The sequence below is a fragment of the Stenotrophomonas sp. GQ19 genome, assembly GCF_059758695.1.
In genome coordinates this window covers 112,987-228,329 of sequence record NZ_JCAXES010000002.1, presented here as the reverse complement: position 1 = coordinate 228,329, position 115,343 = coordinate 112,987, and the positions used below count along the sequence as shown (strand labels likewise).

Genomic DNA, 115,343 nt, shown 5'->3' with positions numbered 1-115,343 from the left:
GGAAGAGGTGTCCTTCAGCGGTGGGTTCGACCCCGTTGCCGCCGAGCATGACGCGCTGGAGTTCAGCGACGAGCCGATCGAATTCACCTTCGATGCGCCGCTGCACAATGCCGGCGACGTGCTGTCGCTGCAGATCGACGATACCGTCGCGCCCGCCGTGGCGCCGGTTGCCGATACCGCGCCCGACCTGGACGTGGCCCAGTTGCCCTCGTTCCTGCAGGCGACCGACGCCGATGCCGTTGAGCCCATCGACGCGATCATTGCCGGACCGGTCGAGGCTATCGCGCCGGCCCTGGTCGCAGACGACAGCGCCGTCGCAGACGCATCCGTCGATGCGACAGCACTGACCGACACCGACGACCACACCCGCCTTGACGACGTTGTTGCGCCGGACCCGACCCCGGTCGTGACCCACAGCAGCACCGGCGTGCATGCCGCGGTGATCGGCACGATCGAGCTGGACGACGAGTCCGCGCGCTTCCTGGCCGAGCTGGATGCGGCCGCCGCGCAGTTCAGCACCGCGCCTGCGATCACCCCGGATGCCCTGGCCGCGGTATCGCCGGCCAATGCGGTCAGTGACACCGACAGCATCGAAGCCGGGTTCGAAGACGATGGCGAGAACATCGACCAGGACATCCGCGAGGTCTTCATCGAAGAGTTCGACGAGGAACTGGTCAACCTTGGCAATCTGCTGCCGGTCTGGCGCGCCGCGCCGGACAATCTGGACCGTCTGCGTCCGATCCGCCGCGTTTTCCACACGCTCAAGGGCAGCGGCCGACTCGTCGGCGCGCGTACCCTGGGCGAGTTCAGCTGGAAAGTCGAAGGCATGCTCAACCGCGTGCTCGACGGTACCCGGCCGGCCACCCCGGCCGTGGTGGCCATGGTCACCCAGGCGTACGAGGTGTTGCCGCAGCTCAACGCAGCGTTGCGCGGCGAAGGTCGCGTGACGGCCGACCTGCAGGCCATGCAGGCCATTGCCGATCGCGTGGCGGCCGGCGAAGAAACCTTCCATGTGCCGCTGCAGCGGGCCGCGCCCGTCGTGGCCGCGCCGGTGGAGGTGGCGGAAGCCCCCGAAGCCACCGCCGTCGTCGAAGCCGCCGGTACCCCGGCCAACATCGACGAAGTGCTGCGCGAGATCCTCGAAGCCGAGGTGGATACCCATCAGGCCACCTTGCAGGCGTGGTTGCGCGAGGCCAGCGTGGCTCCGCAGCCGGTCACCGACACCCTGCTGCGCGCGGTGCACACCATGAACGGTGCGTTCGCGATGACCGACGTGCCTGAAATCACCGCCGTCACCGGGGGCGCCGAGAGCTTCATCAAGCGCTCGCTGGCGGCCGATACCACCCCGGACGCCGATGGCGTGGACGCGCTGTCGGCCACCGCCGAGGCGATCACCGCGACCATGACGGCCCTGCAGGCCGACGCGCCGCGTATTCCGGTGCAGGCCGCGCTTGCCGCGCGTCTGCAGGCGCTGGCCGACACGCTGCCCGAAGCGCGCTGGCCGGCCCTGGTGGCCGACGATGAAGAAGACGACCTGGCCTTCGAGCAGGACGCGCTGGACGGCGATGCCGTCGAGCCGGGCGCTGCCGAGCCGCAGGCCGTGGATCCGGACGCCGTGGACGCCGTCGCGTCCTTCGATGCAGCCGCTCCGCGGACCGGCGACGACGTCGCCGCGAACGACGACGACGCCCTGGCCACGCTGCCGCAGGCAGACGCACAGGGCGGTTACGCGGGCCTGGACGACAGCGCCGATGCCGACCTGCAGCTGGCCGAGATCGATGCCGACGCCCTGACCGTGGTCGAGCCGACCACCGTTGAGACCGATGCGGTTGAAACGGAAACCGGTGACGCGCTGGACGCCAATGCGCTGGTGGTGGACGAACTGACCGGCAGCGATGACCTGTCGGCGTACTTCGATGCCGATCTTCCGGTGAATGCCGCGCCCACCGCGGGCAACGAGATCACGCTGGACGACGCACAGCCTGACGCAGGCCGTGCAGACGTGGGCGTTGCCGACGCCGCAGCGTTCGATGCGGTACCGCATGATGCCGCAGCGGACGGGCAGGGCGCGCACGACGGTCTGGAGGCGGTCGAACTGACCGGCGCCGACGACCTGTCGCGCTTCTTCGACGCCGAGGTGACGCCGGTGGCCGAGGCGAGCGGCGACGTTGCCGCCGCTACGGACGCTGCCGCAGACGACACCTCGATCGAAGACGTGGTCCTTGATGACGCGCCCGTAGTTGCTGGCGTTGAGACGCCGGACACTGCGGCCGAAGCCGAAGCCGAAGCCGAAGCCGAAGCCGAAGCCGAAGCCGAAGCGACCGTAGACGCAGACGCCAACACCTCGTTGGACGCGCCGCTCGACGCAACCGACGACGCCGCACCCGCCGCACCGGAACAGGCGCTGGATGCAGACGAACAGGACACGCGTGACGCACTGGACGAGGCCCTGCCGCCGACGCCGGCGTTCGGCGAACTGGTCGACGAACAGCAGGCACTGGACGACGGGCTGACCGTGATCGACGCGCCGCAGGCCGACGACACGGCCGACAGCGTGCTGGGCCTGGATGCCGTCCACGACGCGCAGGAACAGCCCGACGAGGCCGACGCCTTCGCCGAGGATGCGACCGACACCGATACCGACACCACCGCGCCGACGCCGTTCTTCGAACTGGAAGATGCGCCCGTGGCTGCCGCCGGCGCATCGGTTGCCGCCCTGGCCGCGCTGTCCACGCACGAGGATCCGGCCAGCCCGGCCGAGGCAACCGTTGCCACCGACACCGTGCTCGATACCGACGCCGATGACGCCGACGATGAAGACAGCGCCGACGCGCTGGACTTCAGCGTGCTCGACCAGGAGCTGGTCGACATCTTCGTGGAAGAAGGCAAGGACCTGCTCGACCATTGCGATGGCCTGATCAGCGAACTGCGCGCCGCGCCCAACGACCGCGATGTCATTGCCGGCCTGCAGCGTGACCTGCACACCCTCAAGGGTGGCGCACGCATGGCCGGGATCAACCCGATCGGCGACCTGGGCCATGGCATCGAATCGCTGCTGGAAGCCGTTGCGGCCAACCGCACCGACATCGACCGCAGCGACGTGCACCTGCTTGAACGCGGCTTCGATCGCCTGCACCAGCTGCTGACCCGTACCGGTCAGCACCGCAGCGTGTCGATGCCCGACGACCTGATCCATGCCTTCGAACAGCGCACGCTGGGCCGGGTGGACGTGGCCGTGGATACCCGTGCCGACACCGTGCAGGACAGCGCACCGGTCGAGGTCGATACGGCCGTCGCCGCGGCGCCGCTCTCGGCACCGGTGCCGCTGGAAACCAGCAGCGACGACGATGCCCTGGCCCGTCCGCAGCAGGAACAGGTGCGCGTGCGCGCCGACCTGCTCGACCGCCTGGTCAACCACGCCGGTGAAGTGGCGATCTACCGCTCGCGCCTGGAACAGCAGCTCGGCGCCTTCCGTGGCGCCATGGGCGAACTGGACCGCACCAACGCGCGTCTGCGCGACCAGCTGCGCCGCCTGGACCTGGAAACCGAAGCGCAGATCGTTGCCCGCTACCAGCGTGAGCAGGATCAGGCCGACCACAAGTTCGATCCGCTCGAACTGGACCGCTTCTCCACGCTGCAGCAGCTCAGCCGCGCGCTGAACGAGTCTGCCGCCGACTTGGGCGGCCTGCAGGGCGTGCTGGACGACCTGTCGCGCCAGTACGACGTGCTGCTGCAACAGCAGTCGCGCGTCAGCTCGGAACTGCAGGATGGCCTGATGCGTGCGCGCATGGTGCCGTTCGAGGGTCTGGTGCCGCGCCTGCGTCGCGTGGTCCGCCAGGCCGGCCAGGACACCGGCAAGCAGGTTCACGTGATCCTGGAAGGCACCCACGGCGAACTGGACCGCAACGTCCTGGATCGCATGGTCGCGCCGCTGGAACACATGCTGCGCAACTCGGTTGCCCATGGGTTGGAGACGCCGGAACAGCGCCGCGCTGCCGGCAAGCCGGAAGAGGGCGAGATCGCCATCCGTCTGCGCCGCGAAGGCTCGGAAATCGTGCTGGAAGTGGCCGACGACGGCGCCGGGCTGGACCGCGAGGCGATCCGTCGCCGCGCCGAACAGCGTGGCCTGGTGCAGGCCGATGCCGTGCTCGGCGAGGCCGAACTGGACGCGATGATCTTCTCGCCAGGCTTCAGCACCGCCGACCAGGTCAGCCAGCTGGCGGGCCGCGGCGTGGGCATGGACGTGGTGCACAACGAAGTGCGGCAGCTGGGCGGCTCGGTGGACATCCACTCGGTGCGCGGCCAGGGCGTCACCTTCACCCTGCGCCTGCCGCAGACGCTGGCGGTCACCCAGGCGGTGTTCGTGCAGATCGGCGAGACCACTTACGCGGTGCCGGTGGCCTCGGTCAGCGGTATCGGCCGGATCTCGCGCGAGCGCTTTGAAACCATCGACGGCGACTACCACTACGGTGGCGAAGCCTTCGCCCTGCACGACCTGGGTACGCTGGTGGGCCAAGGCCCAGCGCGTGCCGAGGGCCAGGCGCAGGTGCCGCTGCTGCTGGTGCGTGCCGGTGAACTGCGCGCGGCCGTGGCGATCGACCAGGTGCTGGGCAACCGCGAGATCGTGGTCAAGCCGGTGGGCCTGCAGATCGCCTCGGTGCCGGGTATCTACGGCGCCACCATCACCGGCGATGGCCGCGTGGTGGTCATCCTCGACGTCGCACCGCTGGTCCGCCGCTTCCAGGCCAACCCGCACAAGCCGATCGCCGTGACCAGCCAGGTCAGCGACCGCCAGGCACCGCTGGTGATGGTGGTCGACGATTCGCTGACCATGCGCAAGGTCACCGGCCGCATCCTGGAGCGCCACAACTTCGAAGTGGCGGTGGCCCGCGATGGTGTGGAAGCACTGGAGCGTCTGGAGGAGCGGGTCCCCGACCTGATGCTGCTGGATATCGAAATGCCGCGCATGGATGGCTATGAACTGGCCACGGCGATGCGCGCCGATCCGCGCTACAAGGATGTGCCGATCGTGATGATCACCTCGCGCAGTGGCGACAAGCACCGTCAGCGCGCCTTCGAAATTGGCGTCCAGCGCTACCTGGGCAAGCCTTACCAGGAACTGGATCTGATGCGAAACGTGTACGACCTGCTGGGGATCGCCCGTGTCCGCGAATGACCTGCCTTTGCTGTTGTCGGTAGCGCTGCTGGCGCGTCCGGGGCAGGCCCGCGAGCGCCTGCGCGACGCGTTGGCCCAGGCCGGCGCCACCCTGGTGCTGGAAGAGGATCCCAACACGCTGGACGTGCAGGTGCTGCGCGACGCGGCGCCGGGCGCGGTGCTGATCGCGCTGGAACCGGCGATCGAAGACGCGTTGGAGCGCCTGGACCCGGTGCTGGGTTCGCCGTCGCTGACCCTGATCTTCGACGAAGCCGAACTGGCCGCCCGCCGTGAAGGCTGGGAAGCGCAGCGCTGGGCACGGCACCTGGTGGCCAAACTGCACGGCCACCACGACGTGTTGCCGCCGGGTTCGGAACAGGACAGCCTGCTCCAGCCCGAGCCCGGCATGCCCACCACGCCGGCCGAACTGCATGCCGATGCCCCGCTGGACTTCCACGTCCGCGAGGCCTTTGATGCCGCCGCGGACGTTCCGGCCGATGGCCTGTACCAGGCCCCGGATGCGTTGAGCGAACCGATGTCGCTGGAAGAAGCGCTGGCCGCCCTGCAGCCGCCTTCGCCGGCCGCTGCACCATCCGTGCCGCCGCCGGTGCCGCCTTCGGCGCCGCCGGCCGTTGCCCGCGCGCCGCTGGGCGACCACAGCAGCTGGTCGCTGGTGGATGACAGTGCCGACACCGCCGCTGCCGCGCCGGCAAGCGCGTCGGCCGGCACCGCCGCGGCACCGCCGCCGCTGTCTGCGTTCGATATCGAACGGCTGTCGCTGGTCGAACTGGAGGCCGAGCGCCCCAACGACGGCGCCGCCGCAGGTGCCGTGCTGGTGCTGGCCGGTATCGGCGGCCCGGACGCGCTGCGCCGCCTGCTGGCCACGTTGCCGGCGGGGCTGGCCACGCCGGTGCTGGTGCACATGCGCCTGGATGGCGGCCGCTACGGCAACCTGGTCAAGCAGATGGCGCGCGTGTCCGCGTTGCCGGTGCTGCTGGCCGAAGCCGACCAGCCGGTCCAGGCTGGCAACGCCTACATCCTGCCCGACGACATCGGCCTGGCCGAACGCCAGCGCGGCCTGTATTTCCACGGTGATGCACAGGGCGTCCAGGTGGCCACGCTGCCGCCGGCGCACAGCGCCGTGGTGCTGCTCAGTGGCGCCGACACGGCCCAGGTTGACGACGTGCTGGCCCTGGCCGCCGCCGGCGCCTGGGTAGGCGCACAGGTCGGCGAAGGCTGTTACGACCCGGCCGCCGCAAACGCCGCGGTGGCCGCCGGGATGGACGCGGGCGAGCCCCCGCAGTTGGCCCAGAGCATCGTCGAACGTTGGGGTGTGAGCGAGTAATCGCCGCGCCGTACCCTTTTCAGGAATCACGCCATGAGTTACGCCAGCAACGACGAAATCCGCGGGGTATTGATCCAGGCCGGGCACGAACGCGTGCTGCTGCCCAATGCCACCGTGGCCGAGATGATGTCCAAGGTGGCCGTGCAGGGCGTGCCGGATGCGCCGGCCTGGCTGGTCGGCCAGATTGCCTGGCACGGTTGGGACGTGCCGCTGCTGTCGTTCGCGCGGCTGTCCGGGCTGGGCGACGAACTGGTCACCAGCAACAACAAGGTGGTGGTGCTCAAGGCGCTGGGCGGCAACGCGAAGCGCCCGTATTTCGCGCTGCTCACCCAGACCTTCCCGCAGCTGATCTCGGTGCCGCGTGACGGCCTGCTCGCCGACGCCTCCGAGGAAACCTTGCCGCAGGGCGTGCACATGCGCGTGCTGCTGGGCGAACAGAGCGCGCTGCTGCCCGACCTGGACGCGCTGGAAGCCGCGCTGGACGAGGCCTACCCCGTCGCGGGGTAGGTTCGCATTCGCGAAACCTCCCACGATCTGCGGCGCAGATCGCGGGCCCCCCGCAAACAATTCTCCAGATCCCCGCGCCTGGCGGCGCGCCCCCTTGACTCAAGGGGGCTGTTCCACCCGCTGGCTCGGCGTGCGCTGGCACATCACGCATCGGCCATTCGTGCACCGACCAACGGTCGGCACCCACCGCAATGTGATCGGTCAGCCCAGGTCGCCCAGCCGCGCCTGTACCGCCGCGATGGCGGCCAACCCGGCCGTTTCGGTGCGCAGGATGCGCGGACCCAGCTGCAGCCCCTGGAAGCCCGCCTCGGCCAATGCCTGCCGATCCCGTGGCGACCAGCCGCCCTCCGGACCGATGGCGATCACCACGCCACCTGGCGCCGGCTGCAGGGTCGACAGGCGATGCTCGCCCAGCGGGTCCAGGGTGAGTTTGAGCGCCTCGGCCGGCACCTGCCGTGCGGCGTCCAGCAGCGATTGCGGCGCCGCAACGCTCGGCACCCGCGCACGCCCGGACTGGCCACAGGCCGACACCACCACGCTGTTCCAGTGCGCCAGCCGCTTTTCCGCGCGCGCCGCATCCAGTTTCACTTCGGTACGTTCGGCGTTGACCGGCACGATCGCGTTGACCCCCAGTTCGGTGGCCTTCTGCAGGATCAGGTCCATCTTCTCGCCGCGGGCGATGCCCTGCAGCAGGGTGATGTGCAGCGGCGATTCGTTGGCCACCGCCAGCGCGGCGTCGATGCGCACCTGGGCATCGCGCTTGCCCACCACCACCAGGGTGGCGCTGTAATCGTGGCCGTCGCCGTTGAACAGCACGCAGCCGTCGCCCTCGCGCAGGCGCATCACCCGGACCAGGTGATTGGCCGCTTCCTCGGGCAGCGACAGGGTCTGGCCCACCGCCAGCGGATTCTCTACATGGCAACGGGTCACGCGCATGCAACAGCCTCCTCGATCGCGGCCAGGGTGGTCTGGGCCAACAGGTCCAGGTGGTCGTCGTCCACGCAGTACGGCGGCATCCAGTACAGCACGTTGCCCAGCGGGCGCAGCACCACGCCGCGCTTGAGCGCGGCGGTGTAGGCATGCAGGCCCACCCGTGCCTCGGCGGGGAACGGGGTGCGCTTGTCGCCGTTGCGGGTCAGTTCGAAAGCCACCACCATCCCCGCCTGGCGCACGTCGGCCACGTGCGGGTGGTCGGTGAACGGGGCGGCCAGCGTGCGCATCACCTCGGCGGTGCTGCGGTTGCGTGCGATCACGTCCTCGCCGGCGAAGATGTCCAGCGTGGCCAGCGCCGCGGCGCAGGCCAGCGGATTGCCGGTGTAACTGTGCGAGTGCAGGAATGCGCGCTCGCGCGAATCGTCCAGGAACGCGTCATACAACGCCTGGGTGGCCAGCACCGCCGACAGCGGCAGGAAGCCGCCGGTCAGGCCCTTGGACAGGCACAGCAGGTCGGGCATCACCCCGGCCTGTTCGCAGGCGAACATCGTGCCGGTGCGCCCGAAGCCGGTGGCGATCTCGTCAGCGATCAGGAACGCGCCGTTGGCGTCGCACAGTTCGCGCGCACGCTGCAGGTACACCGGGTCGTGCATGCGCATGCCGCCGGCGCACTGCAGGCGCGGCTCCAGGATCACCGCGCAGATCTCGCCGGGGTGCTGGTCGAACAGCGTGGCCAGCGCATCGGCCGCCTGGTGCGCGCGCTGCGCGGCGGTCTGCCCGTCCTCGGCCAGGTAGGCGTCCGGCGACGGGGCAAACAGCGCCTCGGTCAGCAGCGGCGCATACACCCGGCGGTACAGCGGGATGTCGCCCACCGACAGCGCGCCCAGGGTTTCGCCGTGGTAGCCGTTCTCCAGCGCCACGAAGCGGGTGCGGTGGTGCTCGCCCCGGTTGCGGAAGTAGTGGAAGGCCATCTTCAGGGCTACCTCGACCCCGGCCGAGCCGTTGTCGGCGTAGAACACCTTGGCCAGCGGGTCACGCCCGGCCTGGCGCGGGGCGATCGCCAGCAGGCGCTCGGCCAGCGCCACGGCCGGCTCATGGCTGAAGCCGGCCAGCATCACCTGTTCCAGCTGGGTGGCCTGCTGGGCGATGGCCGCACCGATCCGCGGGTGCGCATGGCCGAACAGATTGGTCCACCAGCTGCTGACCGCGTCCAGGTAGCGTTTGCCGTCGTGATCGATCAGCCACGGGCCTTCGCCCCGCGCGATCGGCACCAGCGGCAGGGTGTCGGGGTGCTCGCGCATCTGCGTGCACGGATGCCACAGCACGGCCAGGTCGCGTTGCCGCCACCGATCGGCCAGCGTTAAGGGGGCTGGGTCTGCTAGCATTTCAGGCTCATGAAGACGTTTTCACCAGCTCCCATTCTAGAGATGCTCGCATGAGCCGTCGCCTGCCCATCATCCACAAGATCACGGACGAGCAGAGCGGGCCGTTCCAGCGCCAGCACCTTGACCTGGAATTCTCCAATGGCGAGCGCCGCCGCTTCGAGCGGCTGGTCAGCCATGGCCATGGCGCGGTGGTGGTGGTGCCGATGCTGGACGATGAGACGGTGCTGCTGGTGCGTGAATACGCCGCTGGCATGCACCGCTACGAGCTTGGCCTGGTCAAGGGCCGCATCGATGCCGGCGAAAGCCCCGAGCAGGCCGCCGACCGTGAATTGAAGGAAGAGGCCGGTTACGGCGCCCGGCGCCTGGACGTGCTGCGGGCGATGACCCTGGCCCCCACCTACATGAGCCACCAGTCGTGGCTGGTGGTGGCACGCGACCTGTATCCCGAACGCCTGGTCGGCGACGAGCCCGAGGAACTGGAAGTGGTGCCCTGGAAGCTGGCCGAGCTGGACCAGCTGATGCTGCGTGAGGATTTTTCCGAGGGCCGATCACTGGCGGCGTTGTTCATCGCCCGGCAGTGGCTGGAACGCGGGGAATGATCAAGCTCACCACCGATCTGCGCGAAACCGTCATCGCCATCGCCCAGGACGCCGCCGCCGCCATCATGGCGGTGTATGCCACGCCGTTCGATGTGACGATCAAATCCGACCACAGCCCGGTCACCGCCGCCGACCTGGCCGCCAACGCGGTGATCGAGCGCGGTCTGCAGCAGCTCACCCCGGACCTGCCGATCCTGTCCGAAGAGTCGGCCCAAGTGCCGTGGGAGGTGCGCCAGCACTGGGGCGCCTACTGGCTGGTGGACCCGCTGGATGGCACCCGCGAGTTCGTCAAGCGCAACGACGAATTCAGCGTCAACATCGCCCTGATCTACCAGGGCGCGCCGGCCTTCGGCGTGGTGCTGGCCCCGGTCAGCGGCATTGCCTGGCACGCCATGCGCGGGGAGCTGGCCTACCGCCGCCTGGGCATGCACGACACCGTGCTGCGCGCGCGCGCACCGGCCACGCCGCCGCTGAAAGTAGCGGCCAGCCGCTCGCACCGCAGCGCGCAGACCGAGGCCCTGCTGGCGCGCATGGGGGAGATCGAGGTGGTCGCGCAGGGCTCCTCGCTCAAATTCTGCCGGATCGCCGAAGGCACGCTGGACGTGTACCCGCGGCTGGGCCCCACCTCCGAATGGGACACCGCCGCCGGCCAGTGCGTGCTGCACGCCGCCGGGGGCGCGGTGCTGTCGGCGGCCACCGGTAAACCGTTCCGCTACAACCGCCGCGAAAGCCTGTTGAACGGCGATTTCATCGCCCTCGGCGACACCCGCCTGCCGTGGCGCGCGTGGCTGCCGGCCTGACCCGCTGCCGAAGGAGCACTGCATGACCGCCACCGCTGAACTGGACCGCCTGCTGGGCATCATGGCGCGGCTGCGCGACCCACAGGGCGGCTGCCCCTGGGACCTGCAGCAGGATTTTTCCAGCATCGCGCCGTACACCATCGAGGAAGCCTACGAAGTAGCCGACGCGATCGACCGCGGTGATCTGGTCGACCTGCAGGACGAGCTGGGCGATCTGCTGCTGCAGGTGGTGTTCCATGCGCAGATGGCCAGTGAGCAGGGTGCGTTCGGCTTTGCCGACGTGGCCCGTTCGATCAGCGACAAGATGCAGCGCCGCCACCCGCACGTGTTCGCGCAGGTGCAGGTCGACGGCGCCGACGACGTGAACGCGAACTGGGAAGCGATCAAGCGTGCCGAGCGTGCCGCCAAGGGCCATGCCGACACCTCCGCACTGGCCGGCATCTCGCGCGGCCTGCCGGAGTGGCAGCGGGCGATGAAGCTGCAGGCGCGTGCGGCGCGGGTCGGGTTCGACTGGCCCGGCCCGGCACCGGTGATCGACAAGGTGCGCGAGGAACTGGACGAGGTGGCCGCCGAGTTCGCGCATGGCGCGGTGGAGGACAACCACGCCCGCCTGCAGGAAGAACTGGGCGACCTGCTGTTCGTCTGCGCCAACCTGGCCCGCCACGCCAAGGTGGACGTGGGCGCGGCGCTGCGCCAGGCCAACCACAAGTTCGAACGCCGCTTCCGGGCGATGGAAGCACAGGCCGCGGCCGCCGGCCAGTCGATGGCCGCGCTGGACCTGGAGGCGCAGGAACAGCTGTGGCAGCAGGCCAAGGCCGACGAAGCCACTCCGTGAAAACGCTGCTGCTGTTCATCCTCACCGCCGTGGCTGAAATCGTCGGCTGCTACCTGCCGTGGCTGTGGCTGCGCAAGGACGGCAGCGCCTGGCTGTTGCTGCCGGCGGCGGCCAGCCTGGCCCTGTTCGCGTGGCTGTTGACCCTGCATCCGGCGGCCAGCGGGCGGGTCTATGCGGCCTACGGCGGGGTCTACATCGGCACCGCGTTGATGTGGCTGTGGCTGGTGGACGGCATCCGCCCCAGCCGCTGGGACCTGCTCGGGGTCGGGCTGTGCCTGGCCGGCATGATGGTCATCATGTTCGCCCCGCGCACCGCGTAAACCGGTGCCGCCGATCGCCGGCGGTCACCACGGAAACCATCCACGCACGCGGTAGTGCCGGCCGCTGGCCGGCTCCCCGGAAACCATCCAGGCACGCGGTAGTGCCGGCCGCTGGCCGGCTCCCCGGAAACCATCCACGCACGCGGCAGCGCCGGCCGCTGGCCGGCTCCCCGGAAACCATCCAGGCACGCGGTAGTGCCGGCCGCTGGCCGGCTCCACGGAAACCACCCACGCACGCGGCAGCACCAGCCGCTGGCCGGCTCCTCGACGTCTGTGCAGAGCCGGCCAGCGGCCGGCACTGCCCGGGTAACGCGCTATGCTGCGGTCATCCGGTCCTGCAGGGCGTGCCATGTCCCGCTTCGCCAGCTTCCGTGCCTTTTATCCGTTCTACCTGGACGAACACCGCCATCCGGTGTCGCGCCGGCTGCATTTCATCGGCAGCTGCGGCGTGCTGCTGCTGGTGGCCGTTGCGATCGTGCGCGGCCACCCCGGCTGGCTGCTGGCCGCGCTTGGCTGTGGCTATGGATTCGCCTGGGTCGGCCATTTTTTCTTCGAGAAGAACCGGCCCGCCACCTTCCAGCATCCGTTTTATTCCTTCGCCGGCGACTGGGTGATGTTCTGGGACATCCTCCGTGGCCGGATCCGGCTGTAGCGTCAGCGTCGCCATGCCCCGGCCACGCCCGGGGTAAAGGAGTACTTCGATGTTTCCAACCGTACTGTTTTCGCTGGTCCTGGCTTTCGTGGCCGTGGTCATCCTGTTCAAGGCGGTGCGGATGGTGCCGCAGGGGTATGAATGGACGGTGGAGCGCTTCGGGCGCTACACCCACACCATGTCGCCCGGCCTGCACTTCCTGATCCCCATCGTGTACGGGGTAGGGCGCAAGGTGAACATGATGGAGCAGGTGCTGGACGTCCCCGGCCAGGAGGTGATCACCAAGGACAACGCGGCGGTGCGCGTGGACGGCGTGGTGTTCTTCCAGGTGCTGGACGCCTCCAAGGCGGCCTATGAGGTGTCGGTGCTGGAGGTGGCGATGATCGCGCTGGTGCAGACCAACATCCGCACCGTGATCGGCTCGATGGACCTGGATGAATCGCTCAGCCAGCGCGAGGTGATCAACGCCAAGCTGCTGAACGTGGTCGATCACGCGACCAACCCGTGGGGAGTGAAGGTCAACCGGATCGAGATCCGCGACATCCAGCCGCCGCGCGACCTGCTCGACGCCATGGCGCGGCAGATGAAGGCCGAGCGCGAGAAGCGTGCGCAGATCCTGGAGGCCGAAGGGTCGCGGCAGTCGGAGATCCTGCGCGCCGAAGGCGAGAAGCAGGCCGCCGTGCTGGAGGCTGAAGGACGCAAGGAGGCCGCGTTCCGCGATGCCGAAGCACGCGAGCGGTCGGCCGAAGCCGAGGCCAACGCGACCCGGATGGTGTCCGAAGCCATCGCCCAGGGCGATGTGCAGGCGATCAATTACTTCATCGCGCAGAAGTATGTGGAAGCGTTCAAGGAGCTGGCCACCTCGCCCAACCAGAAGCTGGTGCTGATGCCGATGGAGGCCAGCGGGGTCATCGGCTCGATCGCCGGCGTTGCCGAACTGGCGCGCGAGGCCTTTGCCAAACAGGAAGACAAGCGAACCCCGCGCGCTGTTCCGCCGCGGGCAGGAGGCTGAGATGCGCTGGGAAGTTGTCGGGTGGGGCGCGCTGGCGCTGGTGTTGTTCGCCGCCGAGGCGCTGGCGCCGGGTGCCTTCATGCTGTGGATCGGCATCGGTGCGGCGGCGGTCTTCGTGCTGGTGGCAGTGTTCAGCGACATTCCCCTGCTGTGGCAGGTGGTGGCCTTCGTGCTGCTGTCGGTGGTGTCCATCCAGTGCTACCGGCACTGGGGACGGGGCCGCGACCGGCAGAGCGACACGCCGCTGTTGAACCGCCGCGCGGAGCAGCTGGTGGGGCGGGTGGTGGTGATCGACCAGGACATCGTGGCGGGCAAGGGCCGGGCCAAGATCGACGACGCGTTCTGGGTGGTGGCCGGGCCGGATCTGCCGGCGGGCACCCGCGTGCGGGTGGTGGCGGTGGAGGGCATGACACTGCAGGTGCAGCCGGTCTGACGCAACGCCGCAGGCGTTGTGAAGACGGTTCTGGGATAATGCCGGTCTTGCCTTCATTCCCCCGGAAAAATGGTCATGACCCAGAAGACGCTTCTCAACGACACCCACCGCGCACTCGGCGCAAAGATGGTCGATTTCGGTGGCTGGGACATGCCCATCCATTACGGCTCGCAGCTGGATGAGCACCACCTGGTGCGCGCCGATGCCGGCATGTTCGACGTCAGCCACATGACCGTGGTCGACCTGCGCGGTGACCAGGTCAAGCCGTTCCTGCGCACGCTGCTGGCCAATTCGGTGGACAAGCTGAAGGCCACCGGCAAGGCGCTGTATTCGTGCATGCTCAACCCGCGCGGCGGGGTCATCGACGACCTGATCGTGTACTACCTGGCCGACGACTTCTTCCGCATGGTGGTCAACGCCTCCACCCGCGAAAAGGACCTGGCCTGGATCCGCGAGCAGGCTGCCGCGTTCAACGTGGACGTCACCGAGCGCGACGACCTGGCGATCATCGCCGTGCAGGGCCCGACCGCGCGTGAGCGGGTGATCGGCCTGGCCGCCGACGGCGACCGTGCCGCGCTGGAGAAGCTGGGCCGCTTCGCCGCGCTGGAGGCTACCGCTGCCAGTGGCACGCCGCTGTTCGTGGCGCGTACCGGCTACACCGGTGAAGACGGTTTCGAGATCCTGCTGCCGCAGGCCGACGTGGTGGCGTTCTGGAATGCGCTGGCCGCCGCAGGCGTGCGTCCGGCCGGGCTGGGCGCGCGCGACACGCTGCGCCTGGAAGCCGGCATGAACCTGTACGGCCAGGACATGGACGAAGACATCACCCCGTACGAAGCCGCGCTGGCCTGGACCGTGGCGCTGGACGAGGGCCGCCCGTTCATCGGCCGTGACGTGCTGGAAGCGCAGAAGGCGGCGGGCGACGCGCGCCAGCTGATCGGCCTGGTGATGGACGAGAAGGGCGTGTTGCGCCACGGCCAGCCGGTGCTCACCGCCAGCGGCCAGGGCGAGATCCTGTCCGGCACGTTCTCCCCGACGCTGGGCAAGGGCATCGCGTTCGCGCGGGTGCCGGCCGGCGAACTGGGCCAGGTGCACGTGGACATCCGCGGCAAGCAGGTGCCGGTGCGCGTGGTGAAGTTCCCGTTCGTGCGCGAAGGCCAGGCCCAGCCGGGCGTGCTCGCCGACGCCTGATTTTTTCCCGGCGCCGACCTGTCAGTGGTCGGCGCCGGTGGTTACACTACCCCCGTTTCTTGACCCCTGAAATTCCTCGGAGCAGTCCCATGAGCGAGATCCCCGGCGACCTCAAATTCCTCAAGTCCCATGAGTGGGCACGTGTCGAAGGCAATGGCCGCGTCACCGTCGGTATTTCCGACCACGCCCAGGGCCTGCTTGGCGACCTGGTGTACGTCGAACTGCCGGCGGTGGGCGACGAAGTGAAGGCGGGCCAGCAGGCCGCCGTGGTCGAGTCGGTGAAGGCCGCCTCGGATGTGTACAGCCCGGTCACCGGCACCGTTGTCGAAGTCAACGAAGCGCTGTCGGACAAGCCGGAAACCATCAACGAAGATGCCTACGGCGAAGGCTGGATCTACGTGGTCGAGTTCTCGGCCAACGACGAGTTGAACGATCTGCTGGGCCCGGACGAGTATGCCGAGCTGCTGGAAGACGACGAGCACTGATCGTCGCCTGATCGCGAAGAACGGCCGCCTGGTGCGGCCGTTTTTTTTTGCCTGCGCGGTGGCCGTCGGCGTCATCGTTATCCGTGTGTGACGAAAACCCCGGCGATGTGGTCGTCCATCGCGACGCCGTCGCCGGCTTATGCGCATCGGTGGGGTACGCATCGGTGTCCGGTCATGAGCACGCGTCGGGGTGTCGGCGTGTGCGCCGGGTGTCCTCGCCGAGCGCGTGCGCGGTGCACATCCGGGTCGCGCGCGGCGGTCGCGGCACGTCGAACCGGTGCGATCGGGGTGGCGGCGACCGCCTGAAAGTTTGCGCATTTGCGTAAATCCGGTGGCAAAAAGCGATCGAAGATGTGAAAAGTTTTCGCCTCCGTTTGGGTGCGGTGTGGGTAGCGTCCAGGGCGCCGCCGGGTGCGCGTGCACGGTTGCCGGGATACACGCGGTGCGTGCGCACTGAAAATACGAAAGTGCTTCTTTTAAGCGGTTTTCTTTTCGCGTAGTGCGTGTGTCGCGTGTCCGGTCGCTGCGCGCGCGGCAGCATTGCACGCCGCTGGCGGTGTTCGGCGAGGGTGCCGGCAACCGGTTGCGGGGGCGTTCGGTGTGAAAATTTTTCGCCGGGGTTGTTGACAGTGAAAAAAAGCGTGATTAGGTTTCGCCACAGCAGACCTTGCTGCGAACAGAGTGAGCAGAATCGACATCCAGTCGCGAAGCACAACCTGGACATCCACCTCGCGTCAGAAGACGGTGGAGATGGCTTCGCTTCCCTCAGCGAACCGCAAGGCCCCTTCCCATTCGATACCCGCCTGGCCACCTGCGGTGGGTATCCCCGTATCCGTCACGACGCGCTTGACGCGACGGCGGTCCCCGCGATGTCGCACTGCGGGTTTGCTTTACCTGGGCGTTTCCACTCCATAGATCACTGACGAGGAGCCATCCCATGGCAACCAAGAAAGCTGCGAAGAAAAAGCCGGCCGCCAAAAAGGCCGTCAAGAAGGTAGCCAAGAAAGCCGCCGCCAAGAAGGCCGTGAAGAAGGTAGCCAAGAAGGCGGCTGCCAAGAAGACGGTGAAGAAGGCAGCGAAGAAGGCGACCGCCCGCAAGGCAGTGAAGAAGACGGCAAAGAAGGCAGTCCGCAAGGTTGCCAAGAAGGCCGCCGCCAAGAAGACCGCGAAAAAGGCAGTGAAGAAGACGGCGAAGAAGGCAGTCCGCAAGGTCGCCAAGAAGGCCGCCGCCAAGAAGACCGCCAAGAAAGCCGTTCGCAAGGTAGCCAAGAAGGCCACGGCCAAGAAGGCGACCAAGAAGGCTGCAAAGAAAACCGCAAAGAAGGCCGTACGCAAGGTAGCCAAGAAGGCCACCGCGAAGAAGGCGACCGCGCGCAAGGCTCCGGCCAAGAAGGCGTCCGCCAAGAAAGCGGTGAAGAAGGTTGCAAAGCGCAAGCCGGCCGTTCGCAAGAAGAAGGCCGCTCCGGTCGCCCTGCCGGCAACCCCGGCACCGCTGATCTAACGCAGTTCCCGATGCCGTAACTGAAACCCCTTCCCTGGCAGCCCAGCGGGGAGGGGGTTTTTTTATGGGCATTCGGTATGCGGATCACAGCGCGCGGTGTCCGGTAGAGCCGACCGTTGGTCGGCTGGCTTTGCGGCGATTGCAAGGCAGCCGACCAACGGTCGGCTCTACCGCATCTGCACGCATCCCTGATTTCCGTCGCCCGCGACGTTGGTCGGTACGCTCCCCACCGCACCCCAAGCCAAAAAAAAAGGCGGCCAACCGGCCGCCTTTTCGATCCATCCCCGCGCTGCGATCAGCGCGGCGACGCCACCGCGCGGTTGGACGACACGCCCTTGCGCTTGGTCGCCGGGGCGCCGTCTTCCACCATCAGGTTGTCACTGCCGAAGTCGGTGTCCACGTCCAGCCAGCGTTGGGTGGGCAGGCCCATGGCCTGGTCCAGTACGGTCGGCAGCAGGCCGCTGGGCAGGCTGCTTTCGCCGTTCCACATGATGGCGATGCCCAGGTCGCGTTCGGGCACCAGCGCGACCAGGCCGCGATAGCCCTGCACGGCACCGGCGTGGAAAATCACCTCATGCCCGGCGTAGTCGAAGTTGCGCCAGCCCAGTGCATACCCGGCCGAGTGCAGGCGCTCGCGGCGCCAGCCCGAGCGCATCTCGCCGGGGGTGTTGATCAGGGTCGAGTGCAGCGTGGCCAGCAGCGGCGCAGGCAGCACGTCGGGACGGTGGCCGGTGTGGGCCAGCAGCCACTGCGCCATATCGCTGGCGCTGGCGTTGACGCCGGCTGCAGGCGCCAGACGGTAGTAGGTGGGCTTGGGGTTCAGCGACACCCAGCCGTTGCGGCTGCGCACGTGCGGGCGCGCCCAGCGCGAACTGGCCTGGATGCCGGCCAGGCCCAGGCTGGCGTCGTCCATGCCCAGCGGCTTGAACAGGCGGCGTTCCACCGACTGCTCGTAGAAGCTGCCGGAGGCGGCGTAGACCACGTCGCCGATCAGGCTGAAGGCCACGTTCTGGTAGGCATAGCAGTCACCCGGCAGGCACTTGAGCGAGGTCGAAGCCAGTTTGTGGGTGAGCGTGTAGTACTCGGCGTTGGCTTCCACGTCGCGGTCGTACGCGTTGTACGGCAGGCCCACGCGGTGGCTGAGCAGGTCGGCCACGGTCAGGCGTTCGGTGGCCTCCGGCGAGCTCAGCTGGAAGCCGGGCACGTAGTCGGTGACCTTGCTGTCCCAGCGCAGCGTGCCGTCGTTGACCAGCAGGCCGGCCATGGTGCCGGCAAAGGCCTTGGACAGCGATGCCAGGCGGAACACGGTGTGCGCATCGACCATCTGCGGGTTGTTGACGTCGGTGACGCCGTAGCCACGCGCGCTGAGCACGCGGCCGCCCTGGACGATGGCCACGGCCATGCCGGGCACGCGCTCGCCGTAGGTCAGCTGCTGGGCCATCGCTTCGATCGCGGCCACGTTGAAGCCCTGTGCCGGCGGCAGCACCTGCACATTCGCGGACGTGGTGCGATAGGCGGCCGGCTGGGTGTGCGCGATCGTCGCGGTGTTTTCGATGTTGACCGGGAAGGCGCCCGGCGCAGCACTGGGCGTCTGTGCAGTAGACGACATGGCGATGGGCATCAACATGCCCAGCAACCCGGTGGCCGCCGAACGGATCGGGCGACGCCTGCTGTTCTGATTCATCGTTCTGGACCCGTGCGCAACTGCTGTGCGTGATTCTAGCGCTGCTTTTCCTGATTGCACAAACCAAGCGAAGATGAATGCGTATCTGGTTGAAAAGGCGCGGTTTTTGCATCCGTAGCGTGCGCCCTGCCAGCACCGGCGGCGCAGCCCTGTTCAGCTTGCCCCGGCCGCCTCGATGATCCACTCCGCGGCGCGTTCGGCCAGCATGATGGTGGGTGCGTTGGTATTGCCGCTGACCAGGCGGGGCATCACCGACGCGTCCACCACGCGAAGACCGCGCACGCCGCGCACGCGCAGTTGCGGGTCGACCACGGCGTCGGCATGGGTGCCCATCGCGCAGGTGCCCACCGGGTGGTAGATGGTCTCGGCCTTGGCGCGGATGAAGGCCTCCAGCGCCGCCTCGTCCAGGTCCTGGCGCGGCGGGAAGATCGGCGCCCCGCGCCAGCGGTCGAACGCCGGCTGGCGCAGGATCTCGGCCGACATCCGCACGCATGCTTTCATCATCGCCAGATCCGCCCCCTCGGCGTCACTGAGGTAGTTGGCCTGGATCCGCGGCGGCGACGCGGGGTTGGCATCGCGCAGGCTGATCCGGCCCCGGCTGCGCGGGTGCAGGGCACACGCATGCAGCGTGTAGCCGTCGCCCGGCAGGCGGTGGCGGCCGTGGTTGTCCAGCATCGCCGGCACGAAGTGGAACTGCACGTCGGCGCGCGCGTCGCCGGCCAGCGGTGAGCGGGCGAAGCCACCGGCTTCGGCGATGTTGCTGGTGCCGGCGCCGCGGCGGCCACGCAGGAAGTAGTCGAAGGCGATCCGCGCCTGGCTGCTGCGGTCGTAGCTCACGCCCGGATGGGTATGCACCAGCGTGCAGATGTCCAGGTGGTCCTGCAGGTTCGCACCCACGCCCGGCAGGTCGGCACGCACGTCGATGCCCTGCGCGCGCAGCGGGGCGGCCGCGCCGATGCCCGACAGCATCAGCAGCTGCGGCGAGTGCACTGCACCGGCGCTGAGGATCACCTCGGCGCTGGCCGCGGCATGCCGATGCCGGCGACCGTGGCGGAAATACACCCCCGTGGCGGTGTCGCCATCGAAGCCCAGCGCGGTGGCATGCGCGCCGGTGAGCACGGTGAGGTTGCGCCGGGCACGGGCCGGGTGCAGGTAGGCGGTCGCGCTGGAGCACCGCGCGCCATCGCGCTGGGTGACCTGGTACAGGCCCACCCCGAGCTGCCCGGCGCCGTTGAAGTCGTCGTTGCGCGCATGCCCGGCCTGCACGCCAGCATCGAGGAACGCGTCGGAGAGCGGGTTGTGGTGGCGCAGGTCGGCGACCGACAACGGGCCGGCGTCGCCGTGCAGGGTGCTGCCGCCGCGGCTGTTGGCTTCGCTGTACAGGAACCACGGCAGCACCTGCGCCCACCCCCAACCCTCGGCGCCGTCGGCGGCCCAGCCGTCGTAGTCGGCGGGTACGCCGCGCACATAGCACATCGCGTTGATCGCACTGGAACCGCCCAGCACCTTGCCACGCGGCCACCACAGCCGGCGGCCTGCCAGGGCCGGCTCGGCGTCGGTGTCCAGGTTCCAGTTGATGCGGCGGTTGTTGACCAACCGCGCCAATCCGGCCGGCATGTGGATGAACGGGTTGCGGTCGCGCGGACCGGCTTCCAGCAGCAGCACGCGGCAACGCGGGTCGGCGCTGAGCCGGTTGGCCAGCACGCAGCCGGCCGACCCTGCGCCGACGATGATGTAGTCGTACGTGTCCGTCCCCACGGCTGGCGGCCCCTTCGGTAGGTAGCCCCGAGCATAGGGCAGCGCGGCCCGCGGCGGGGCAACGCGGATCATGGCTACGCAGCGTTGCGCGGATGAGGGGCGCTGCTACTGGCGATGTTGCGGTGCATCGTTTACCTTGCGCGCTTTCCTGCCCGGAGTTTCCACGATGCCGCCGTTGTCACGCCGCCCGAACCGGGAGTGGGTGCGATGAGTGCTGCAGCAACGGCCCCGGTGCGGCCGGGCCTGCGCGGGGCGCTGCGGCAGTCGCCGCCGCTGATCTGGGCGTGCGTGTACTTCTTCTGCCTGCTCAGCGGCTACTACGTGCTGCGCCCGGTGCGTGAGGCGATGGCCGCCTCGGCCGACGCGCAGGCGGTGTTCCCGCCCGTGTTGATCAACTGGTTCAGCGCACACGGCATCGCGATGCAGGACTTCGTGCTGCAGTTCCTGTTCACCGGTGTGTTCCTGATCATGCTGGTGCTGCAGCCGCTGTATGGCGCGGTGGTCAGCCGCTACGCACGGCGGGTATTCCTGCCGGCGGTGTATGGCTTCTTCATCGTCTGCCTGCTGGGCTTCTACCTGATGTTCGACAGCGGCGTGCCGGGGCGCGGCATGGCGTTCTTCTTCTGGGCCGCGGTGTTCAACCTGTTTGCGGTGGCGGTGTTCTGGAGCTTCATGGCCGACGTGTTCTCCAACGCCCAGGCGCGCGCGGTGTACGGCTACATCGGGGCGGCCGGCACCCTCGGCGCGTTCCTGGGGCCGATCATCACCGCGGCGCTGGTGCAGCGGGTCGGGATCGCCAATCTGATGCTGGTCTCGGCCGGCTTCCTGAGCGCCTGCCTGGTGTGCATCTGGCGGCTGCGGTTGTGGGCGGTGGCGCGCGAGCAGGAGCAGCAGCTGGCCTCCGGTGAAACGCCGATGGGCGGCAGCGTGCTCGATGGCCTGAAGCTGATCGCGCGTGAGCCGCTGCTGCGCTGGCTGGCGGTGCTGGTGCTGTTCGGGGTGGGGGTGGGCACGCTGCTGTACAACGAGCAGGCCGCGATCGCCCGCCAGTTCTATCCGGACGAGGCGGCGCGGACCGCGTTCTATTCGCAGATCGACCTGGCGGTGAACGCGCTGACCCTGGTGCTGCAGTTGGGCCTGACCCGGTGGCTGCTGTCGCGCCACGGCATCGCGCCGGCCCTGCTGATTCCCGGCGTGGCGATCATCTTCGGCTTCCTGCTGCTGGCCGCCTGGCCGTTGGCGCTGATGGTGGCGATCGTGCAGGTGATGACCCGCGCCAGCGAGTTCTCGCTGGCCAAGCCCGCGCGCGAAACGATCTACACCCGGGTGGACCGCCAGTGGCGCTACAAGGCCGGCGCGGCGATCGACACGGTGGTCTACCGCGGCGCCGACCTGACCTTCGCCTGGGTGCACAAGGGGCTGTCGCTGTTCGGGTCGCACGCGGTGTTCGCCGGGGGCGTGGTGGTTGCTGGCTGCATGACGGCCGCAGCCATCGGCCTGCTGCACGAAGAAAAGAAGCTGCCGGGCGAGCGCCCGGAGTAAGCTTCATCGACCCTCTTCAAGGCCTGCCCATGTACTGGACCGCACTGACCCTGACCCTGCTGGTCGCCCTGCTGCACGTGTATTTCCTCGTGCTGGAAATGTTCCTGTGGACCAAGCCGTTGGGGTTGAAGACCTTCCGCAACACGCCGGAAAAGGCCGAAACCACCCGCGTGCTGGCGGCCAACCAGGGGCTCTACAACGGCTTCCTCGCCGCTGGGCTGTTCTGGGGGCTGTTCGACCACCTGCCGATGCTGGTCAACTTCATGCTGGGCTGCGTGATCGTGGCCGGCTGCTACGGCGCCTACAGCGTCAACAAGCGCATCTTCTTCATCCAGGCCGTGCCGGCGATCCTGGCCGTGGCCGCGTGGTGGATGGTCCCCGCCTGACCCTGGGGGGGTAGAGCCACCCCATGGGTGGCTGCGCGGCACCAATCAGCGCTTGACCGGTGACACCCACATCTGGATCCGCGCCTGGAACACGGCCGTGCCGGCGTCGTCGCACACCTGCACATTCACTGGCAGCGCATAGCCGGCCTCGGCGGCCACGATCGGCTGCTCCGGCGTGGCCACGGCATGCTGCGTGCCGGTGGCCTTGGCCAGGTACTGCACCTCCATGCCCTTGGGGATCCAGCGCATGCCCTTGGGCAGCGAGGCATCGACCATCAGCCCGGCGGTGAGCTCGGCCAGATTGCACAGCGCGATCGCGTGCACGGTGCCGATATGGTTGGTGACCTTGCGCCGGTGCGCGATGCGCCCTTCGCAACGGCCGGGCTCGAGCAGGGTGATGCGCGGGGCGATGCTGGCGAAGTAGGGCGCCTTGAAACACACCGCGCGGGAAAACAGCCAGCTGCCGGCAGGCCAGCGCTGCATGCGGCGATACAGATTCAACAGGGGAGCGGACATGGACGCCTCTCAAAAAAACGGCGGACCGAAGTCCGCCGTTGTGGGTTACGTTGCTGCGTCGATCACGCCGCTTCCTGCGACTGTGCGTCCTTGCGCTCGCGGTCGTAGTAACCGGCCGAGCGCAGTTCGTGCGGATCGAAATCGTCCACGGTGATGGTTTCCAGGGTGAGCGCGCGCAGCTCTTCGAGCAGGGTGCGTTCGTCCTGGGTGATCACGCCTTCGGCGACCGCTTCGTCCAGCTGGGTGGTGAAGTCCAGGGCTTCGATGCCCTTGGTCTTGACCGCCTTGATGAACTTGCGCTCGACCGGCTCGGCCATGATCGCCTTGGACAGGTAGCTGTTGATGCGGCCACCCGGGTTGTTCTCGCACGGGGTCAGGAACACGCCACTGGCCAGACGGTCGCGGGCTTCGTTGGGCGCCATCAGCAGCGCGGCCACGCGGTGGCCCAGGCGGTCGCCGGGGGCCTCGGCACGGCGGCCGAACGGGAAGATCAGCAGCCACATCAGCCAGCCGATCGGACGGATCGGGAAGTTGCGCAGCGCCGCCGACAGCGACGTTTCGATCGTGTGCACGCTGTCATGGAAGGCCCAGGCCAGCAGCGGCTGGTCGGCCACCGGCGCGCCTTCGTCGTGGTAGCGCTTGAGCATGGCGCTGGTCATGTAGATGTGGCTCAGCACATCGCCCAGGCGGCCGGACAGCGATTCCTTGAACTTCAGCTTGCCGCCGAGGGTCATCATCGAGATGTCGGCCATCAGCGCCAGGTTGGCCGAGTAACGGTCCAGCTTGCGGAAATAGCGGCGGGTGTAGGCATCGCCCGGGGCGGCACCGAAGCGCGCGCCGGTCAGGCCGAACCAGAACGAACGCACGGCGTTGGAGATGCCGAAGCGGATGTGGCCGAACAGGCTGCGGTCGAACTCCTGCAGGCCGGCACGGGTGTCCGGATCCTGCGCGGCCTTCATTTCCTTCAGCACCCACGGGTGGCAGAGGATCGCACCCTGGCCGAAGATCAGCAGGCTGCGGGTCATGATGTTGGCACCTTCCACCGTGATGGCGATCGGCGCGGCCTGCCAGCTGCGGCCGGCGAAGTTGCGCGGCCCCAGGATGATGCCCTTGCCGCCGATCACATCCATCATGTCCGAGATCACTTCACGGCTCATGGTGGTGCAGTGGTACTTGGCAATCGCCGACGGCACCGACGGCACGTCGCCGCGGTCCACCGCAGCAGCCGTGGCCTGGCACAGCGCGCTGATCGCATAGGCCTTGCCGCCGATGCGCGCCAGCGCTTCTTCCACGCCCTCGAAGCGGCCGACCGACAGGCCGAACTGCTTGCGGATGCGCGCGTAGGCACCGGTCACCACTGCGCCGGCCTTGGCACCGCCACTGGCGGTGGACGGCAGGGTGATCGAGCGGCCCACGGCCAGGCACTCGTTGAGCATGTTCCAGCCCTTGCCGGCCTTCTCGGCGCCGCCGATCAGCTGGGTGAGCGGAATGAACACGTCCTTGCCGCGGATCGGACCGTTCTGGAAGGTCGAGTTGAGCGGGAAGTGGCGGCGGCCGATTTCCACGCCGGCGGTGTCACGTGGCAGCAGCGCCAGGGTGATGCCGATGTCGCGGGTGGTGCCGATCAGGCCGTCCGGATCGTACATGCGGAACGCCAGGCCGATCAGCGTGGCCACCGGAGCCAGCGTGATGTAGCGCTTGTCGAAGGTGAGCTTGACGCCAAGCACCTGCTCGCCGTTCCACTCGCCCTTGCAGACGATGCCGTAATCGGGAATCGAGGTGGCGTCCGAGCCGGCGAACGGGCCGGTCAGGCCGAAGCAGGGCACTTCGCGGCCATCGGCCAGGCGCGGCAGGTACTGGTCCTTTTGCGCCTGGGTGCCGTAATGGTTGAGCAGTTCGCCCGGGCCGAGCGAGTTGGGCACGCCGACGGTGGAGCTGACCACGCTCGACACCGAGGCCAGCTTCTGGATCACCTTGTGGTGGGCCAGCGCGCTGAAGCCCAGGCCGCCGTATTCCTTCGGAATGATCATGCCGAAGAACTTGTTCTTCTTGATGAAGCTCCACAGTTCCGGCGGCAGGTCGGCGTAGACGTGGGTGATTTCCCAGTCGTTGACCATTTTGCACAGCTCTTCGACCGGGCCATCCAGGAAGGCCTGTTCCTCGGCGGTGAGCTGCGGCTTGGGATAGTTCAGCAGGATGTTCCAGTCCGGGTCGCCGGTGAACAGCTCGCCTTCGAAACCGACCGAGCCGGTTTCCAGCGCGATGCGCTCGGTCTGCGACAGCGGCGGCAGCACCTTGCGGAACACCTTCATCATCGGCGCGGTCAGCAGCGGCTTGCGGATGAAGGGCAGCAGCAGCGGCACGGCGATGACCGCCACGATGGCCGCAGCGACGATGGTGGCGGTCTGGTTGACGTAGGGGATGAACCAGCAGGCGGCCAGCAGCACCAGGCTGACGATCGTCCAGGTGATCAGCCGCATCCGGTGGTAGGCGACGATGGCGCCCGCCAGCAGGATGGCCAGGAAGGGAACGACAATGCTCATGAGCGTGCTCCGGTGACGTGCTCGGTAGTGGCGGACTGTGCAACGGCGGAGGCCGAGGGCAACACGTCCAGATAGTCCAACACAGTAGCGGTAAAGGCGTTGTTGTCATCACCGGCGACCATATGGGTGGCCTCCGGCAACTGCACATGGCGCGCATGCGGCACCAACGCGAGGAATTCGGCCACCGTCTGCGGGGTGACCAACGTGCTGCGCCCGCCGCTGACCAGCAGCAACGGGCATTTGACCTGGCGCGCCGCCTCGGCAAGCGCGTCCTGGTGCTGTTCGCTGTCGCGCGCCAGTTCGGCCACCAGGCGCGGGTCCCAATGCCAGCGCCAGCGGCCACGGCCATCCTCGCGCAGCAGGGCGCGCAGCGAGTCGTCGGACTTGCGCGGCCGATGCGGCATGTAGGCCGAGATCACATCGGCGGCCTGCGCCAGCGAGGCGAAGCCGTCCGGATGGGCGGTCATGAACATCAGGATGCGTTCCACCCCGGCGGTGTCCCAGCGCGGGGTGATGTCCACCAGCACCATGGCCGAGAACAGGCCCGGCCAGCGCGATTCGGCGAGCAGCCCGAACAGCCCGCCCATCGAGGCGGCGACCAGGATCGGCGGCTGCGGCTGTTCGCCGGCCAGAACGATCAGGTCATCGGCGAACTGTTCGCCGTGGTAGGGCAGGCCGACCGGGTTCCAGTCGGAGTCGCCATGGCCGCGCGCATCGTAGGCCAACGTCTGGTAACCGGCGGCGGCCAGCGATTGTGCGGTGGAGGTCCAGGCATGCCGGGTCTGGCCGAAGCCATGGGCGAACAGCACGGTGCCGCGGCGCCCGGGCGAGGAGCGGGTGGCGGCCAGCACGGCATCGTGCGCGCCGGTCAGTCGCTCATCGTCAACGCGGGGCAGGGTAGAAGAAGGAATGACCATACTCGCTAGTATGGACCTGCCCGTGGGCATGTCAATACTTGGGGGTATGGAGGGCGGCCGCAGACGGCCGGAAGGGCGCCAACTCCGCCACGGTGCGGGCGTTGGCGCGGGTCACGGCGTGCCATTTTGGCGGACACGGACCCCGGCGTATGGTTAAATCAACGCCATGAATGAACCTGAAGCTTCCGCCGGCGAGCCACGTGCCGGCCGCAACAGCCGCCTGAGCGCGGAAGACTGGGCCCAGGCTGCCCTGGACCTGATTGCAGAACAAGGTGTCGGTGCCGTGGCGGTGGAGCCGCTGGCGCGTCGCCTGGGGGTCACCAAGGGCAGTTTCTACTGGCACTTCCCGTCCCGTGATGCGCTGCTGCAAGCCGCGCTGGAACGTTGGGAACTGTTCGAGCAGGAGCAGGTGTTCGGCAGCCTGGAAGACGTGCCGGACCCGCGTGCGCGCCTGCGCCAGCTGTTCCAGGTGGTGGCCCATGAAGTGCAGCCGCACATCATCTACAGCGAGCTGCTCAAGGCGTTGGATCACCCGATGGTGCGCCCGGTCATCGACCGCGTCTCGCACCGCCGGCTGGAGTACCTGGTGGCCTCGTTCCGCCAGGCCGGGCTGAGCCGTACCGATGCGCAGCACCGCGCGCGCCTGGCGTATGCGGCGTATGTGGGCTTCCTGCAGCTGTCGCTGCAGCTGCAGCAGCCCAAGCAGGCTCGCGAGGATTTCGAGGCCTACGTGGAGCATGTGATCGAGACGTTGATCCCGCTCGGCTGACGCAGGTGCCTGCGTTGAGACGAAGAAAAGGCCGCGGAAACGCGGCCTTTTTCGTGGGCGCGCATCAAGAGTGCCGATGCTGCGGAAAAGACAACGGCCCCTTTCGGGGCCGTTGGTTTACACCGTCAGATCGCGGTCAACTGCGATCAGAAGCGCTGACGGTACTCCATGTACATGTAACGCCCGGGGGTGTCGTACTGGTAGTCGAAGGAGTTGGCGAAGGCCTGGGTGGCCACCGGCGGTTCCTTGGCGAATACGTTGTTCAGACCCACCGAGATCGTGCCATTCCACGGCACGGTGTAGCGCAGCTGCAGGTCGTGGTAGGTGGTGGCAGCCAGCTTGTTCTGCGGGTCTGCACGACCTTCCAGGCCGATGTGGTCCGGATCGCTGCACAGCGATGCGGTGCCCGGGAACTTGCAGTTTTCGGTCAGGCCGGAGAAGTAACGCACCGTCCAGCTCGCACCGAAGTCACCGTAGTTCCAGTTGGCGGTCAGGTTCGAGCGGATGCGCCAGACCGGGGTGTCGCGGGTATAGGTGCCCACTTCAGACGGATCCCACTCCGATTCCGGCGTGGCCTTCTGGCGGTAGTTGGCCATGTAGACGCTGTCCCACACGAACGAGAACGAGCCGAAGTTCGTATCCGGGATCGAGTAGCGCAGGGTCAGATCGTAGCCTTCAACTTCCAGCTCACCCAGGTTCTGCAGGTAGCGGGCCATGTAGGTGATCTGGCCCAGCGCGTTGCGGGTCAGGCCGGAGTTGGCCAGCACGTCACACCAGCCAGCGCTGCCTTCCACATAGCACTGGTCCAGCATGTAGTCGGCGGTCGGGCGGCTGATCACGTCCTTGATGTTGATCTTCCACCAGTCCAGCGAGACGTCGAAACCGCTGACGAAGCTCGGGCTGTACACGATGCCCAGGCTCTTGGAGGTCGAGGTTTCCGGGCTCAGCTCCTGGTTGGACTTCCAATCAAACGGCCAGGAAGTCTGGGAGCCATAGCCTTCACGCTGCACGTAGCTGGTCGGAATGCCGGCGGCTGCGCAACGCTGTGCCACGGCTGCACCGCCGATGTACGGGCTGTCGCTCGAGCACGGATCGCCGTAGCTGTCGTAAGACTGGCCCGAACCACCGAACAGGTTGGAGATCGACGGAGCACGGAAGCCTTCGGCCCAGTTACCACGGACCATCAGGTCTTCGATCGGCTTCCACTTGAAGCCGAACTTGCTGTTGAGCGTGTCACCGAAGTTGCTGTAGTCCGAGCGGCGGGTGGCGGCGCTGATTTCCAGCAGCTTGGCACCCGGCAGGTCCTTCAGCAGCGGCACGGCCAGTTCGAGGTAGACATCGGTCAGGTCGTAGCTACCGGAGGTCGGCTGGCGGCCATTGCCCGAGCTCAGGCCGGCCGAGACGAAGGCGTCCGGCATGTCGTAGCCCGATTCCTTGCGCTTTTCCACACCGGCCGCGAAGCCCATCATGCCGCCCGGCAGTTCGACGATGTCGCCGGACAGGTTGGCGGTGAAGGCCTTGGACTTGTTCTGGTACTTGTCCTTGGCGTTGAACAGGATGTAGTCCAGCTGGTCCTGCGGCATGTTGCCCGCGCTGCTGAACGGATTGAAGGGCACGCAGCCGGCAATCACGGCACCCGGCGCACCGCACTTGACCACGCCGTCGGTGTCCAGGAAGGACGCGCCGGTGGCGGTGTACAGGTTGCCCATGTTGACGTCGCCAACCTGGGTGTCGATCTGGTCGGACACGTTGTAGCTCATGCCCGCATCCCAGCTGAAGAACCGGTCTGCGAACTGGAACGAGCCTTCCAGGCCACCGTACCAATGGAACGTCTTGACGTCCTGTTCGTAGAAGCGGTCCTGTTCGACCAGGCGGCGGTTCCAGTTGAGTTCGCGCGGGTTGCCGGTGTTCTTGGTCGGGTTGTAGTAGCTGTCAGCCGACAGGCCCTGGTCACCGCCCAGGTAGCTGCCCGCGCTGAGCGGGAAGCCGGCCAGCTGCTGTGCCGACAGACGCTGGTTGTACAGCGCATCGGTGCGGATGGCGATGGAGTCGGTCAGGTCGTAACGGCCCTGGATGAAGATCGACTTGCGCTCCTGCGGGGTACGCAGGTAGTTGTCGGCCGCGTAGTTGTACGAGTCGGCGCTGCTGAAGGGATGGTAGTTGGCGAGGTTGTTACCTGCCGCATCCGGGTTCACCACGAAGCGCGAGAGGCCCGCGCGGTCGGCGGTGGCTTCGTCGTCGCTGCCAGCCAGATCGGACCATGCGTCGTAGTCATCGGTGCCGACGCCGTCGATGGTCAGGTCCCAGATACCGCCCGAGGAGGTCTGGCTGCTGTACTGCGAGGCACCCAGGCCGTACACCGGATCACGCGAGATCTTGCGTGCGCCGGCCATCACGGCCTTTTCCTTCACGTAGCTGGCACCGAACACCAGGCTGCCGCGCTCGTTGCTGCTGCCCAGGGTCAGGTCGAGCGCCTGGCGCTGGCCGTCGCCCTTGCTGAACTGGCCGTAGTAGACGTGCGCTTCGCCACCATTGAAATTGTCGCGGGTGATGATGTTGACCACACCGGCGATGGCGTCCGAACCGTAGATGGAGGAGGCGCCGTCCTTGAGGACTTCAATGCGCTCCACGATCGCGGTCGGGATGGTGTTCAGATCGACGGTGCCGTCCAGGGCCTGCACCCAGCGACGACCGTTGACCAGCACCAGCGTGCGCGAGGCGCCCAGGTTGCGCAGGTCGACGCCGGCCGAGCCATCACCGCCGTTGTTGAACTGGGTGTTGATCGCCGCGCCGTTGCTGGCGATCTGCTGCAGCACTTCGGCGACGTTGGTGCGACCGGTCTGCTGGATGGCTTCGCGGGTCAGGGTGAGGACGGGCTGCTGGGTTTCCAGATCAACCGAGCGGATGCGCGAGCCGGTGACCTGGATGCGATCCAGGTTGGTCGGGCCGGAGGCCGGAACATCCTGGGCCTGCACGGCGCCCGTGGCACCCGTCGCGACCAACGCGACGATTACCGCGTCACGCAGTTTGTTGGATTTGAAATTCATTGCTCTCTCTCTCCAAGGGAATCTTGGGTATTCACTGGGGTGTTTGCCTGCAGCGGCACCAAATGAGCGCCAATCACCACGAGGCTGACTCGATAGTAACTGCCGACCGGAGAGAATTAAAGCCACGTTAATGGAAGGTGTGAACTAGGTTAAATTCGGCAAAGTCGTTGTGGATCAATGATTTTCCGCAGAAACACGCCTTTTGGGTCTCATTGGTTAAGCATTTGTGATGAAAATAGTTGCGGTTGATTTGTAACGGCATGTATCAGCACGTATCGACACGTCGCAGCGGCACGCCAAATGCGACATCGGCGATACACCGGGCACGCCCTGGCACCGGCTCGCAGGGGCGATGCCGTTTGAGGGTAGGAGTGCAGGCATAAAAAAACGCGCCATGAGGCGCGTGTTTTTGACTACTTCGACGGCGCCGCTCGGCGCCCGCCGATCACAGATCCTGTTCGTAACGGACGTACGGCACGGTGCCTTCGTCGGTGCTCTCGTTACGCGGCGCGAACGGATTCTTGCCGCGGGTGATCACATTCTCGGCACCCACGGTGAGCTGGCCGCTCCAGGGGGTGCGCCAGGTCAAGCCGACCCCGAGGCCTTCCCACTTGCCGGGCTGGCCGGGCACATCGACCACGCGGCCGATGATGTTGCCGCTGAAGTTGCCGTAGCCGGCGCCGATGGTCAGGCTCTTGCTGTCCCAGCGGTCCACGATGGCCGGGGAGGCGTCGGACAGCGGCACCAGGCGCGCCTTGGCATAGGTGCCACCGATCGAGACGAAGCCTTCGCGACCGATGTTCTTCTGGCCGAACACGGTCAGGTCGTTCTGCTCGGCGCGCAACGCCGGGGATTTGTTCGGGCCGGCCAACCACGCCGGCAGGGTGTCACGGCCGGTGCCGGCGGTGATGCCCAGGCGACCGCCGGGGCGGTTGAACGCAGCGGTACCGCTGACCCGGCGACTCAACGCGGTGTTCTCGTCGTCATCGCCCAGGCTGGCCAGCATGCAATGACTGGCCAGGCCGCTGATGCTGGTGCCGCGGCTGCTGTTGCAGAGCAGGCCCAGCGAATCGCCCGAGGACAACCCGAAGGCGGCGTCGAGCGAACTGCGGCCGAAGTGCCAGCGGGCGCCCACGGCCTGTTCGCCGGTGGGTTCCAGGTACAACAGGGCCTCGACCTTGCCGCTGCCCTTGTTCCACACCGGAATCACCGTGCTGTCCTGCCGCGGCTTGTTCTGCGCATGCGCGCCCGTCATCGCGGCGAGGGCGATCACAAGGGCCAGCGGTAGACGCAGAAGGGAGCGCATGGGAACTCTCAGACAGCAGCGGTGAGCACAAGTTCCCGCCGAAGCGGGACACTGATCCTAGGGCGTTTATGAATTCTTAACAAGTCTTGGTTCTCCCCAGAACAAAACTCGTGCGGCAATTACTGAAGCCGTTCAGGTGCCGGTGAGGAAACACCGGTGTCGCTGAACAGTATGGCGAACTCCGTCAACGGAAAGTGATACTCCTGTCCGCAGAATTCGCAACGCACTTCCACCGCACCGGTCGGTTCGGCGGCCGCGCGGGCTTCTTCCTCGCCCAGCGACTGCAGCATGCCTTCCACCCGCTCACGCGAGCACGAGCATGCGAAGCGCAGCCCCCGCTCGCCGAGCAGTTCCGGCCTCTCTTCATGGAACAGGCGGTGCAGCAGGTCATTGCCCGCCACGTCCAGCAGTTCCTGCTTGCCCAGGGTCTCGAACAAGGCGCTGGCGCGTGACCAGCCGTCGTTGTCGCCTTCGTCGCCGGGCAGCTTCTGCAGCAGCAGGCCGGCGGCCCGGGTGCCGTCGGCGGCCAGCAGCAGGCGCGTGGGCAACTGCTCGGACTGCCGGAAGTAGTCTTCGAACGCCTCGTCCAGGCCGGCGGCGGTCAGCCCGACCAGGCTCTGGTAGCGCTGCGGTTCGCGCGGGTCCAGGCCCGGGTTTTCGATGGTGATGGCCAGCAGCGCGTCATCGCCCAGGGTGGTGAGGTCACGCGGGGCGTCGCCGCCGTCGGCCAGCTGCACGATGCCGCGCAGGGTGCCGGCGGCCGTGCATTCGGCGAACAGCGTGCGCATGGCGGTGTTGCTGCGCAGCTGGATCGACAGGCGGCCATCGACCTTGGTGTGGCCGGTGAACAGGGCCGAGGCGACGGCGGCTTCGCCCAGCAGCTCGGCAGCGGCCGGCGGGTAGACCGCGTGCGACAGGATTTCAGCCCAGCTCGCATCGAGGTGGACATGCACGCCGCGGACGCCGGCATCGGGGAGCAGGAAACGGACAAGGGTGTCGGATTGGGCGGTCATCGGTTCTATGGGCGCGCGAAGTGGGATGCAGTTGCCGGATAATGCGCCGACAACCGTGCAAGCAAAGGATGCACCACTAATGGGGGCAGAGCGCAGCAACCTCAAGGCCGAACCGGGCCTGGAACCACCGCGCCCGCGACGCTGGCACTGGAAACGACTGCTGTGGCTGCCGGTGCTGTTTGCCGCGTTCAGCGTGCTGCAGGTACTGGTGCTGCGTTTCATCGACCCGCCGGTGTCCACGGTGATGCTGTGGCGGTACGGCGAGGCACTGGGCCAGGGCGAGTGGGGCTACCGGCTGCACTACCAGTGGCGCGACCTGGACCAGATGGCGCCCAGCCTGCCCATTTCGCTGGTGGCCGCCGAGGACCAGCGCTTCCCCGTGCACAACGGCTTCGACCTGCAGGCCATCGAAAAGGCGCGCGACCACAATGCCAAGGGTGGCCGCCTGCGCGGGGCCAGCACGATCAGCCAGCAGGTGGCCAAGAACCTGTTCCTGTGGCAGGGCCGCAGTTGGGTGCGAAAGGGCCTGGAGGTCTGGTACACCGTGCTGATCGAGGCGCTGTGGCCGAAGTCGCGGATTCTGGAGATGTACGCCAACATCGCCGAGTTCGGCGACGGCATTTACGGCGCCCAGGCGGCCGCACAGCAGTACTGGGGCAAGGACGCGGCGCGGCTGAGTCCGGCCGAAAGCGCCCGCCTGGCGGCCGTGCTGCCGGCGCCACGGCGCTACAACGCGGCCAAGCCGGGGCCGTTCGTGCAGCGCCGCGCGGCCTGGATCCAGCGGCAGGCCCGGCAGCTGGGCGGCACTGCGTACCTGGCCGACGACTGACGATTCATGATCGTGACGCGCCCCGCCTACAATCCCGGCATGACTGCCCAACGCCTGACCGTTGTCATCGCCGCCCACAATGAAGCACTGGCCCTGCCGCTGCTGCATCCGCGCCTGCGCGCGGTGCTGGACGGGCTGGACGATATCGAGGGGCGGGTGCTGTACATCGATGACGGCAGCAGCGATGCCACCTGGTCGGTGATGCAGGCGCTGGCCGCGGCCGATCCCGACGTGGGCGTGCTGCGGCTGTCGCGCAACTTCGGCAAGGAAGCGGCGCTGACGGCGGGGCTGGATTTTGTCGACGACGGCGCGGTGATCATCCTCGACGCCGATGGCCAGGACCCGCCGGAGCTGATTCCCGAGTTCGTCGCGCTGTGGCAGCAGGGCTATGACAACGTGTACGGCACGCGGTTGGCGCGCGACGGTGAAAGCTGGCTCAAGCGCAGCGCGGCCGCCGCTTTCTACCGGGTGATCGGGCGACTGTCCAAGACGCCGATCCCGGCCGACACCGGCGATTTCCGCCTGCTTTCGCCGCGCGCGCTGCAGGCGCTGGGGCAGCTGCGCGAACGCCACCGGTTCATGAAGGGGCTGTTCGGCTGGGTCGGTTTCCGACGCAAGGCGCTGCCCTACCATCGGCACGCGCGGATGGTGGGCGACAGCAAGTTCGGGCTGTGGAAGCTGTGGAATTTCGCGCTGGAGGGCATCACCGGTTTCTCCACGGCGCCGCTGCGGGTGACCACCTACCTGGGGCTGTTCACGGCCAGCGTGGCGTTCGTGTTCGCCGTATGGGTGGTGGCCAAGGCGGCGATGTACGGCGACCGCGTGGCGGGGTGGCCGACCATGATGGCGGCGATCCTGTTCCTGGGCGGGGTGCAGCTGATCGCGCTGGGCCTGATCGGGGAATACCTGGGGCGCCTCTACGAAGAATCCAAGCAGCGGCCGTTGTACCTGGTTGACACCTGGCAGCCCCCGATCGTGGCAGACTCGGCCGTGCATCCCATCGGTGGAGAGCAACGAGATGACCACGGTACGACAGCTGTTGGACGGCAAGTCCCCTGAGGTTTTCGCGGTAGGCCCGGAATCGGCGGTGATCGACGCGATCCGGCTGATGGCCGAAAAAGGCATCGGCGCCGTGCTGGTGATGGAGGGCCGGCAACTGGTTGGCATCCTGTCCGAGCGCGATTACGCGCGCAAGATCGTGCTGCATGAGCGGTCGTCGCGGACCACGCGGGTGAGTGACATCATGACTGCCAAGGTGGTGACGGTGGCGCTGTCCGAGCAGGTGGAGCATTGCCTGCAACTGGTGACCGACTACCGGATCCGGCATCTGCCGGTGGTGGACGGCGGCAGCGTGGTGGGCGTGATCTCGATCGGTGACCTGGTGAAATCGGTGATCGACGAGCAGGCCCAGAAGCTGGACCAGCTGCAGCAGTACATCGTCGCGGGGTAAGTAAGCGCGGTTGGCGCGTTGCTGGCACGTGGCTGAGCCCATGGGCAGGCCGGTGCAGGACACGCCGTGAACCCATCCGTGGGGGCTCGTGGGCGGCATCCATGCCGCCCAACGGTCCTGCACTGGCCTGCCCACGGGCTCTGGACAGTTCTTGAGCGCGCGGTTGGAAGAGGGGCGGAGCGTGTCGACCAACGGTCGACACCTACCTTGTGCTTAGTCCGATCGCGCGATACGCGCACACCTATCCCGGTAGGTACCGACCGTTGGTCGGTACGCTGACGCGGCGCACTCACTTTGCGTAACGACCGCCGCAGTTCGAATCCTTGCCCGGACCGGTTTCAATGGTGGCCAGCAGGGCGGCGGGCGGGGCGATGCTGCCCAGGGTCAGGGCGATCGCGCCGCGGATGCCGAGTGCCTTGAAGTCCGGGCGGAACGACGGGTCCTTGAAGCTGCCGCCGATGCGCAGCGGCGAGCGCAGGGCGAGGATGCTGATGTCCTTCGGGCGCGGTCGCAGCAGCAGGTCCAGCTGCTCCTGCTTGAGGTCCACGGTGCCCTCGCCGACGATCAGCGTGTCGGTGGTATCGAAGGCAAGCGCGCGCGAAGTCATCACCCCGTTGGCCACGCCGAAGTCACCGAAGGCGCAGCGCAGCGGAATCTGTTTGTCGCCGGTGAATAGGAATTTCAGCGACTCGGCCACGTCCAGCCCCGCCAGCTCCATCACCAGGTTACCGACATGGCCGCGGCCGATGCCGAGGGCGACGTTGCCGTCCGAACTGCCCAGCATGGCCGCGACGGAGTTGCCGGTGCCAGCCAGGGTGAGGTCGCCGCTGATGCCGCCGGAGGCCTGCTCGGCCAGCTTGGAATCGGGCATCAGCTTGCCGAGCTGGATCTTGCGCAGGCTGGCCTGCAACTGGGTGGCGATGGTGTCCTTGCGCGCGTCCATGCGGATGGTGCTGCGGATGTCACCGCCGGCCACGCCGAAATTCAGCGGCTCCAGGCGCAGCAGGCCGGCCTCCAGCTTGAGGTGCGCGTCCATGTCGTCCAGCGGCAGCACCGGCGAATTGATCCGCTGCGCCTTCCAGCGCACATCGGCGTCCATGGCGCGCAGCTTGGTGAGGTTGTACGGGGTGTCGGGCAGGACCTTGGCGCGCGCGGCGAGCGCGGCGGCCTTGGCCTTCTGTTCGGCGTTGGCGGTTTCGCCGGCGCCGGTCTTCGGGGGCGCCCCGATGAAGCCGGCCAGATCATCGAAGTCCAGGCGCTTGGAGACCAGGTCGGCCTTCAGGAACGGGCGTTCGCCACCGACGTCGATCTGCGCGGTGCCGCCCAGGTCGCTGTCGCCGGCGGTGCCGGTGAAATTCTCGTAGCGCCAGATATCGTTGTCGCGCTTGAGCCGACCCTTCAGCCGGTACGGCGGCGTGGAGGGCATGGCCACGCCGATCAGCGGGAACAGGTCCTCCATGTCCTGGCCACTGAGCATCAGTTCAAGATCGAAGGTGCGCAGCGCGAAGGGGTTGGTCAGGGTGCCGCTGGCGATGGCATGGGTACCACCGGCGCGCCCGTCCAGGTGGATGCGGAACGGGTGGTCGCTGTTGGTCAGTTCCAGCGGGGATTCGGTGCTGCCGTCCAGGGAGAACGGGTTGCCTTTCCAGCGGCCCTTGCCACTGACCAGCAGGGGCGGGGCGCTGTCTGCGCTGCGCGGTTTGCCGCTGTTGAGGGCCACCAGCACGTCGGTGCGCCCGGCGGCATCGAGGAACTTCAGGCGGCCATCATCGATGAGCAGGCGCTGCAACTGCGGCGGGTTGCCGGTGGAGGGCCCCAGGAAATCCCAGTTGCCGGGCGTGTCCTTGCCGGGCCCGGTTTCGAGCAGCAGGTCCGGGCGGGTGAGGCGGACTTCGGGGATATGAACCTGGCCGCGCAGCAGGGGCCAGACGCGGATGGCGATTTCCGCACGGTCGGCGCTGGCCATCTGCGGGGTCTTGGCCCAGGTGGCGTTGGCGAAGGTGAGGCGGTCGGCGCGGATGGTGGTGGTGCGGCCAAGGTCGACGTCGAGGTCCCCGTTGATATGGAACTCGCGCCCGGTCTTGGCTTGGACGGCGCGTTCGACGGGGCCTTTGAACCAGTTCCAGTCCCACAGCGCGATGAGCAGGAGGATGGCGGCGAAGAGGAAGACGAGGATGGCCAGCCAGCGCTGTCCACGTTTGCCGGGACGACGCCAGCGCCAACGGCGCGACACGGGGGATGGGGCAGGGGAGTCGACAGTGTTCACATGCTCCATCCTTCCCTGTTCATCGTGCAGGGGGTGCGAAGCATTGGTAAGGATGGTGTCAGGGTGCGTTTTTTTGTAGAAGCTTTGGAGCGAGATCAAGATCAAGATCAAGATCAACAGCCACTGCCACTGCCACTGCCACTGCCAGTGCCAATGCAACTGCCTTGGGCTGAGGGTTTTGCTGGTTGGCGCGGCGCGGGTGGGTTTACGGGACACGCTGCAAGTCCCGCTCCGCGGCCCGGCCCAGCCGCTGGCGGCTGTGCGTTCAGTCGCATGCGAGGCCGTGCCTCGCAAGCAATGCGCCTTCACCCATGTAAGCTCGTGAGCGCCATCCATGGCGCCCAACGGTCCCGTAAACCCACCCGCGCCACCCCCCGACAGACCCCGGTGTGCCAGGGGTAGAGCCACCCCATGGGTGGCTGATCTTGATGGACGCCGAGGTGTGTGGGCCGTCGATTCTCGGGCGGGGATTTGGGCGTTTGGGGTATTGGGGAACGTGTGTGGGGGAGGAGGGGGAGGAGGGGGAGGAGAGGCGCTGGCTGTTGCCTTGCCGTCGCTCCTGCACTCGCTCAGTGCCGACCTCCGGTCGGCATGCTCTCAACCCCTCCCACAAAAGCGGCAATAGCTCAGCTCAGCTCCACCGCTCCACCGCTTTCCCCAAGAGGCCCGAAAAACTGTCAGGGGTCGGGGCGGGTGGGTTGGCGGGACCGTTGGGCGCCATGGATGGCGCCCACGAGCCTCCAGGGATGGATTCACGGCGTGTCCCGCCAACCCACCCGCCCCGACCCGACCGACAGCACCGGCCAACCGGCTCCAGCAGTTGAAGTTGAAGTTGACCTTGACGTTAAAAAGTTGCCGAAAAAAATCAACAACCTCAAAGAATCTGCGCAGTAACCGCGACGAAATGGCAGACGCTGCCGCCGATCACGAACAGATGCCAGATCGCGTGCGAATAGCGGATCGACTCGCGGTGGTAGAAGTACGTGCCCAACGTATAGGACAGCCCGCCGGCCAGCAGCCAGCCCAGCGTCCAGCCGTCGATCGACGCCCACATCGGCTTGATCGCCACCATCACCATCCAGCCCATCGCGATGTAGATGATCGTCGACAGCAGCTTGAAGCGGCCCGTAAAGAACAGCTTGAAGATCACCCCGGCCAGCGCCAGCGCCCAGATCGCCGTGAACATTCCCCAGCCCCACGGACCGCCGCGCAGACCGATCAGCGTGAACGGCGTATAGGTACCGGCGATCAACACATAGATCGCACAATGGTCGAAGACCTTCAGCCGCCCCTTCGCCACCGGGTGCTGGATCGCGTGGTACAGCGTCGATGCCGTGTACAGCAGTAACAGTGCCACCCCGAACACGATCGCGCTGGCCAACTGCCAGCCGTCGCCATGGATGGCGGCAAGGGTGATCAGCACCGCACTGGCGGCGAGCGCGGCAACCGCGCCCAGCCCGTGGGTCAAGGCGCTGGCGATTTCTTCACGAACAGAAGCAACTGTAGTCATGGCCATCGACGGTGCGGGGAGGGGGACCCGCTCCCCCCTATCATCGCCGCGTTGGCACGCGCATGCACGCGTGCCTGTTCAGCCGCTGTCTCAGGACACCGAAATGCTGTGTGCCGCCTCGCGCGTGGCCGCGAACCGCACGTCCGGTGCGCGTTCCTGCGCCAACTGCAGGTTGACCCGCGTCGGTGCCAGGTACACCAGCTGGCCGGCGGCATCGATGCTCAGGTTGCCCGCGTTCTTCTCGCGGAACTCCTCCAGCTTCTTTTCATTGCTGCAGGTCACCCAGCGCGCCGTGGTCACGCTGACCGGCTCGAAGGTGGCTTCCACGCCGTACTCGTCCTTCAGGCGGTAGGCCGCCACGTCGAACTGCAGCACACCCACCGCGCCCAGGATCAGGTCGTTGCTCATCAGCGGGCGGAAGAACTGGGTGGCGCCCTCTTCGGACAGCTGCGCAAGACCCTTCTGCAGCTGCTTGAGCTTGAGCGGATCGCGCAGGCGTGCGCGGCGGAACAGTTCCGGGGCGAAGTTCGGGATGCCCGTGAAGCTCACCGCCTCGCCTTCGGTGAAGGTGTCACCGATGGAGATCGTGCCGTGGTTGTGGATGCCGATCACATCGCCCGGCCATGCCTCGGCGGCGATCTCGCGGTCGCTGGCCATGAAGGTCAGCGCGTTGGCCAACTTCATCTCCTTGCCGGTGCGCACGTGGAAGGTCTTCATGCCGGCCACGAAACGCCCCGAACACACCCGCATGAAGGCCACGCGGTCGCGGTGCTGCGGGTCCATGTTGGCCTGGATCTTGAACACGAAACCGGTCAGCTTGTTTTCCTGCGGGGCGATCACCCGGCCGGTGGTGGCGCGCGGCTGCGGCGACGGCGCGTGCTCGACGAAGAAGTCCAGCAGCGGCTGCACGCCGAAGTTGTTCACGCCCGAGCCGAAGAATACCGGCGTCTGCTTGCCGGCCAGGTAGGCCTCCAGGTCGAACGGATGGCTGGCGCCCTGCACCAGTTCCAGTTCGTCGCGCAGGTCGGCCAGCATGCGCTCGCCGATCTTCTCGGCCAGGCCCGGCGAATCGATCGACGGGAAGATGGTCGAATCCTGGCGGGTGAAGTTGCGGCCCTGCTCGTACAGGTGCACTTCGCCGCTGATCAGGTGGACCACGCCCTTCAGGCGCTGGCCCATGCCGATCGGCCAGGTCACCGGCGCGCACTGGATGCCCAGCACGCTCTCCACTTCATCCAGCAGATCGATCGGCTCTTTGCCTTCGCGGTCGAGCTTGTTGATGAAGGTCATGATCGGCGTGTCGCGCAGGCGGCACACTTCCATCAGCTTGATGGTGCGCTCTTCCACGCCCTTGGCCACGTCGATCACCATCAGTGCCGAGTCCACCGCGGTGAGCACGCGGTAGGTGTCCTCGCCGAAGTCGGCGTGGCCGGGGGTGTCGAGCAGGTTGACGATCTTGCCTTCATACGGGAACTGCATCACCGAGGAGGTGACCGAGATCCCGCGCTCCTTTTCCAGCGCCATCCAGTCGGACGTGGCGTGGCGGGCGGCCTTGCGGCCCTTCACCGAGCCGGCCATCTGAATCGCACCGCCGAACAGCAGCAGCTTTTCGGTCAGCGTGGTCTTGCCGGCGTCAGGATGGGAAATGATGGCGAAGGTACGGCGGCGCGCAGCTTCGGTAGCAACTTCGGACATGGCGTGACGCGCCCGCCCGGGGCGCTTTTCATGGAGATAAGCCGCCCAGTATAGCGGGGGTGGGGGGCGGCCGGGGTCAGGGCTGCCCGGCGTCGCCGCCGGCGGCGGCCTCGCGGGCGAAGTGCAGCTCGCCCTGCGGGGTCACGATACGCACCGGCACCGAGCGCAGTTGCATGCCGCTGTTGGCCTGGACCACGAAGTGAAGGTGCGGGGCGGTGCTGTAGCCGGTGTTGCCCGACACCCCGATGCGCTGGCCGGCTTCCACCCGCTGGCCGCTGCGCACCAGCACCCCATTGGCCTGCAGGTGGGCGTAGACCGCCATGCTGCCGTCCTCGTGCAGGATCCGGATGAAGTTGGCCCGGTCGCGATCGCGCTGCGGATCCAGGCCGTGGTCAACGAAGTTGCCCTGCACCTGCATCACCCGGCCGGCCCGCGCGGCCAGCACCGGGGTGCCCTCGGGGAGGGCGAAGTCGATGGCATCGCGGTTCTCGGCATCGGTATGGCTGAATCGGCCCTGCGGGGCCTGGCTGACCTGGAAACGCTTGGCGTCGAAGGGCAGCGCGTACGCCACGTCCTGCGGGCTGGCGGCCGGGTCGCCCGGTACGGCGTCCAGCAGCAGGTCCAGGCGCGGCACGTCGCCGGGCAGCTGCAGCCGGCTGACCACCACGCTGGCCGAACCCGCCAGCACGGTCTGCATCGGCAGCCCCGGCAGGGCGGTGGCCCCGGCCGGCTGGCGCAGTGCCACCTGCACCGGCCCCAGCAGGTGGTTGTCCACCCGGGCCTGCCAGCGGCTGCCGCCGCCCTCCAGCCGGACCGTGGCAATGCCCGCGCTGACCGGCGCCGTGGGGGCGTTGGCCGGCGGCGTCCCGACCAGGCCCCAGCCCGCGCGCCAGCCCGCGCCGCCGGGCACGGTGGCCGCCTGCAGGGCCAAGGGAACAAGCAGCACGGTCAGCAGCAGGGTACGGCGCATGGCAGGCATCCAATGACGATGGGCGCGACTGTACGCAACACGGTTCATTCAGGAAAGGTGCCGCTGCGGGCGGGCCTGGGCGCCTGATGAGAAAAAACTATATCGCTTCATCCCGATGAAAGGATTGACATGTCCGGGAAGGGCTGGCATCGTGGCTCCACCATCGAGACCGGCAGAGGGACAGGCCCTTTGAAGCCGGGGCAGCCCGCAGACGCGAAAGCGATCTGCGTAGGTGCCAAATCCTGCGGAGACCGTTGGCGTCTTCCGAAAGATGGTTCGAACCGTGCACCGTGCGTGCGCTTCGAACGCGAGCTCCGCGAAAGCTCGATGGCCGTTTTCCTACTTTGGATACCGCCATGGGTTTCGCCACTGCCGCCGCTGTTGCCACCGACACTTTCGCCCCCGTCAGCGTCCCGCTCGACGCCGGATTGCACGCCGTGCGCGGCGAATTCGCCGCGGTGCTGTCGATGCGTCACAACGGCCCGCGCCCGGTCCGGCTGCGCTATGAACTGGTCGGGCGTGGCGATGCGCCGGTGGTGGTGCTGGCCGGGGGCATTTCCGCGCACCGCCACGTGGCCGCCAATGCCGAGTTCCCCGAGAAGGGCTGGGCCGAAGGACTGGTCGCGGCCGGCCGCGCGCTGGATCCTGCGGTGCAGCGCATCCTGGCGTTCGATTTCATCGGTGCCGATGGCGCGCTCGACCTGCCGATCGACACCGCCGACCAGGCCGACGCGCTGGCGCTGCTGCTCGATCATCTTGGCATCCCCCAGCTGCAGTGCTTCGTGGGTTACTCCTACGGCGCGCTGGTGGGGCAGCAGTTTGCCATCCGCCACCGCCAGCGCCTGCTCAAGCTGGTGGCGGTCAGCGGCGCGCATCGCCCGCATCCTTACGCCGCCGCGTGGCGCGCACTGCAGCGCCGTGCCGTAGCGCTGGGCCAGCTGCAGTGCGCCGAAAGCCACGGGCTGGCACTGGCCCGCCAGTTCGCGATGCTCAGCTACCGCACGCCTGAAGAATTCGGCGAGCGCTTCGATGCGCCGCCGGAAGTGGTCAATGGTCGCGTGCGCGTCGCCGCCGAAGACTACCTGGATGCCGCCGGCGCGCAGTACGCCGCGCGCACTCCGGTGGATGCCTACCTGCGCTTGTCCGAATCGATCGACCTGCATCGCGTCGACCCGGCCGCCATCCTGGTGCCGACCGTCGTGGTGGCCGTGGAAGGCGACCGCCTGGTGCCGCTGGCCGACTGCGTCGGCCTGGTCGAAGGGCTGGGTCCGCGCGGCAGCCTGCGCGTGCTGCGCTCGCCCTACGGGCACGACGCCTTCCTCAAAGAAACCGATCGCATCGACGCGATCCTCGCCAACGCCATCCGTTCCCTGGGAGAAACCGCATGAGCCTGTCCACCGGTACCGAGCCGTCCTGTAGCCGTGTCACCGCCGCCGTGCGCGCCGGCATCGACCGCGACACCGCCCACGGCGCGGTGACCCCGCCGATCGTGCTGTCCTCCAATTTCAGCTTCGATGGCTTCGGCAACAAGCGCCAGTACGACTACACCCGCAGTGGCAACCCGACCCGCGACCTGCTGGGCGAAGCATTGGCCGAGCTGGAAGGCGGCGCGGGCGGCGTGATCACCTCCACCGGCATGGGCGCGATCAACCTGGTACTCAACGCGCTGCTGCAGCCCGGTGACACGCTGGTGGTGCCGCACGATGCCTACGGCGGCAGCTGGCGCCTGTTCAACGCACTGGCGAAGAAGGGCCACTTCGGCCTGATCACCGCCGACCTCACCGACCCGCGCTCGCTGGCCGATGCGCTGGCACAGTCGCCCACGCTGGTGCTGGTGGAAACCCCGTCCAACCCGCTGCTGCGCATCACCGACCTGCGCTTCGTCATCGATGCCGCGCACAAGGCCGGGGCCAAGGTGGTGGTGGACAACACGTTCCTGTCGCCGGCGCTGCAGCGGCCGATCGCCTTCGGCGCGGATCTGGTGCTGCATTCCACCACCAAGTACATCAACGGCCACAGCGACGTGGTCGGCGGCGCGGTGATCGCGCGCGATCCGGCCGTGCACGAGCAGCTGGTGTGGTGGGCCAACGCGCTGGGCCTGACCGGCTCCCCGTTCGACGCGTTCCTGACCCTGCGCGGCCTGCGCACGCTGGGTGCACGCCTGCGCGCGCACCAGGAAAACACCACCGAGGTGGTCAACCTGCTGGCTGCCAGCGATGCGGTGGCCAAGGTTTACTACCCGGGTCTGGCCGACCACCCCGGCCATGCCATTGCCGCCCGCCAGCAGGACGGCTTCGGCGCGATGCTGTCCTTCGAACTGGCCTCCTGCCCGGGCGATGATCCGCACGCGGCGGTGCGCGCGTTCGTGGATGGCCTGCGCTGTTTCACCCTGGCCGAATCGCTGGGCGGTGTCGAAAGCCTGGTGGCGCACCCGGCCACCATGACCCACGCGGCCATGACGCCCGAAGCGCGCGCGCATGCCGGCATCAGCGAGGGCCTGCTGCGCCTGTCGGTGGGCATCGAGTCGCCGGAAGACCTGGTGGCCGACCTGCAGGCCGGGCTGGAGCGCGCGCAGGCGGTGATCGACCTGCACGCGCAGGCCGTGGTGCGCAAACAGGTGGATGCATGAGCGCGGTTCTGACCCTGGTGGCCGCGCCTGCACGCCGCCTGGCGCTGCTGGGTACAGGCACCGTGGGCACCGCGTTCGTGCAGCGCTACCAGTCGCTGCAGGCGCGCGGCGTGGCCTTGCCGGCGTTCTCGTGGCTGGCCAATTCGCGTACCGCCCGTGCCTGCGCGCAGGCACCCGACCACGAACTGCAGCAGGCCAACCTGGCCGTGCGCGGCGCGCCGGCGCTGCAACCGTGGGCGGAAGCGGAAGGCCTGCAACGTGGCGACGTGGTGGTGGATGCCACGGCCAGCGACGACGTGGCCAACTGGCACGAACAATGGCTGGCGCGTGGCGTGCACGTGGTCACCGCCAACAAGCTGGGCCAGGGCGCGCAGCTGGCGCGGGCGCAGGCGATCACCGAAGGGCGGCTGGGCGGCGGTGCGCAGTACGGCGACAGCGCCACGGTCGGTGCCGGGCTGCCCCTGCTCAGCAGCCTGCGCACGCTGGTGGCCGGCGGCGACCGCATCCACCGCGTGGAAGGCGTGCTGTCCGGTTCGTTGGCCTGGTTGTTCCATCACTACGACGGCCAGCGCGCATTTTCAGAATGGGTGCGCGAGGCGGCCAGCGCCGGGTATACCGAGCCGGATCCACGCGTGGACCTGTCCGGTGAGGACGTGCGCCGGAAGCTGCTGATCCTGGCACGGGCCAGTGGCATCGCACTGCGCGGTGAGCAGGTGGCGGTGACCTCGCTGGTCCCGGCCGCGCTCGCCGCGCTGCCGACTGACGCCGCGTTGGCACAGTTGTCGTTGCTGGATGCACCGCTGCAGGCGTTCTGGCAGCAGGCGCAGGAGCAGGGCGGCTGCCTGCGGTTCGTGGGCGGCTTCGACCATGACGGTGCAACGGTGGGCCTGCGCATCCTGCCGCTGGGCCACCCGCTGGCCGGTGGCGGCCAGACCGACAACCGCGTGGCCATCCACAGCGATCGCTATCCCACCCAGCCGCTGCTGATCCAGGGGCCGGGTGCAGGCGCGGACGTCACTGCGGCGGCGTTGCTGGATGACGTACTGGCGATCGTGCGGCGGTAACGCCTACCGTTGGTGGGTTGCTCTTGATCTGATGCCTCGCGCGAACGGCAGCCGACCAACGGTCGGCTCTACCGGTGCGGGCGCATCGGTGACACGGGATATTGCAACGCTGGCGCACTCCGCTCGTAGAGCCGACCGTTGGTCGGCTGCTCTTGACGTCATGCATCGCGCGAGCGGCAGCCGACCAACGGTCGGCTCTACCGGTGCGGGTGCAGCGGTGAAGCGGGGCGTGCTATTGCTGGCGCATCTCTACGCCGGTGGTCAGGGGGCGGTGGACAGCGCCTTCAGCAACGCGGTGTTGAACCGTGCAGGCGCCTGCACCTGTGGCGAATGGCCCAGGTCGTCGAAGGTGACCAAGGTGGCACCGGGGATGGCGGCTGCTGCGGCTTTGCCCAATGCGGGATAGTCGCCGAGGGTGGCCTTGAGGGCGGGCGGCGCCAGGTCGCGGCCGATCGCGGTGCGGTCTTTCTGCCCGATGAAAAGCGTGGTGGGGACGCGGATGTCCGGCAGCTCGTAGACCACCGGCTGGTTGAACACCATGTCCGAGGTCAGTGACTGGCTCCAGGCAACCGCCTGTTTTCCGGGGCCGTCGTACATGCCCGACTGCATGCGCGCCCACTGCGCGTACGCCGGCGTCCAGTCGCCGTTGTAGTACACGTCCAGCTGGTACTTTTTGATGCTCTCGAAGCTGGTCTTCAGTTCGCCCGCATACCATGCATCCACGCTGCGCCAGGGCACGCCCTTGGCTTTCCAGTCTTCCAGGCCGATCGGGTTGACCAGCGCCAGCCGGCGCAGCTGCTGCGGGTACATCAGCGCATAGCGCGCGGCCAGCATGCCGCCCATCGAATGGCCGACCAGGTCGACCTGGGCCGCATCCAGGCCGAGGTGGGCGAGCAGCGCATGCGTGTTGGCAGCCAGTTGGCCGAACGAGTACTGGTAGCGCTCGGGCTTGCTGGATTTGCAGAACCCGATCTGGTCCGGCGCGATCACCCGGTAGCCGGCCGCGCTGAGCGCGGTGATGGTGTCTTTCCAGGTGGCCGCGCAGAAGTTCTTGCCGTGCAGCAGCACCACCGTGCCCGCCACACCCGTGCCGGCCGGGGGGACATCCAGGTAGGCCATCTGCAGCGGCTGCCGCTGCGATTCCAGGTCGAAGGTCTTGACCGGCCACGGGTAGTCGAAGCCCTCCAGGCGGGGGCCGTAGGTGTCGGCGGCAAGCGTGGTCAGCGGCAGGCAGGCAAGCAGGGCGGCAGCCAGGATGCGCATGGCGGTCTCCGGAACAGGGGAGTGCCGACTGTACCGGAGCGGCCGTGCAGGCGGGCCGATCATGCGCATGCGAGCAGCCGACCAACGGTCGGCTCTACCTCGGAGCAAATGTGCAGCGGCAGCGATGGCATGCCCGCGTAGAGCCGACCGGTGGTCGGCTGCCTTGGGCGGAATCAGGGAGCAGCCGACCAACGGTCGGCTCTACCGCCGGGGGCGGTCGATCAGCACTCGATGACGTTGACCGCCAGCCCGCCGCGGCTGGTTTCCTTGTACTTGTCCTGCATGTCGCGGCCGGTATCGCGCATGGTCTTGATCACCTTGTCCAGCGAGACCTTGTGCTTGCCGTCGCCGCGCATGGCCATGCGGCTGGCGTTGATCGCCTTCACCGCGCCCATCGCGTTGCGCTCGATGCAGGGAATCTGCACCAGCCCGCCGATGGGGTCGCAGGTCAGGCCGAGGTTGTGCTCCATGCCGATTTCGGCGGCGTTCTCGATCTGGCTGGGGTTGCCGCCGAGCGCGGCGACCAGGCCGCCGGCCGCCATTGAGCAGGCCACGCCCACCTCGCCCTGGCAGCCCACTTCGGCGCCGGAGATCGAGGCGTTTTCCTTGTACAGGATGCCGATGGCCGCCGAGGTCAGCAGGAAGTCGAAGATGCGTTGTTCGTTGGCGCCGGGGCAGAAACGGTCGAAGTAATGCAGCACCGCCGGCAGCACGCCGGCCGCACCGTTGGTCGGCGCGGTGACCACGCGGCCACCGGCGGCGTTTTCTTCATTGACCGCCAGCGCGTACAGATTCACCCAGTCCAGGGTGGTCAGCGGGTCGCGCATGCCCGCTTCGGGCTTGGACGACAGCTCGCGGTACAGCGCCGGGGCGCGACGGGACACGTGCAGGCCGCCGGGCAGGGTGCCTTCCTGGCGGATGCCACGGGCCACGCAGGCCTGCATCGCGCCCCAGATCTCGCGCAGCTGCTCGCGGATCTCGTCTTCGCTGCGCCAGCACTTCTCGTTCTCGAACATCATCTGGGCAATGCTCAGCCCGCTGCGCGCGGTCTGCGCCAACAGTTCGTCGCCGCTCTTGAACGGGTAGGGCAGCGGGGTTTCATCGGGCACGATGCGGTCGTCGGCGGCATCGTCCTGGTTGACCACGAAGCCGCCCCCGACCGAGTAGTAATCGCGCGTGGCGATGACCTGTTCGTCGGCGTCATAGGCGGTAAAGCGCATGCCGTTGGTGTGGTACGGCAGCTTCTGGCGCTTGTTCAGGCCCAGGTCGCGCTTCTCGTCGAAGGCGATCTCGTGGGTGCCCATCAGCTGGATCCGCTTGCTGCTGCGGATGCGTTCGAGGGTCTCGGGGATGATGTCCGGGTCGATCAGGTTCGGGCGCTGGCCTTCCAGCCCGAGCAGGACCGCCTTGTCGGTGCCGTGCCCGCGCCCGGTCAGGGCCAGCGAGCCGTACACGTCGGCGCGGATGCGCACCACGTCCTGCAGGCGGCCCGGGTCCAGCAACCAGCGGTGCACGAAGCGTTCGGCGGCCTTCATCGGTCCCACGGTGTGCGAGGAGCTCGGGCCAATGCCGATCTTGAAAACGTCGAACGTGCTGACAGCCATGATTGCCAAACTGCGGGTATCGGATGGAGCACTATTCTATGCTGTCGCAGGCGCCAGCCTTGAGTGCGGCGCAACATTTCCGAAGGCGGGTGGGCCGGTGTTTACCTTGTTCCAGCGTGATGACTGCCATCTGTGCGACCAGGCCCTGGCGGTCCTGGCCCAGGCCCGGGTGCCCGGGCTGGACAGTGTGTTCGTTGACGACGATGCGGCCCTGGAGGCCCGTTACGGCCTGCGCGTGCCGGTGCTGCGCGATGCGCAGGGGCGGGAACTGGACTGGCCGTTCGATGTGGCGGTGGTAGACGCCTGGATCGAAAACGCACGATCCGGGTAGAGCCGACCGTTGGTCGGCTGCGCGGACTACGGCAGCCGACCAACGGTCGGCTCTACCTCGGGTGTCATGGTTGCTGCGGCAGCCGACCAACGGTCGGCTCTACCCGGTTTGGGCGAGCCGGCCGGCACCCGGGCGGGTTACTTTGCTTTCAGTACGACCTTGGTGCTGATCGCGGTTTCGTTCGGGATGGTCTTGGTGTCGGCCCAGTCGCCGCCGCCCACGCCGAAGTCCAGGCGCTTGACCGTGGCCTTGCCGCTCAGCACCGGCTGCGCGCCCGGGGTCCAGGTGAAGGTGAGGGTGACCGGCTTGCTGACGCCGCGCAGTTCCAGGGTGCCGTCGGCGGCGTACTGGTTGTTGCCCAGGGCGCGGAACTTGCTGGCGCTGTACTTGGCCTGGGCGAACTTGCCGACGTTGAAGAAGTCCGCGCCCTGCAGGGTGGAATCGCGGTCGCTGTTGCCGCTCTTGGCGCCGGCCAGCGGAATGGTCACTTCCAGCTTGGCGCCGTCCAGCTTGGCCGGGTCGAAGCTGAGCTTGGTGTCGAAACCGGGGAAGCTGCCGGTGAACACTTCACCGTCGTACTTGGTGGCAAACACCAGCACCGAACCCGGCGCCTGCACGTAATCGGCGGCCAGCACCGGCGCGGTGGCCATCAGCCCGGCCAGGGCAGCGGCCACGGCCGCGGGAGTGGAGAGCTTGATGTTCATGGTCAGTCCTTCTGGGGGGAGGCAAGCCAGCGCTGCGGCAGCATGCGCGCAAGGGTGGCATCGCGTTGGTAAAAATGGTGGTAAAGCGCGGCGCCGGCGTGGGCCAGCACCACCGCGATAAGCAGCCAGAAGCCCCATTCGTGGATGGCATGGGACAGCTGCGTGGTGCGTTCATCCGGACCGCTGAGCTTGGGCACGTTGACCAGCCCGAACCAGCGGAACGGGCGCAGCCCGCTGGCCGAGTCGTACAGCCAACCCGACAGCGGAAGGGCGAACATCAGCACGTACAGCAGCCAATGCGTGGCCGAGGCGATGCGTTCCTGCCAGGTCGGCGTGCCGGGCACCGGGGCCGGGGCGCCGGCGTACAGGCGCCAGCCCAGCCGGGCCACCACCAGCGCCAGCACGGTGATGCCCACCGACTTGTGCAGCGTGTAGATCCAGAAGTACTTGGGCGTCTTGGGGAACTCGCCCATGGTCAGGCCCAGGATGCCCATGGCCAGGATCAGCAGGGCGATCACCCAGTGCAGGGTCTGGCTGACGCCGCCCCAGCGGGTCGCGGTGTTCTTGGCAGTCATGGCGTGGTCTCCTCGACCGGCGGTGGGGATGGAACCTGGGAGTCGTCGCGCGGCACGGGAGTTCCCGTGGCATCGACCGGCGGCGTATCTGCCGGATCGGCGGCGTTTCTGTCGCGAACGGCTTCCGCTTCGATCCGCAGGTCCACCGCGTCGCCGATCATCGACGGCCAGCCAGATACGCCGAACGCGCTGCGGCTGAGCGTGGCGGTGGCGGAGAAACCGGCGGTGCGGCGGAACGGGGGCAGCGGGTGACGCTTGAGGGCGTTGAGGGTGACCGCCAGGGTGACCTCGGCGGTGACGCCGTGCAGGGTCAGCTGGCCGGTCACGTTGGCGTGGGTATCGTCGATGGGCTCGACCCGGGTGGAGACGAACCGGGCCTGCGGGAAGCGCTCGGCATCCAGCAGGTTGCGCGCCAGGGTAGCCGTGTTCCATTTTTCATCGCCCAGGTCCAGCCGCTGGATCGGAACGTTCACGCTGAGAGTGGCGGTCCGCCAGTCCTGCGGATCGAACACCAGCACGCCTTCGCTGCCGGACACCGTGCCCAGCGCGTGGGAGAAGCCGGCGTGTTCCACCGCGAACAGCACGCGGGTGTGGACCGGATCCAGGCGGTAGGTATCGGGCGCGGCATGCGCTGCCCAGGGGGCAGTGCACAGCAGCAGGGCAAGGGTCAGGCGCTGGATCATGGCCGGGCTCCGGGAAGGTCAGGGCCGATCATACGCACTGCACCGTTATCGGCAGCAGTGTCATGGCTGCAACAGATCGTGGTGCAACTTTCCGGTTCGGGCGGCCCGGCGGCAGTTGACGCCCGCGCGCGGGCGCAGGGGCTGTGGGACAATCAGCGGCTACAGGGAGATCTGGATGGCGATGGGAACGCGTGGCTGCTGCGCGGGCATCGTGCTGCTGGTACTGGCACTGTGCCTGGTGCCGGCGGCGGCATGGGCCGCAGAAACAACGGCTGGATCATCGGCAGAAACGCCGCGCATGCGTCGCCTCGGCGCTGCCGACGGCATGCCGTCGCGCATGGTGTTGGCGCTGGCACAGGATCGCCAGGGCTACATATGGGCAGCCACCGACGACGGCCTGGCACGCGTGGATGGCGTGGGCCTGCGGGTCTGGCGGCACGACCCGGCCGACCCCGGCTCGATTCCCGGCAACGAGGTGGAAACCCTGCTGGTGGACCCCATGGACCGCGTGTGGGTGGGGGTGAACGGCGTCGGCCTGAGCATGTTGGCCCCCGGGCGTGCGGCGTTCCAGCATTTCACCGACCTCAATGCCCGCTGCGATGGCCAGTTCTGGTCGCTGGCCTATGCGGCCAAGTCGCTGTGGATCGGCACCAACCGGCACGGCATCTGCCGGCGGGGCGAAGACGGCAGCCTGGTGCAGTACCACGCCGATCCCAACGATCCCACCAGCCTGCCCGATGACACCATTTACACGATGCTGGCCGACCCGAAGGGGCATGTGTGGGTGGGCACCGGTAGTGGCGTGGCCCGCTGGGACGGACAGCGCTTCCATCGCATCGCACCGGCATTGCTGGGCGGCAAGAGCGTGTTCCGCCTGACCCGCGAACCCGATGGCACCGTGTGGGCCGGCACCGAAGGCGGCCTGTTCCGCATTGATGCCGATGGCAGCGTGCGCAAGGCGCCGTGGACGCTCAGCGCCGATGTGCGTGCGGCCACCGTCATCCATGACCGCAACGGCGGCTATTGGCTGGGAACGGCCGATGGCCTGTACCGCGGCGACGCGGCCGGCATGCACCTGCTGGCCGGCGACGCCGGTAGCGGTTTCCTGACCGCGCGCAGTGGCGTGCTGGACATGTTGCAGGACCACGAAGGCGGACTGTGGGTGGCCATGCTGACCCAGGGGCTGGCCTACCTGCCGCCGGGGTGGAAGCGCTTTTCCACCTGGTACCAGCTGGATGGGAAGCCGCTGGACAGTGTCTACCTGCTGAGCGCCGCCGCGGCCGGCAATGATTTCTACATCGGCGGTGCGCACGGCATCTACCAGCTGGACGCGCAGGGCACGCTGCGCCAGATCGCCGACGATACGCAGGTGGGCGTGGGCGCCATCTGGTCGGTGCTGCCGCGCGCCGATGGCGCGCTGTGGATCGGTCGGGGCGGGCGGCTGGGCCTGTACCAGCCACGTACCGGCCAGTTGCGCGAGTGGAAGATCGGCGGCGGTTCGGATGTACGTCAGCGCATCGATCTGATCCGCCAGGCACCCAACGGTGAGCTGTGGCTGTCGGTCATGAGCCTGGGCATCCAGCGACGCGATGCGCAGGGCAACCTGCTGGACACCATCCGCATTGAAGAAGGCCGCGGGCTGACCGAGAACCCGGTCGAGCAGATGCTGTTCGACCCGCGCGGGCAGCTCTGGATCATGGGCGACATGGGCCTGCTGCGCTGGAACGAGGACCGCTTCGAGCAGGTCCCGGGCATCTCCCGGGGCAGCATCTACGACATCACCTGGACCAGTCCCGGCGACGTCTGGCTGGCGCGCAACGGCGCGCTGGAGCGGTACAGCTGGGACGGCCTGAGCATGACCCTGCGCGAGCGCGTGGGTGCTGCGCAGGGTTTGCCGGCGGTATCGATGGGCGGGGTGGTCACCGGCCGTCAGGGCCAGGTCTGGGCCACCACGCCGCGCGGGCTGGTGCGCTGGGATGGCGCGCAGCGCCGGTTGCGCGTCTACGGTGAGCGCGACGGGCTGCCCGACGTGGAATTCAGTGGCCGGCCGCCGGTGCGTGCGGCCAACGGGCGGATGCTGGCAGTGACCGCGACGGGGCTGGTCGGCTTCGACCCGGATGCCGCCGATGTGCCGCTGCCGCCCTCGCAGCTGGTGATCGACAACGTGCAGGTACGCCGCGACGACGCCGAAGGCCAGCAGTCGCTGCCACCGGATGCGCCGATCGTGCTGGGGCCGCAGGACCGCGACCTGATCATCACCGCACGGCTGTTGTCCTTCGCCAATCCGCAGGGCAACCGCTATCGCTACCGCGTGTCCGGCTACGACCAGAACTGGGTGATGCAGGCAGCCGATGGCGAACGCCTGCTGTCGCGCCTGCCCTCCGGCCACTATGCCATCGACGTGCAGGCGGCCACGCCGCAGGGGCAGTGGACGCCCTCGCGTACGCTGAGCGTGGAAGTGCTGCCGCCCTGGTGGCGCAGCAGCTGGGCGATTCTGGGCTATCTGCTGCTGTGGCTGCTGCTGGTGGCCGTGGTGGTGTACGTGGCACGCGTGCGCCTGCGCCGTCGCCAGCAATGGCAGCTGACCGTGCACAAGCAGCAGATCGCGGAGCAGGCATCGCAGGCCAAGAGCCAGTTCCTGGCCACGCTGGGCCACGAAGTGCGCACGCCGATGACCGGCGTGCTGGGCATGAGCGAACTGCTGCTGGCCACGCCGCTGGATGAACTGCAGCGTGGCTATGCGGCCTCGATCCAGCATGCCGGCACGCACCTGCTGCGGCTGGTCAACGATGCGCTGGACCTGGCCCGTATCGAAGCCGGTCGCCTGGAACTGGACATCCGTCCGTTCGACCTGATGTCGATGCTGGCCCAGGTGCAGGCGCTGATGGAGCCGATGGCGCATCACCGTGGCCTGGCGTTCGAGCGCAGTTTCAATCTGCCCGGCCCGATCCTGGTCAGTGGCGACGAAATGCGCGTGCGGCAGATCCTGATGAACCTGCTGGGCAATGCGATCAAATTCACCGAGCGCGGGCACGTAAGCCTGGGCGCCGAGCTGATCGATGGCGGCATGGGCATCATTTTCGAGGTCGCCGACACCGGGCCGGGCATCAACACCGATCAGCAGCAGCGCCTGTTCCATCGCTTCGAACAGGCCGATGGCCCGCGTACCGCATCGCGCTATGGCGGAAGCGGGCTGGGCCTGGCGATCTGCCAGGAACTGGCGGTGGCGATGGGTGGGCGTATCGACATCGACAGCCGGCTTGGCCATGGCGCACGGTTCAGCGTGCAGCTGCCGCTGCCGTGGACGCAGCAGCAGGGCAACGTCGCCAGCCACGCGTCGGACGCCGCGCGGATCCAGTTGCCGCCCTTGCGACTGCTGCTGGTGGAAGACGACCCGACCGTGGCCGATGTGATTGCCGGCCTGCTGCAGGCGCGTGGCCACGAGGTGGTGCACGTGCTGCACGGATTGGCCGCGTTGTCGGAAGTGGCTGCGGGCCGCTTCGATGCGGGGCTGCTTGATCTGGACCTGCCGGCGCTGGACGGCATCGCCATCGCGGGCCAGCTCCGTGCCATGGGCTATGAGTTGCCGCTGATCGCCGTCACGGCACGGTCGGATGCCTACGCCGAACAGCAGGTGCTGGAGGGCGGTTTCGACGGCTTCCTGCGCAAGCCGGTGACCGGTGACCTGCTCATCGATGCCATTGCCAAGGCGCGTGCACTGCGTCAGCGAGAGAGCTGAGCGCTGCTCGTGATTCATCGCATCAGTCGATAGTCGGCATTCGATCCAATCTGGAATTCTCCAGAATGTGATCCCGCGCCGAGGCGGGGGCTGTGTTCCTGCTGTCGCCGCTCTATCGTTCCCGCGATGACTTGGTTGCCGTTCGATTGACAGGTGCGTTTGAGCAGGACAAGGCGGCGCATCGGCAGCCGCTGGCTGATAGCACTGGTGCTCGGGTGCTGGCCATGGGCCCTGCTGGCGGCCGTGCTCGATCTGCCATGGCCCCGGCAGCTGGGGGTCATCGATGGCCTGCCCACCACCGGCATCCACGCCATGGCCGAAGATGCCACCGGCTATCTGTGGATGGCCAGCAGCGAGGGACTGCTGCGCTTCGACGGGCGGCGGTCGCGGGTGTGGGGGGACGAACACGGGTTGCACGACACCACCTTGCGCGCGCTGCATGTCGATGCCGCCGACGGGGTATGGGTTGGCACCGTCTCGCAGGGGCTGTTGATGCTGGGAGGCGACCGTCGCCGCTTCGAGCGCGCCGGTACACAGATGCCGTGGGCCGTGCGTAGCGGCACCATCCACGGCATTGCGGGCGGTGGTGGCAGCACGCTATGGGTGATCGGGTCGGATCATCGTCTCTACATGCTGCCGGCGCTGGATGCGCGCTGGCAGGTGGTGGATGCCGCGGCGGATACCGTCACCGCCCTGGCCATCGACCACGCCGGGCGTCTGTGGGTGGGAACGTCGCAGGGACTGCGTCGCTTCGCCGACGGCCGCCTGCAGCGGGCCGGTACCCCCCCGGCTGCTGACGGTCCCATACAGGCCGTGTGGCCCGATCCCCAAGGCGGCATCCATGCCAGCAACGGAGTGCGCACATGGCGGGAAGCCGTGGGCCGGACGTCCGGCACCGCGCCGGGGGCCGGGCGACCGCTGCTGCGCAGCGCCGATGGCGCCTTGTGGACTCAGCGCGGCACGGGCCTGTACCTCACGCGCGGAACCCACACCCAGCGCGTTCCCCTCAGGCCCCTGCAGGGGCCGTCAACGCGCGCGGTGGAGATCGACGCGGCGGTGCAGGACCGGCATGGCGACATCTGGTTCCTGAGCAGGGCGCATGGCGTGTGGCGCTTGCCTGCACGGTGGCGTGAGTTCACCGCGTTGCCGATGGCGGGCGATGGGCTGCCCGGCATTCGCAGCCACGATGCGCTGGCCATTGCCGGGGCGGCGGATGGTCGGCTGTGGGTGGCGGGCAGCCAGGGCAGGCTGCAGCGCATTGACCTGCGCACCGGTGCGAGCAGCGATCATCTTGACCTGCCCCATGCAGGCCCCGGCGCGCAGCCGGTGGGCATGGCAGAGGACCCGCAGCGGCGTCTCTGGATCGCCAGCGCCGGGCAGCTGACGCGTTACGATCCTGCACGCGGCGAGGTGCGCCGGTGGTCGCTGGGCTGGCCATCGACCGACGCCGCCCTGCATCTGCAGGTCTGCCCGGATGGCACGGTGTGGTTGGCCGATAGCAGGCATATCCAGCAATGGTCGGCGCAGGGCCGGCAACAGCTGGCGCAACCGCCGGACACCCTCGGCCTGAGCGCGTCGATGTCGCGCCGGCAGCTGTTGTGCAGCCGCGACGGTGTGCTGTGGGCGACCGATCGCGACGGGCTCAAGACCTGGGATGCCCCCCGTGGCCGCTTCGTGGCCGCCGAACGCACGGGCGCTGCAGTGGCGGCCATTGCCGAGGCCGACGATGGAAGCCTCTGGCTCAGCCGCCAGGACGCAGTGGAACAGCATCGCTGGGATGGACGCGCGCTGCAGCGGCTGCGCCGGTTCGATGGCGCGCAGGGCTACCCGCTGCTGCGCGCCGAGGCACTGGTGGTGGATGGTCAGGGCGTGGTGTGGGCCGGTGCCGCGCGCGGCATGGTGCGGCTGGACCCGGCGCGCGGTGGGGTGCGCGTGCTGGGCAGCGCCGAGGGCCTGCCGGTGCAGGAGATTCTTGCGCACCGGCTGGTACGGCTTGGCACCGGGGCGCTGGCCGCCGCCGTGCGCGAGGGCGGACTGCTGCTGATCGACCCGGCGGCCGTGGTCGAGCGTGGCCCGCCGCCGGTATTGGTGGTCAACGCGGTGCGCGTCGAGCGCAATGGCACCCCGGTGACCGTGCGCGCCGATGCGGCGAACGTGGCATTGGCCAGCAGCGACCGCAACATTCAGATCGCGGTCAATCTGCTGGGCGCGGGCGATGCCGATCGCATCCAGCATCGGTTCCGACTGGACGGGCACGACCCGGACTGGGTGGAGACCGGGCCGGTTGCGCTGCGCACTTTCGCGCGCCTACCGCCGGGCGAGCACCGCGTGGAGATACAGGCACGGCATGGCGAAGGGACGTGGTCGGCGCCTTCCGAACGGCTGCTGCAGGTCGCGCCGGGGTGGTGGGAGACCGCCGCAGGCAAGGGTGTAGTACTGATGTTGGTGACCCTGGTGGTGGTCCTGCTGGGCCGGCTGGTCACATGCGTGTTGCGGCAGCGGGCCGCCCTGCGCGAGGCGCGCGTGCAGCGCTGCCTGGCCGAGCAGGCGTCGGCGCGCCGCACGCGGTTCCTGGGGCGTCTTGGCAGGCGCATCCGCATCCCGATGACGATCATCGCCGGCTGGAGCGAACTGCTGCTGCAAGGACCGCTCTCGCCGCCACAGCAGGCACGCGCCGACAGCCTGCGCCGCGCAGGCCTGCACCTGGTGCAACTGGTGGACGACGCCCTGGACCTGGCCAGCATCGAAGCCGGGCGCCTGCAGCTGGACCACGTGGCGTTTTCGCCGGTCGCCCTGCTGCACGACCTGCACGCGCTGATGGCGCCGGTGGCCGATGCAAAGGGCGTGCGGCTGCACTGGAGCAGCCACCTGGATCCGCAGCGATGGCTGCTGGGCGACCCGCGGCGGTTGCGTCAGATACTGCTCAACCTGGTCGGCAATGCGCTGAAGTTCACCGCGCAGGGAAGCGTCGAGGTATCGGTGCAACCGGGTGCGGGAGGGCAGGGCCTGCAGCTGGTGGTGGCCGACACGGGACCGGGCATGACCGCAGCCCAGGTGCAGCGGTTGTTCCAGCGCTTCGAACAGGCCGATGGGGCCGCGACGATGGCGCGCCACGGCGGCAGTGGCCTGGGGTTGGCGATCAGCCGCGAACTGGCCCAGGCGATGGGGGGCGATATCACGGTCGACAGCCGGCCGGGGCTCGGCACCCGGTTCGAGGTGCAGGTGCCGCTGGCAACCACATCACCCCCGACAATCGCGCCTGCCACGGACGCGGTGACCGGTGAGGCGGTGCTGGTTGGCATGTCGGTCCTGTTGGTGTTGCCGGATCCGGACATCGCCGAGGTCGTTGCGGCGCTCTTGCGCGCGCAGGGGTGTCGGGTGGCCGTGGGGTGTGATGATCCGAGGGCCGTGCCCGGCGTACCGGACGCACCGTGGCAGCTGCTGGCAACCGATCCGGATCTGCGGGTCGGCGATGTATTGGCCGGCGCGTGGCTGGCGCGGCGCTGGCCCGGGGTGCCGCGACTGGCGTTGACCGCGCGTGCCGATGCTGATGCAGAACGCGATGCGATGGCGGCTGGCTACGCTGCGTTTGTCCGGCTGCCCCTGGGCGATGCCGCCCTGCGTGCGGCCCTGCTGCAGTGCCGGGCAGGACGATGACGTGCCGGTTGGCATGCCGGTGCATGGCCCTGTTGCTGCTGGCATTGTTCGCATCGGCCGCAGCGGCGCGCTTGCCCGAGGCAGCCCGTTTCACTACCGCCGATGGCCTGCCTTCCAATGCCGTGCACCAGGTTGTCCAGGATCGGCAGGGGTACCTGTGGTTCGCCACCGACGATGGGCTCGCGCGTTTTGATGGACGCCAGTTCCGCCTCTGGCGCCGCGAGCAGGGATTGGCCGACAACGCGCTGCTCAGTCTGGCCGTAGACGCCCAGGACCAGCTCTGGATGGGCACCGGCTATGGCACGCTGATGCGGATGTCGGCCGATCGCAGCAGGATCGACGGGTTTGGTGGCGACAGCCACCCGGCCCTGGCCGGGGTGCCGATCAGCGCGGTGCTGCCCGACGCAGAAGGCGGGGTGTGGTTCGGTACCCGTGGCGCGGGACTGTTCCGGCTGGACCGGCAACAGCGTATCCGCCAGTTCCTGCCGACCCTGCGCGATGACGGGGTGCCGGCGGGCGATGTCGGGTACTTGTTGGCCGATGACCGTGGCGTGCTGTGGATAGGTACATCGCACGGGTTGGCCTGTTGGCAGGCCGGGCGCTTCCATCGGCCGCCCGATCCCCGCCTGGCCCAGGCGTCGGTCACCGGACTGCATCAGGACACCGCAGGCGTGGTGTGGGCCAGCACGGCGGTGGGCCAGTGGCATGGCACCGCGTGCAGCACGTTGCAGGCCGCACCGGTGCCTGCACCGCGCCGGTTGTTGGGCATCGGTTCCGATGGGGCGCACTGGCTGGCCGAAGCCGACCGGATCTGGCGCCAGCCAGTGGACGGCGCGGCTGCAACGCCGGTGTCGCTCGCCGCGGCCGGGCGCGGCGCACCGCCCAGCCTGCGGGCGGTCTTCGAGGATCGGGATGGGGGCGTCTGGCTGCTGGGACGCCACCTGGGCATGTGGCGCCTGCTGCCGCGCTGGTCCCGGTTCACGCGGCAGCAGGCGCCCGCGCGTCGGTTGGGGCTGGACGGATTTTTGCCCGAATCGGCCCGGGTAAGTGAGGAACTGGCCTGCGACAACGCACGCTATTGGCGCATCCACAACGGCATGCTGGAGGGCCGTGGACCGGCGCGGCGCCGCCAGGTGCGCTGGCCGCTTCAGGGGGCTGGGCAGGCACCGCTGCGCGGGCCGGTGTCGCTGCACTGCGCCGGCGACGGTGGCGTGTGGCTGGGCAGCCGCGATGGGCTGATGCGTTGGAACGGCGCGCAACTGCACCCGGTCGCCGGTGCACCCGCAGCGATCAGTGCATTGCACGTTGCCGCCGATGGGCACTTGTGGGTGGCCAGCACCGGCGCCCTGCAACGTTACCAGTGGCAGCAGGGACGCCTGCTGCGCAACCTGCGCCTGGACGACCGCGATGGCATGCCGGAACAGGCGGTGCATGCACTGGCCACCGACGCCGACGGCGTGCTGTGGGGGGTGTCCCACCATGGCCTGTTGCGGGTTGCAGCCCCTTGGCGTGAGGTGCACATCTACACGCGCGACGACGGCATCCCACCCGCCCTGCTGAAGGCCCGCCTGCAGGCGCAGGGTCGGCAGATGCTGGCCATCGATGCCGACGGCGCGATCGCGTTCGATCCCGCCCTGCTGGCGCGCCCGGCCACGCCATCGGCGCTGGTGATCGAACGGGTGCAGCTGCGTCGCGACCAGCGCCTGCTCACGCTGCCCCCGGCGGCGTCGCTGCAGCTGCATGAAGGGGATCGTGAGATCCAGATCACCGCCAGGGTGCTGTCGGCCCAGCTCGACCCGGGCCAGCAGTATCGCTTCCGGCTGCGCGATGGCACACGTGGATGGCGCCGAACCCGCAGCCGTGGGACGGTGGAGTTTCCGACGCTGGCGCCGGGTCGGCATGCGCTGGATTACCAGGAGCGCAGCGGCGAGGGCCGTTGGTCGGCCGTGCAGACCCTGGTGCTCAACGTGCAGCCCGATGGCTGGCCGCACCGGCAGCCGTCGGTTGTGCACGCCGCCAGCGTGGTCGCGTTGCTGGGGCTGTTGGCCTGGCTGGGCGGGCGGAGTCTGGCGCGTTCGCGCGCGCGCCGCGCCGCGGAGCAGCGGCACGCATGGGCGCAGCAGTCGGCGCAGGCCAAGGCGCATTACCTGGCCACGTTCGGGCACGAAGTACGCACGCCATTGACCGGCGTACTGGGGATGACCGAGCTGCTGCTGGCCTCGCCGCTGGACGCGCAGCAACGGCAGCGACTGCAACGGATCGATCGGGGCGGTCGGCAGTTGCTGGCGATCGTGAACCAGGCGCTGGACGACGCCCGCATGGATGCAGGCCGGTTGCCACTGCAGTGCAGCGACGTCGATCTGGCCACGCTGCTGCAGCGCTGGCGGCAGTCCGCGCAGCTGGACCTGTGCGCGCGTGGCAGCAGCCTGGCGGCGTGCGTGGACCTGCCCGGCGCGGCGCCCGTGCATACCGACCCGGCGCGCGTGCAGCAGGTGCTGCAGCGGGTAGTGGATGTGATGGTGCAGACGCTGGGCGCGTGCAGGATGTCGTTCCGTGCCAGCTGGCTGCCAGGCCGCAGCGGCCTGCTGGTGGATATCGACGCGGTCGCCACGTCAGCAGCGCCGCTGCCGTCAGGGACGTTGTCCAGCGACGCGTTGGAGTCCGCACAGGCCGGCGCGCACGCCTTGGGTGGATGCGTGCGGCTGGTCAGCGCCGGGGGCGGGTCGGGTGGGCGCGTGCTGCTGAGCCTGCCGATGGTGACGGGCGCGGAATGCGCCACCTGCATACCGGCCCCGTCCGGGGTGGCCGCGGACACGGCGGCGATACGCCACGGTGAGCGGGTTCTGCTGGTCGAAGACGAGCCTCTGGTGGCCGACGTGCACGCCGGCCTGCTGGCGGCAGGCGGCGCGCAGGTGGTGACCGCCGCGCATGCCCTGGCCGCGTTGGGCGAACTGGCGGTGGCGCCATTCGATGTGGTGCTGCTGGACCTGGACCTGCCCGGCGTGGACGGGTGGCAACTGCTGGACATGCTGGCCGCACAGGGATGCCCGGTGCCGGTTGTGGTCCTGACCGCGCGCCGTGACACCGACCTTGCCCGACGGTCGGCGGCGGCCGGCGCGGCAGGATGGCTGCACAAGCCGGCCAGCGGCGAGCAGTTGCTGGCGGCGGTGCGTGCGGCGCGGCAGGCCTGAGCGGATCGTCGCCGCGTAGCGAACCGTTTACCATGCGGACTGGCCCAGGATCGGCGCGCCGGCAGCAACGCGCGCCCGTAGCCCCTGGGGTGCATCCATGGACGATGGGGAGATCCACCAGTGGTGTCATTGCGTTGGCTGCTCCTGATCGGGATTGCATGGCTGTGGCCGACCTTCGGCCAGGCCCAGCCCGTGCCGCCAACGCCACGCCAGCTGACCGTGTTCGATGGACTGCCGTCCAACACGGTCAACCGCATGGCCGAAGATGGCTACGGCTACCTGTGGATCGCCACCAACGACGGGCTGGCCCGCTACGACGGGCGCAACTACCGGGTCTGGCGCGCCGAGGATGGCCTGCGCGACAACCACGTGTGGAGCGTGCATGTGGATGCCCGCAACCAGCTGTGGATCGGCACCGAGAATGCCGGCCTGGCGATGATGTCGGCCGACCGCCGCGAACTGCGCTTCTTCGACCGCGCCAGCCACCCGCAGATCGGCAGCAACACCATCTGGTCGATTACCTCCACCGCCGATGGCACCGTGTGGTTCGGGACTTACGAAGGCGGCCTGCACCGCCTGGACCGTGACGGCAAGGTCACCCGTTTCATGCCCGAGCGCGGCAATCCGCGCAGCCTGCCCGCCGCGTCGGTGACCCAGCTGGCCACCACCCGCGATGGCAGCCTGTGGGTGGGCACGCAGGCCGGCCTGGCACGTTGGACCGGCACGGATTTCGAACGGGTATCCACCCGCGATGTGCCGGCGCAGGTGATCAACGGCTTGACCGCCGAGATCGATGGCAGCCTCTGGATCGGCACCAATACCGGCGTGTTGGTGCGGCGGCCGGACGGGCGCTTCGAACCGGCACCGTGGAAGGTGGCGGCCGGCGACCAGGTGCTGGGCATGATGCTGCGCGACGAGCAGGGCGGCTACTGGCTCGATACCCGGTCCGGGCTGGGGCGCGCCTACGACAACCAGTTCCAGCAGGTGCCGCTGTACAGCGCGGTGGCGCGTGGCCAGGTACGCCCGAACTGGACCGGCGCCTATGAAGACCGCGAAGGCGGGATCTGGCTGGCCAGCATCAACGGCGGGTTGTGGCACCTGTTGCCGCGCTGGTGGCAGTTCTCGGTGCTGTCGCGCCTGGAGGACGATCCGGGGTCGCTGCGCAATGGTTACGTGCTGGGCACGTCCGCCGCCGCCGACGGCGGGGTATGGGCGGTGGGAACGCACGGGGCGCTGGACAAGTTCGATCCGGTCAGCGGCCGTGTGACGCAGCATCGGAGGGGGGTGGACGGGACGCAGTGGCTGCAATCGGTACAGGAAGATCCCCGCGGCCAGGTCTGGATCGGCTCGGCGTCGGCCTTGCTGCGCTATGACCCCCAGGATGCATCGATCCGCCGCTGGGGGCACGATGCTGCCGTTGACGCGGCGATGGAGGGCCAGCTGGAATCGTTGGCGGTCTGCGACGGCCAACGCCTGTGGAGCGCTGCGTCGACCGGGTTGCAGCAGCGCGACCTGGACGGTCGCGTGCTGCACCGGGTGCCGGCCGGGCATGCCGGGCTCGCGGCCGGGCAACTGGCCCTGGACCTGCTGTGCGGACCGGACGATACGCTGTGGGTGGCCACCAACCAGGGCCTGCTGCAGTGGATGCCGGGCCGTTCACGGTTTGAACCCGTGCCGGGTGGTCCAGCGGCGGCGATCCACGCGCTGGCGCGCGCCGACGATGACAGCGTGTGGCTGTCCGAAGAAGGGCGGCTGAGCCAGTACCGGTGGCAGGATGGACGGCTGTTGCTGCAGGCGGTCATCGGCGGTGGCGCGGGCTATCCGGAAGTGTCGGCAACCGGGCTGGTGGTCGATGCGCAGGGCGTGGTCTGGGCCGCCAGCGCACGTGGCCTGATCCGGGTCGACCCGCAGATGGGCAACGTGCGCCTGTATGGCGTGCACGATGGCCTGCCCAGCCAGGAGTTCCGTCGCAGCACGCTGAGCCGCACCGCCAGTGGCCGCATCGTTGGCGGCACGCCGGCCGGCGTGGTGGTGTTCGACCCGCGCCAGGTGCGGCCGTCCAACCGGCGTGCGCCGCTGGTGATCGAACGGGTCGAGGTGCGTCGCGGCGACCGCGTCGCCGACCTGACCCACCTGACCCCGCTGGAGGTCGCTGACGCCGACCGCGATCTGCGCATCGTGGCGCGTCTGTTGTCGTTCGCCGATTCGTCGTCCAACAGCTACCGCTACCGGCTGGCCGGCTACGACCCGGACTGGGTGGAAGTGGGGCCGGCCGGCGAGCGCGTGTTCTCGCGGTTGCCACCGGGCCGCTATCGGCTGGAGGTGCAGGCGCGTTCGGCCGACCAGGTGTGGTCGCGGGTGCAGTCGCTGGAATTCCGGGTGATGCCGCCGTGGTGGCGGAGCATGTCCGGGCTGCTGGTACTGACCTCGATGACGCTGCTGTTGATGAGCCTGATTGCGTGGTTGTACCGTCGCCGGTTGCAGCGTCGGCATGCCTACCAGCTGGCCTTGCAGAAGCAGGAACTGGCCGAGCAGGCATCAGCGGCCAAGACCCGCTTCCTGGCCAACCTGGGGCATGAGGTGCGCACGCCGATGACCGGCGTGCTGGGCATGAGCGAGCTGCTGCTGGGGTCGTCGCTGGACCCGCAGCAGCGCAGTTGGACCGCGTCCATCCGGCATGCCGGCGAGCATCTACTGCATCTGGTGAACGATGCGCTGGACCTGGCCCGCATCGAGTCCGGGCGGCTGCAGCTGCAGTCGCAGCCGTTCGACGTCCACAACGTGGTGAGCGATGTCTGCACGCTGATGGCCGCGCTTGCCGAGCAGAAGCACGTGCGTTTCGTGGTGGACAACCAGTTGCCACCGGGCCTGGCCAGCGTGGGCGATGCGGTGCGGGTGCGGCAGATCCTGCTCAACCTGCTGGGCAATGCGGTGAAGTTCACCACGCATGGCGAGGTGCGGCTGAAGGCAACCACGCTGTCGTCCGAGCGTGGCCTGCATTTCGAGGTCTCCGACACCGGGCCGGGCATCAGCGCCGACCAGCAGCAGCGCCTGTTCCGGCGTTTCGAGCAGGCCGACGGGGCGCGCACGGCGGCGCAGTACGGCGGCAGCGGGCTGGGCCTGGCGATCTGCCGCGAGCTGGCATTGGCGATGCAGGGCCAGATCGGGGTGGAGAGCCAGCTGGGCGTGGGCACGCGCTTCAGCGTGAGCCTGCCGCTGCCGCTGCACATCGCCGCGCTGCCGGCTGGCGGCGAGCCGGGCAGTGAGAGCCTGCGCCTGCCGCCGCTGCGCATTCTGCTGGTGGAGGACGATGCAACGGTGGCCAGTGTGATCACCGGTCTGCTGGGCGCGCGCGGGCATGACATGGTCCATGCCGAACATGCGCTGGCTGCGTTGCGCGAGGTCAGCGGGACGCCGTTCGACGTGGCGCTGCTGGACCTGGACCTGCCGGGTCTGGGCGGCATCGAGTTGGCCGGGCACCTGCACAACCAGGGCTACGAGATGCCGATGATCGCGGTGACGGCGCGTACCGACCCGGGGATCGAGCAGCAGGTGCACGAGGCCGGTTTCAGCGGCTTCCTGCGCAAGCCGGTGACCGGCGACCTGCTGGTGGAGGCGATCGCGCGGGCGCTGCGGCAACCGCGCGGGTAGCAGCGCACCGTTGCTGCGCTGGGTGGTCATCGGACGAACCAGGGTAGCGGCGCACCGTTGGTGCGCTGGTGGGTCATCGGACGAACCAGGGTAGCAGCGCACCGTTGGTGCGCTGGCCTTTCATCGGACCAACGGGCGCGGTGGGTAAACGCGTTTTTTAAAGGTCATCGGACCAACGGTCCGATGCTACCCGGAGGTCGCCTATTCGGCGACCTCCTCCACATCGCGCGGCGATGGGCGGGTGTCGGGCAGCTGCCAGAAGATGAGCGTGGAGGTCAGGGTGATGGCGCCGACGCAGACGAACGTGGCGTGCAGGGCGGCAGTGGCGCCATGCAGCTGGTCCAGGTGCGCGAAGGCGGCCAGCAGGCTGCCGGCGGCGGCGGCGCCGAAGCCGGTGGCGAGCATCATCACCATGGAGAGCAGGCTGTTGCCGGCACTGGCGAAGTCGCGGTCGAGGTCGCGCAGGGTGACAGTGTTCATGACGGTGAACTGCAGGGAATTGACGGCGCCGAACAGGGCCAGCTGGATGACGCGTACCCACAGCGGCTGGCCGGGGGTCATGAAGATGAAACTGGCCATGGCCAGGCCGACCAGCACGGTGTTGACCATCAGCACGCGGCGATAGCCGAAGCGCTCGACAAGTTTGACCGCGTAGCGTTTGGCCAGCATGCCGGCGGCGGCGACGGGGATCATGAGCAGGCCGGCATTCATCGGGCTCATGCCCATGCCGACCTGCAGCAGCAGGGGGATCAGCAGCGGCATGGCGCTGCTGCCGATGCGCGAGAACAGGTTGCCGAGGATGCCGATGCGGTAGCTGGGCACGTGGAAGAGGGCCAGCGAGAACAGCGGGGCGGTGGAATTGGCGGCGTGCAGCCAGTAGCCGACGAGGGCGGCCAGGCCGGCGACGGTCATGAGCATGACCAGGGCGTGCGGGGTGGCCATGCCGGAGATGCCGTCGAGTGCGAGCGACAGGACGATCATGCCGAAGGCGAGCATGAGGTAGCCGGCGATGTCGAAGCGGGTGCGGTGTTCGGCGTAGTGGTCGGGCATGACGTTCGTGGCGGCGATGTAGCCGATGACGCCGATGGGGAGGTTGATCAGGAAGACCCAGTGCCAGGAGGCCACTTCGACCAGCCAGCCGCCGAGGGTGGGGCCGATGAGGGGGCCGATGAGGGCGGGGATGGCGATGAAGCTCATGGCGCGGAGGAATTCTTCGCGCGAGACGGATCGCATGACGGCGAGGCGGCCGACGGGGAGCAGCATGGCGCCGCCGATGCCCTGCAGGACGCGGGCGCCGACGAGTTGGTGGAGGGTTTGGGCCAGGGCGCAGGCGAGCGAGCCGAGGGTGAACAGGATGATGGCGACGAGGAAGGTGCGCCGGGTGCCGAAGCGGTCGGCGATCCAGCCGGAGGCGGGGATGAAGGTGGCGACGGCGAGGGCGTAGCTGAAGACGACCGACTGCATCTGCAGGGGGCTTTCGCCGAGGCTGCGGGCCATGGCGGGGAGGGCGGTGTTGACGATGGTGGAATCCAGCATCTGCATGAAGATCGCCAGCGATACGAGCCACAACAGGGGCCGGATCGAGGCGTAGCTGCTGGTCGTCATCGTGGGGGCCTTCATCAACGAGGCGCACATGATCGCCGATGTGGGATCAGGGTGTGGTCAAGATGTGGTTGTGGACTGGATTGGCAAAGTTTTTCAGAAGCTGGAGCCAGAGCCAGAGCCAGAGCTCGAGCCGAAGCCGAAGCCGGAGCCGGAGCCGGAGCGCTTGGTGTGGTGGCGACCTGGCTGGGCTGGCGTGGGTGGGTTGGCGGGACACGCCGTAAACCCATCCATGGGGGCTCGTGAGCGCCATCCATGGCGCCCAACGGTCCCGCCAACCCACCCACGCCAGCCCCCGACACTTTGTCGGTGTGCATGGCGACAGCGGTAGAGCCACGCCATGCGGGACTGCTGTTGTTGCCGGTGCTGCGTAACCACATACCGGGTGGCCCTACCGGTTGCGGGATGGTTGGTGTGACCGTCGGTTGCGATGTGGTTGGTGTGACCGCCGGTGTTTGGGGGTAGAGCCGACCGTTGGTCGGCTGCCCTCCACGCCGATCGATCAACGCTTACATCAACCGATGCACGGGTTCGCGTGGCTGCTGTTCTTTCCGGCCCTACGTGTAGCCACCCATGGGGTGGCTCTACCGGTTGCGGTGTGGTTGGGCGTGACCGCCGGTTCGGATGTGGTTGGGTGTGACCGGCGACGGGGTGTTTGGGGGGTAGAGCCGACCGTTGGTCGGCTGCCCTCCGCGCGGATGGATCAGCGCTTGCTCAACCGGTGCACGGCCTCGACCAGCACGCCCACGTGTTCGGGGTTCATGTCCGGGGACATGCCGTGCCCCAGGTTGAACACGTGGCCTTCGCGGGAGCCGCCGTTGCCGTCGGCGTAGCTGTCGAGCACGCGGGCGGCGGCGCGTTCGATGGCTGCGGGGTTGCCGTACAGGGTGGCGGGATCCAGGTTGCCCTGCAGGGCGACGCGGCCGCCGGTGCGGGCGAGCGCGTCGGACAGATCGAGGGTCCAGTCCACGCCGAGGGCGTCGGCGCCGGTGTCGGCCAGCGCGCCCAGGTGCAGGCCGGTGCCCTTGCCGAACAGGATCAGCGGGGTGCGCTGGTCGCCTTGGCCGCGTTCGAGTTCCTGGGCGATGCGGGTCAGGTATCGCAGCGAGAATTCGCGGTACATGCCGGGGCTGAGCACGCCGCCCCAGGTGTCGAAGACCTGCAGTACCTGCGCGCCGGCGGCGCGCTGGGCGGCCAGGTAGGCGATGACCGCGTCGGTGACCACCGACAGCAACTGGTGCAGGGCGGCCGGTTCGTTCAGGGCCATGGCCTTGATGCGGGCAAAGTCCTTGCTGCCGCCGCCTTCAACCATGTAGCAGGCCAGGGTCCACGGGCTGCCGGAGAAGCCGATCAGCGGCACGCTGCCGTCCAGTTCGCGGCGGATCACGCGGACCGCGTCCATGACGTAGCGCAGTTCGGTTTCCATGTCCGGCACGGCCAGTTTGGCGATGGCGGCGGTGTCGCGTACCGGGTGACGGAACTTGGGGCCTTCGCCATCGACGAAGTACAGCTCCAGGCCCATCGCGTCGGGAATGGTGAGGATGTCCGAGAACAGGATCGCCGCATCCAGGTCGAAGCGACGCAGCGGCTGCAGGGTCACTTCGCAGGCGATGTCGGGGTTCTTGGCCATGGCCAGGAAGCTGCCGGCCTTGGCGCGGGTGGCGCGGTATTCGGGCAGGTAGCGGCCGGCCTGGCGCATCAGCCAGACGGGGGTGCAGTCCACCGGTTCGCGGCGCAGGGCGCGCAGCAGGCGATCATGGCGGGAGGGGCTGGTCACGTAACGCTTCCTTGGACTCTGGTGGCACGGGGCCGGGATGAAAGAGCGGGGCCGAGCCGGCGCTCAGCGCGGCGCGGTGCCGCTGGTGTAGGTGATCTGGTAGCCACGTTGCAGGTGGATGTCGCGCGTCTTCTCGAAGGCGCGCTGGGCCGGCTCGGCCTCCGCGAACACCTCGCACCGCAACCGCGCGCGACCGCCAACCACGCCCGATTCGTGCAGCAGTTCCCAGCTGCCGAACAGGTCCGGCTGCAGGGTCAGCTGGAGGTAGCGGGCCGGTTCAGTGCCGCCGGGGTGGTGCTGCAGGAAGACGCGCATGGCCGCGATTGTAGCCGTGAACGCCGGGGCAGGCCGTGGCGACCCACCCCACCTGCGGCCAACGGTCGCAGGTCAGTGGGCGACCAGCACGCGCAGCACGTCGGCTTCGTCGACATCGGCCACCACTTCGGCGCGGCCGATGCCCCGCCACAGCACCAGGCGCAGGCGCCCGGCGATGTTCTTCTTGTCCAGGCGCATGCGCGCCAGCAACGCCTCGGGGGCCAGCCCAGCGGGAATCTCCACCGGCAGTTCGTAGCGCAGCAGCAGGTCGCGCAGCTGCGCGGTGTCGGCCTCGCTGCTCATGCCCAGCTGGGCCGACAGGCGCGCCGCCAGCACCATGCCCACCGCGACCGCTTCGCCGTGGTTGAGGTTGTCGTTGCCGGGCGCGCCATAGCCCTGTTCGGTTTCGATTGCATGGCCGAAAGTGTGGCCGAGGTTGAGCAGGGCGCGTTCGCCCTTCTCATGCGGGTCGCGGGCCACGATCTCGGCCTTGTGCTCGCAGCTGCGCGCGATCGCCTGGGCCAGCGCGGTATCGTCGCCAGCCAGCAGCGCGGTGTGTTCGGCCTGCAGCCACTGGAAGAACAGCGGGTCGCGGATGGCGCCGTACTTGATCACCTCGGCCAGCCCGGCGCGCAGTTCGCGCGGGGGCAGGGTGCGCAGCGCGGCCGTGTCGGCGATCACCGCGCGCGGCGGGTGGAACGCGCCGACCAGGTTCTTGCCTTCGGGGATGTCCACAGCCGTTTTGCCGCCCACCGAGGAGTCGACCATCGCCAGCAGCGAGGTGGGCAGCTGTACGCAGTCGACGCCGCGCATCCAGCAGGCGGCCGCGAAGCCGGCCAGGTCGCCGGCAACGCCGCCACCCAGGGCCAGCACGCAGGCATCGCGGGTTGCGCCGAGGGCGGCCAAGGCGGTGATGGCTGCGCCGAAGTTGGCCAGGGTCTTGGACGCTTCACCGGCCGGCAGCACCAGCTCGCCGACCCGCAGGTCCGGGCGTGCGGCCAGCAGCGCTGCTTTCACGCCGGCCAGGTACAGCGGGGCCACCGAGGAATCGCTGAGCAGCAGCACGTGGCGGCCGCGCACGTGGCGGGCAAGCAGGTCACCCTGGCCCAGCAGGCCGGGGCCGATATGGATGGTGTAGGGCGTGTCGCCGCCGACGGCGACGGTACGGGGGGCGGGGGTCATGCAAGTGGGTCCTGTCGCTGCCATTGGGCGGCCAGCCGCAGCACGAGCTGCGCGGTGGCCTCGGCGGGGGTGTAGAGGTCGGTATCCAGGGCCAGGTCGGCCAATGCGCGGTACAGCGGGTCGCGCAGCGCCGCCATCTCGTGCAGCACCTGCTCGCGGTCCGGGCGCTGCAGCAGCGGCCGGGTGCGGTCGCGGGCCAGCCGTTCCAGCTGCCCGCCCACGCTGACCCGCAGGTACACCACGAAACCACGTTCGGCGATGATGGCGCGGTTGTCGGGGTCCAGCACGGCGCCGCCGCCGGTGGAGACCAGCTGGTTGCGCCCGCGCAGCAGGGTCTGCAGCGCCTGGCGTTCGTACTGGCGGAAGCCGGCCTCGCCGGAGTGCTCGAAGATCGCCGGGATGCTGGCCCCGGCGGCGTCCACGATGGCCTGGTCGGCGTCCACGAAGTCCAGCGTGAAGCGCTCGGCCAGGCGGCGCCCGATGCAGGTTTTGCCGGCGCCCATCGGGCCAATCAGGATCAGGTTCGGAGCAGGGTTCATTACCCCCGATCCTAACATTTCCGTGCCGTGGCCTTTACGCGCCGGCCCCCATGGTGGGGGCTGCGGAATGTCCCGCAGGCAGCCGGAGCGTGCCCATGTCAGTGGCCAAAATCATCGAGATCAATGCGTCCTCCAAGACCAGCGTCGAAGACGCGGTGCGCAGCGGGCTGAAGAAGGTGTCCGAAACGGTCAAGGGCATCCAGGGCGCATGGATCAACGAAACCAAGGTGGTCACCGACGGGGAGGGCAACATCACCGAATGGCGGGTCAACCTGCGGGTGACCTTCGTGGTGGGCTGAGAAAAACGGTGGCCGCCCGGTCGATTTGACCGGGATCGGCGCCGCCTACACGGGCGCCGTGACGACCTGCCGCTGCTCGTCCAGCGCGATGACCCGGTCGGCCAGCCCCGGCAGGGTGCGCAACGCCTGGCGGCTGACCCGTTCGTAGTACTGCACGAACCGCTCCAGCTGGGCGCGGCTCATGCTGCTGCGTTCCGGCTGGGCAGCCTGCAGGTTCTGTTCCTGTTGCCAGCGCCAGCGCGGCACCACCGCGAAGTCCGGCGGCTGCAGGAACCAGAGGCGGTCGCAGCGCTGCCACAGCGCGGGGTAGTGCGCGGCCAACGCCTGGTTGCACCACTGCCGCCAGCGTCCGTCGGCGTCGGCGTCGCGCTCCAACGCGTTCAAGGGCGGCTGCAGGTCGGCTTCGGGCTGGGCAGGCGTGCCCAGGAACCAGCCTTCGAACACCAGCAGGTCCAGCGGGCCGCTCACGCGCGGCCATTCGGCCTGCGCCACGCGTTCGTCGGCCAGCTTGTCGAACCGTGGCAATGCCACCGGCTGGCGTGCCGCGATGGCGTCCAGCGTGGCATGCGCCAGTGGCAGGTCGTGCGTGCCCGGCGGGCCGCGGGTAAGCAACAGCGGATGGACTTGGCGGGCCAGGCGTTGGCGTTGACTGCGGGTCAGGTAGAAATCGTCGATGGACAGGGCCGCTGCGCGCAGTCCGCGCTGTTCGGCCAGCGCCACCACCTGGGCTGCCAGCGTCGATTTGCCGCTGCCCTGCAGCCCGCTGATCGCCAATACTGGCACTTCCGTGCCCGCTGCCAGCGCATCTTCCAGTGCCTGGGCGACCAGTGCATCGGGAAATCCTTTGTTGCGGGGCATGTACGCGGTAGCAGGCATGCGGTGACAATAAACCCAAATCGAATGGCAAGAAACCAACCATGACCGATCTGTATACCGAAGCGTTGTCCACCTTTGCCGCGCTGTTCGAGGAGGCCAAGCACAGCGCGGAAATCGAACCCAATGCGATGACCGTGGCGACAGCCGACACCAGCGGCCAGCCGTCGGCACGCACCGTGCTGCTGAAGGCCTTCGACGCGCGTGGGTTCGTGTTCTATACCCATCTGGACAGCCACAAGGGCCGCGAGTTGCGCAGCAACCCGCGCGCGGCCCTGCTGTTCCTGTGGCGCAGCCTGCGCGAGGCGGGCATCCAGGTGCGGATCGAAGGCCGTGTCGAACAGGTGGACGATGCCGAAGCCGACGCCTACTTCGCCTCGCGCCCGCGCATGAGCCAGATCGGCGCATGGGCCTCGCTGCAATCCAAAACGCTGGCATCGCGCGAGGAGTTCGACGCGCGGGTAGCCACCACCGAAGCCAGCTTCGCCGACCGCGAGGTGCCACGCCCGGAGGGCTGGAGCGGGCTGCGCGTGGTCCCGCAGCGGATCGAGTTCTGGTACGGCGCGCAGTTCCGGCTGCACGAGCGCTGGTGCTATGAGGTCGATCACGACGGGCAGTGGAACAAGCGGTTGCTGTTCCCGTAAGGGCGCGTCCATCGGAAACTGCGCGCGGCACGCGGGGGGGGGAAACCGCCGGTTAGGATCGGGGCGGACGACACTGTCTGCCCTGGAACCGCGCTGTCATGCCCATTTCTGCCCTGCCTGTCGAGACCCGTATCCCCGCCTCGCTGTTGTTGCTGCTGTCGCGCATCGTCGCGGGCACCATGTTCGCCGTATCGGGATGGAACAAGCTGTTCACCGACGACGGCAGGGATCGCATGCTGGCCACACTCGCCGAGGCGGGTATCCCGTGGCCGGCGGCCAGTGCCCCTGCAGTGGCGATGGTGGAATGGGTGCTCGGCACCACCTTGGTGCTCGGCGTGTTGCCGCGCCTTTCGGCCGCGGCGCTGATGATGATCTGCGCGGTAGCGGCCTTCACCGACGGTATCGGACGTATTCCGGCGGGCCTGGGACCCCTGGATTGGTTGAGCTGGTTCCTGTATCTGCCGGAGGTGCCACTGGGCGTCGCCCTGGCGTGGGTGTGCGTGCTGGGCGCGGGGCGTTATGCGCTGTGGACGGGACGCGGCGCTTCGCCCATGGCATGAACGGTGGCGCGCAGCGCCCGCGATGCGGGCTCCTGCATACTTGCGGAGACATCCACCCACACACGGATCTGCCGCATGACCATCGCACCCGCTTCTTCGCCGGCCATCGATCTCTGCGCGGCCGCCCTTGCGGCCGACGTGGCAGCAGTGCAGGCCGGCCTTGCGGCGGGCGCCGACGTCAGCGCAGAAAACGCCCATGGCTTCACTGCGCTGGAATGTGCGGCACGCGCGACCCATGACACCCCGGCCGACCAGCACCTGCAGGTACTGCGCCTGCTCATCGATGCAGGAAGCCCGCTGGAACACCTCGGCGGCGGTGGGCGGACCGCGCTGTACCTGGCCGCTGAATTTGCGCTGGCGTGCGCGCCGGTGCAGATGCTGCTCGACGCCGGTGCGAACCCGGCGGTGCGCGACGGCGGCGGCAACCATATCGTCGTCAACGCGATGATGCTGGAGGTACAGGCGCTGCTGTCTGCGGTGACCGGCTTTCCCATTCCGGTGCAGGCTGAGCCCCGGCCGCCGCAGAAGATGCGGGCCGCCGACTGGCGCGCCGCCCACGCGAAGATCACGGCGGTGTTCGCCGGTCTTGAGGCCGAGGGCATCGTCACCGCGCAGGACATTGGCCTGACCCAGGACGATGGCTTCGCCGACACCGCCCAGCAGTTCATCGAACGCGGCGGTATGGACGCCGGCCTGGTGGGTCTGTGCTTCTACACCCGCCAGGATCTCAACCGCGCCAAGCGCAGCAGCGATCTCAGCCTGGGCTTCTGGGCCGGGCCGGAGGGCGCCAGCGCCGCCATGGAACAGGTGGGGTGCAGGATCGTGGATGCCTTCAGTGCGGCGGGGCTGGCGGTGGACTGGGATGGCTCGGCAGCGCAGCGGCCCACGGTGAACCTGCGCGGCGTGGCGTAAGCGCGTTCTTACCCGGTGGTGCTGCGCAGCCAGCGCCACAGCGTGGTACGCGACACGCCCAGGCGCTGGGCGACCTGCTCACGGTTACCGCCGTGGTCGTCGAGCAGCTGCTGCAGCGTGTCGCTGCCGGGGCGCGCGGCCGCGCGCTGGGCCACGCCACCCGGCACTGCGCCGGCCAAGGCGAGCGGCGCGGTGGGGACCGATGACAGCTCCGGCAGCCAGGCCTGCATCTGCGCCAGCGACAGCTCGCCCTGCCCATGCGGCCAATGGATGCGCAGCCGGTCGACCATGTTGCGCAGCTCGCGCACGTTGCCCGGCCACGCGTAATCGCACAGCCGGTGCAGCGCCGCGGCGGCGAGCGGTGACGGCGTACCGGCCAGCAGGGTGAAGAAGTGTTCCAGCAGCAGCGGCACGTCGTCGCGGCGTTCGTGCAGGGTCGGCAACGCGATCCGCAACGCAGCCAGGCGGTAGTAAAGGTCGCGGCGGAAGCGCTGCGCATCCACCAGCGATTCCAGTGTCTGCAGCGTGGCCGCAACCACGCGCACGTCCACCGGGGTAGGTTCGGTGGCACCCACGCGCAGCACTTCGCGCTCCTCCAGTACCCGCAGCAGCCGTGTCTGCAACGGCAGCGGCAACTCGCCGATCTCGTCCAGGAACAGGGTGCCGCCGTCGGCCGCCTCGACCAGGCCGACACGGCCGCCGCGCCGCGCGCCGGTGAAGGCGCCTTCGGTGTAGCCGAACAGCTCCGCTTCCAGCAGCGATTCACTGATGGCCCCGCAGTTGAGCGCGACAAACCGCCCGCGCCGGCCACTGCTGCCGTGCAGTTGCCGGGCGACCAGTTCCTTGCCGGTGCCGGTCGCGCCGGTCACCAGTACCGTGCTGTCGTGCGGGGCATACAGCGCGATGCGGTCGCGGACCTGCTGCATCGCGGCGCTGTCGCCGAGCAGCGCGTGGTCGGCATCGCGGCGACGGGCCGGCAGGCGACGCCGCGGCGAGGGGGCGCCCACCCGCGCCAGCGTCTGGGTGAGTTCCAGTGCGTGCTCGAACGCCTGGCGCACCGAATCGGCCGAGTACAACAGCACCCCGGGCAGGCCCACCTGTTCGGCATGGTCGATGGCCATGCCGGTGCCGACGATCACTTCGATGCCGTTGGCGCGCAGGTCGGCGATGCAGTCGCGTGCATCTTCACGGGTCACGAAGCGGCGGTGTTCGATGTCCAGCCCGAAGCTGTGCTGGAAGCTGCCGAAGGTGGGCACGTCGGTGGCGTGGGTAACCAGACCGATCCGGGGCGCGATCCGGCGCGCCCGCGCCAGCGCCTCCATCAGGTCGAAGCCGTTGGCCTGGATCGGCACCAGCGGCACCTCCAGCCGGCTGCGCAGGTAGGCCGCGTTGGAGCCGCCGGCGATGACCACGTCGCAGTGCTCGCGGCGCAGGCGTTGGCCGATCACGTCCACCGCTTCCTCGAAGCCGAGGTTGATCGGCACGATCCGCGCGCGGCGGTCGAACTCGGGGATCACATCGCCCAGCAGCCCGGTCAGGCGCGACACGCTGACGGTCCAGATCACCGGCAGGCTGCCGGCGTCCGGGTCGGGCAGGCGGGAACGGTGGCGGGGCAGGCTGATCGACATGGCGGCGTTTCAATGTTTCAGTTCCATCCATGTTACAGATGTTTCAATGTTGCACGGTGAAACGTGCCTGTTACCGCCCTGTCTCAATCAAATCAGACACTTGGCACTTGGCACGGCCCTTGCGCCTTCACTCCCGTCAACCACCCTGGAATGCTGCCCGATGAGCACCCCTGTTTCTTCCGCTGGCGCCCGTTTCCGCGCCGCACTGGCTGCCGAATCGCCCCTGCAGGTGATCGGCGCGATCAACGCCAACCACGCCCTGCTGGCGCAGCGCGCCGGCTACCGCGCCATCTATCTGTCCGGTGGCGGCGTCGCGGCCGGTTCGCTGGGCCTGCCGGACCTGGGCATCAACACCCTGGAAGACGTGCTGATCGACGTGCGCCGCATCACCGATGTGTGCGACCTGCCGCTGATGGTGGACATCGACACCGGCTTCGGCCCCAGCGCGTTCAACATCGCGCGCACCGTGAAGTCGCTGATCAAGGCCGGCGCCGCCGCCTGCCATATCGAAGACCAGGTCGGCGCCAAGCGCTGCGGTCACCGCCCGGGCAAGGAAATCGTCACCCAGGGCGAGATGGTCGATCGGGTGAAGGCGGCCGCCGACGCGAAGACCGACCCGGACTTCTTCCTGATCGCGCGCACCGATGCCATCCAGGTGGACGGCGTGGATGCGGCCATCGAACGTGCCATTGCCTGCGTCGAGGCCGGCGCTGACGGCATCTTCGCCGAGGCCGCCTACGACCTGGCCACCTACCGCCGCTTCGTCGACGCGGTGAAGGTGCCGGTGCTGGCCAACATCACCGAGTTCGGCAAGACCCCGCTGTTCACCCGCGACGAACTGGCCTCGGCCGGCGTTGCCATCCAGCTGTTCCCGCTGTCCGCGTTCCGCGCCGCCAACAAGGCCGCCGAGAACGTATATGAGACCATCCGCCGCGACGGCCACCAGCGTAATGTGGTCGATGCGATGCAGACGCGCGAAGAGCTGTACGACCGTATCGGCTACCACGCCTTCGAGCAGCAGCTCGATGCGCTGTTCGCCGCCAAGAAGTAACGTCGCACCACTTGTTTTCTGGAGGGATCATGAGCGAAGCAACCACCGCCCCCGGCTTCAAGCCGAAGAAATCCGTCGCCCTGTCCGGCACCGCTGCGGGCAACACCGCGCTGTGCACGGTGGGCCGCAGCGGCAACGACCTGCACTACCGGGGCTACGACATCCTGGACCTGGCCAACACCAGCGAGTTCGAGGAAATCGCCCACCTGCTGGTGCATGGCAAGCTGCCCACCCGCGCCGAGCTGGTGGCCTACAAGTCCAAGCTGAAATCGCTGCGCGGCATCCCGGCCGCGGTCAAGGCCGCGCTGGAAGAACTGCCGCCGTCGGCGCACCCGATGGACGTGATGCGTACCGGTGTGTCCGTGCTGGGCTGCGTGTCGCCGGAAAAGGATGACCACAACCATCCGGGCGCGCGCGACATCGCCGACAAGCTGATGGCCTGTCTGGGCTCGATGCTGCTGTACTGGTACCACTGGAGCCACAACGGCCGCGCCATCGACGTGGAAACCGACGATGACTCCATCGGCGGCCACTTCCTGCACCTGCTGCATGGCGAGAAGCCGCAGGACTCGTGGGTGAAGGCGATGCACACCTCGCTGATCCTGTACGCCGAGCATGAATTCAATGCGTCCACCTTTGCCTGCCGCGTCATCGCCGGCACCGGCAGCGACATGTACAGCTGCATCACCGGCGGCATCGGCGCGCTGCGGGGTCCCAAGCACGGCGGCGCCAATGAAGTGGCCTTCGAAGTGCAGAAGCGCTACGACAGCCCGGACGACGCCGAGGCCGACATCAAGGCCCGCGTCGAGCGCAAGGAAGTGGTGATCGGCTTCGGCCATCCGGTGTACACCGTGAGCGATCCGCGCAACAACATCATCAAGGAAGTGGCGCGCGACCTGTCGGCCGAGCAGCAGAACGTGAAGATGTTCGACATCGCCGAGCGCCTGGAAACGGTGATGTGGGACATCAAGAAGATGTTCCCGAACCTGGACTGGTTCAGCGCGGTCAGCTACCACATGATGGGCGTGCCGACGGCGATGTTCACCCCGCTGTTCGTCATCGCACGCACCTCCGGCTGGAGCGCGCACATCATCGAGCAGCGCATCGACGGCAAGATCATCCGCCCCAGCGCCAACTACACCGGCCCGGAAGACCAGGCCTTCGTGCCGATCGACCAGCGCAGGTAAGACAGACGTACCGCACCCGTTCGCGGGTGCCTTGCGGAGCAGGCCGGCGTGATGCCGGTCTACTCCGTTGCGGCGTCGCTACTCCTTCTTCGCCGGCGTCACGACGCCCCGGCCCGCCAACAAGCAGCTATCGCCAGCCATGAATACTCAGTACCGCAAGAACCTCCCCGGCACCGCGCTGGACTATTTCGATACCCGGGCCGCGGTCGATGCGATCCAGCCCGGCGCCTATGCCACGCTGCCGTACACCTCGCGCGTGCTGGCTGAAAACCTGGTGCGCCGCTGCGACCCGGCCACCCTGGACGCGTCGTTGCGGCAGCTGATCGAGCGCCGCCAGGACCTGGATTTCCCGTGGTTCCCCGCGCGCGTGGTGTGCCATGACATCCTGGGCCAGACCGCGCTGGTGGACCTGGCCGGCCTGCGGGATGCCATCGCCGATGCCGGTGGCGACCCGGCCCAGATCAATCCGGTGGTGCCGACCCAGCTGATCGTCGATCACTCGCTGGCCGTGGAATTCCCCGGCTTCGACAAGGCTGCGTTCGAGAAGAACCGCGCCATCGAGGACCGTCGCAACGAAGACCGGTTCCACTTCATCAACTGGACCAAGAAGGCGTTCAAGAACGTCGACGTGATTCCGCCGGGCAACGGGATCATGCACCAGATCAACCTGGAGAAGATGTCCCCGGTGGTGCAGGTGCGCGACGGCGTGGCCTTCCCCGATACCTGCGTGGGCACCGACAGCCACACCCCGCACGTGGACGCGCTGGGCGTGATCGCGATCGGCGTGGGCGGCCTGGAAGCCGAGAGCGTGATGCTCGGCCGCGCCTCGTGGATGCGCCTGCCCGACATCATCGGCGTGGAACTCACTGGTCGCCCGCAGCCGGGCATCACCTGCACCGACATCGTGCTGGCGCTGACCGAATACCTGCGCAAGGAGCGCGTGGTGGGGGCGTGGATCGAGTTCTTCGGTGAAGGCGCCACCGCGCTGACCATCGGCGACCGCGCCACCATTTCCAACATGACCCCGGAGTTCGGCGCCACCGCGGCGATGTTCTCCATCGACCAGCAGACCCTGGACTACCTGCGCCTGACCGGCCGCGAGGAAGCCCAGGTGCAGCTGGTGGAGACCTACGCCAAGGCCGCCGGCCTGTGGTCGGACGACCTGGCCAACGTGCAGTACGAGCGCGTGCTGCAGTTCGACCTGTCCAGCGTGGTGCGCAACATGGCCGGCCCATCCAACCCGCACAAGCGCGTGGCCACCAGCGAGCTGGCCGCACGCGGCATCGCCGATGAAGCCAAGCTGGCCTCGGGCAAGCTGGAGCAGGAACAGGGGCTGATGCCCGATGGCGCGGTGATCATCGCCGCCATCACCAGCTGCACCAACACCAGCAACCCGCGCAACGTCATCTCCGCCGCCCTGCTGGCGCGCAACGCCAACCGCGCCGGGCTGGCCCGCAAGCCGTGGGTGAAGAGCTCGCTGGCACCCGGTTCCAAGGCCGTGCAGCTGTACCTGGAAGAGGCCGGTCTGCTGGGCGACCTGGAACAGATGGGCTTTGGCATCGTGGCCTTCGCCTGCACCACCTGCAACGGCATGAGCGGCGCGCTGGACCCGAAAATCCAGCAGGAAGTGATCGACCGCGACCTGTACGCCACGGCGGTGTTGTCGGGCAACCGCAACTTCGACGGGCGCATCCATCCGTATGCCAAGCAGGCGTTCCTGGCCTCGCCGCCGCTGGTGGTGGCCTACGCGATCGCCGGTACCGTGCGGTTCGATATCGAGAAGGACGCCCTGGGCCACGACGCCGATGGCAACCCGATCACGCTGAAGGACCTGTGGCCCAGCGATGCCGAGATCGATGCGGTGGTCAAGGCCTGCGTCAAGCCGGAGCAGTTCCGCCAGGTCTACGACCCGATGTTCACCTTCAAGGTGGAGCACGGCGCGCCGATCAGCCCGCTGTATGCGTGGCGCGAGCAGAGCACCTACATCCGCCGCCCGCCGTACTGGGAAGGCGCTCTGGCCGGTGCGCGCTCGCTCAGTGGCATGCGTCCGCTGGCCGTGCTCGGCGACAACATCACCACCGACCACCTGTCGCCGTCCAACGCGATCATGGCCAGCAGCGCCGCCGGTGAGTATCTGGCCAAGATGGGCCTGCCGGAAGAGGACTTCAATTCCTACGCCACCCACCGCGGCGACCACCTCACCGCGCAGCGCGCCACCTTCGCCAACCCGAAGCTGATCAACGAAATGGCCGTGGTCGATGGCCAGGTCAAGCAGGGCTCGTTGGCGCGCGTGGAGCCGGACGGGCAGGTCACGCGCATGTGGGAAGCCATTGAAACCTACATGGCGCGCAAGCAGCCGCTGATCATCATCGCCGGTGCCGACTACGGCCAGGGCAGTTCGCGCGACTGGGCCGCCAAGGGCGTGCGCCTGGCCGGCGTGGAGGCGATTGCCGCCGAAGGCTTCGAACGCATCCACCGCACCAACCTGATCGGCATGGGCGTGCTGCCGCTGGAGTTCAAGGACGGCGTGAACCGCAAGACGCTGGGCATCGATGGCACCGAAACCTTCGATGTGATCGGCGGGCGCGTGCCGCGTGCCGAGCTGACCCTGGTGATCCACCGCCACAACGGTGAACAGCTGAAGGTGCCGGTCACCTGCCGCCTGGACACCGCCGAGGAGGTGTCCATCTACGAGGCCGGCGGCGTGCTGCAGCGCTTCGCCCAGGACTTCCTGGAAGCGTCGCAGGTGGCATGAGGGCAACACGGGCGCGCACACCCGGTGTGTGCGCCCGCAGCGTCGGTGGCATGGGGCCACCGATGCGCTGGCAAGCGATACCAGACAGGACGGTCGGCGACATGTTCTACACCGTGGCGGGCATCATCAACACCGCGTTCATCCTGCTCAGCCTGGTCGGCGTGTGGGCGCAGCTGCGCAAGGTCTGGCGGCGCCGCAGCGCGGGCGCGGCCAACGGTGGCGCCACCGACATCCTGTCGCTCAACCAGTTCACGGTCAGTTTCCTGGCCTATCTGTCGTTCTTCGTCTACGGCTACACCATCCAGCCGTTCAACCACTTCATTGTCTGGCCGCGCCTGCTCGCCTCGGTGCTGGTGCTGCTGATCCTGCGCGAGATCTGGACGGACCGGCGCAGCCGCGCGGCCACCACCGGGCTGGCGCTGGCCTGCCTGGCACTGCTGTGTGCGCTGGCCGGGCTGGTTTGGGGGCAGCGCCACGTCGACGAAGGGCGGGTGCTGGCCTCGGCGATGATCGTGGCCATCACCGCGTTGCTGGCGCAGGGGTATGCGCACCAGATCCTGCTGATCTGGCGCTCCGGCCGCACCGGTGCGGTATCGCTGCGGATGAGCCAGCTGATCCTGCTGATGGATGTTTCCACGGTCGTCTTCGCCTTCGCGATGGGGCTGCACCTGGGCTGGCCGCTGTTGCTGCTGGCCGTGGTCAGCGGCAGCACCAAGCTGGCCATCCTGTGGCTGTTCCGCTGGGAGCAGCGCAGCGCCCTGGCCGCGCACAAACGTCATCCTCTTCCCGCGCTGGTCGCCCAGCGCTGATTTTTCCAAGACTTCCAAGGCATCCGTTATGACCTTCCTCCCCCAGCTCCGCATTCCGGCCACCTACCTGCGTGGCGGTACCAGCAAGGGCGTGTTCTTCCGGCTGACCGACCTGCCGGTGGCGGCGCAGGTGCCGGGCCCGGCCCGCGATGCGCTGCTGATGCGTGTGATCGGCTCGCCCGACCCGTATGGCAAGCACACCGACGGCATGGGCGGTGCCACCTCCAGCACCAGCAAGTGCGTGATCATCGCCGCCGCGTCGGTGCCCGATCATGACGTGGACTATCTGTATGGTCAGGTCGCCATCGATACCGCGTTCGTGGATTGGAGCGGCAACTGCGGCAACCTCAGCACCGCGGTAGGCCCGTTTGCGATCAGCAACGGCTTCATCGACCCGGCGCGCATCCCGCACAACGGCATCTGCACCGTGCGGATCTGGCAGGCCAATATCGGCAAGACCATCCTGGCCCACGTGCCGGTCGTGGATGGCCAGGTGCAGGAGATCGGCGATTTCGAACTGGATGGGGTGACCTTCCCGGCGGCCGAGATCCAGCTGGAGTTCCTCGACCCGTCCGATGACGGCGACGGCGAGGGCGGGTCGATGTTCCCGACCGGCAACCTGGTCGACACCCTGGACGTGCCCGGCGTGGGCAGCTTCCAGGTGACGATGATCACCGCCGGCATTCCCACCATCTTCCTCAACGCGGCCGACCTGGGGTACACCGGTACCGAACTGCAGCCGGCGATCAACGAGGACAAGGCCGCACTGGCCCGCTTCGAGGCGATCCGTGCGCACGGCGCGGTGCGCATGGGCCTGATCGACAGCATCGACCAGGCCGCCACCCGCCAGCACACGCCCAAGGTGGCGTTCGTCGCCCCGGCGCAGGACTACGTGTCTTCCAGCGGCAAGCAGATCGCGGCGGGCGACATCGACCTGCACGCGCGCGCGCTGTCGATGGGCAAGCTGCACCACGCGATGATGGGCACGGCGGCGGTCGCGATCGGCACCGCCGCTGCGATCCCCGGCACGCTGGTCAACCGGGCCGCCGGTGGCGGTGAGCGTGAAGCGGTCACCTTCGGGCATCCGTCCGGCACGCTGCGGGTGGGCGCACAGGCGGCGTTCGTTGACGGGCAGTGGACGGTCACCAAGGCCATCATGAGCCGCAGTGCACGCGTGCTGATGGAAGGCGCGGTGCGGGTACCCGCCGACACCTTGTAGGTTCAACAGGAGATCACGATGTCCGGTCACGACCACAGCAGCAACCAGCGACCGCCATGGGATGCGGTCATGACCGACATCGTGGACTACGTGCGCGACTTCCGGGTGGAGTCGCCGCTGGCCTTCAGCACCGCGCGCCATTGCCTGATCGACACGCTTGGCTGCGGCCTGGCGGCCCTGGCGTTTCCCGCCTGCAGCAAGCTGCTCGGACCGCTGGTGCCTGGCACCCGGGTGGTCAACGGCGCGCGCGTGCCGGGCACGCGCTTCGAACTGGACCCGGTGCAGGCGGCCTTCAACATCGGCGCGATGGTGCGCTGGCTGGACTTCAACGACACCTGGCTGGCCGCCGAATGGGGCCATCCGTCCGACAACCTCGGCGGCATCCTGGCCACGGCCGACTGGCTCAGCCGCAACGCCGAAGCACTGCGGCGGCCGCCGTTGACCATGCGCGACGTGCTCGTGGCGATGGTCAAGGCGCATGAGATCCAGGGCTGCCTGGCGTTGGAAAACGCATTCAACCGGGTCGGGCTGGACCACGTGGTGCTGGTCAAGGTGGCCTCCACCGCCGTGGTCGCGCACCTGCTCGGGCTGGACCGCGAGCGCATGCTCAATGCGGTGTCGCTGGCCTGGGTGGACGGGCAGTCGCTGCGCACCTACCGGCACGCCCCCAACACCGGCTCGCGCAAGAGCTGGGCGGCCGGCGATGCCACCAGCCGCGCGGTGCGGCTGGCACTGATGGCCGCGGCGGGCGAGATGGGGTACCCGAGTGCGCTGACCGCACCCACCTGGGGCTTCTACGACGTCAGCTTTGGCGGGCAGCCGTTCCGCTTCCAGCGCCCGTATGGCAGCTACGTGATGGAAAACGTGCTGTTCAAGATCAGCTACCCGGCCGAATTCCACGGGCAGACCGCCGTGGAGGCGGCGATGCAGCTGCATGCGCGCATGCGCGCGGCCGGCAAGCGCAGCGAGGACATCGCCCACATCACCCTGCGCACCCAGCAGGCCTGCCTGCGCATCATCGACAAGCCCGGCCCGCTGCATAACCCGGCCGACCGCGACCACTGCGTGCAGTACATGGTCGCCATCGCGCTGATCTTCGGCCGCCTGGTGGCCGAGGACTACGAGGACGACGTGGCCGCCGACCCGCGCATCGATGCGCTGCGCGCGAAGATCACCTGCGTCGAGGAGCCGCGCTACACCGCCGACTACCTGGACCCGGACAAGCGCAGCATCGCCAACGCGCTGGCGGTGGCGTTCACCGACGGCAGCACCCTGGAAGCCGAGGTGGAGTACCCGCTGGGCCACGCCCGCCGCCGCGCCGAGGGCATCCCGCTGCTGGAGGACAAGTTCCGCGCCCACCTCACCGCCACTTACCCGACCCAGCAGCAGCGCCGCATCCTCGACGCCTCACTGGACCCGGTGGTGCTGGAAGCGATGCCCGTACACGACTACGTAAACCTCTACGTAGCCGGGTAGAGCCGACCGTCGGTCGGCTGCCACATCCCCAGCCGGCCACACCCGATGCGCGGTCGGCCACACCCCATCCCCGGTAGAGCCGACCGTTGGTCGGCTACCCCGGACGCCACGCAGACCCGACCGTCACCCGGCTCCGCTCGAGCCGGGTCGCCCTCTATACTGGCCGCCTTGATCAAGGAGCGTCATCATGGCTAGCCGCAGTCGGGTCGGGCAGTGGAGCTGGAAGGGAATCGCGGGCCTGGCGCTGGTCGCCGGCCTGGCCCTGGGTATCGGGGGGTGCAACCGCAACAACAGCGGGCAGCTGCCTACCCCGTCCGGCGCACCGATCGCGGCCAAGGCCGAGAAGGTCAGCGAGTTCACCCTGGTGCGGGCCTACCCCGACCAGAAGGGCGACGGCGTGTCGCTGGCGCTGGAATTCTCGCGCCCGCTGGTGGGCACCCAGGACTTCGACGCGCTGGTCCGCTTCGCCGAGAAGGTGGGCACCGAGGACAGCAGCTGGACCCTGTCCGATGACGGTCTGACCCTGCGCTACCCGTTCGTCGAGGCGGCCAAGGAATACAACCTGATCGTCTCGCCCGACCTGCTGGCCGCCGATGGCAGCCGCATCGGCAAGGAGCTGCGCCAGAAAGTGTTCACCGGCGAGCTCAAGCCGGTGGCCGGCTTCGCCTCGCAGGGCAGCGTGCTGCCGGCCAAGGACAGCCGTGGCCTGCCGGTGGTGTCGGTGAACGTGCAGGAAGTGGACGTGGAGTTCCTGCGCGTGCGCGAGAACCAGCTGCCCACCTTCTTCAGCCAGTACCAGCGCGGCGGGCGTCGCGGCAGCTGGGACCTGGACAGCGACTATGACGACCGCGTGCCGATGTCCAAGCTGGCCGAGCCGGTGTACGTCAACCGGTTCGTGCTGGGCGGCAAGCAGAACGAGCGCGTGCTGACCTACCTGCCCACCCAGGAGATCAAGCAGCTGCAGGAGCCCGGCCTGTACTTCGCGGTGATGAAGCGCAGCGGCTCGTTCGAAAGCGAGTTCGACACCGCCTTCTTCACCGTCAGCGACATCGGCCTGCACACCCGCGCCTACAAGGACAAGCTGTTCGTGCACACCGCCTCGCTGCAGAGCGGGGCGGCGCTGAAGAAGATCGAGCTGCGCATCCTCGACGGCAAGGGCGAGGTGGTGCTCAAGGGCAGCACCGACGGCAACGGCAATGCACTGCTCAACTACACGCTCGATGCCAGCCACGTGCTGATCGCCAGCAGCGGTGCGGACACCTCGATGCTGCCGTTCAACCAGCCGGCGCTGGACCTGAGCGAGTTCGCGGTGGCCGGGCGTGACAACGCCTGGTTCGACGTGTTCGCCTGGTCCGGCCGCGACCTGTACCGCCCCGGTGAAACGGTGCGCATCTCCGCGCTGCTGCGCGACAACGATGGCAAGCCGACCAAGCCGCAGCCGGTCTTCCTGCGCCTGAAGCAGCCGGACGGCAAGACCTTCCGCGAAACCCGCCTGCAGCCGGGCGAGCAGGGCTATTTCAGCTTCGAACAGACCATTCCGGCCGAAGCCCCGACCGGGCGCTGGCAGGTGGAGTTCCGCACCAACCCGGCCAGCAAGGAAGCCATCCAGGGCATGACCTTGCGCATCGAGGAGTTCCTGCCCGAGCGCATGAAGCTGGACCTGGACAGTGCCCAGAAGACCCTCAAGCCGGGTGAGCCGCTCAAGCTGATCGCGGATGCGGCCTACCTGTACGGCGCGCCCGCCGACGGCAACCGCTTCACCGCGCGCCTGGCCGTGGCGGCCGAGCAGTCCCCGGTGGAGGCGTTGCCGGGCTACTTCTTCGGTGACCCCACCATTGCACTGCCGCGTGAGGCACGCGACATCATCGACACCGAATTCCCGGCCGACGGCAAGCTGCGCCAGGACGTGGCGCTGCCCGATGAGGTCAAGCCGACCGCCCCGATCGCGGTGGTGGTGTCCGGCAGCGTGTACGAAACCGGCGGGCGCACCGTCACCCGCACGCTGAAGCGGGTGATGTGGCCGGCGCCGGCGCTGGTCGGCGTGCGTCCGCTGTTCAATCCCGATGACGGCGCCGATGCCAACAGCACCGCGCGCTTCGAAGTGATGCGTGTGGACGCCGCAGGCAAGCCGCAGCCGGCCAAGGGCCTGAAGATCACCCTGGTGCGCGAGCTGCGCGACTACCACTGGACCTTCAACGACAACCGCTGGGATTACGACTTCACCCGCCGCTTCGAGAACAAGGACACCCGCACCGTCGACGCCGGCACCGCGGCCACCACGGTCGACCTGCCGGTGGAGTGGGGCGAGTACCGCCTGGAGGTGTTCGATCCGACCACCGGGCTGACCAGCCGCTATCCGTTCCGCGCCGGCTGGAGCTGGAACGACGACAACCGCGGCCTGGATGCACGCCCGGACAAGATCAAGCTGGGCCTGGACAAGACCGGCTACAAGGCCGGCGACAAGGTCCGCGTCACCGTTACCCCGCCGCATGCCGGCAAGGGCATCCTGATGGTGGAAAGCGACAAGATGCTGTACGTGCAGGAGATCGACGCCAAGCCGGGCAGCACCTTCGACATCCCGGTCACCGCCGAGTGGGAGCGCCACGACGTCTACATCACCGCGCTGGTGTTCCGTGGCGGCAGTGCGCCGAGCAAGATCACCCCGGCCCGTGCCGTGGGCGTGGTGCACGTGCCGATGGACCGCAAGGCGCGCCAGATCGCGGTCGGCCTGTCGGCGCCCAAGCAGATGCGCCCCGAGCAGACCCTGCCGGTGACGGTGAGCGCGCCGCAGCTGGCGGGCAAGGTGGCGCACGTGACCGTGTCGGCGGTGGACGTGGGCATCCTCAACATCACCCGCTTCCCGGTGCCCGACGCGGCCGGCCACTTCTTCGCGCAGCGCCGCCTGGACGTGGATGCCTATGACATCTACAGCCGCGTGATCGAGAGCTTTGACGGCAGCAGCGGCAAGCTCAAGTTCGGCGGCGACATGGCGCTGGCGGCGATGCCCCAGGCCAAGCGTCCCACCGCGCGCGTGCAGACCGTGGACCTGTTCTCCGGCCCGGTGAAGCTCGATGCCAAGGGCATCGCCCGGATCGCGCTGAAGGTGCCGGACTTCAACGGCACCCTGCGGGTGTCGGCGGTGGTGTATTCCGATGACCAGTACGGCAAGCGCGATGTGGAAACGGTGGTGCGCGCGCCGATCCTGGCCGAAGCCAGCATGCCGCGGGTGATGGCGCCGGGCGACCGCAGCACGGTCACCCTGGACGTGCAGAACTTCACCGGCACGCCGGGCGAGTTCAAGGTGCAGGTCGACGGCATCGGTCCGCTCGCCCTGGGTGAACCGACCCGCACGCTGCAGCTCAAGGCCGACGCCAAGACCACCCTGAGCTTCCCGCTGACCGCGCGCGAGGGCTACACGGTGGCCAAGGTGCGGGTGCGGGTGGACGGCAACGGCTTCAAGGTGGACCGCCGCTACGACCTGCCGGTGCGCGCCGCCTGGCCGCAGATCCTGCGCTCGCAGACCCGCACGCTGGACCCGCTGGGTGCGGTGGAGATGGGCAGCGGCCTGGCCGATGGCCTGATGAGCGATTCGGTGACCGCCCGCATGCTGGTCAGCGCGCTGCCGCCGATTCCGTTTGCCAGCGCGCTCAACGACGCACTGAAGTATCCGTATGGCTGCGCCGAGCAGACCACCAGCAAGGGCTACGCGGCGCTGATGCTGGACGAGGCGACCTCGGCCATGCTCGGTGCCGACGGCCTGGATGCCAAGACCCGCCGTGAGCGCATGGAAGGCGCGTTCGGCCGGCTGGCCTCGATGCAGGTGGCGAACGGCAACTTCTCGATGTGGGGCGACGACGGCTATGTGAACCCATGGCTCACCCCGTACATCGCCGAGTTCCTGCTGGATGCCAAGGACGGGGGTTTTGCGGTGCCCGACAGCGTGCTGCAGAAGGCGCTCAACCGCCTGAGCGAAGACCTGCTGTCCGGTGGCAACCAGTTCTACGGTGAAGACCGCCGCGAGAACCTCAAGTTCGCCAACCAGGCCTACTCCGGTTACGTGCTGGCGCGGGTCAACCGCGCGCCGCTGGGTACGCTGCGCGCGCTGTATGACAACGAACGCAGCAAGGCGCTGACCGGCCTGCCGCTGGTCCACCTGGGTATCGCGTTGTCGCTGCAGGGCGACCACAAGCGTGGCGATGCGGCCATTGCCGCCGGCTTTGCCAAGCCGAGCAGCGAACGCCCGCAGTACTTCGGTGACTACGGCAGCGCGGTGCGCGATGACGCACTGATGATCGCGCTGCTGCACGAGCGCAAGCTGTCCAAGCCGGGCTATGACGCCCGTGCGGTCGACCTGGGCCGGGCCCTGGATGCACGCCGCAGCAGCAGCGGGCTGTGGTTGAGCACGCAGGAACAGGTCGCCATCGCGCGCCTGGGCAAGGCCCTGTCGGCCAACCAGAAGAAGCTGGTGTCCGGCGAACTGGCTGTGGGCGGTGAGGTGGAGGCCATCGCCGCGCGTCGCCTGTTCGGGCGCAGCTTCGACTACGCCGCGCTGGCCAAGGGCGTGCGCTTCACCCCGCAGGGGGAGCCGCCGATGTTCGCCAGCCTGGACGTGGCCGGCATCCCGCGCACCGCACCGGAGCCGGACAGCCGCCACCTGGGCGTGGAACGCACCTGGTACACCACCGACGGCAAGCCGTGGACGCCGCGCGCGTTGAAGGAAGGCGAGGCGTTGATCGTGCGGGTCAGCATCACCCCGAACGTGGACATGCCCGACGCGCTGCTGACGGACCTGTTGCCGGCGGGCCTGGAGATCGAGAACTTCAACCTGGGCGACGCCAAGCAGTGGGCCGACGTGGTTGTGGACGGGCTCAACGTCAACGACCGCGGCGATGCCGCCACGCTGCGCCACGAGGAGTTCCGCGACGACCGCTACGTGGCCGCGGTGAAGCTGTCGCGGGGCAGTACCGCCAAGGTGTTCTACCTGGTGCGCGCGGTTACTCCGGGAACCTACACGGTGCCGCCGCCGCTGGTGGAAGACATGTACCGCCCCGACCTGCGTGGGGTGGGCCGTAGCTACCCGACCACGTTGACCGTGGTCCAACCGTGAGCCGGGTGCGGGCCATCGCCGACGCGATGGCCCGCACCACGCTGTCGTTCAGCCGATGACGTCATTCCCCTTCAAGCGCCTGGCACTGCGGGCGCGGCAGTGGCTGTTGCCCACGCTGCGGTGGGGCACGGTGGCCGTGCTCAGCCTGCTGCTGGTGCTTGACCTGGCGTTCCCGCCGCCGCTGCCGAAGCTGCGCGACACCAGTACCCTGGTGGTCGCCCGCGACGGCACGCCGCTGCGCGCGTTCGCCGATGCCGACGGTGTGTGGCGGTACCCGGCGTCCATCGACAGCGTGTCGCCCCTGTACCTGCAGGCGCTGCTCAATTACGAAGACCGTTGGTTCTGGCGGCACCCCGGGATCAACCCGTGGGGGTTGCTGCGCGCCGGCAAGCAATGGCTGCTGCAGGGGCGGATCGTGTCCGGTGGTTCCACCCTGACCATGCAGGTGGCGCGCATCCTCGACCCGCATACGCGCACGCCGTGGGGCAAGGCCAAGCAGATGCTGCGCGCGGTGCAGCTGGAAGTGCACCTGAGCAAGGCGCAGATCCTGGCGCTGTACCTGGAACGCGCACCGTATGGCGGCACCATCGAAGGCGTGGAGGCGGCCAGCTGGGCCTACCTGGGCAAGCCGGCTGCGCGGCTGTCGCAGGCCGAAGCCGCATTGCTGGCGGTGTTGCCGCAGGCGCCCAGCCGGCTGCGCCCGGACCGCCACCCCGAAGCGGCGCAACGCGCGCGCGACAAGGTGCTCGAGCGCATGGTCGCGCTGGGCGTGTGGAGCCGTGACGACGTGGACGATGCCCGCATCGAGCCGGTGGTCACCCGGGCACTGCAGCCGCCGCTGCATGCCGCGTTGCTGGCGCAACGGCTGCGGTCGGCGCAACCGCGTGCGGCGCGGATCGAAAGCACGTTGGACATCGGCCTGCAGCGCACGCTGGAAGAACGGGTGTCGTCGTACTTCTCGCAGCTGCCCGAGCGAACGTCCGCTGCCTTGCTGGTGGTCGACAACCGCACGCTGGAGGCCCGCGCCTACGTCGGTTCGGTGGCCTTCGGCGACAAGCAGCGGCTGGGCCACGTGGACATGGTGCAGGCCTGGCGCTCGCCCGGTTCCACGCTCAAGCCGTTCCTGTACGGCATGGCGCTGGATGATGGGCTCATCCATTCGGAAAGCCTGATGGTGGACGCACCGCAGGCGTTCGGTGGTTACCGCCCGGGCAATTTCGACGCGGCGTTCAACGGACCGGTCAGTTCGGCCACGGCACTGCGGCTGTCGCTCAACGTGCCGGCGGTGGAGCTGCTGGACCGGGTCGGCTCGGCGCGCTTCGCCGCGCGGCTGTCGCACGCCGGCATCACGCTGCGCTTCCCGCATGGCAGCGCGCCCAACCTGTCGCTGATCCTCGGCGGCACCGGTGCGCGCCTGGAAGATCTGGTTGGGGCATTCGCCGGCTTCAACCGCAACGGCATCGCCGGCCGTGTGCGCTACACCGCTGCCGATCCGGTGATCGAACGCCGCCTGATGTCGCCGGGTGCGGCGTGGATCACCCGCGAAGTGCTCGAGTCCAACCCGCGGCCCGGGTACGGCAGCGGCACCTTCGATGTCACCGGGCGCCCGCGGGTGGCGTGGAAGACCGGCACCAGCTACGGCTACCGCGATGCCTGGGCGATCGGCAGTACCCGCCACTACACCGTGGGGGTGTGGGTGGGGCGGCCCGATGGCACGCCGTTGCCCGGGCAGTACGGAGCGGTCACCGCGTTGCCGCTGATGTTCGAGGTGGTGGACAGCCTGCCGCGCCAGGCCGGCGACGCCAGCGGCGCGCCGATGCCGCCCAACGTGACCCGCGAGGCGATCTGCTGGCCGACCGGGGAGCTGGCCGAGCGCACCGAGGACGCGTTGTGCCAACGCCGCCTGGATGCGTTCGTGCTGGACGGCGTGGTGCCGCCCACCTTCGCCGAACGCGACGCGCGGCTGTGGCAGCCGGGGCGCCAACGGTTCAACGTGGACGCGCGCAGCGGCCTGCGGGTGTCGCCGGATTGCCGCCTGCCGCACGAGACCGAGGTGCGCGAGATCGCACGCTGGCCGGCCCTGTTGTCCCCGTGGTTGCCCTTGGCACAGCGGCATGCGTCGCAGCTGCCGGCGTTGTCGCCGGACTGCAGCGACGATGGCCGCGAAAGCGGCGGCAGCCTGCACATCGAAGGCCTCAACGACCGCGCCACACTGGCCCGCGCGCCCAATGCAGAGCATGGCGTACGCCTGCAGCTGCGCGCGCTGGGCAACGACAACAGCATCGACTGGCTGCTGGACGGACGCTGGATCGCACGCACCGAGGGCGCGCGCCTGTTCCAGCGCGATTTCGACGAAACCGGCGAGCACACCCTTACCGCGCTCGCCTCCGATGGTGCCTGGACGCAGGTCCGGTTCCGCATCCTGCGGTAGCAACCCGCGGTGGCGCGTCCCGCCATGGCAACACCACGCGCAGGCATCCCGACGTCACCCACACCCATTCAACGGAATGCCCACCCATCCCAACGGCACGCGGCAATATCACCGGTAGGGTCGCGCCCCAGCCGACTGCCGATGCATCTTCCGCATCCGGTAGGGCATGACCTGTGTCGGAAAAGCGCACCAGCACCGTCCTCACCACAGGTCATGCCACCACCGCATGTTGAGGGCGTATCGGCAGTCGGCTGGGGCGCGACCCTACCGGTTTGATCATCCGCGAGCAGGGGCCGGGGCAGCAGCAGTTCCGGCAGGAGTACAGCGGAAGAGCCGGCCAGCGGCCGGCACCACCGGTTCCAGATGCGTGGGGGTTATTCCCCGATCCAGCCGTCCAGCAGGTCGGCGAACTCGTCGGCGTGTTCCTCTTCCTGGGCCAGGATCTCTTCGAGGATGCGCTTGGTGGTGGTGTCCTTGTCGCCGACGAAATTGATCATTTCGCGATAGCTGTCGATGGCGATGCGCTCGGCGATGAGGTTCTCGCGGACCATGTCGCGCAGGTCCTTGCCTTCCTTGTATTCGGCATGCGAACGCGCGGTCAGGGTGTCCGGGTTGAGATCCGGTTCGCCGCCCAGCTGCACGATGCGCTCGGCCAGCTTGCCGGCGTGTGCCTGCTCCTGCTGGGCGTGCTCCAGGAACTCACCCTTGACCGCGTCGGCGAGCATGCCCTTGGCCATGAAGTAGTGGCGGTAGTAGCGGAGCACGCACACGTACTCGGTGGCCAGTGCATCGTTGAGCAGCTTGATCACCGCCTCGCGGTCGGCGCTGTAGGTCGGCGTGATCGCGCCGTCCTCGATGTCCTTGCGCGCGCGGGCACGCAGGGTGGCGGTATCGCTGATGCCGTCCGGGCCGGTGCGGCGGGTGGCGGGGGCGGTGCTGGATTGCTTGGCTGGCGTTGACATGGCTGGCCGGGTTCCTTTGTTGCGGGGGATCAGCTGGGCAGGTGCTCCAGCACGTACGTTGCCGAGGACACCTCGAACTGGCCGGGTTCCTCGATGAAGGTCTGGCGCACCACGCCGTCTTCGACGTAGAGCGCGAAGCGGCGCGACCGCAGGCCCATGCCCGAACTGCTGGCATCCATCTCCAGCCCGAGCGCGCGGGTGAACTCGCCGTTGCCGTCGGACAGCAGCTGCAGGCCGTCGGGCACGTGTTGGCTTTCGCCCCAGGCCTTCATCACGAACGGGTCGTTGACCGCCATGCAGAACACGTCGATGCCGCGGTGGCGGAAATCGGCGAAGTGCTCCACATAGCCGGGCAGGTGGCGGGCCGAACAGGTCGGCGTGAACGCACCGGGCACGGCGAACAGCACCGCCCGGCGTCCGTCGAACAGGGCATGGGTGTCGATGGTCTCCATGCCCTCGCGGATGCGTTTGAGGGTGACTTCGGGAATGCGGTCGCCAACGTGGATGGTCATGCGGACTCCTTGGACACGGACAGCGTAGTAAGCGGGGTGGGAGGGTGGCGTCAAAACGTTGAAAAAATCGCGTGGACACCCATTTCAACGGCAGGGCAGCGCTGCCGGGGCCAGCGTAGCCGCCGCCCATGCGCGACGCATTGCGCCGGATCAAGCCCGCGCGTCACGGCAGCGGCGCTGCCAGCGGCTAGAATTGACGGGACGGTGCCCGCCGGCGCGGGCGACCGAACTTATTCGAGGTGTATCGATGGAATTCAAGGATTACTACGCCACGCTCGGGGTGGAACCGACCGCGGGCGATGCCGAGATCAAGACGGCCTACCGCCGGTTGGCACGCAAGTACCACCCTGACGTGAGCAAGGAGGCCGGCGCGGAAGACAAGTTCAAGGCCGTGAACGAGGCCTATGAAGCCCTGCGCGACCCGCAGAAGCGTGCCGCCTACGACCAGCTCAAGGCCCAAGGCTACCGGCCGGGCGAGGAGTTCCATGCACCGCCGAACTACGGCGGCGGCCAGGGCTTCGATTACGAGGAAGTGTTTGGGGGCGGCGCCGGCGGCGGCGGCTTCAGCGACTTCTTCGAAAGCCTGTTCGCGCGCCAGCGCGGCGGTGGTGGTGGCCGTGCCAGTGGCTTCGGCGGCGCCAGCCAGGGCCCGCAGCCCACCCGCGACACCCGCGCCAAGTTGTCGGTGCCGCTGGAAGCGGCCCATACCGGCGACAGCCTGCGCATCAACGTCAACGGCAAGCAGTTGGACGTGCGCGTGCCCAAGGGCATCCGCCCGGGCCAGGTGATCCGGCTGACCGGGCAGGGCACCGGCGGCGGCAACCTGCTGCTGGAAGTGGAATATGCCGAGCACCCGCAGTTCGAGGTGGACGGCCGCAACATCCTGTACACCCTGCAGGTGACGCCGTGGCAGGCCGCGCTGGGCACCAGCATCAGCGTGCCCACCCTGGGCGGGTCGGTGGAATTGAAGGTGCCGGCCGAATCCGATGCCGGGCGCAAGCTGCGCCTGCGCGGTCGCGGCCTGCCGGGCAACCCGGACGGTGACCAGATCGTGGAGCTGGAGATCGTGGCGCCGGCCCCGACCGAAGAGGCGCAGAAGAAGGCCTACAAGGCACTGGCCAAGGCGTTCGGCGAAAAGGTGTGATGCCGGCGGTGCGCCGATGCATCGGCGTACCGACCGGTGTCATCGACCGTTGGTGCGTACCGACCGTCAGTGCGTACCGACCAACGGTCGGTACCTACCGGGCCGGCCGTCGGCATCACGCCGTCGGCGGTTCCTGGTTGCTGAAAACGCGCTCCAGCACTTCAGACAGTTCGTCCTCGGAGAACGGCTTGGTGATGTAGGCCTTGGCCCCCTGGCGCATGCCCCACATGCGGTCGGTGTCCTGGTCCTTGGTGGTCACCAGGATCACCGGAATGTGCTTGGTGCTCGCATCGCGGGCCAGCGTGCGGGTGGCCTGGAAACCGTTGAGGTTGGGCATCACCACGTCCATCAGCACCAGATCGGGTAGTTGCGCCCGGGCCGCTTCCACCCCGGCGGCGCCATCGGTGGCGGTCAGGATCTCGTGCCCGAGCTTTTCGACGATGCGCTGTATCCCCAGCAGCTGCGACGGTGAATCGTCGACGATCAGAATGCGTGCCATGTTGTTCCCCAGGTTATGCCCGCAGTGTAGTGCCGCGCGCGCATGGCCGGGAAGCGTCCGGCATGCCGTCCGTCGCCCCCCTGCAACGCTCAGTCGATCCGTACCACCGTGCGACCCACTGCGCCGCCCGCAAGCATCGCGTCGAACACGTCGGCCAATCCGTCCAGGCCCACTTCGCGCGTGCAGATGGCCTCCAGGTGGCGCGGCTTCCAATCGCCGGCGAGCTTTTCCCACACCTGTTCGCGCAGCGCGCGCGGTGCAGCCGCCGACGACACCCCCAGGAGTGACACGCCGCGGATGATGAAGGGCATCACCGTCATGTCCAGCGCGGGGCTGGCCGCCAGGCCGGCGCTGACCACGCTGCCGTAAGGCACCGTCTGCGCCAGCAGGCTGGCCAGCATGGGGCCACCGGCATTGTCCAGGCCGCCGCCGAAGCGCGCCGATTCCATCGGTTTGCCCGTGGCCAGCGCCTCGCGCGGCAACACCTGGCTGGCGCCCAGCCCGTGAAGGTAGTCGGCCTGGTCGGCCTTGCCGCTGATGGCATGCACCTCGAAGCCGGCGCGGCTGAAGATGTCCACCGCCAACGAGCCGACCCCGCCGGTGGCCCCGGTGACCGCCAGCGGGCCATGCGCGGGGGTCAGCCGGTTGTCGGTCATGCGCAGCAGCGCCAGCGCGGCGGTGAAGCCGGCAGTGCCCAGCACCATCGCCTCGCGCGGGGTCAGCCCGGCCGGCTGGGCGATCACCGCGCTCGCGGCCAGCCGCACGTACTGGCTGTAGCCGCCGTCCCGGGTCTCGCTGAGCCCGCAGCCGGTGGCCAGCACCGCATCGCCCTCGCGGTAGGCCGGGTCGGTGGAGGCCACCACCGTGCCGGCGACGTCGATGCCCCCCACCAGCGGGAAGCGGCGCAGGATGCGGCCCTTGCCGGTGCCGGCCAGGGCATCCTTGTAGTTCACCGACGACCACTGCGCGCGGATCACCACCTCGCCCGGGTTGAGCTGATCCAGGCCGATCGCCTCGATGCCGCTGCGGTGGCCGTGCTCGTCCTGGTGGATGCGGAAGGCGTTGAAGGGGGCGGGCAGGGGCATGGGGGCGGCCTCATGGGGTGTGGAACGACACCTTACCTGCTGCCTGCGCGGGCCGGGACCCCCGGCTGGGCAACGCATGAATCGATCCCGTTGGCCCCTTGCCCCTTCCAATCCTGCCGATCCGCCCCATCTAGTAGAATCGAACAGGATTCATGGTTGACGGTGCGGAATGGCCCGCAGGCAACCTTTCACTGATGGAGCGTGCATGGCCTGGAATACACCCGGCGGCAACAAGGGCGGACAAGGTCCCGACGAGAACCGACGAGGGCCGTTTGGCCCGCGCGGTGGCGGCAATGGCAGCGGTTGGGGCGGTTTTCCCGGCCCGCTCAAGGATCTCTTCGATGGCAACATCCTGCGTTGGGTGGCGGTCGCGGTGGTTCTGCTGCTGCTGTTCTCCAGCTTCCAGCTGATCGGCGAACAGCAGCGCGGCGTGGTCCTGCGCTTCGGCCAGTTCTCGCGGATCCTGCAGCCCGGCCCCAACTTCAAGCTGCCCTGGCCGATCGAATCGGTGACCAAGGTCAATGCCACCCAGATCAAGACGTTCAGCAGCCAGGTGCCGGTGCTGACCCGTGACGAGAACATCGTCAACGTCTCGGTCAACGTGCAGTACCGCATCGACGACCCGCGCCTGTACCTGTTTGGCACGGTGGCAGCCGACCAGGTGCTGGAGCAGTCCGCGCAGAGCGCGGTCCGCGAGCAGGTGGGCCGTGCCGACCTCAACGCCGTCCTCAACAACCGCGGCCCGCTGGCGCTGGTTGCCCAGGAACGCCTGCAGGCCGCACTGAAGGCTTACCGCACCGGCCTGGCCGTGACCGGCCTGACCCTGCCCGATGCGCGCCCGCCCGAAGAGGTCAAGCCGGCCTTCGACGAGGTCAACGGCGCCCAGCAGGTCAAGGAACGCCTGATCAACGAAGCCCAGGCCTACGCGGCCAAAGTCGTGCCGGAAGCGCGCGGCCAGGCCTCGCGTGCCCGCACCACGGCCGAAGGTTACAAGCAGGCCGCCGTGGCCAAGGCCGAGGGTGACGCCGAACGCTTCACCCTGCTGCAGGCCCAGTACAAGGACGCCCCGGAAGTCACCCGCAAGCGCCTGTGGCTGGAAACCGTGCAGCAGGTGCTCGGCCAGAACCGCAAGATCATCGGGGGCGATGGCCGCCAGCTGATCTACGTGCCGATGCCCGGCGACACCCGCGGCGCTGCCGCACCGGCCGCACCGGCCGTGACCCCGGAAGTGATGCTGCCGTCGCTGCCGGCCAGCACGCCGGTGGATGGCGTGCGCAACACCGAACGCCCGACCACCCGCCCCACCGGTCGTGAAGGAGTCAGCCGATGAAGAGTTCCCTTTGGATCGGGTTGGCCGTGGCCGCCCTGCTGGGCCTGTTGGGCTCGGTATACGTCGTCCGTGAAGACCAGACCGCGATGGTGCTCAACCTGGGCAAGGTGGTCCGTGCCGACATCAAGCCGGGCCTGCACTTCAAGGTGCCGCTGGTGGAAACGGTGCGGGTGTTCGACCGCCGTTTCCAGGTGCTCGCCACTGCCCCGGCGCGTTACTTCACGGCCGAGCAGAAGGACGTCAGCGTCGACTTCTTCGCCATCGGGTACATCTCCAACGTGCGCGATTACTACCGTGCCACCGGTGGCGATGCCAGCGTGGCCGATGCGCGCCTGGCCCCGATCATCACCGACTCGCTGCGCAACCAGATCAACTCGCGCTCGCTGCAGCAGCTGGTGTCCGGTGACCGCAGCGAGCTGATTGCCGGGCAGTTGACCGGCATCAACGAAGCGGTGAAGGGCCTCGGCATGCAGATCATCGACCTGCGCATCAAGCAGATCGACCTGCCCACCGACAGCCAGGTGATCAACGATGTGTACGAGCGCATGCGCGCCCAGCGCAAGCAGGAAGCGGCCAAGCTGCGTGCCGAGGGTGAGGAGCAGTCGCTGACCATCCGTGCCCAGGCCGACCGCGACAGCACGGTGATCGTGGCCGAAGCCGAGCGCGATGCGCAGCAGCTGCGCGGTGTCGGCGATGCCGAAGCCGCGCGCATCTACGGCAAGGCCGGCTCGGCCGACCCGTCGTTCTACGCCTTCTACCGCAGCCTGGAGGCCTATCGTGGCTCGATGGCCGACGGCAACGGCGTGATCGTGCTCGACAAGAACGACCCGTTCCTGCAGTACCTCAAGAGCGATCGCTGAGGCCGCAGGCGGCAGGTAACCCACGGGGACCCGGTGCAGACCGGGTCCCCGTTTTGTTGGTGGAGATGTCATGAAAGAGTTGTTCTCGGCCCTGTGCCTGGTGGCCGTGCTCGAAGGCCTGTTCCTGTTCGCCGCCCCGCTGGCCTGGAAGCGCATGGCCGAACACCTGCTGATGCTGCGCAGCGCCACACTGCGCACCTGGGGCGGGGTGATCCTGCTGGCCGGGCTGACCACGCTGTGGTGGCTGAAACACTAGGTAGTGCCGGCCGCTGGCCGGCTCGCGACCTTGGCTGAGGAGCCGGCCAGCGGCCGGCACTACCGGATCGCATCAGCGGCCGGGCAGGGACCGGCGCTACGGCCCCTGGTCCTGACCGGTTGCCAACGCCCGCCTCCAGCGGGGTGGCACCTGCCCAAGGAAACCCGGATAATGCAAAAAAGCCGGACGGGCCTCCCCGTTCGGCTTTTTCCGTGTCTGGGCCTTCCATCGCCGGCCGCTCCCCGTTTGGAGCCGCCATCACCGCGCTGGCCAGCCCCGCCACGGTTTACCCGTCCGCGGCCCCGATGGCCGCAACATATGAGGAGCCCGTCATGGGTCAGTCTGTCGTAGTGCTTGGTGCCCAGTGGGGCGATGAAGGCAAGGGCAAGATCGTCGATCTGCTCACCGAGGAAATCGGTGCCGTAGTACGTTTCCAGGGCGGCCACAATGCCGGCCACACGCTTGTCATCAATGGCAAGAAGACCGTGCTGCACCTGATCCCGTCGGGCATCCTGCGTGCCGACGCGCTGTGCCTGATCGGCAACGGCGTGGTGATCTCCCCGGCTGCGCTGCAGAAGGAAATCGCCGAGCTGGAAACCTCCGGCGTCGAAGTGCGTTCGCGCCTGAAGATCTCCCCGGCCGCGCCGCTGATCATGCCGTACCACATCGCCCTGGACCAGGCGCGCGAACGCGCTGCCGGCGGCAAGGCGATCGGCACCACCGGCCGTGGCATCGGCCCGGCGTACGAAGACAAGGTGGCGCGTCGCGGCATCCGCATCGCCGACCTGCACTACCCGGCGCAGCTGGAAGAACTCCTGCGCACCGCGCTGGATTACCACAACTTCGTGCTGACCAATTACCTCAAGACCGACGCGGTCGACTTCCAGAAGACCTACGACGAAGCACTGGCCTTCGGCGAGTACGTCGAGCCGATGAAGTCCGACGTTGCCGGCATCCTGCACGACCTGCGCAAGCAGGGTAAGCGCGTGCTGTTCGAAGGCGCCCAGGGCGCACTGCTGGACATCGACCACGGCACCTACCCGTACGTCACCAGCTCCAACACCACCGTGGGCGGCGCACTGGCCGGTGCCGGCGTCGGCGCGGACGCGATCGACTACGTGCTGGGTATCGCCAAGGCCTACGCCACCCGCGTCGGCGGTGGTCCGTTCCCGACCGAGCTGGACGATGAAGTCGGCCAGGGCATCCGCGACCGCGGTGCCGAGTACGGTGCCTCGACCGGCCGCCCGCGTCGCTGCGGCTGGATGGACATCGTCGCGCTCAAGCGCGCCGTGGCCATCAACGGCATCAGCGGCCTGTGCATCACCAAGCTGGACGTGCTGGACGGCATGGAAAAGCTGAAGGTCTGCATCGCCTACGAATACCGCGGCAAGCGTACCGAATACGCCCCGCTGGACGCGCAGGGCTGGGAAGAGTGCACCCCGGTGTACCTGGAGTTCCCGGGCTGGACCGAGAACACCCACGGCATCACCAACTGGGACGACCTGCCGCCGGCCGCCCGCGCCTACCTGCGTGCGCTGGAAGAGCTGGCCGGCTGCCCGGTCAGCATCGTCTCCACCGGCCCGGACCGCGACCACACCATGGTCCTGCAGGACCCGTTCGCCTGAGCCACCCGGTAGTGCCGAGCCCTGCTCGGCACTGCCACCGCACCAGGCAGAAGCACGAAGGAGCCCCGCGAAAGCGGGGCTTTTTCGGTTCTGTCCCTGCCACAGGCGCTGTCCTGCTTGCATATACCCAATCTGGGTATTAACGTACCCAATATGGGTATTAGATCCAATCCAGCCGCCCGCGTAGCCGACCGCCCGATGGGTCTGGCCGATGCACTGTTTACGCAGACACAGCAGCGCGTACTCGGCCTGATATTTGGTCAACCGCGGCGCGAGTTCGGCGTTGCCGAATTGATCTCGGCGATCGGCGCCGGGTCCGGTGCAGTGCAGCGCGAACTGGCCAAGTTGGCCGCCGCAGGTTTGGTCACGCTCAGGCGCTCGGGCAATCAGAAGCGCTATCAGGCCAATGCGGATTCACCGCTCCACGACGAGCTGGTGGCGATCGTGCAGAAGACGGTGGGCCTCGCCGGCCCGCTGCAAGAGGCGCTGGCTCCCGTTCGGGAACAGGTCAAGGCGGCCTTTGTATATGGCTCGGTCGCCAAACGTAGCGATACGGCGCGTAGCGATATCGATCTGCTTATCGTGTCCGACACGCTGGGTTATGCCGATGTCATGCAGGCCCTGGACAGCGTCGACGCGCATCTCGGCCGTCCGGTGAATCCGACGCTCTATTCAACCGCTGAATTATCCAAGCGTATTCACGATGAAAATTCCTTCTTGATGCGGGTCTTGGCACAGCCCAAGATCTGGATCATTGGAGGAGACGATGAACTCAGCGCTGCAGAATCTGGCCGGACCGGGTAAACCGCTGAGCGTCGAGCTCCCGGATACACGCGAAATCGAGGGGTTGCGACGGTCAGGCCTGGCCCGCCTGCAGGATGCGCGCAACACAACGCTGTCCCTGGAGGGCCGCTTCGACCTGGCGTACAACGCGGCCCACGCGCTCTGCCTGGCTGCACTGCGGCGGCAGGGTTTTCGTCCGTCGCACCGCTATATCGTTTTTCAGACACTGCCGCATACCCTGGGTGCGGGGCCCGAGGTGTGGCGGGTGCTGGACAAGTGCCACCAGCAACGCAACATTGCCGAGTACGAAGGCGAACTTGATGTAAGCGAACGGTTGGTGGTGGACCTGATCCAGGCGTGCGACGCCGTGCGTATCGCGTGGGAGCAACTGGATGACCCCAGGCCGTCCACTCCAAGGTGAATGGGAGCCATTCCGTTAAGAAAGTGTGATCAAGAACGTCCGGGCGTGGGCCGATACCCCCTCACCCCCCACGTTCTTGGATGTCCCCATGGATTTTTTGCGTAACGTCAGAGTCGTCTGGCGTCTTGGTATGGGCTTTGGCCTGTTGTTGTTGCTGGTGGCGGCCGTGGTGGCCACCGGCGCCACCGGCAGCGCGGTGCAGAAGCACGCGATGCAGCAGGTGGTCGAGGTTGGCGTCGCCAAGGTGCGGCTGCTGTCGGAAATGCTCGATGCGAACAACCAGATGATGGTCGTGCGTCGTGAAATGCTGATCCGCCAGGGGCAGGACCGCGAGGCCGACGAGGCGCGCATTGCCGCGCTGGTCAAGCGCTACGAGGCCAGCTGGACCGCCTACCAGGCGCTGCCCACCGATGCAGAAGGCAAGGCGATCGGCGAGCAGATCGCGGCCAGGCGCGCCACCGCACGTCCGCTCAACAAGCAGACCAGCGAGCTGATGGAGCAAGGCGATTTCCCCGGCGCGGTCGCCCTGACCCTGGGCCCGGTGCAGGACGCGGCCAACGGCTGGAACAAGGCGCTGGCCAATGGCGTGGCCTATGAAGAGAAGGAAAGCCGCGAGGCCGCGGCCGAGGCGATCCGCCTGGGCGAGCGCACCCTGCTGCAGTTGCTGGTGCTCGGTGGCATCGCGCTGCTGGTCGGCATTGCCGCCTCGATCCTGATCGGGCGCAGCCTGACCGGGCCGCTGGCCCGCGCGGTGGGCCTGGCCGACCGCATGGCCCGTGGCGAGCTGGACCAGGATTTCCGCCTGGGCGGCCGCGACGAGCTCACCCTGCTGGGCAATGCCATGGGCAGCGTGCGCCAGAACGTGCAGGCCGCCATCACCGCGCAGCTGCAGATGGCGCAGCAGCACGAAGCCGGTGCGATCAGCTACCGGATGGACGCGGCCGCGTTGCCGGGCGATTACGGGCACATGCTGCGTGCCACCAACGAACTGGTGGGCTCGCACGTGGCCGTGCAGTCGCACATGGTCGATGTGATGCAGGACTACGCCATCGGCGACCTCAGCCGCGACCTGGACAGCTACCCGGGCGAGAAGGCACTGCTGACCCGCACCATGGCCACGGTCAAGAGCAGCCTGATGGCGATCAACCAGCAGATCGACACGCTGGCCAGCGCCGCGCGCGCCGGTGACTTCTCGGTGCGTGGCGATGAAGCCGCGTTCCAGTTCCAGTTCCGCGCCATGGTGGCCAACCTCAACGGCATGATGGCCAGCTCGCAGTCGAGCATCGCCGATCTGTCGCAGGTGCTGCGCGCCATTTCCACCGGTGACCTCACCTCGCGCATGGAAGGCCATTACGAAGGTGTGTTCGCGCAGATGCGCGACGATGCCAACGTCACCGCGGCACAGCTGACCGGTATCGTGCAGCAGATCCAGGGCGCCGCCGGCAGCATCAACGACGCCGCGCAGGAACTGGCCGCCGGCCACAACGACCTGTCGCGCCGCACCGAGCAGCAGGCTGCCAACCTGGAAGAGGCGGCTGCCTCGATGGAAGAGCTGACCTCGACCGTGCGCCAGAACGCAGAACTCGCCAGCCAGGCCGACCAGGAGGCGCATGCGTCCGGCGTCGCCGTGCGCGCCACCGAGCAGGCGATCGCGCAGATGGCCACGGTGATGAGCGAGATCGACAAATCCTCCGCGCGCATCTCCGAGATTTCCTCGGTGATCGACGGCATCGCCTTCCAGACCAACATCCTGGCGCTCAATGCTGCCGTCGAGGCCGCGCGTGCCGGTGAGAACGGGCGTGGTTTTGCGGTGGTTGCCAGCGAAGTGCGCACGCTCGCGCAGCGCGCCGGTACGGCGGCCAAGGAGATCAAGGACCTGATCGGTGAGGCCAGCGACAAGGTCAAGACCGGGTTGAGCGTCACCGTGGAATCCGAAGCGGCGATTGCCCGGCTCACCCAGGCCAGCTCGCGTACCAACCAGCTGATGAGCGACATCGCCGCGGCCACCAAGGAACAGGCCGCCGGCATCGAGCAGGTCAACCAGGTGGTGGTGCAGATGGACCAGGTGACCCAGCAGAACGCGGCGCTGGTGGAAGAAGCCACCGCGGCCAGCCGCGCGCTGGAAGAACAGGCGCACGCGCTGAGCGAATCGGTGGCGGTGTTCAAGCTGGAGCAGGGCACCCGGACCGTGGCTGCCCGCCGCGCGGCGTAGTTTTCCGTGCACCCGCGCGTCGCGCTGCCTGGCAGCGTTGACGCCGGGGTGACAATGAAAAGGCCCTGCTTGCGCAGGGCCTTCTTTTTTGGCGCTCCGCCCCAACACGGTAGGTCACCACCGTTGGTGGTGACGCCCTTGGCGCACACGCCCGCCTGGCTCGATCTTGGGATTACTTACGTTTCACCTATTCAGGCGACATCCACGGCGATGTGCCGGCCATTGCACACCTCACCACCGACCCGGTGCCTGCTGCGGGCATCGCGCCGCCCACCGACTGGTCGGTGCTGCCGGTGGTGCAGGGCAACGAGGATTCGGTGGTGATGGTGGTGTGGCGGCTGCTGCGGCAGGAGCCGGCGTTGATCGTCAGCGCCGGGTATGTGCTGCTGTCGCTGCTGGGGCTGTGGTCCAGTTATTTTTTCTACCGCGGTTTCCAACTGTCGATCCTGGACTACGTGCAGGTGAGCGATTTCCTGGTCGCCGGCCTGCGCGATCCGGCGTACGCGGCGATCCTGGCGGGCGGCGCCCTGCTGGCGATCCTGGTCGGTTGGCCGGACACGCTGCGCCGACGCAATCCGGCCCGGGTGGACGCACTGCGGGCGCGGCACTGGGGCTGGCGGGTGCTGTTTTCGCGTTCGGCGCTGACCAGTTGGGACATGTCCGGCATGCGGCCACTCACGGGTGTGTGCATGGCGGTGGCGTTCTTCATGGCGCTGGGAGCGGCCATCTACTCCCTGGACAAGGCCGAGAACATCCGCGAAGGCGGGCAGGGCAGTGCGGTCACCGTGCATCTGGCAGGCGATACCGCCGCGTTGCCCGGTACCGCGCGCCTGCTCGGCAGCAGCACCGGGTTCGTGTTCCTGTGGTGGCCGCAACAGCAGCGTGCCGAAGCGGTGCCGATCTCGGCGATCAAACGCATGCAGTCGGTGGTGCTGCCGGGCCAGGTGAAGGCCACGCCTGCGCGCACGCCAGCCGCCGAGCCACGCTGAGCTGTATCGCTGCTACGTAGGACCCGGCTCCGGTAGGGATGCGGCAGTCCGACGCTGCCGCATCCGTTGGGCGATTCAGCGCGCCGCTTTCTTTGCAGGTGTTCGCGCCGCGGCCGTGCGCGCAGATTTCGTCTTTTCCGTCGCTTTCTTCACCGCCTTCTTCGCCGCGCCATCCTTCCGGCCCCCGCCATCCTGCTTGTTGACGGTGGCCCAGGCGATCCGTTCGGCCGCAGCTTCGCTGCGGCCCTGATCCTTCTCGCTTTCTTCGATGTGCGCGGCTTGACGCTTCTGCTTGTCGGTGTAGGTGGATTTGTCACCCCGGGGCATCGAAGATCTCCTGTACGCGGTGGATGAGGTCAGGCCAGCATGCGGACCTTGGGTTCACGCGCCCACTGGCGGGTTGCCGCAGCAGTGAGGAAAGCCTTCGCATCTTCGGCTTCCACCACGCCCGCATCGTTGCCCACGCGGGCCGCCTTGAGCAGCGCCTGCGCACCCTCGTCGGCCGCGATGGCCTTCAGGTGGACCCACGCGTTGGCGACGAAATCGATGGCCGCCGATTCCTTGAGCAGGCGCTTGGCGGCCTCGTTGCTGAGCACCACGGCAACCGCGTCGAACACCACCGACGGCGTACCGGCCAGCTGGCCATCGGCCGCCAGGGTCTTGCCGTCGCTGAGCTTGCCGCCGCCCAACTTCGGCGCGACCAGCTTCACGCTGGCACCGGCCTTGTCGGCGGCCTTGCGCAGGTTGTTGATCAATCCGGCGTCGGAGCCTTCGTCGAACAGGATGCCGATGCAGCGGCCTTTGAGCAGGTCCTTGGTGCGGCCGATCACGCGCACTTCCGGCGCCTTGGGGAGATCCTGCGCCGGGGTGGCGGTCGGCGCGGGATCGGGCAGGGCAGGCATCGCCAGGCCCGCCGCAACGCGTTTGGCCAGCGCGTCATCAATGTTGCGCAGGTGGCTCACCGTGCGCTCGCGCACCTTCGCTGTTTCCACCTTCGACAGCTCGAACACCAGTGCCGAGGCCAGGTGGGCCTGTTCGGGCGCTTCCAGGCTGCGGAAGAACATCCGCGCCTGGCTGTAGTGATCGGCGAAGCTGGCCGCGCGCACGCGGCCCTTGACCCCGTCATCGGGCGCCGTGGCATGGCTCGGGAAGCCCTCGGGAGTTTCGCGCGGAGTGTCGTCCTGCAGCGAACTGGGGTCGTAGGCAACGCGCCCCTTGGGCACCTGCATCTGCATGTGGCCGTCGCGCTGGTGGTTGGCGAACGGGCACTTGGGCGCATTGACCGGAATCTGGTGGAAGTTCGGCCCGCCCAGGCGGCTGAGCTGGGTATCCAGGTAGGAGAACAAGCGGCCCTGCAGCAGCGGGTCGTTGCTGAAGTCGATGCCCGGCGGCACATTGGCCGGGCAGTAAGCCACCTGTTCGGTTTCGGCGAAGAAATTGTCCGGCCAGCGGTCCAGCACCATGCGCCCGATCACGGTCAGCGGCACCAGCGATTCGGGGATGATCTTGGTCGAGTCCAGATGATCGAACGGGAACGCCTCGGCGTCTTCCTCGGTAAACAGCTGCACGGCCAGTTCCCACTCGGGGAAGTCGCCGGCGGTGATCGCCTCGAACAGGTCACGGCGATGGAAGTCGTTGTCGGCGCTCTGCAGTTTCACCGCCTCGTCCCACACCGTGGACTGGATGCCCAGCTTGGGTCGCCAGTGGAATTTGACGAAGGTGGATTCGCCGGCTTCGTTGAGCAGGCGGAAGCTGTGGATGCCGAAGCCTTCGATGGTGCGCAGCGAGCGCGGGATGGTGCGGTCGCTCATCGCCCACATGATCATGTGCATCGATTCGGGCATCAGCGACACGAAGTCCCAGAAGGTGTCATGCGCACTGGCTGCCTGCGGGAAGGCGCGGTCCGGTTCCATCTTTACCGCGTGGATCAGGTCGGGGAACTTGATCGCGTCCTGGATGAAGAAGACCGGGATGTTGTTGCCGACCAGGTCCCAGTTGCCTTCGCGGGTGTAGAACTTCACCGCGAAGCCGCGGACGTCGCGCGGGGTGTCCACCGAACCGGCGCCACCGGCCACGGTGGAGAAGCGGGTGAATACCGGGGTACGCACGCCCACTTCGGTCAGCACGCGCGCGCGGGTGAATTCTTCCAGCGAACGGGTCAGCTCGAAATAGCCGTGCGCCGCGCTGCCGCGCGCATGCACGATGCGCTCGGGGATGCGCTCATGGTCGAAGTGGGTGATCTTCTCGCGCAGGATGAAGTCTTCCAGCAACGTCGGCCCGCGCGGGGTATCGCGCAGCGAGTTCTGGTTGTCGGCAACCGCAATGCCCTGGTTGGTGGTCAGCGGCGGGTGGGTGCCACCGGCGTGCTGGTGCAGTTCGTCCCCTTGGCCACGGCTGTCGGCAGGAGGGGCGGGTTTGGTGCGGGGCTTGCTGGCGGCCATGTGGCGGCTCCGGGCTGGCGGGAAGGCAACCCCCACACTGGCGTGGCCGGCGTTAATCGCGGGTGCGAAAAGCCCGGCGCGCATCCACCCGCGCTTCACATGCCGCGCCCTGGCGCTGGGTGGCGCGCAGCCGGACGGGTATCCTTGGCTCGAATCTTCCGCCACCTGTTGCCGCATGCGCGTAGAACCTGCCGACATCGAAGCCCTGTTTGATGCGATCCCCGACGTGCTGTTCTTCATGAAGGACCGCGACGGGCGCTATACGCACATCAACCAGACCATGCTGCGCCGGCTGGGCCTGAAGTCGCGCAAGGAGGTGATCGGGCGCACCGCGGCGGAGATCTATCCCACCGGGCTGGGGGCCGATTACGCCAGCCAGGACGAACAGGTGCTGGCCGGGCGGGTGATCGAGAACCTGATGGAGCTGCACCTGTTCGCCAACCGCGAGCCGGGCTGGTGCCTGACCTGCAAGCGGCCGCTGCTGGTGGACGGGCAGGTCAAGGGGCTGATTGGCATTTCGCGCGACCTCGGCCAGAAGGACAGCCTGGGCACCCAGTACGAGCAGCTGCGGCTGGCGCTGGCGCACCTGAACGCGCATTACGCCGAGAACGTGCGCATGCAGACCCTGTTGGACATCACCGGGTTTTCGCTGTCCAAGCTGGAGCGCACCTTCCGCAAGGTGTTCCAGATGACCCCGCAGCAGGTGCTCACCCGCCTGCGCATCCAGATGGCGGTGCACCTGCTGCACGGCGGCGACAGCATCGCCAGCATCGGCCAGGCCTGCGGCTTCACCGACCAGAGCGCGTTCACCCGCAAGTTCAAGGCCGAGGTGGGGGTGTCCCCGCGCGGCTACCGCGCGCAGATCGGCGAGCGCGACCGCTAGGCCGGGCTGGGCCCTGTGGCCTATGCCGCAGCCCGGCCGAACAGGTATCGTGTTGCACCTGTTGCCCGCCAAGCGATTCCGATGCCCGCATCCCCGACTCCGACGCCAGCCGCTCCCCGCCTGGGCCACGCGCTCAAGCCCCGCCAGCTGATCATGATGGGACTGGGCAGCGCGATCGGCGCGGGCCTGTTCCTGGGCTCGGGCGTGGGCGTGCAGGCGGCCGGGCCGGCGGTGCTGCTGTCCTACCTGGTCGCCGGCGCGCTGGTGATCATCGTGATGAACGCCCTGGGTGAGATGGCAGCCGCCAAGCCGACCAGTGGTGCGTTCTCGGTGTACGCGGCCGACGCCATGGGTGCCACCGCCGGGGCCACCGTGGGCTGGCTGTGGTGGGTACAGCTGGTGATCGTGATCGCCGCCGAAGCGGTGGGCGCGGCCGGGTTGCTGGCCACGGTCTGGCCGGCGGTGCCGGTGCCGATGGCCGCATTGGCCTTCATGCTGTTCTTCACCGCGATCAACCTGCTCGGGGTGAAGAACTTCGGCGAGTTCGAATTCTGGTTCGCCATCCTCAAGGTGGTGGCGATCATCGCCTTCATCCTGATCGGCGTGGCGCTGTTGATGGGCTGGCTGCCGGACGTGGCCTCGCCGGGCCTGTCCAACTTCACCGCGCACGGCGGGTTCGCGCCGAAGGGCCTGGCCGGTGTGGGCGCGGCGCTGCTGGTGGTGGTGTTCGCCTTTGGCGGCACCGAGATCGTGGCGGTGGCCGCGGCCGAAACCGAAGACCCCGAGCGCAGCATCGCGCGCGCCATCCGCACCGTGGCCTGGCGCATCCTGGTGTTCTACATCGGCTCGCTCAGCGTGATCATCGCCGTGGTGCCGTGGACCAGCGAAGCGCTGAAGTCGCCCTTCGCGGCGGTGCTGCAGGTGGCCAACATTCCCGGCGCGGCCACGGCGATTACCCTGATCGCGGTGATCGCGCTGCTGTCGGCGCTCAATGCCAACCTCTACGGCGCCTCGCGCATGATGTACTCGCTGGCCCAGCGCCAGGAGGCCCCGGCCGTGCTGGGCTGGACCGACCCGCGCCAGGTGCCGATCATCGCGGTGCTGGCCAGCGTGCTGTTCGGCTTTGCGGCCACGGTGATGGAACTGCTGTTCCCGGACAAGGTGCTGCCGGTGCTGCTCAACATCGTCGGCTCGACCTGCCTGCTGGTGTGGACGATCTCGCTGCTGTCGCAGCTGATCCTGCGCCACCGCGCCAACCGCGACGGCACCCGCCTGCCGTTCCGCATGGCCGGTTACCCGTACCTCACCGTAATCGGCCTGGGCGTGCTGGCGCTGATCTTCGGCCTGCTGCTGTCCGAGTCGCACACCCGCCTGCAGTTCCTGTCGATGGCCGCGCTGACCGCGGTGATCGCCATCAGCAGCGAAGTCGCCCGCCGCGTACGCGCCAGCCGCAGGGCGGATTGACGCTACTGCCGGCCGCTGGCCGGCACAACACACCACCGATCGAAACCCGGTAATGCCGGCCGCTGGCCGGCTCATCACCTCACCGATCGAAACCCGGTAGTGCCGGCCGCTGGCCGGCTCATCACCTCACCGATCGAAACCCGGTAGTGCCGGCCGCTGGCCGGCTGTGCACCATGCCGATCGGCATCCGTGGGAGCCGGCCAGCGGCCGGCACTACCGGGGTAAATGGCAGCTGGTCAGGGACCGGTGTTACCGGCATCACGTGCGACGGGGCATCCCGCAAACAGAAACGGCCCGCTTGCGCGGGCCGTTTCCTGTCGCGGCAGGGCCGCGCTCACCGCGGTGAGCGCCATCAGCAGCGAAGTCGCCCGCCGCGTACGCGTCAGCCGCAGGGCGGATTGACGGTAGTGCCGGCCGCTGGCGGGCACATCACACCACCGATCAAAACCCGGTAGTGCCGGCCGCTGGCCGGCTCATCACCTCACCGATCGAAACCCGGTAGTGCCGGCCGCTGGCCGGCTCTGCACCATGCCGATCGGCATCCGTGGGAGCCGGCCAGCGGCCGGCACTACCGGGGTAAATGGGAGCCGGCCAGCGGCCGGCGTTACCGGGGGAAATGGCAGCCGACCAGGGACCGGCGTTTCCAGCATCACGTGCGAAGGGGCATCCCGCAAACAGAAACGGCCCGCTTGCGCGGGCCGTTTCCTGTCGCAGCAGGGCAGGGAGGTTTACACCTCCACGCCCTCGTCTTCCTTGTAGGCATCCACCGGGATGCACGCACACATCACGTTCTTGTCGCCGTACACGTTGTCCACGCGCGCCACCGGCGGCCAGTACTTCTGCTGGCGCAGGCTGGCCAGCGGGAAGGCCGCCAGCTCACGCGGGTAGGCGTGCGCCCATTCGCTGGCCGACACCGCGGTGGCGGTGTGCGGGGCGTGCTTGAGCGGGTTGTCCTCGCGGTCCAGGCGGCCGTCTTCGATCGCGGCGATTTCCTCGCGGATCTGGATCATCGCGTTGATGAAGCGGTCCAGCTCGTGCAGCGATTCGCTTTCGGTCGGTTCCACCATCAGCGTGCCGGCGACCGGGAAGCTCAGCGTCGGGGCGTGGAAGCCGAAATCGATCAGACGCTTGGCCACGTCCTCGGCGGCGATGCCGGAGGTCTTCTCCAGCGGGCGCACGTCCAGGATGCACTCGTGTGCCACCAGCCCGTTGCGGCCGGTGTACAGGGTCTTGAAGTGCGGGGCCAGGCGGGTGGCGATGTAGTTGGCGTTGAGCAGGGCCACCTGGGTGGCCTTGCGCAGGCCGGCGGTGCCCATCAGCGTGATGTACATCCAGCTGATCGGCAGGATCGAGGCGCTGCCGAAGCTGGCCGCGCTGACCATGCCCACCGGGCCGTTGTCACCCAGCTTGCCCGGCAGGAACGGCGCCAGGTGCGACTTGACCGCGCACGGGCCCACGCCCGGGCCGCCGCCGCCGTGCGGAATGCAGAAGGTCTTGTGCAGGTTCAGGTGCGACACGTCCGAGCCCCACTTGCCGGGCTTGGCCACGCCCACCAGAGCGTTCATGTTGGCACCGTCGGTGTACACCTGGCCGCCGTGCTTGTGGATGATCTCGCAGATCTCCACCACCTCTTCCTCGAACACGCCGTGCGTGGAGGGGTAGGTCATCATGATCGCGGCCAGGCGGTCGCTGTACTTCTCGGCGTTGACGCGGATGTCGTCGACGTCGACGTTGCCGTTGGCGTCGGTCTTGGTCACCACCACCTTCATGCCGCACATCTGCGCCGACGCCGGGTTGGTACCGTGCGCCGAATCCGGGATCAGGCACACGTCACGGTGGTCGTCGCCGCGCGAGCGGTGGTAGGCGCGGATCGCCAGCAGGCCGGCGTATTCGCCCTGCGCGCCCGAGTTGGGCTGCAGGCTCACCGCGTCGTAGCCGGTGCATTCCACCAGCATCGCTTCCAGGCTCTCGATCAGTTCCTTGTAGCCGGTGGCCTGGTCGGCCGGGGCCAGCGGGTGGATATTGGCGAACTCCGCCCAGGTCACCGGAATCATCTCGGCGGTGGCGTTGAGCTTCATGGTGCAGCTGCCCAGCGGGATCATGGTGCGATCCATGGCCAGGTCCTTGTCCGCCAGCGAGCGCAGGTAACGCAGCAGTTCGTGCTCGCTGTGGTGGGTGTTGAACACCGGGTGGGTCAGGAACGCGCTGGTGCGCACCAGGCCGGCCGGCAGCGCGTCGGCGGTGCTGGCGTCCAGCGCATCCACATCCACCTTGGCGCCGAACAGCTGGCCCAGGGCCACGATGTCGTCGCGGGTGGTGGTTTCATCCAGGCTGATGCCGACCGCTTCGCTGTCGATCGCGCGCAGGTTGATGCGCGCCGCCGCGGCCTTGGCGTGGATCGCCTTGGCGTCGATGTCCTTGACGTGCAGGGTGTCGAAGAAGTGCTCGCCCACGTTGACGCCGGCAGCGCGCAGCGCATTGGCCAGGATCGCGGCCAGGCGGTGGGTGCGGCGGGCGATCCGGGTCAGGCCGTCCGGGCCATGGTACACCGCGTACATCGAGGCCATCACCGCCAGCAGCACTTGGGCGGTGCAGATGTTGGAGGTGGCCTTCTCGCGGCGGATGTGCTGCTCGCGGGTCTGCAGGGTGAGGCGGTAGGCCGCGTTGCCCTGGGCGTCGACCGACACGCCGATCAGGCGGCCCGGCATCGAGCGCTTGTAGGCGTCGCGGCAGGCCATGAACGCGGCATGCGGGCCGCCGAAACCGAACGGCACGCCGAAACGCTGCGAGTTGCCGACCACGATGTCCGCGCCCCATTCGCCGGGCGCGGCGATCAGGGTCAGCGCCAGCAGGTCGGTGGCCACGGCAACCAGGCCGCCGCGCGCGTGCACGGCATCGGCCAGCGCCTTGTAGTCACCCACATGGCCGAAGGTGTCCGGGTACTGCAGCAGCACGCCGTAGGCTTCGGCTTCCATGGCTTCTGCCGGGGTGCCCACGCGCAGCACGATGCCCATCGGCTCGGCGCGCGTGCGCAGCAGTTCCAGCGTCTGCGGGTGCACCGCGTCGTGCACGAAGAAGGTGTCGGACTTGCTCTTGGCCGAACGCTTGGCCAGGGTCATCGCTTCGGCCGCGGCGGTGGCTTCGTCCAGCAGCGAGGCGTTGGCGATTTCCATGCCGGTCAGGTCGGCGCACAGGGTCTGGAAGTTGATCAGCGCTTCCATGCGGCCCTGCGAGATCTCGGCCTGGTACGGAGTGTAGGCGGTGTACCACGCCGGGTTTTCCAGCACGTTGCGCAGGATCACGTTCGGGGTGAGCGTGCCGTAGTAGCCCTGGCCGATGAAGGTGCGGAACACCTGGTTCTTGTCGGCGATGGCGCGGATCTTGGCCAGCGCCTGCACTTCGGTCAGCGACTCGGGCAACGCCAGCGCCGCCGGCGACTTGATCCCGGCGGGCACGATCGCATCGGTGAGCGCGTCCAGCGAGGCGTGGCCGACCACGTCGAGCATCTGCGCGATTTCGGCGTCGTTGGGGCCAATGTGGCGTTCGACGAACGCGTGGCTGTGTTCAAGCTCGCGCAGGGAAGGGGTGTTCTGGGACATGGCTGGCATCTCGAAGAGTGGGCACGCACGTTCGGAAGTCTGCCGGGTCGGGGTGCATCGCAGACGCGCGCGAACCGCCGGACCTTGCGGTCTTCCTGGGTGCCCCTCTGTCCTTTTGCCTGAGAGTTTAAAAGCGCGCATCTGCGTGCTTCGTGCCCCTTCGGCGCCGGCACTGGCCGGTCTCTCCAGAGTTTTGATGCGGGTGGTATCGGGCCTGAGCGATTACGGGCGTTGCGCCTTCGGCAGCGGGTGCTTCAAAACAAAGCGCCGCTTCTCCCACCATGTAGCCCGGCGATTATAGCCCAGCGGCCTTGCCGACTGCGGCCCCACCCGGGATGAATGGGGGCCTCCAGACGCCTCCGAATGGCACCCGTTGGCATGGTGCGGGGGCCGGCAAAGGCCTATCATGGCCGGATCCTCGTATTCATCTGGCGCCGCCCGTTCCGGGCTGGCGCCCGCCGTGCATTCGCGCATGGCCCAGACGGAAGACCGCATGACGCCCGCCTCGCCCTCGACCCGCCGCCTGGCCCTGCTGCTTGCAGGCCTGGCGATGTTCGGTCCGTTCTCGATCGACACCATTTTCCCGGCCTTCCTGCTGCTGGGGGAGCGCATGCAGGTGGACCAGGTCGCGGTGCAGCAGACCATCAGCGTGTACCTGCTGTTCTACGGCCTGATGAGCCTGGCGCACGGCCCGCTGTCCGATGCGTTCGGGCGCAAGCGGGTGATCATCGGCGGGCTGGTGCTGTTCATCGGCGCCTCGATCGGCTGCGCGCTGTCACGTGACATGACCACGCTGCTGGTGTTCCGCGCGCTGCAGGGCGTCACCGCCGGGGTCGGGGTGATCGTCGGCCGCGCCGTGATCCGCGACCTGTACCACGGGGCCGACGCGCAGCGCCTGATGAGCCAGGTGTCGATGATCTTCGGCGTGGCCCCGGCGATCGCGCCGATCATCGGCGGCTGGATCCTGCTGGGCGGGGGCGACTGGCCGCTGATTTTCTGGTTCCTGGTGCTGTTCGGGGTGGTGCTGCTGCTGGCCACCGGCAAGTGGCTGCCTGAAACCCACCCGGTGGAGGCGCGCACGCCGTTGTCGATGCGCGAACTGCTGCGCAGCTACCTGCGCATGGGCTCCAACCCACGCCTGTTGCGGCTGGCGGCGGCCGGCGCGTTCAACTTCTCCGGCATCTTCCTGTACATCGCCTCGGCACCGGTGTTTGTCATGCAGCACCTCAAGCTGGGCGAGGGCGGCTTTGCGTGGCTGTTCATCCCCACCATCGGCGGCATGACGATGGGCTCGTTCCTGTCCGGGCGCATGGCCGGGCGCCTGACCGCGCAGCGCCAGATCGGCATCGGCTTCGGCCTGTGCGCGGTGTCGGCGGTGCTCAACCTGGGCTATGTGCTGGCCGTGCCGCAGATCATGCTGCCGTGGGCGGTGCTGCCGATCTTCCTGGGGGGCGTGGGCATGGCGCTGATCTTCCCGATCCTGGCGTTGGCGGTGCTGGACATGTACCCGCACCAGCGCGGGCTGGCGTCGTCGATGCAGATGTTCATCCAGCTGATGATCAACACCGTGGTGGCCGGCGTGGTCTCGCCGCTGCTCAGTGCCAAGCCGCTGCATCTTGCGCTGGGCTATGCGGGCTTCTTCGCCGTGGGCGCCAGTTTCTGGTATTGGGAACGCCACTGCGAGCAGCGCCGCGCGCTGTTGACGCCCATCGAATAAGCCGCGCGCACGCCACGGTTGCGTCGTGCGCAACCGCGGTGCCGCCGCCATTGCCAACCTGCGGTGGCGGCGTATTCTGTGTGCTCGCCAGCCAGTTCGTGCACCACGACAGCCAACACATTCCCCTGCGGGCCGTCCGTGTCCGCCGCACTCCAGGGTGATTGCATGGCTGCACAGCAGACCTACCGCCTGTTCGACGTCGCGCTCAAGCAGCGCACCGTCCTTTCCCCGTCGCTGACCCGCATGGTGTTCGCCGCGCCCGACGTGGCCAACATGAAGACCGACGGGCCGGACCAGCGCATCAAGGTGTTCTTCCCGTTGCCCGGCCAGGACGCGCCGCAGGTGCCGCAGGGCGAGGACTGGTACGCGCGCTACCGCGCCCTGCCTGAGGGCGAACGCGCCCCGATGCGGACCTACACCATCCGCGCGTTGCGCCCGGAGGCCGGCGAGGTCGACGTCGATTTCGTCCTGCACGGGGAGACCGGCCCGGCCTCACGTTGGGCCACCCATGCCCGCATCGGCGACCGCATCGGCCTGCTGGCCCCGGATGCACAGGTGGCCGACAGCAGCCAGGGATTCGAGTGGAAGCCGCCGGCCGACGTGCAGCGGGTGCTGCTGGTGGCCGATGAGACCGCGCTGCCGGCGGTGGCCGGCATCCTGGAAGACCTGGCCCGCTGGCCGCATCCGCCGCAGGTGCAGGCCTTCCTGGAAGTGGCCCACGACGCCGACGTGCTGCCGCTGGCGGCCCCGGTGGGGGCGCAGCTGTTCTGGCTGGCCCGCGAGGGCGCCGCCCACGGGCAGCTGCTGCAGCAGGCGGTGCAGGCGCGGGTCGGGCCGTTGGGGCTGCGCGCGGCCGAGCAGGACCTGGCCGAGATCGACATCGACCAGGACATCCTGTGGGAGCAGGCCAGTGCGCCGGGCGGCGGGCTGTACGCGTGGGTCGCCGGTGAAGCCGGCGCGGTGATGGCGATCCGCCGGCACCTGGTGAAGGACTGCGGGATCGACAAACGGGCCATCACCTTCATGGGGTACTGGCGCCACGGCAAGGTGCTGGACTGAGGGGTGGCGGTGGCCAGCGGCCGGCCTGGCGGGGCACGTGCGGTATCCTTGGCGCTTTGATGCAGTCCGGACGTTCTTGATGTCGACCACCTCCAAACTGCGCCGCGACATCCGCCGGCGCCGTGAAACCCAGGCCGCCAACCGTGAGCAGGCCGCCGCCCCGCCGGTCGAACCGCATGCGGAACTGCGCGACCAGCAGCGCACGCTGCTGGCTGGCGTGGTGCGTCGCGATGGCGAATGGGTGCTGGGCATGGACGGCCGTATCGCCGGCCAGACCCCCAGTGCCGCCCGCGTGCTGGCGCTGATCATGCAGGCCGCCGAACTGCACGAACGCCAAGGCACGCCGGTGCGCCTGGTGTATTCGGATGCACTGAAGGACGCCGCGCATGCCGAGGCCAAGGCCGACGGCAAGGATTTCGAGCAGTTCAAGGCCGAACTCGCCGCCAGCCTGAAGACCCCGACGCACTCCTGAGGCCGGGGGGGTAGAGCCACGCCATGCGTGGCTGCAGTCGGTTCGGATGTCATCAGATCCATCCAAAGCCACCGACAGCAAACAAGAAAAAACCGGCCTTTCGGCCGGTTTTTTTCATGTAGCAGTGGGGCCGCCCAACAGCCGGCCCCAGCGCACGGTCAGCGTGCCGCCGGTGCGGTCGCGGCCGGGGTGGCCGCGGCGGTGGCCGCCGGTGCCTTCCAG

At 68.2% G+C, this 115,343-nt stretch carries 87 protein-coding genes, 1 pseudogene and 2 riboswitches (2 of these 90 only partly in view); of the genes and pseudogenes, 54 read left to right on the top strand and 34 right to left on the bottom strand.

The window, feature by feature from the left end; translation table 11 throughout:
* The 3 genes in view from AC6CHL_RS05100 to AC6CHL_RS05090 are tightly spaced (at most 33 nt apart) and all read left to right on the top strand, a layout consistent with a single transcriptional unit that may run on beyond the window.
* A protein-coding gene (locus tag AC6CHL_RS05100) for a hybrid sensor histidine kinase/response regulator (RefSeq protein WP_498293631.1) crosses the window boundary here: on the top strand, positions 1–5,176 show its 3' portion. The gene continues 1,694 nt to the left of window position 1, outside the view; the window shows 5,176 of its 6,870 coding nt (coding positions 1,695–6,870); its start codon lies beyond the left edge, outside the window; its stop codon occupies positions 5,174–5,176.
* Entirely contained in the window at positions 5,163–6,500 is a 1,338-nt protein-coding gene (locus AC6CHL_RS05095) for a chemotaxis protein CheB (RefSeq protein WP_498293629.1), read from the top strand. Before AC6CHL_RS05100 ends, AC6CHL_RS05095 begins: the two co-directional genes overlap by 14 nt.
* 33 nt (positions 6,501–6,533) lie before the next feature.
* On the top strand, positions 6,534–7,007 hold the full coding sequence (locus tag AC6CHL_RS05090; RefSeq protein WP_038686792.1) for a chemotaxis protein CheW: 474 nt from the start codon (positions 6,534–6,536) through the stop codon (positions 7,005–7,007).
* A 201-nt stretch (positions 7,008–7,208) separates the two neighbouring features.
* Here the strand turns inward: AC6CHL_RS05090 and AC6CHL_RS05085 are convergent, their stop codons facing one another.
* Together AC6CHL_RS05085 and bioA are read right to left on the bottom strand one after the other, a co-directional pair.
* A complete protein-coding gene (locus AC6CHL_RS05085) occupies positions 7,209–7,943 on the bottom strand; it encodes a 16S rRNA (uracil(1498)-N(3))-methyltransferase (RefSeq protein ID WP_498293627.1) in 735 nt (244 codons plus the stop codon).
* Complete coding sequence (gene bioA, locus AC6CHL_RS05080; protein ID WP_141057572.1) at positions 7,934–9,325, bottom strand: adenosylmethionine--8-amino-7-oxononanoate transaminase; 1,392 nt, start codon at positions 9,323–9,325, stop codon at positions 7,934–7,936. The genes AC6CHL_RS05085 and bioA overlap by 10 nt, the downstream gene beginning before the upstream one ends.
* Before the next feature lie 50 nt (positions 9,326–9,375).
* Between bioA and nudE the strand changes: the two genes are divergently transcribed.
* The 10 genes from nudE (at position 9,376) to AC6CHL_RS05030 (ending at position 17,150) form a co-directional block, all read left to right on the top strand.
* On the top strand, positions 9,376–9,924 hold the full coding sequence (gene nudE, locus AC6CHL_RS05075; protein WP_038686798.1) for an ADP compounds hydrolase NudE: 549 nt from the start codon (positions 9,376–9,378) through the stop codon (positions 9,922–9,924).
* Entirely contained in the window at positions 9,921–10,724 is an 804-nt protein-coding gene (cysQ, locus tag AC6CHL_RS05070) for a 3'(2'),5'-bisphosphate nucleotidase CysQ (protein ID WP_038686800.1), read from the top strand. The genes nudE and cysQ overlap by 4 nt, the downstream gene beginning before the upstream one ends.
* A 22-nt stretch (positions 10,725–10,746) precedes the next feature.
* Positions 10,747–11,559 (top strand): nucleoside triphosphate pyrophosphohydrolase, encoded by an 813-nt coding sequence (gene mazG / locus AC6CHL_RS05065; protein WP_498293626.1) that lies wholly within the window; start codon positions 10,747–10,749, stop codon positions 11,557–11,559.
* Positions 11,556–11,879 carry a YnfA family protein gene (locus AC6CHL_RS05060; protein ID WP_038686803.1) on the top strand — a complete coding sequence of 108 codons (324 nt, stop codon included), beginning with the start codon at positions 11,556–11,558 and terminating at the stop codon, positions 11,877–11,879. Before mazG ends, AC6CHL_RS05060 begins: the two co-directional genes overlap by 4 nt.
* 349 nt (positions 11,880–12,228) lie before the next feature.
* Positions 12,229–12,531, top strand: a complete 303-nt coding sequence (locus AC6CHL_RS05055) for an Mpo1-like protein (protein ID WP_038686805.1) — start codon at positions 12,229–12,231, stop codon at positions 12,529–12,531.
* A 49-nt stretch (positions 12,532–12,580) separates the two neighbouring features.
* Complete coding sequence (locus tag AC6CHL_RS05050) at positions 12,581–13,543, top strand: SPFH domain-containing protein (protein ID WP_038686807.1); 963 nt, start codon at positions 12,581–12,583, stop codon at positions 13,541–13,543.
* Position 13,544: 1 nt separating this feature from the next.
* Positions 13,545–13,976 carry an NfeD family protein gene (locus tag AC6CHL_RS05045; protein ID WP_038686809.1) on the top strand — a complete coding sequence of 144 codons (432 nt, stop codon included), beginning with the start codon at positions 13,545–13,547 and terminating at the stop codon, positions 13,974–13,976.
* Between the two features lie 75 nt (positions 13,977–14,051).
* The gene (gcvT, locus tag AC6CHL_RS05040; RefSeq protein ID WP_038686811.1) at positions 14,052–15,164 is read left to right on the top strand and encodes a glycine cleavage system aminomethyltransferase GcvT; all 1,113 of its coding nucleotides are present in this window, start codon (positions 14,052–14,054) and stop codon (positions 15,162–15,164) included.
* A gap of 89 nt (positions 15,165–15,253) precedes the next feature.
* On the top strand, positions 15,254–15,649 hold the full coding sequence (gene gcvH, locus AC6CHL_RS05035; protein WP_038686813.1) for a glycine cleavage system protein GcvH: 396 nt from the start codon (positions 15,254–15,256) through the stop codon (positions 15,647–15,649).
* 937 nt (positions 15,650–16,586) lie between these two features.
* On the top strand, positions 16,587–17,150 hold the full coding sequence (locus AC6CHL_RS05030) for a hypothetical protein (protein WP_038686815.1): 564 nt from the start codon (positions 16,587–16,589) through the stop codon (positions 17,148–17,150).
* A 295-nt stretch (positions 17,151–17,445) separates the two neighbouring features.
* On the opposite strand, the gene AC6CHL_RS05025 is transcribed toward AC6CHL_RS05030, so the two are convergent.
* A complete protein-coding gene (locus AC6CHL_RS05025; protein WP_038686817.1) occupies positions 17,446–18,834 on the bottom strand; it encodes a serine hydrolase domain-containing protein in 1,389 nt (462 codons plus the stop codon).
* Positions 18,835–18,987: 153 nt separating this feature from the next.
* Positions 18,988–20,592, bottom strand: a complete 1,605-nt coding sequence (locus AC6CHL_RS05020) for a GMC family oxidoreductase (RefSeq protein ID WP_498293624.1) — start codon at positions 20,590–20,592, stop codon at positions 18,988–18,990.
* Between the two features lie 207 nt (positions 20,593–20,799).
* On the opposite strand from AC6CHL_RS05020, the gene AC6CHL_RS05015 reads away from it, so the two are divergent.
* Both AC6CHL_RS05015 and AC6CHL_RS05010 read left to right on the top strand, forming a co-directional pair.
* Complete coding sequence (locus tag AC6CHL_RS05015) at positions 20,800–22,134, top strand: NTP/NDP exchange transporter (protein ID WP_463601483.1); 1,335 nt, start codon at positions 20,800–20,802, stop codon at positions 22,132–22,134.
* Positions 22,135–22,163: 29 nt separating this feature from the next.
* Positions 22,164–22,520: a DUF1304 domain-containing protein gene (locus tag AC6CHL_RS05010; protein ID WP_038686823.1), complete on the top strand. Its 357-nt coding sequence runs from the start codon at positions 22,164–22,166 to the stop codon at positions 22,518–22,520.
* A gap of 45 nt (positions 22,521–22,565) precedes the next feature.
* On the opposite strand, the gene AC6CHL_RS05005 is transcribed toward AC6CHL_RS05010, so the two are convergent.
* From AC6CHL_RS05005 to AC6CHL_RS04995, 3 genes are all read right to left on the bottom strand, one after another.
* Complete coding sequence (locus tag AC6CHL_RS05005; protein WP_448134211.1) at positions 22,566–23,036, bottom strand: hotdog fold domain-containing protein; 471 nt, start codon at positions 23,034–23,036, stop codon at positions 22,566–22,568.
* Between the two features lie 62 nt (positions 23,037–23,098).
* On the bottom strand, positions 23,099–25,579 hold the full coding sequence (locus AC6CHL_RS05000; RefSeq protein ID WP_481500478.1) for an acyl-CoA dehydrogenase: 2,481 nt from the start codon (positions 25,577–25,579) through the stop codon (positions 23,099–23,101).
* Positions 25,576–26,496 (bottom strand): alpha/beta fold hydrolase, encoded by a 921-nt coding sequence (locus AC6CHL_RS04995; RefSeq protein ID WP_498293622.1) that lies wholly within the window; start codon positions 26,494–26,496, stop codon positions 25,576–25,578. Before AC6CHL_RS04995 ends, AC6CHL_RS05000 begins: the two co-directional genes overlap by 4 nt.
* Before the next feature lie 166 nt (positions 26,497–26,662).
* On the opposite strand from AC6CHL_RS04995, the gene AC6CHL_RS04990 reads away from it, so the two are divergent.
* The gene (locus tag AC6CHL_RS04990; protein WP_038686830.1) at positions 26,663–27,265 is read left to right on the top strand and encodes a TetR/AcrR family transcriptional regulator; all 603 of its coding nucleotides are present in this window, start codon (positions 26,663–26,665) and stop codon (positions 27,263–27,265) included.
* Between the two features lie 146 nt (positions 27,266–27,411).
* On the opposite strand, the gene AC6CHL_RS04985 is transcribed toward AC6CHL_RS04990, so the two are convergent.
* The 3 genes from AC6CHL_RS04985 to hslO form a co-directional block, all read right to left on the bottom strand.
* Complete coding sequence (locus AC6CHL_RS04985; RefSeq protein ID WP_038686832.1) at positions 27,412–30,312, bottom strand: TonB-dependent receptor domain-containing protein; 2,901 nt, start codon at positions 30,310–30,312, stop codon at positions 27,412–27,414.
* Between the two features lie 445 nt (positions 30,313–30,757).
* A complete protein-coding gene (locus AC6CHL_RS04980; protein WP_038686834.1) occupies positions 30,758–31,618 on the bottom strand; it encodes an XOO1806 family protein in 861 nt (286 codons plus the stop codon).
* Between the two features lie 119 nt (positions 31,619–31,737).
* Positions 31,738–32,631, bottom strand: a complete 894-nt coding sequence (hslO, locus tag AC6CHL_RS04975) for an Hsp33 family molecular chaperone HslO (RefSeq protein ID WP_038686836.1) — start codon at positions 32,629–32,631, stop codon at positions 31,738–31,740.
* Between the two features lie 79 nt (positions 32,632–32,710).
* Between hslO and mtgA the strand changes: the two genes are divergently transcribed.
* The 3 genes from mtgA to AC6CHL_RS04960 are packed head-to-tail and all read left to right on the top strand — an operon-like array spanning position 32,711 to position 34,910.
* A complete protein-coding gene (gene mtgA, locus AC6CHL_RS04970) occupies positions 32,711–33,460 on the top strand; it encodes a monofunctional biosynthetic peptidoglycan transglycosylase (protein WP_498293620.1) in 750 nt (249 codons plus the stop codon).
* A gap of 39 nt (positions 33,461–33,499) precedes the next feature.
* Positions 33,500–34,519, top strand: coding sequence for a glycosyltransferase family 2 protein (locus AC6CHL_RS04965; RefSeq protein WP_447595186.1), 1,020 nt, complete (start codon positions 33,500–33,502; stop codon positions 34,517–34,519).
* The gene (locus AC6CHL_RS04960) at positions 34,479–34,910 is read left to right on the top strand and encodes a CBS domain-containing protein (RefSeq protein ID WP_038686840.1); all 432 of its coding nucleotides are present in this window, start codon (positions 34,479–34,481) and stop codon (positions 34,908–34,910) included. The genes AC6CHL_RS04965 and AC6CHL_RS04960 overlap by 41 nt, the downstream gene beginning before the upstream one ends.
* A gap of 289 nt (positions 34,911–35,199) precedes the next feature.
* Here AC6CHL_RS04960 and AC6CHL_RS04955 read toward each other — a convergent pair whose 3' ends face one another.
* Complete coding sequence (locus AC6CHL_RS04955; protein WP_498293618.1) at positions 35,200–37,185, bottom strand: AsmA family protein; 1,986 nt, start codon at positions 37,183–37,185, stop codon at positions 35,200–35,202.
* A gap of 750 nt (positions 37,186–37,935) precedes the next feature.
* On the opposite strand from AC6CHL_RS04955, the gene AC6CHL_RS04950 reads away from it, so the two are divergent.
* The gene (locus AC6CHL_RS04950) at positions 37,936–38,070 is read left to right on the top strand and encodes a hypothetical protein (RefSeq protein ID WP_280512938.1); all 135 of its coding nucleotides are present in this window, start codon (positions 37,936–37,938) and stop codon (positions 38,068–38,070) included.
* Here the strand turns inward: AC6CHL_RS04950 and trhA are convergent.
* From trhA to AC6CHL_RS04935, 3 genes are all read right to left on the bottom strand, one after another.
* Positions 38,051–38,692, bottom strand: coding sequence for a PAQR family membrane homeostasis protein TrhA (trhA, locus tag AC6CHL_RS04945; RefSeq protein ID WP_038686842.1), 642 nt, complete (start codon positions 38,690–38,692; stop codon positions 38,051–38,053). The genes AC6CHL_RS04950 and trhA overlap by 20 nt on opposite strands.
* Positions 38,693–38,776: 84 nt before the next feature.
* The gene (locus AC6CHL_RS04940; RefSeq protein ID WP_038686843.1) at positions 38,777–40,381 is read right to left on the bottom strand and encodes a peptide chain release factor 3; all 1,605 of its coding nucleotides are present in this window, start codon (positions 40,379–40,381) and stop codon (positions 38,777–38,779) included.
* A 76-nt stretch (positions 40,382–40,457) separates the two neighbouring features.
* On the bottom strand, positions 40,458–41,351 hold the full coding sequence (locus tag AC6CHL_RS04935) for a M23 family metallopeptidase (RefSeq protein WP_498293616.1): 894 nt from the start codon (positions 41,349–41,351) through the stop codon (positions 40,458–40,460).
* Between the two features lie 157 nt (positions 41,352–41,508).
* Positions 41,509–41,629: riboswitch (SAM riboswitch) on the top strand.
* Positions 41,630–41,707: 78 nt separating this feature from the next.
* Here AC6CHL_RS04935 and metX point away from each other — a divergent pair.
* The 3 genes from metX to AC6CHL_RS04920 are packed head-to-tail and all read left to right on the top strand — an operon-like array spanning position 41,708 to position 45,044.
* A complete protein-coding gene (gene metX, locus AC6CHL_RS04930) occupies positions 41,708–42,739 on the top strand; it encodes a homoserine O-succinyltransferase MetX (RefSeq protein ID WP_448134205.1) in 1,032 nt (343 codons plus the stop codon).
* A complete protein-coding gene (locus tag AC6CHL_RS04925) occupies positions 42,736–43,980 on the top strand; it encodes an O-succinylhomoserine (thiol)-lyase (RefSeq protein ID WP_137191632.1) in 1,245 nt (414 codons plus the stop codon). Before metX ends, AC6CHL_RS04925 begins: the two co-directional genes overlap by 4 nt.
* Positions 43,977–45,044, top strand: coding sequence for a homoserine dehydrogenase family protein (locus tag AC6CHL_RS04920; protein WP_498293615.1), 1,068 nt, complete (start codon positions 43,977–43,979; stop codon positions 45,042–45,044). The genes AC6CHL_RS04925 and AC6CHL_RS04920 overlap by 4 nt, the downstream gene beginning before the upstream one ends.
* 261 nt (positions 45,045–45,305) lie before the next feature.
* On the opposite strand, the gene AC6CHL_RS04915 is transcribed toward AC6CHL_RS04920, so the two are convergent.
* Both AC6CHL_RS04915 and AC6CHL_RS04910 read right to left on the bottom strand, forming a co-directional pair.
* Positions 45,306–46,307, bottom strand: coding sequence for an alpha/beta fold hydrolase (locus tag AC6CHL_RS04915; RefSeq protein ID WP_498293614.1), 1,002 nt, complete (start codon positions 46,305–46,307; stop codon positions 45,306–45,308).
* A gap of 221 nt (positions 46,308–46,528) precedes the next feature.
* Positions 46,529–47,911: an L-serine ammonia-lyase gene (locus AC6CHL_RS04910; protein ID WP_038686874.1), complete on the bottom strand. Its 1,383-nt coding sequence runs from the start codon at positions 47,909–47,911 to the stop codon at positions 46,529–46,531.
* Between the two features lie 97 nt (positions 47,912–48,008).
* On the opposite strand from AC6CHL_RS04910, the gene AC6CHL_RS04905 reads away from it, so the two are divergent.
* Positions 48,009–48,242 (top strand): glutaredoxin family protein, encoded by a 234-nt coding sequence (locus AC6CHL_RS04905; RefSeq protein WP_498293612.1) that lies wholly within the window; start codon positions 48,009–48,011, stop codon positions 48,240–48,242.
* 137 nt (positions 48,243–48,379) lie between these two features.
* Here AC6CHL_RS04905 and AC6CHL_RS04900 read toward each other — a convergent pair whose 3' ends face one another.
* From AC6CHL_RS04900 to AC6CHL_RS04890, 3 genes are read right to left on the bottom strand one after another with little or no spacing between them, the layout of a single operon-like run.
* Positions 48,380–48,946, bottom strand: coding sequence for a YceI family protein (locus AC6CHL_RS04900; protein ID WP_447595171.1), 567 nt, complete (start codon positions 48,944–48,946; stop codon positions 48,380–48,382).
* 2 nt (positions 48,947–48,948) lie between these two features.
* A complete protein-coding gene (locus AC6CHL_RS04895) occupies positions 48,949–49,521 on the bottom strand; it encodes a cytochrome b (RefSeq protein WP_354286505.1) in 573 nt (190 codons plus the stop codon).
* Positions 49,518–50,204 (bottom strand): YceI family protein, encoded by a 687-nt coding sequence (locus AC6CHL_RS04890; RefSeq protein ID WP_498293610.1) that lies wholly within the window; start codon positions 50,202–50,204, stop codon positions 49,518–49,520. Before AC6CHL_RS04890 ends, AC6CHL_RS04895 begins: the two co-directional genes overlap by 4 nt.
* A gap of 175 nt (positions 50,205–50,379) precedes the next feature.
* On the opposite strand from AC6CHL_RS04890, the gene AC6CHL_RS04885 reads away from it, so the two are divergent.
* The 4 genes from AC6CHL_RS04885 to AC6CHL_RS04870 all read left to right on the top strand — a co-directional run bounded on the left by AC6CHL_RS04885 (position 50,380) and on the right by AC6CHL_RS04870 (position 64,442).
* Positions 50,380–53,943 carry a hybrid sensor histidine kinase/response regulator gene (locus tag AC6CHL_RS04885; RefSeq protein WP_498293608.1) on the top strand — a complete coding sequence of 1,188 codons (3,564 nt, stop codon included), beginning with the start codon at positions 50,380–50,382 and terminating at the stop codon, positions 53,941–53,943.
* Positions 53,944–54,102: 159 nt separating this feature from the next.
* A complete protein-coding gene (locus AC6CHL_RS04880) occupies positions 54,103–57,600 on the top strand; it encodes an ATP-binding protein (protein ID WP_498293606.1) in 3,498 nt (1,165 codons plus the stop codon).
* A 23-nt stretch (positions 57,601–57,623) separates the two neighbouring features.
* Positions 57,624–60,791: a hybrid sensor histidine kinase/response regulator gene (locus AC6CHL_RS04875; protein ID WP_498293605.1), complete on the top strand. Its 3,168-nt coding sequence runs from the start codon at positions 57,624–57,626 to the stop codon at positions 60,789–60,791.
* A 120-nt stretch (positions 60,792–60,911) separates the two neighbouring features.
* Positions 60,912–64,442 carry a hybrid sensor histidine kinase/response regulator gene (locus AC6CHL_RS04870; protein WP_498293603.1) on the top strand — a complete coding sequence of 1,177 codons (3,531 nt, stop codon included), beginning with the start codon at positions 60,912–60,914 and terminating at the stop codon, positions 64,440–64,442.
* A 201-nt stretch (positions 64,443–64,643) separates the two neighbouring features.
* On the opposite strand, the gene mdtD is transcribed toward AC6CHL_RS04870, so the two are convergent.
* From mdtD to AC6CHL_RS04845, 5 genes are all read right to left on the bottom strand, one after another.
* Positions 64,644–66,047 (bottom strand): multidrug transporter subunit MdtD, encoded by a 1,404-nt coding sequence (mdtD, locus tag AC6CHL_RS04865; RefSeq protein ID WP_141057596.1) that lies wholly within the window; start codon positions 66,045–66,047, stop codon positions 64,644–64,646.
* Between the two features lie 700 nt (positions 66,048–66,747).
* The gene (hemE, locus tag AC6CHL_RS04860) at positions 66,748–67,821 is read right to left on the bottom strand and encodes a uroporphyrinogen decarboxylase (RefSeq protein WP_038686889.1); all 1,074 of its coding nucleotides are present in this window, start codon (positions 67,819–67,821) and stop codon (positions 66,748–66,750) included.
* A 63-nt stretch (positions 67,822–67,884) separates the two neighbouring features.
* A complete protein-coding gene (locus tag AC6CHL_RS04855; RefSeq protein WP_038686891.1) occupies positions 67,885–68,136 on the bottom strand; it encodes a WGR domain-containing protein in 252 nt (83 codons plus the stop codon).
* 72 nt (positions 68,137–68,208) lie between these two features.
* Entirely contained in the window at positions 68,209–69,318 is a 1,110-nt protein-coding gene (gene aroB / locus AC6CHL_RS04850; protein ID WP_498293600.1) for a 3-dehydroquinate synthase, read from the bottom strand.
* Complete coding sequence (locus tag AC6CHL_RS04845; RefSeq protein WP_498293598.1) at positions 69,315–69,857, bottom strand: shikimate kinase; 543 nt, start codon at positions 69,855–69,857, stop codon at positions 69,315–69,317. The genes aroB and AC6CHL_RS04845 overlap by 4 nt, the downstream gene beginning before the upstream one ends.
* Before the next feature lie 95 nt (positions 69,858–69,952).
* Here AC6CHL_RS04845 and AC6CHL_RS04840 point away from each other — a divergent pair, with 95 nt between their 5' ends.
* Positions 69,953–70,156 carry a dodecin family protein gene (locus AC6CHL_RS04840; RefSeq protein WP_038686896.1) on the top strand — a complete coding sequence of 68 codons (204 nt, stop codon included), beginning with the start codon at positions 69,953–69,955 and terminating at the stop codon, positions 70,154–70,156.
* 45 nt (positions 70,157–70,201) lie between these two features.
* Here AC6CHL_RS04840 and AC6CHL_RS04835 read toward each other — a convergent pair whose 3' ends face one another.
* Complete coding sequence (locus tag AC6CHL_RS04835) at positions 70,202–71,032, bottom strand: kinase (RefSeq protein WP_038686898.1); 831 nt, start codon at positions 71,030–71,032, stop codon at positions 70,202–70,204.
* A 41-nt stretch (positions 71,033–71,073) separates the two neighbouring features.
* Here AC6CHL_RS04835 and pdxH point away from each other — a divergent pair, with 41 nt between their 5' ends.
* From pdxH to AC6CHL_RS04820, 3 genes are all read left to right on the top strand, one after another.
* Complete coding sequence (gene pdxH / locus AC6CHL_RS04830) at positions 71,074–71,673, top strand: pyridoxamine 5'-phosphate oxidase (protein WP_038686900.1); 600 nt, start codon at positions 71,074–71,076, stop codon at positions 71,671–71,673.
* Between the two features lie 98 nt (positions 71,674–71,771).
* Positions 71,772–72,233, top strand: coding sequence for a DoxX family protein (locus tag AC6CHL_RS04825; protein ID WP_498293596.1), 462 nt, complete (start codon positions 71,772–71,774; stop codon positions 72,231–72,233).
* 75 nt (positions 72,234–72,308) lie between these two features.
* Positions 72,309–73,145, top strand: a complete 837-nt coding sequence (locus AC6CHL_RS04820; protein WP_498293594.1) for an ankyrin repeat domain-containing protein — start codon at positions 72,309–72,311, stop codon at positions 73,143–73,145.
* An 8-nt stretch (positions 73,146–73,153) separates the two neighbouring features.
* Here the strand turns inward: AC6CHL_RS04820 and prpR are convergent, their stop codons facing one another.
* The gene (gene prpR, locus AC6CHL_RS04815) at positions 73,154–74,773 is read right to left on the bottom strand and encodes a propionate catabolism operon regulatory protein PrpR (RefSeq protein WP_498293592.1); all 1,620 of its coding nucleotides are present in this window, start codon (positions 74,771–74,773) and stop codon (positions 73,154–73,156) included.
* 160 nt (positions 74,774–74,933) lie between these two features.
* On the opposite strand from prpR, the gene prpB reads away from it, so the two are divergent.
* The 8 genes from prpB (at position 74,934) to pbpC (ending at position 90,808) form a co-directional block, all read left to right on the top strand.
* Positions 74,934–75,824 carry a methylisocitrate lyase gene (prpB, locus tag AC6CHL_RS04810; RefSeq protein ID WP_038686907.1) on the top strand — a complete coding sequence of 297 codons (891 nt, stop codon included), beginning with the start codon at positions 74,934–74,936 and terminating at the stop codon, positions 75,822–75,824.
* 29 nt (positions 75,825–75,853) lie between these two features.
* Positions 75,854–77,011, top strand: a complete 1,158-nt coding sequence (gene prpC, locus AC6CHL_RS04805) for a bifunctional 2-methylcitrate synthase/citrate synthase (protein WP_038686909.1) — start codon at positions 75,854–75,856, stop codon at positions 77,009–77,011.
* A 139-nt stretch (positions 77,012–77,150) separates the two neighbouring features.
* A complete protein-coding gene (gene acnD, locus AC6CHL_RS04800) occupies positions 77,151–79,766 on the top strand; it encodes a Fe/S-dependent 2-methylisocitrate dehydratase AcnD (protein ID WP_498293590.1) in 2,616 nt (871 codons plus the stop codon).
* Between the two features lie 101 nt (positions 79,767–79,867).
* Positions 79,868–80,575: a hypothetical protein gene (locus AC6CHL_RS04795; RefSeq protein ID WP_447595138.1), complete on the top strand. Its 708-nt coding sequence runs from the start codon at positions 79,868–79,870 to the stop codon at positions 80,573–80,575.
* A gap of 28 nt (positions 80,576–80,603) precedes the next feature.
* Positions 80,604–81,794: a 2-methylaconitate cis-trans isomerase PrpF gene (gene prpF, locus AC6CHL_RS04790; RefSeq protein WP_038686915.1), complete on the top strand. Its 1,191-nt coding sequence runs from the start codon at positions 80,604–80,606 to the stop codon at positions 81,792–81,794.
* 18 nt (positions 81,795–81,812) lie between these two features.
* Positions 81,813–83,270: a bifunctional 2-methylcitrate dehydratase/aconitate hydratase gene (locus tag AC6CHL_RS04785; RefSeq protein ID WP_463601460.1), complete on the top strand. Its 1,458-nt coding sequence runs from the start codon at positions 81,813–81,815 to the stop codon at positions 83,268–83,270.
* 187 nt (positions 83,271–83,457) lie between these two features.
* Positions 83,458–88,377: an alpha-2-macroglobulin family protein gene (locus AC6CHL_RS04780; RefSeq protein WP_448134187.1), complete on the top strand. Its 4,920-nt coding sequence runs from the start codon at positions 83,458–83,460 to the stop codon at positions 88,375–88,377.
* Positions 88,378–88,432: 55 nt separating this feature from the next.
* Positions 88,433–90,808: a penicillin-binding protein 1C gene (gene pbpC, locus AC6CHL_RS04775; protein ID WP_498293587.1), complete on the top strand. Its 2,376-nt coding sequence runs from the start codon at positions 88,433–88,435 to the stop codon at positions 90,806–90,808.
* Positions 90,809–91,182: 374 nt separating this feature from the next.
* On the opposite strand, the gene AC6CHL_RS04770 is transcribed toward pbpC, so the two are convergent.
* Together AC6CHL_RS04770 and AC6CHL_RS04765 are read right to left on the bottom strand one after the other, a co-directional pair.
* The gene (locus tag AC6CHL_RS04770; protein ID WP_463601457.1) at positions 91,183–91,770 is read right to left on the bottom strand and encodes a ferritin-like domain-containing protein; all 588 of its coding nucleotides are present in this window, start codon (positions 91,768–91,770) and stop codon (positions 91,183–91,185) included.
* Between the two features lie 29 nt (positions 91,771–91,799).
* A complete protein-coding gene (locus AC6CHL_RS04765; protein WP_038686925.1) occupies positions 91,800–92,282 on the bottom strand; it encodes a peroxiredoxin in 483 nt (160 codons plus the stop codon).
* Between the two features lie 247 nt (positions 92,283–92,529).
* On the opposite strand from AC6CHL_RS04765, the gene AC6CHL_RS04760 reads away from it, so the two are divergent.
* Positions 92,530–93,426 (top strand): DnaJ C-terminal domain-containing protein, encoded by an 897-nt coding sequence (locus tag AC6CHL_RS04760; RefSeq protein ID WP_038686926.1) that lies wholly within the window; start codon positions 92,530–92,532, stop codon positions 93,424–93,426.
* A gap of 115 nt (positions 93,427–93,541) precedes the next feature.
* On the opposite strand, the gene pilH is transcribed toward AC6CHL_RS04760, so the two are convergent.
* Both pilH and AC6CHL_RS04750 read right to left on the bottom strand, forming a co-directional pair.
* Complete coding sequence (gene pilH, locus AC6CHL_RS04755; protein WP_038686928.1) at positions 93,542–93,925, bottom strand: twitching motility response regulator PilH; 384 nt, start codon at positions 93,923–93,925, stop codon at positions 93,542–93,544.
* An 89-nt stretch (positions 93,926–94,014) separates the two neighbouring features.
* Complete coding sequence (locus AC6CHL_RS04750) at positions 94,015–95,010, bottom strand: YhdH/YhfP family quinone oxidoreductase (protein WP_463601456.1); 996 nt, start codon at positions 95,008–95,010, stop codon at positions 94,015–94,017.
* 205 nt (positions 95,011–95,215) lie between these two features.
* Here AC6CHL_RS04750 and hflK point away from each other — a divergent pair, with 205 nt between their 5' ends.
* From hflK to AC6CHL_RS04710, 8 genes are all read left to right on the top strand, one after another.
* Entirely contained in the window at positions 95,216–96,340 is a 1,125-nt protein-coding gene (gene hflK / locus AC6CHL_RS04745; RefSeq protein WP_038686932.1) for an FtsH protease activity modulator HflK, read from the top strand.
* Positions 96,337–97,200, top strand: a complete 864-nt coding sequence (hflC, locus tag AC6CHL_RS04740; protein ID WP_038686933.1) for a protease modulator HflC — start codon at positions 96,337–96,339, stop codon at positions 97,198–97,200. Before hflK ends, hflC begins: the two co-directional genes overlap by 4 nt.
* A gap of 70 nt (positions 97,201–97,270) precedes the next feature.
* Complete coding sequence (locus AC6CHL_RS04735; RefSeq protein WP_038686935.1) at positions 97,271–97,456, top strand: DUF2065 domain-containing protein; 186 nt, start codon at positions 97,271–97,273, stop codon at positions 97,454–97,456.
* Between the two features lie 332 nt (positions 97,457–97,788).
* Positions 97,789–99,081: an adenylosuccinate synthase gene (locus AC6CHL_RS04730; RefSeq protein WP_038686937.1), complete on the top strand. Its 1,293-nt coding sequence runs from the start codon at positions 97,789–97,791 to the stop codon at positions 99,079–99,081.
* 198 nt (positions 99,082–99,279) lie between these two features.
* Positions 99,280–99,885, top strand: a complete 606-nt coding sequence (locus AC6CHL_RS04725) for a helix-turn-helix domain-containing protein (RefSeq protein ID WP_244880184.1) — start codon at positions 99,280–99,282, stop codon at positions 99,883–99,885.
* Entirely contained in the window at positions 99,848–100,285 is a 438-nt protein-coding gene (locus tag AC6CHL_RS04720; RefSeq protein ID WP_038686941.1) for a hypothetical protein, read from the top strand. Before AC6CHL_RS04725 ends, AC6CHL_RS04720 begins: the two co-directional genes overlap by 38 nt.
* Before the next feature lie 88 nt (positions 100,286–100,373).
* Positions 100,374–102,497 carry a methyl-accepting chemotaxis protein gene (locus AC6CHL_RS04715; RefSeq protein WP_498293582.1) on the top strand — a complete coding sequence of 708 codons (2,124 nt, stop codon included), beginning with the start codon at positions 100,374–100,376 and terminating at the stop codon, positions 102,495–102,497.
* A gap of 212 nt (positions 102,498–102,709) precedes the next feature.
* Positions 102,710–103,486: a hypothetical protein gene (locus AC6CHL_RS04710; RefSeq protein WP_498293580.1), complete on the top strand. Its 777-nt coding sequence runs from the start codon at positions 102,710–102,712 to the stop codon at positions 103,484–103,486.
* Between the two features lie 81 nt (positions 103,487–103,567).
* Here AC6CHL_RS04710 and AC6CHL_RS04705 read toward each other — a convergent pair.
* Positions 103,568–103,813, bottom strand: a pseudogene (locus AC6CHL_RS04705) (HupB); the annotation flags it as partial.
* Positions 103,814–103,842: 29 nt separating this feature from the next.
* Positions 103,843–105,927 (bottom strand): catalase, encoded by a 2,085-nt coding sequence (locus AC6CHL_RS04700; RefSeq protein WP_498293578.1) that lies wholly within the window; start codon positions 105,925–105,927, stop codon positions 103,843–103,845.
* 175 nt (positions 105,928–106,102) lie between these two features.
* Here AC6CHL_RS04700 and AC6CHL_RS04695 point away from each other — a divergent pair, with 175 nt between their 5' ends.
* Positions 106,103–106,810 (top strand): AraC family transcriptional regulator, encoded by a 708-nt coding sequence (locus AC6CHL_RS04695; RefSeq protein WP_038686947.1) that lies wholly within the window; start codon positions 106,103–106,105, stop codon positions 106,808–106,810.
* Between the two features lie 81 nt (positions 106,811–106,891).
* Positions 106,892–108,274 (top strand): amino acid permease, encoded by a 1,383-nt coding sequence (locus AC6CHL_RS04690; protein WP_448134180.1) that lies wholly within the window; start codon positions 106,892–106,894, stop codon positions 108,272–108,274.
* 728 nt (positions 108,275–109,002) lie between these two features.
* Here the strand turns inward: AC6CHL_RS04690 and gcvP are convergent.
* Entirely contained in the window at positions 109,003–111,882 is a 2,880-nt protein-coding gene (gcvP, locus tag AC6CHL_RS04685; RefSeq protein WP_498293576.1) for an aminomethyl-transferring glycine dehydrogenase, read from the bottom strand.
* Between the two features lie 88 nt (positions 111,883–111,970).
* Positions 111,971–112,072: riboswitch (glycine riboswitch) on the bottom strand.
* A 294-nt stretch (positions 112,073–112,366) separates the two neighbouring features.
* Between gcvP and AC6CHL_RS04680 the strand changes: the two genes are divergently transcribed.
* From AC6CHL_RS04680 to AC6CHL_RS04670, 3 genes are all read left to right on the top strand, one after another.
* A complete protein-coding gene (locus AC6CHL_RS04680; protein WP_448134178.1) occupies positions 112,367–113,590 on the top strand; it encodes a multidrug effflux MFS transporter in 1,224 nt (407 codons plus the stop codon).
* 165 nt (positions 113,591–113,755) lie between these two features.
* Positions 113,756–114,649, top strand: a complete 894-nt coding sequence (locus AC6CHL_RS04675; RefSeq protein ID WP_038686953.1) for a siderophore-interacting protein — start codon at positions 113,756–113,758, stop codon at positions 114,647–114,649.
* A 79-nt stretch (positions 114,650–114,728) separates the two neighbouring features.
* Complete coding sequence (locus tag AC6CHL_RS04670; RefSeq protein WP_038686954.1) at positions 114,729–115,121, top strand: hypothetical protein; 393 nt, start codon at positions 114,729–114,731, stop codon at positions 115,119–115,121.
* 158 nt (positions 115,122–115,279) lie between these two features.
* Here the strand turns inward: AC6CHL_RS04670 and AC6CHL_RS04665 are convergent, their stop codons facing one another.
* Positions 115,280–115,343, bottom strand: partial view of a M2 family metallopeptidase gene (locus AC6CHL_RS04665; RefSeq protein ID WP_038686956.1) — the 3' end only. 1,934 nt of this gene lie beyond the right edge of the window; only the last 64 of its 1,998 coding nucleotides appear in the window; its start codon lies off the right edge, out of view — the gene reads right to left on this strand; the stop codon is at positions 115,280–115,282.

Coding starts and splice junctions, on each gene's coding strand:
- aroB (WP_498293600.1), bottom strand. CDS start 69,318: ATGACCCCCGCCCCCCGTACCGTCGCCGTCGGCGGCGACACGCCCTAC.
- AC6CHL_RS04700 (WP_498293578.1), bottom strand. CDS start 105,927: ATGGCCGCCAGCAAGCCCCGCACCAAACCCGCCCCTCCTGCCGACAGC.
- AC6CHL_RS04895 (WP_354286505.1), bottom strand. CDS start 49,521: ATGACTGCCAAGAACACCGCGACCCGCTGGGGCGGCGTCAGCCAGACC.
- AC6CHL_RS04840 (WP_038686896.1), top strand. CDS start 69,953: ATGTCAGTGGCCAAAATCATCGAGATCAATGCGTCCTCCAAGACCAGC.
- AC6CHL_RS04965 (WP_447595186.1), top strand. CDS start 33,500: ATGACTGCCCAACGCCTGACCGTTGTCATCGCCGCCCACAATGAAGCA.
- AC6CHL_RS05045 (WP_038686809.1), top strand. CDS start 13,545: ATGCGCTGGGAAGTTGTCGGGTGGGGCGCGCTGGCGCTGGTGTTGTTC.
- AC6CHL_RS04915 (WP_498293614.1), bottom strand. CDS start 46,307: ATGCGCATCCTGGCTGCCGCCCTGCTTGCCTGCCTGCCGCTGACCACG.
- AC6CHL_RS04825 (WP_498293596.1), top strand. CDS start 71,772: ATGCCCATTTCTGCCCTGCCTGTCGAGACCCGTATCCCCGCCTCGCTG.
- AC6CHL_RS04995 (WP_498293622.1), bottom strand. CDS start 26,496: ATGGTCATTCCTTCTTCTACCCTGCCCCGCGTTGACGATGAGCGACTG.
- prpR (WP_498293592.1), bottom strand. CDS start 74,773: ATGTCGATCAGCCTGCCCCGCCACCGTTCCCGCCTGCCCGACCCGGAC.
- hflC (WP_038686933.1), top strand. CDS start 96,337: ATGAAGAGTTCCCTTTGGATCGGGTTGGCCGTGGCCGCCCTGCTGGGC.
- AC6CHL_RS04735 (WP_038686935.1), top strand. CDS start 97,271: ATGAAAGAGTTGTTCTCGGCCCTGTGCCTGGTGGCCGTGCTCGAAGGC.
- AC6CHL_RS05055 (WP_038686805.1), top strand. CDS start 12,229: ATGTCCCGCTTCGCCAGCTTCCGTGCCTTTTATCCGTTCTACCTGGAC.
- AC6CHL_RS04785 (WP_463601460.1), top strand. CDS start 81,813: ATGTCCGGTCACGACCACAGCAGCAACCAGCGACCGCCATGGGATGCG.
- mdtD (WP_141057596.1), bottom strand. CDS start 66,047: ATGACGACCAGCAGCTACGCCTCGATCCGGCCCCTGTTGTGGCTCGTA.
- AC6CHL_RS04690 (WP_448134180.1), top strand. CDS start 106,892: ATGCCCGCATCCCCGACTCCGACGCCAGCCGCTCCCCGCCTGGGCCAC.
- AC6CHL_RS04960 (WP_038686840.1), top strand. CDS start 34,479: ATGACCACGGTACGACAGCTGTTGGACGGCAAGTCCCCTGAGGTTTTC.
- AC6CHL_RS04940 (WP_038686843.1), bottom strand. CDS start 40,381: ATGTCCGAAGTTGCTACCGAAGCTGCGCGCCGCCGTACCTTCGCCATC.
- prpB (WP_038686907.1), top strand. CDS start 74,934: ATGAGCACCCCTGTTTCTTCCGCTGGCGCCCGTTTCCGCGCCGCACTG.
- AC6CHL_RS05000 (WP_481500478.1), bottom strand. CDS start 25,579: ATGAGCATTGTCGTTCCCTTCCTGGCCATCCTGCTGGCGGGCGCCATC.
- AC6CHL_RS04770 (WP_463601457.1), bottom strand. CDS start 91,770: ATGTCAACGCCAGCCAAGCAATCCAGCACCGCCCCCGCCACCCGCCGC.
- AC6CHL_RS04780 (WP_448134187.1), top strand. CDS start 83,458: ATGGCTAGCCGCAGTCGGGTCGGGCAGTGGAGCTGGAAGGGAATCGCG.
- AC6CHL_RS04715 (WP_498293582.1), top strand. CDS start 100,374: ATGGATTTTTTGCGTAACGTCAGAGTCGTCTGGCGTCTTGGTATGGGC.
- gcvP (WP_498293576.1), bottom strand. CDS start 111,882: ATGCCAGCCATGTCCCAGAACACCCCTTCCCTGCGCGAGCTTGAACAC.
- AC6CHL_RS04675 (WP_038686953.1), top strand. CDS start 113,756: ATGGCTGCACAGCAGACCTACCGCCTGTTCGACGTCGCGCTCAAGCAG.
- nudE (WP_038686798.1), top strand. CDS start 9,376: ATGAGCCGTCGCCTGCCCATCATCCACAAGATCACGGACGAGCAGAGC.
- AC6CHL_RS04760 (WP_038686926.1), top strand. CDS start 92,530: ATGGAATTCAAGGATTACTACGCCACGCTCGGGGTGGAACCGACCGCG.
- AC6CHL_RS05010 (WP_038686823.1), top strand. CDS start 22,164: ATGTACTGGACCGCACTGACCCTGACCCTGCTGGTCGCCCTGCTGCAC.
- mazG (WP_498293626.1), top strand. CDS start 10,747: ATGACCGCCACCGCTGAACTGGACCGCCTGCTGGGCATCATGGCGCGG.
- AC6CHL_RS05005 (WP_448134211.1), bottom strand. CDS start 23,036: ATGTCCGCTCCCCTGTTGAATCTGTATCGCCGCATGCAGCGCTGGCCT.
- bioA (WP_141057572.1), bottom strand. CDS start 9,325: ATGCTAGCAGACCCAGCCCCCTTAACGCTGGCCGATCGGTGGCGGCAA.
- gcvH (WP_038686813.1), top strand. CDS start 15,254: ATGAGCGAGATCCCCGGCGACCTCAAATTCCTCAAGTCCCATGAGTGG.
- AC6CHL_RS04795 (WP_447595138.1), top strand. CDS start 79,868: ATGTTCTACACCGTGGCGGGCATCATCAACACCGCGTTCATCCTGCTC.
- AC6CHL_RS05050 (WP_038686807.1), top strand. CDS start 12,581: ATGTTTCCAACCGTACTGTTTTCGCTGGTCCTGGCTTTCGTGGCCGTG.
- AC6CHL_RS04885 (WP_498293608.1), top strand. CDS start 50,380: ATGGCGATGGGAACGCGTGGCTGCTGCGCGGGCATCGTGCTGCTGGTA.
- AC6CHL_RS04730 (WP_038686937.1), top strand. CDS start 97,789: ATGGGTCAGTCTGTCGTAGTGCTTGGTGCCCAGTGGGGCGATGAAGGC.
- AC6CHL_RS04855 (WP_038686891.1), bottom strand. CDS start 68,136: ATGCGCGTCTTCCTGCAGCACCACCCCGGCGGCACTGAACCGGCCCGC.
- AC6CHL_RS05015 (WP_463601483.1), top strand. CDS start 20,800: ATGAGTGCTGCAGCAACGGCCCCGGTGCGGCCGGGCCTGCGCGGGGCG.
- prpF (WP_038686915.1), top strand. CDS start 80,604: ATGACCTTCCTCCCCCAGCTCCGCATTCCGGCCACCTACCTGCGTGGC.
- AC6CHL_RS04920 (WP_498293615.1), top strand. CDS start 43,977: ATGAGCGCGGTTCTGACCCTGGTGGCCGCGCCTGCACGCCGCCTGGCG.
- AC6CHL_RS05090 (WP_038686792.1), top strand. CDS start 6,534: ATGAGTTACGCCAGCAACGACGAAATCCGCGGGGTATTGATCCAGGCC.
- AC6CHL_RS04765 (WP_038686925.1), bottom strand. CDS start 92,282: ATGACCATCCACGTTGGCGACCGCATTCCCGAAGTCACCCTCAAACGC.
- AC6CHL_RS05085 (WP_498293627.1), bottom strand. CDS start 7,943: ATGCGCGTGACCCGTTGCCATGTAGAGAATCCGCTGGCGGTGGGCCAG.
- AC6CHL_RS04890 (WP_498293610.1), bottom strand. CDS start 50,204: ATGATCCAGCGCCTGACCCTTGCCCTGCTGCTGTGCACTGCCCCCTGG.
- hflK (WP_038686932.1), top strand. CDS start 95,216: ATGGCCTGGAATACACCCGGCGGCAACAAGGGCGGACAAGGTCCCGAC.
- AC6CHL_RS04680 (WP_448134178.1), top strand. CDS start 112,367: ATGACGCCCGCCTCGCCCTCGACCCGCCGCCTGGCCCTGCTGCTTGCA.
- pdxH (WP_038686900.1), top strand. CDS start 71,074: ATGACCGATCTGTATACCGAAGCGTTGTCCACCTTTGCCGCGCTGTTC.
- AC6CHL_RS04985 (WP_038686832.1), bottom strand. CDS start 30,312: ATGAATTTCAAATCCAACAAACTGCGTGACGCGGTAATCGTCGCGTTG.
- gcvT (WP_038686811.1), top strand. CDS start 14,052: ATGACCCAGAAGACGCTTCTCAACGACACCCACCGCGCACTCGGCGCA.
- AC6CHL_RS05025 (WP_038686817.1), bottom strand. CDS start 18,834: ATGAATCAGAACAGCAGGCGTCGCCCGATCCGTTCGGCGGCCACCGGG.
- mtgA (WP_498293620.1), top strand. CDS start 32,711: ATGGGGGCAGAGCGCAGCAACCTCAAGGCCGAACCGGGCCTGGAACCA.
- AC6CHL_RS04875 (WP_498293605.1), top strand. CDS start 57,624: ATGGCCCTGTTGCTGCTGGCATTGTTCGCATCGGCCGCAGCGGCGCGC.
- AC6CHL_RS04670 (WP_038686954.1), top strand. CDS start 114,729: ATGTCGACCACCTCCAAACTGCGCCGCGACATCCGCCGGCGCCGTGAA.
- AC6CHL_RS04835 (WP_038686898.1), bottom strand. CDS start 71,032: ATGCCTGCTACCGCGTACATGCCCCGCAACAAAGGATTTCCCGATGCA.
- AC6CHL_RS04935 (WP_498293616.1), bottom strand. CDS start 41,351: ATGCGCCGTACCCTGCTGCTGACCGTGCTGCTTGTTCCCTTGGCCCTG.
- AC6CHL_RS04955 (WP_498293618.1), bottom strand. CDS start 37,185: ATGGAGCATGTGAACACTGTCGACTCCCCTGCCCCATCCCCCGTGTCG.
- AC6CHL_RS04750 (WP_463601456.1), bottom strand. CDS start 95,010: ATGCCCCTGCCCGCCCCCTTCAACGCCTTCCGCATCCACCAGGACGAG.
- AC6CHL_RS04910 (WP_038686874.1), bottom strand. CDS start 47,911: ATGGCTGTCAGCACGTTCGACGTTTTCAAGATCGGCATTGGCCCGAGC.
- AC6CHL_RS04820 (WP_498293594.1), top strand. CDS start 72,309: ATGACCATCGCACCCGCTTCTTCGCCGGCCATCGATCTCTGCGCGGCC.
- prpC (WP_038686909.1), top strand. CDS start 75,854: ATGAGCGAAGCAACCACCGCCCCCGGCTTCAAGCCGAAGAAATCCGTC.
- trhA (WP_038686842.1), bottom strand. CDS start 38,692: ATGGCCATGACTACAGTTGCTTCTGTTCGTGAAGAAATCGCCAGCGCC.
- AC6CHL_RS04845 (WP_498293598.1), bottom strand. CDS start 69,857: ATGAACCCTGCTCCGAACCTGATCCTGATTGGCCCGATGGGCGCCGGC.
- hslO (WP_038686836.1), bottom strand. CDS start 32,631: ATGACCGCCCAATCCGACACCCTTGTCCGTTTCCTGCTCCCCGATGCC.
- AC6CHL_RS05030 (WP_038686815.1), top strand. CDS start 16,587: ATGGCAACCAAGAAAGCTGCGAAGAAAAAGCCGGCCGCCAAAAAGGCC.
- pilH (WP_038686928.1), bottom strand. CDS start 93,925: ATGGCACGCATTCTGATCGTCGACGATTCACCGTCGCAGCTGCTGGGG.
- AC6CHL_RS04695 (WP_038686947.1), top strand. CDS start 106,103: ATGCGCGTAGAACCTGCCGACATCGAAGCCCTGTTTGATGCGATCCCC.
- pbpC (WP_498293587.1), top strand. CDS start 88,433: ATGACGTCATTCCCCTTCAAGCGCCTGGCACTGCGGGCGCGGCAGTGG.
- cysQ (WP_038686800.1), top strand. CDS start 9,921: ATGATCAAGCTCACCACCGATCTGCGCGAAACCGTCATCGCCATCGCC.
- AC6CHL_RS04725 (WP_244880184.1), top strand. CDS start 99,280: ATGGGTCTGGCCGATGCACTGTTTACGCAGACACAGCAGCGCGTACTC.
- AC6CHL_RS04980 (WP_038686834.1), bottom strand. CDS start 31,618: ATGCGCTCCCTTCTGCGTCTACCGCTGGCCCTTGTGATCGCCCTCGCC.
- AC6CHL_RS04990 (WP_038686830.1), top strand. CDS start 26,663: ATGAATGAACCTGAAGCTTCCGCCGGCGAGCCACGTGCCGGCCGCAAC.
- AC6CHL_RS04720 (WP_038686941.1), top strand. CDS start 99,848: ATGAACTCAGCGCTGCAGAATCTGGCCGGACCGGGTAAACCGCTGAGC.
- AC6CHL_RS04900 (WP_447595171.1), bottom strand. CDS start 48,946: ATGAACATCAAGCTCTCCACTCCCGCGGCCGTGGCCGCTGCCCTGGCC.
- AC6CHL_RS04925 (WP_137191632.1), top strand. CDS start 42,736: ATGAGCCTGTCCACCGGTACCGAGCCGTCCTGTAGCCGTGTCACCGCC.
- metX (WP_448134205.1), top strand. CDS start 41,708: ATGGGTTTCGCCACTGCCGCCGCTGTTGCCACCGACACTTTCGCCCCC.
- acnD (WP_498293590.1), top strand. CDS start 77,151: ATGAATACTCAGTACCGCAAGAACCTCCCCGGCACCGCGCTGGACTAT.